The organism is Sphingomonas sp. JUb134, from assembly GCF_004341505.2.
Classification (GTDB): Bacteria; Pseudomonadota; Alphaproteobacteria; order Sphingomonadales; family Sphingomonadaceae; genus Sphingomonas.
The window spans coordinates 3,177,320-3,288,533 of the sequence record NZ_SLYP02000001.1; the positions used below are offsets into that span (position 1 = coordinate 3,177,320).

The 111,214-nt window shown below is 69.3% G+C and carries 108 protein-coding genes and 3 tRNA genes (1 of these 111 only partly in view); 57 read left to right on the forward strand and 54 right to left on the reverse strand.

What is annotated here, in order from left to right; genetic code table 11:
* Positions 1–98: 98 nt before the first annotated feature.
* The 3 genes from istB to EDF69_RS14955 form a co-directional block, all read right to left on the reverse strand.
* Positions 99–932: an IS21-like element helper ATPase IstB gene (istB, locus tag EDF69_RS14945; protein WP_204991410.1), complete on the reverse strand. Its 834-nt coding sequence runs from the start codon at positions 930–932 to the stop codon at positions 99–101.
* A 14-nt stretch (positions 933–946) separates the two neighbouring features.
* Positions 947–2,434 (reverse strand): IS21 family transposase, encoded by a 1,488-nt coding sequence (gene istA, locus EDF69_RS14950; RefSeq protein WP_132884630.1) that lies wholly within the window; start codon positions 2,432–2,434, stop codon positions 947–949.
* 146 nt (positions 2,435–2,580) lie between these two features.
* Positions 2,581–2,656, reverse strand: a tRNA-Thr gene (locus EDF69_RS14955).
* A gap of 183 nt (positions 2,657–2,839) precedes the next feature.
* Here EDF69_RS14955 and EDF69_RS14960 point away from each other — a divergent pair.
* The 6 genes from EDF69_RS14960 to EDF69_RS14985 all read left to right on the forward strand — a co-directional run bounded on the left by EDF69_RS14960 (position 2,840) and on the right by EDF69_RS14985 (position 11,552).
* Positions 2,840–3,688: a hypothetical protein gene (locus EDF69_RS14960; RefSeq protein ID WP_339538594.1), complete on the forward strand. Its 849-nt coding sequence runs from the start codon at positions 2,840–2,842 to the stop codon at positions 3,686–3,688.
* A 71-nt stretch (positions 3,689–3,759) separates the two neighbouring features.
* Complete coding sequence (locus EDF69_RS14965) at positions 3,760–8,358, forward strand: NAD-glutamate dehydrogenase (RefSeq protein WP_132883148.1); 4,599 nt, start codon at positions 3,760–3,762, stop codon at positions 8,356–8,358.
* A 125-nt stretch (positions 8,359–8,483) separates the two neighbouring features.
* Positions 8,484–9,137 carry a PepSY-associated TM helix domain-containing protein gene (locus EDF69_RS14970; RefSeq protein WP_132883147.1) on the forward strand — a complete coding sequence of 218 codons (654 nt, stop codon included), beginning with the start codon at positions 8,484–8,486 and terminating at the stop codon, positions 9,135–9,137.
* A gap of 20 nt (positions 9,138–9,157) precedes the next feature.
* Positions 9,158–9,691 (forward strand): DUF2271 domain-containing protein, encoded by a 534-nt coding sequence (locus EDF69_RS14975; protein ID WP_132883146.1) that lies wholly within the window; start codon positions 9,158–9,160, stop codon positions 9,689–9,691.
* A 23-nt stretch (positions 9,692–9,714) separates the two neighbouring features.
* Positions 9,715–10,557: a DUF4198 domain-containing protein gene (locus tag EDF69_RS14980; protein WP_132883145.1), complete on the forward strand. Its 843-nt coding sequence runs from the start codon at positions 9,715–9,717 to the stop codon at positions 10,555–10,557.
* A gap of 95 nt (positions 10,558–10,652) precedes the next feature.
* Positions 10,653–11,552, forward strand: a complete 900-nt coding sequence (locus EDF69_RS14985) for an FAD:protein FMN transferase (RefSeq protein WP_132883144.1) — start codon at positions 10,653–10,655, stop codon at positions 11,550–11,552.
* A gap of 8 nt (positions 11,553–11,560) precedes the next feature.
* Here the strand turns inward: EDF69_RS14985 and EDF69_RS14990 are convergent, their stop codons facing one another.
* The 10 genes from EDF69_RS14990 to EDF69_RS15035 all read right to left on the reverse strand — a co-directional run bounded on the left by EDF69_RS14990 (position 11,561) and on the right by EDF69_RS15035 (position 20,722).
* Complete coding sequence (locus tag EDF69_RS14990) at positions 11,561–11,725, reverse strand: hypothetical protein (protein ID WP_165890012.1); 165 nt, start codon at positions 11,723–11,725, stop codon at positions 11,561–11,563.
* On the reverse strand, positions 11,722–12,888 hold the full coding sequence (locus tag EDF69_RS14995) for a PepSY domain-containing protein (RefSeq protein ID WP_132883143.1): 1,167 nt from the start codon (positions 12,886–12,888) through the stop codon (positions 11,722–11,724). The genes EDF69_RS14990 and EDF69_RS14995 overlap by 4 nt, the downstream gene beginning before the upstream one ends.
* Positions 12,889–12,969: 81 nt before the next feature.
* Positions 12,970–13,653 carry a Fe2+-dependent dioxygenase gene (locus EDF69_RS15000; RefSeq protein ID WP_132883142.1) on the reverse strand — a complete coding sequence of 228 codons (684 nt, stop codon included), beginning with the start codon at positions 13,651–13,653 and terminating at the stop codon, positions 12,970–12,972.
* Positions 13,654–13,716: 63 nt separating this feature from the next.
* Complete coding sequence (locus tag EDF69_RS15005; protein ID WP_239555518.1) at positions 13,717–16,113, reverse strand: TonB-dependent receptor; 2,397 nt, start codon at positions 16,111–16,113, stop codon at positions 13,717–13,719.
* Between the two features lie 78 nt (positions 16,114–16,191).
* Complete coding sequence (locus EDF69_RS15010; protein ID WP_132883141.1) at positions 16,192–16,449, reverse strand: ribbon-helix-helix domain-containing protein; 258 nt, start codon at positions 16,447–16,449, stop codon at positions 16,192–16,194.
* On the reverse strand, positions 16,446–18,275 hold the full coding sequence (gene cobT / locus EDF69_RS15015) for a cobaltochelatase subunit CobT (RefSeq protein WP_132883163.1): 1,830 nt from the start codon (positions 18,273–18,275) through the stop codon (positions 16,446–16,448). Before cobT ends, EDF69_RS15010 begins: the two co-directional genes overlap by 4 nt.
* Entirely contained in the window at positions 18,275–18,661 is a 387-nt protein-coding gene (locus tag EDF69_RS15020) for a type II toxin-antitoxin system VapC family toxin (protein WP_132883140.1), read from the reverse strand. The genes cobT and EDF69_RS15020 overlap by 1 nt, the downstream gene beginning before the upstream one ends.
* A 3-nt stretch (positions 18,662–18,664) precedes the next feature.
* A complete protein-coding gene (locus EDF69_RS15025) occupies positions 18,665–18,943 on the reverse strand; it encodes a type II toxin-antitoxin system Phd/YefM family antitoxin (RefSeq protein ID WP_132883139.1) in 279 nt (92 codons plus the stop codon).
* A gap of 52 nt (positions 18,944–18,995) precedes the next feature.
* On the reverse strand, positions 18,996–20,000 hold the full coding sequence (gene cobS, locus EDF69_RS15030; protein ID WP_125959888.1) for a cobaltochelatase subunit CobS: 1,005 nt from the start codon (positions 19,998–20,000) through the stop codon (positions 18,996–18,998).
* A 59-nt stretch (positions 20,001–20,059) separates the two neighbouring features.
* Positions 20,060–20,722, reverse strand: a complete 663-nt coding sequence (locus tag EDF69_RS15035; RefSeq protein WP_339538601.1) for a winged helix-turn-helix transcriptional regulator — start codon at positions 20,720–20,722, stop codon at positions 20,060–20,062.
* 85 nt (positions 20,723–20,807) lie between these two features.
* Between EDF69_RS15035 and EDF69_RS15040 the strand changes: the two genes are divergently transcribed.
* From EDF69_RS15040 to EDF69_RS15070, 7 genes are read left to right on the forward strand one after another with little or no spacing between them, the layout of a single operon-like run.
* Positions 20,808–21,236, forward strand: a complete 429-nt coding sequence (locus EDF69_RS15040) for a VOC family protein (protein ID WP_132883137.1) — start codon at positions 20,808–20,810, stop codon at positions 21,234–21,236.
* Position 21,237: 1 nt separating this feature from the next.
* Complete coding sequence (locus EDF69_RS15045) at positions 21,238–21,468, forward strand: DUF4287 domain-containing protein (protein ID WP_132883136.1); 231 nt, start codon at positions 21,238–21,240, stop codon at positions 21,466–21,468.
* Positions 21,465–22,154 (forward strand): glutathione S-transferase family protein, encoded by a 690-nt coding sequence (locus tag EDF69_RS15050; protein WP_132883135.1) that lies wholly within the window; start codon positions 21,465–21,467, stop codon positions 22,152–22,154. Before EDF69_RS15045 ends, EDF69_RS15050 begins: the two co-directional genes overlap by 4 nt.
* Positions 22,151–22,864 carry a DUF1428 domain-containing protein gene (locus tag EDF69_RS19960; protein ID WP_132883134.1) on the forward strand — a complete coding sequence of 238 codons (714 nt, stop codon included), beginning with the start codon at positions 22,151–22,153 and terminating at the stop codon, positions 22,862–22,864. Before EDF69_RS15050 ends, EDF69_RS19960 begins: the two co-directional genes overlap by 4 nt.
* A gap of 9 nt (positions 22,865–22,873) precedes the next feature.
* Complete coding sequence (locus EDF69_RS15060) at positions 22,874–23,656, forward strand: VOC family protein (protein ID WP_132883133.1); 783 nt, start codon at positions 22,874–22,876, stop codon at positions 23,654–23,656.
* A complete protein-coding gene (locus EDF69_RS15065) occupies positions 23,653–24,147 on the forward strand; it encodes a VOC family protein (RefSeq protein ID WP_132883132.1) in 495 nt (164 codons plus the stop codon). The genes EDF69_RS15060 and EDF69_RS15065 overlap by 4 nt, the downstream gene beginning before the upstream one ends.
* The gene (locus EDF69_RS15070; RefSeq protein WP_132883131.1) at positions 24,144–24,617 is read left to right on the forward strand and encodes an SRPBCC domain-containing protein; all 474 of its coding nucleotides are present in this window, start codon (positions 24,144–24,146) and stop codon (positions 24,615–24,617) included. Before EDF69_RS15065 ends, EDF69_RS15070 begins: the two co-directional genes overlap by 4 nt.
* Positions 24,618–24,626: 9 nt before the next feature.
* Here the strand turns inward: EDF69_RS15070 and EDF69_RS15075 are convergent, their stop codons facing one another.
* Positions 24,627–25,232 (reverse strand): DnaJ domain-containing protein, encoded by a 606-nt coding sequence (locus EDF69_RS15075; protein WP_132883130.1) that lies wholly within the window; start codon positions 25,230–25,232, stop codon positions 24,627–24,629.
* A 35-nt stretch (positions 25,233–25,267) separates the two neighbouring features.
* Here EDF69_RS15075 and EDF69_RS15080 point away from each other — a divergent pair, with 35 nt between their 5' ends.
* The 12 genes from EDF69_RS15080 to EDF69_RS15135 all read left to right on the forward strand — a co-directional run bounded on the left by EDF69_RS15080 (position 25,268) and on the right by EDF69_RS15135 (position 34,742).
* The gene (locus EDF69_RS15080; protein WP_132883129.1) at positions 25,268–25,552 is read left to right on the forward strand and encodes a BolA family protein; all 285 of its coding nucleotides are present in this window, start codon (positions 25,268–25,270) and stop codon (positions 25,550–25,552) included.
* A 5-nt stretch (positions 25,553–25,557) separates the two neighbouring features.
* The gene (locus EDF69_RS15085) at positions 25,558–26,265 is read left to right on the forward strand and encodes a glutathione S-transferase (RefSeq protein WP_132883128.1); all 708 of its coding nucleotides are present in this window, start codon (positions 25,558–25,560) and stop codon (positions 26,263–26,265) included.
* Between the two features lie 60 nt (positions 26,266–26,325).
* Positions 26,326–26,988 (forward strand): ATP phosphoribosyltransferase, encoded by a 663-nt coding sequence (hisG, locus tag EDF69_RS15090; RefSeq protein WP_125959900.1) that lies wholly within the window; start codon positions 26,326–26,328, stop codon positions 26,986–26,988.
* Positions 26,982–28,268: a histidinol dehydrogenase gene (gene hisD, locus EDF69_RS15095; protein ID WP_132883127.1), complete on the forward strand. Its 1,287-nt coding sequence runs from the start codon at positions 26,982–26,984 to the stop codon at positions 28,266–28,268. The genes hisG and hisD overlap by 7 nt, the downstream gene beginning before the upstream one ends.
* Positions 28,269–28,309: 41 nt before the next feature.
* The gene (nusB, locus tag EDF69_RS15100) at positions 28,310–28,825 is read left to right on the forward strand and encodes a transcription antitermination factor NusB (RefSeq protein WP_425336653.1); all 516 of its coding nucleotides are present in this window, start codon (positions 28,310–28,312) and stop codon (positions 28,823–28,825) included.
* Between the two features lie 31 nt (positions 28,826–28,856).
* Positions 28,857–29,774, forward strand: a complete 918-nt coding sequence (thiL, locus tag EDF69_RS15105; protein WP_132883126.1) for a thiamine-phosphate kinase — start codon at positions 28,857–28,859, stop codon at positions 29,772–29,774.
* Between the two features lie 583 nt (positions 29,775–30,357).
* The gene (locus tag EDF69_RS15110) at positions 30,358–32,520 is read left to right on the forward strand and encodes a sodium-translocating pyrophosphatase (RefSeq protein ID WP_132883125.1); all 2,163 of its coding nucleotides are present in this window, start codon (positions 30,358–30,360) and stop codon (positions 32,518–32,520) included.
* A 150-nt stretch (positions 32,521–32,670) separates the two neighbouring features.
* Positions 32,671–32,889: a translation initiation factor IF-1 gene (infA, locus tag EDF69_RS15115; protein ID WP_003049127.1), complete on the forward strand. Its 219-nt coding sequence runs from the start codon at positions 32,671–32,673 to the stop codon at positions 32,887–32,889.
* 10 nt (positions 32,890–32,899) lie between these two features.
* On the forward strand, positions 32,900–33,469 hold the full coding sequence (locus tag EDF69_RS15120) for a Maf family protein (protein ID WP_132883124.1): 570 nt from the start codon (positions 32,900–32,902) through the stop codon (positions 33,467–33,469).
* A 4-nt stretch (positions 33,470–33,473) separates the two neighbouring features.
* Positions 33,474–34,457: a ribonuclease gene (locus EDF69_RS19830; RefSeq protein ID WP_132883123.1), complete on the forward strand. Its 984-nt coding sequence runs from the start codon at positions 33,474–33,476 to the stop codon at positions 34,455–34,457.
* Complete coding sequence (locus EDF69_RS15130) at positions 34,435–34,635, forward strand: DNA gyrase inhibitor YacG (RefSeq protein ID WP_132883122.1); 201 nt, start codon at positions 34,435–34,437, stop codon at positions 34,633–34,635. Before EDF69_RS19830 ends, EDF69_RS15130 begins: the two co-directional genes overlap by 23 nt.
* A 31-nt stretch (positions 34,636–34,666) precedes the next feature.
* Positions 34,667–34,742 (forward strand) — tRNA-Phe (locus EDF69_RS15135).
* 58 nt (positions 34,743–34,800) lie between these two features.
* On the opposite strand, the gene EDF69_RS15140 is transcribed toward EDF69_RS15135, so the two are convergent.
* Positions 34,801–35,223, reverse strand: coding sequence for a DUF2147 domain-containing protein (locus EDF69_RS15140; protein WP_132883121.1), 423 nt, complete (start codon positions 35,221–35,223; stop codon positions 34,801–34,803).
* Positions 35,220–36,383, reverse strand: coding sequence for a cytochrome P450 (locus EDF69_RS15145; RefSeq protein ID WP_165890011.1), 1,164 nt, complete (start codon positions 36,381–36,383; stop codon positions 35,220–35,222). The genes EDF69_RS15140 and EDF69_RS15145 overlap by 4 nt, the downstream gene beginning before the upstream one ends.
* A 23-nt stretch (positions 36,384–36,406) precedes the next feature.
* On the opposite strand from EDF69_RS15145, the gene EDF69_RS15150 reads away from it, so the two are divergent.
* A complete protein-coding gene (locus EDF69_RS15150) occupies positions 36,407–37,006 on the forward strand; it encodes a TetR/AcrR family transcriptional regulator (RefSeq protein ID WP_132883120.1) in 600 nt (199 codons plus the stop codon).
* 1,171 nt (positions 37,007–38,177) lie between these two features.
* Here EDF69_RS15150 and EDF69_RS15155 read toward each other — a convergent pair.
* From EDF69_RS15155 to EDF69_RS15175, 5 genes are read right to left on the reverse strand one after another with little or no spacing between them, the layout of a single operon-like run.
* Complete coding sequence (locus EDF69_RS15155; protein ID WP_165890010.1) at positions 38,178–39,548, reverse strand: HlyD family type I secretion periplasmic adaptor subunit; 1,371 nt, start codon at positions 39,546–39,548, stop codon at positions 38,178–38,180.
* Between the two features lie 32 nt (positions 39,549–39,580).
* Positions 39,581–41,326, reverse strand: a complete 1,746-nt coding sequence (locus EDF69_RS15160; RefSeq protein ID WP_132883118.1) for a type I secretion system permease/ATPase — start codon at positions 41,324–41,326, stop codon at positions 39,581–39,583.
* Entirely contained in the window at positions 41,326–42,684 is a 1,359-nt protein-coding gene (locus EDF69_RS15165) for a polysaccharide biosynthesis protein GumE (RefSeq protein ID WP_132883117.1), read from the reverse strand. The genes EDF69_RS15160 and EDF69_RS15165 overlap by 1 nt, the downstream gene beginning before the upstream one ends.
* A gap of 4 nt (positions 42,685–42,688) precedes the next feature.
* The gene (locus EDF69_RS15170; protein ID WP_132883116.1) at positions 42,689–43,522 is read right to left on the reverse strand and encodes a polysaccharide biosynthesis/export family protein; all 834 of its coding nucleotides are present in this window, start codon (positions 43,520–43,522) and stop codon (positions 42,689–42,691) included.
* Between the two features lie 15 nt (positions 43,523–43,537).
* Complete coding sequence (locus EDF69_RS15175; RefSeq protein ID WP_132883115.1) at positions 43,538–44,737, reverse strand: outer membrane beta-barrel protein; 1,200 nt, start codon at positions 44,735–44,737, stop codon at positions 43,538–43,540.
* Positions 44,738–44,950: 213 nt separating this feature from the next.
* Between EDF69_RS15175 and EDF69_RS15180 the strand changes: the two genes are divergently transcribed.
* The 3 genes from EDF69_RS15180 (at position 44,951) to EDF69_RS15190 (ending at position 48,078) form a co-directional block, all read left to right on the forward strand.
* A complete protein-coding gene (locus tag EDF69_RS15180; RefSeq protein WP_165890009.1) occupies positions 44,951–45,808 on the forward strand; it encodes a glycosyltransferase family 2 protein in 858 nt (285 codons plus the stop codon).
* 41 nt (positions 45,809–45,849) lie between these two features.
* Complete coding sequence (locus EDF69_RS15185) at positions 45,850–46,560, forward strand: glycosyltransferase family 25 protein (RefSeq protein ID WP_132883113.1); 711 nt, start codon at positions 45,850–45,852, stop codon at positions 46,558–46,560.
* Positions 46,561–46,743: 183 nt separating this feature from the next.
* Positions 46,744–48,078: an oligosaccharide flippase family protein gene (locus EDF69_RS15190; protein ID WP_165890007.1), complete on the forward strand. Its 1,335-nt coding sequence runs from the start codon at positions 46,744–46,746 to the stop codon at positions 48,076–48,078.
* 32 nt (positions 48,079–48,110) lie between these two features.
* On the opposite strand, the gene EDF69_RS15195 is transcribed toward EDF69_RS15190, so the two are convergent.
* The 3 genes from EDF69_RS15195 to EDF69_RS15205 all read right to left on the reverse strand — a co-directional run bounded on the left by EDF69_RS15195 (position 48,111) and on the right by EDF69_RS15205 (position 50,040).
* Positions 48,111–48,791 (reverse strand): hypothetical protein, encoded by a 681-nt coding sequence (locus EDF69_RS15195; protein ID WP_132883111.1) that lies wholly within the window; start codon positions 48,789–48,791, stop codon positions 48,111–48,113.
* 79 nt (positions 48,792–48,870) lie between these two features.
* Positions 48,871–49,164, reverse strand: coding sequence for a hypothetical protein (locus EDF69_RS15200; protein ID WP_125959916.1), 294 nt, complete (start codon positions 49,162–49,164; stop codon positions 48,871–48,873).
* Between the two features lie 135 nt (positions 49,165–49,299).
* On the reverse strand, positions 49,300–50,040 hold the full coding sequence (locus EDF69_RS15205; RefSeq protein ID WP_132883110.1) for a Bax inhibitor-1/YccA family protein: 741 nt from the start codon (positions 50,038–50,040) through the stop codon (positions 49,300–49,302).
* 123 nt (positions 50,041–50,163) lie between these two features.
* Here EDF69_RS15205 and thpR point away from each other — a divergent pair, with 123 nt between their 5' ends.
* Positions 50,164–50,697: an RNA 2',3'-cyclic phosphodiesterase gene (gene thpR, locus EDF69_RS15210; protein ID WP_132883109.1), complete on the forward strand. Its 534-nt coding sequence runs from the start codon at positions 50,164–50,166 to the stop codon at positions 50,695–50,697.
* 14 nt (positions 50,698–50,711) lie between these two features.
* Here the strand turns inward: thpR and EDF69_RS15215 are convergent, their stop codons facing one another.
* Positions 50,712–51,164: a cupin domain-containing protein gene (locus EDF69_RS15215; RefSeq protein WP_132883108.1), complete on the reverse strand. Its 453-nt coding sequence runs from the start codon at positions 51,162–51,164 to the stop codon at positions 50,712–50,714.
* 123 nt (positions 51,165–51,287) lie between these two features.
* Between EDF69_RS15215 and EDF69_RS15220 the strand changes: the two genes are divergently transcribed.
* From EDF69_RS15220 to EDF69_RS15235, 4 genes are all read left to right on the forward strand, one after another.
* The gene (locus EDF69_RS15220; RefSeq protein WP_125959920.1) at positions 51,288–51,599 is read left to right on the forward strand and encodes a glycine zipper 2TM domain-containing protein; all 312 of its coding nucleotides are present in this window, start codon (positions 51,288–51,290) and stop codon (positions 51,597–51,599) included.
* Between the two features lie 93 nt (positions 51,600–51,692).
* Positions 51,693–52,118, forward strand: a complete 426-nt coding sequence (locus tag EDF69_RS15225) for an OsmC family protein (protein ID WP_132883107.1) — start codon at positions 51,693–51,695, stop codon at positions 52,116–52,118.
* Positions 52,119–52,186: 68 nt separating this feature from the next.
* Positions 52,187–53,344, forward strand: coding sequence for a hypothetical protein (locus EDF69_RS15230; RefSeq protein ID WP_132883106.1), 1,158 nt, complete (start codon positions 52,187–52,189; stop codon positions 53,342–53,344).
* A 53-nt stretch (positions 53,345–53,397) separates the two neighbouring features.
* On the forward strand, positions 53,398–54,579 hold the full coding sequence (locus tag EDF69_RS15235; RefSeq protein ID WP_132883105.1) for a glycosyltransferase: 1,182 nt from the start codon (positions 53,398–53,400) through the stop codon (positions 54,577–54,579).
* Here the strand turns inward: EDF69_RS15235 and EDF69_RS15240 are convergent.
* From EDF69_RS15240 to yajC, 4 genes are read right to left on the reverse strand one after another with little or no spacing between them, the layout of a single operon-like run.
* Positions 54,564–54,938 carry an Mth938-like domain-containing protein gene (locus EDF69_RS15240; RefSeq protein ID WP_132883104.1) on the reverse strand — a complete coding sequence of 125 codons (375 nt, stop codon included), beginning with the start codon at positions 54,936–54,938 and terminating at the stop codon, positions 54,564–54,566. The two genes, EDF69_RS15235 and EDF69_RS15240, sit on opposite strands and share 16 nt — an antisense overlap.
* Positions 54,938–55,894, reverse strand: coding sequence for a protein translocase subunit SecF (gene secF / locus EDF69_RS15245; protein WP_132883103.1), 957 nt, complete (start codon positions 55,892–55,894; stop codon positions 54,938–54,940). Before secF ends, EDF69_RS15240 begins: the two co-directional genes overlap by 1 nt.
* 10 nt (positions 55,895–55,904) lie before the next feature.
* Positions 55,905–57,497, reverse strand: a complete 1,593-nt coding sequence (gene secD, locus EDF69_RS15250) for a protein translocase subunit SecD (RefSeq protein WP_125959926.1) — start codon at positions 57,495–57,497, stop codon at positions 55,905–55,907.
* Positions 57,497–57,838, reverse strand: a complete 342-nt coding sequence (gene yajC / locus EDF69_RS15255; protein WP_125959927.1) for a preprotein translocase subunit YajC — start codon at positions 57,836–57,838, stop codon at positions 57,497–57,499. The genes secD and yajC overlap by 1 nt, the downstream gene beginning before the upstream one ends.
* Before the next feature lie 144 nt (positions 57,839–57,982).
* Between yajC and EDF69_RS15260 the strand changes: the two genes are divergently transcribed.
* Positions 57,983–58,059 (forward strand) — tRNA-Pro (locus EDF69_RS15260).
* Between the two features lie 129 nt (positions 58,060–58,188).
* On the opposite strand, the gene EDF69_RS15265 is transcribed toward EDF69_RS15260, so the two are convergent.
* From EDF69_RS15265 to EDF69_RS15285, 5 genes are all read right to left on the reverse strand, one after another.
* Entirely contained in the window at positions 58,189–61,077 is a 2,889-nt protein-coding gene (locus tag EDF69_RS15265) for a PAS domain S-box protein (protein WP_132883102.1), read from the reverse strand.
* A gap of 182 nt (positions 61,078–61,259) precedes the next feature.
* The gene (locus EDF69_RS15270; RefSeq protein WP_425336656.1) at positions 61,260–62,378 is read right to left on the reverse strand and encodes a TIGR03032 family protein; all 1,119 of its coding nucleotides are present in this window, start codon (positions 62,376–62,378) and stop codon (positions 61,260–61,262) included.
* A 94-nt stretch (positions 62,379–62,472) separates the two neighbouring features.
* Complete coding sequence (locus EDF69_RS15275) at positions 62,473–66,750, reverse strand: beta strand repeat-containing protein (protein ID WP_132883101.1); 4,278 nt, start codon at positions 66,748–66,750, stop codon at positions 62,473–62,475.
* A gap of 316 nt (positions 66,751–67,066) precedes the next feature.
* Positions 67,067–68,380 (reverse strand): M20/M25/M40 family metallo-hydrolase, encoded by a 1,314-nt coding sequence (locus EDF69_RS15280; RefSeq protein ID WP_132883159.1) that lies wholly within the window; start codon positions 68,378–68,380, stop codon positions 67,067–67,069.
* Between the two features lie 5 nt (positions 68,381–68,385).
* Positions 68,386–71,217 carry a TonB-dependent receptor gene (locus EDF69_RS15285; RefSeq protein ID WP_239555520.1) on the reverse strand — a complete coding sequence of 944 codons (2,832 nt, stop codon included), beginning with the start codon at positions 71,215–71,217 and terminating at the stop codon, positions 68,386–68,388.
* Between the two features lie 91 nt (positions 71,218–71,308).
* Here EDF69_RS15285 and EDF69_RS15290 point away from each other — a divergent pair, with 91 nt between their 5' ends.
* Together EDF69_RS15290 and EDF69_RS15295 are read left to right on the forward strand one after the other, a co-directional pair.
* The gene (locus EDF69_RS15290; RefSeq protein ID WP_204991398.1) at positions 71,309–72,313 is read left to right on the forward strand and encodes a cyanophycinase; all 1,005 of its coding nucleotides are present in this window, start codon (positions 71,309–71,311) and stop codon (positions 72,311–72,313) included.
* Between the two features lie 2 nt (positions 72,314–72,315).
* Positions 72,316–72,747 carry an Lrp/AsnC family transcriptional regulator gene (locus EDF69_RS15295; protein ID WP_125959929.1) on the forward strand — a complete coding sequence of 144 codons (432 nt, stop codon included), beginning with the start codon at positions 72,316–72,318 and terminating at the stop codon, positions 72,745–72,747.
* A 1-nt stretch (position 72,748) separates the two neighbouring features.
* On the opposite strand, the gene EDF69_RS15300 is transcribed toward EDF69_RS15295, so the two are convergent.
* Positions 72,749–73,660 carry a LysR substrate-binding domain-containing protein gene (locus EDF69_RS15300; RefSeq protein ID WP_132883100.1) on the reverse strand — a complete coding sequence of 304 codons (912 nt, stop codon included), beginning with the start codon at positions 73,658–73,660 and terminating at the stop codon, positions 72,749–72,751.
* 78 nt (positions 73,661–73,738) lie between these two features.
* On the opposite strand from EDF69_RS15300, the gene EDF69_RS15305 reads away from it, so the two are divergent.
* From EDF69_RS15305 to EDF69_RS15335, 7 genes are all read left to right on the forward strand, one after another.
* The gene (locus EDF69_RS15305) at positions 73,739–74,758 is read left to right on the forward strand and encodes a 2-oxoadipate dioxygenase/decarboxylase family protein (protein ID WP_132883099.1); all 1,020 of its coding nucleotides are present in this window, start codon (positions 73,739–73,741) and stop codon (positions 74,756–74,758) included.
* A complete protein-coding gene (locus tag EDF69_RS15310; protein WP_132883098.1) occupies positions 74,755–76,179 on the forward strand; it encodes an FAD-binding oxidoreductase in 1,425 nt (474 codons plus the stop codon). The genes EDF69_RS15305 and EDF69_RS15310 overlap by 4 nt, the downstream gene beginning before the upstream one ends.
* Positions 76,176–77,372 carry an aspartate aminotransferase family protein gene (locus EDF69_RS15315; RefSeq protein ID WP_132883097.1) on the forward strand — a complete coding sequence of 399 codons (1,197 nt, stop codon included), beginning with the start codon at positions 76,176–76,178 and terminating at the stop codon, positions 77,370–77,372. Before EDF69_RS15310 ends, EDF69_RS15315 begins: the two co-directional genes overlap by 4 nt.
* Positions 77,372–78,376: an arginine N-succinyltransferase gene (locus EDF69_RS15320; RefSeq protein ID WP_132883096.1), complete on the forward strand. Its 1,005-nt coding sequence runs from the start codon at positions 77,372–77,374 to the stop codon at positions 78,374–78,376. The genes EDF69_RS15315 and EDF69_RS15320 overlap by 1 nt, the downstream gene beginning before the upstream one ends.
* The gene (astD, locus tag EDF69_RS15325) at positions 78,376–79,776 is read left to right on the forward strand and encodes a succinylglutamate-semialdehyde dehydrogenase (RefSeq protein ID WP_132883095.1); all 1,401 of its coding nucleotides are present in this window, start codon (positions 78,376–78,378) and stop codon (positions 79,774–79,776) included. Before EDF69_RS15320 ends, astD begins: the two co-directional genes overlap by 1 nt.
* A gap of 275 nt (positions 79,777–80,051) precedes the next feature.
* Positions 80,052–81,020 (forward strand): alpha/beta hydrolase, encoded by a 969-nt coding sequence (locus EDF69_RS15330; RefSeq protein ID WP_132883094.1) that lies wholly within the window; start codon positions 80,052–80,054, stop codon positions 81,018–81,020.
* A gap of 112 nt (positions 81,021–81,132) precedes the next feature.
* Positions 81,133–82,440, forward strand: a complete 1,308-nt coding sequence (locus EDF69_RS15335) for an Nramp family divalent metal transporter (RefSeq protein ID WP_339538622.1) — start codon at positions 81,133–81,135, stop codon at positions 82,438–82,440.
* A 7-nt stretch (positions 82,441–82,447) separates the two neighbouring features.
* On the opposite strand, the gene EDF69_RS15340 is transcribed toward EDF69_RS15335, so the two are convergent.
* Positions 82,448–83,071 (reverse strand): DJ-1/PfpI family protein, encoded by a 624-nt coding sequence (locus EDF69_RS15340; RefSeq protein ID WP_132883093.1) that lies wholly within the window; start codon positions 83,069–83,071, stop codon positions 82,448–82,450.
* 72 nt (positions 83,072–83,143) lie between these two features.
* On the reverse strand, positions 83,144–83,983 hold the full coding sequence (locus EDF69_RS15345) for an aspartyl protease family protein (RefSeq protein WP_204991399.1): 840 nt from the start codon (positions 83,981–83,983) through the stop codon (positions 83,144–83,146).
* Positions 83,984–84,238: 255 nt separating this feature from the next.
* Here EDF69_RS15345 and EDF69_RS15350 point away from each other — a divergent pair, with 255 nt between their 5' ends.
* The 4 genes from EDF69_RS15350 (at position 84,239) to hslU (ending at position 87,570) form a co-directional block, all read left to right on the forward strand.
* Positions 84,239–84,778 (forward strand): glycoside hydrolase family 108 protein, encoded by a 540-nt coding sequence (locus EDF69_RS15350; RefSeq protein ID WP_132883091.1) that lies wholly within the window; start codon positions 84,239–84,241, stop codon positions 84,776–84,778.
* A gap of 50 nt (positions 84,779–84,828) precedes the next feature.
* Complete coding sequence (locus EDF69_RS15355) at positions 84,829–85,242, forward strand: holin family protein (RefSeq protein WP_125961618.1); 414 nt, start codon at positions 84,829–84,831, stop codon at positions 85,240–85,242.
* 333 nt (positions 85,243–85,575) lie between these two features.
* Positions 85,576–86,124, forward strand: coding sequence for an ATP-dependent protease subunit HslV (gene hslV, locus EDF69_RS15360; RefSeq protein ID WP_132883090.1), 549 nt, complete (start codon positions 85,576–85,578; stop codon positions 86,122–86,124).
* 150 nt (positions 86,125–86,274) lie between these two features.
* Positions 86,275–87,570: an ATP-dependent protease ATPase subunit HslU gene (gene hslU / locus EDF69_RS15365; protein ID WP_132883089.1), complete on the forward strand. Its 1,296-nt coding sequence runs from the start codon at positions 86,275–86,277 to the stop codon at positions 87,568–87,570.
* A 36-nt stretch (positions 87,571–87,606) separates the two neighbouring features.
* Here hslU and EDF69_RS15370 read toward each other — a convergent pair whose 3' ends face one another.
* The 3 genes from EDF69_RS15370 to EDF69_RS15380 are packed head-to-tail and all read right to left on the reverse strand — an operon-like array spanning position 87,607 to position 89,232.
* A complete protein-coding gene (locus tag EDF69_RS15370) occupies positions 87,607–88,011 on the reverse strand; it encodes a hypothetical protein (RefSeq protein WP_125961615.1) in 405 nt (134 codons plus the stop codon).
* A gap of 40 nt (positions 88,012–88,051) precedes the next feature.
* Positions 88,052–88,795, reverse strand: coding sequence for a hydroxyacylglutathione hydrolase (gloB, locus tag EDF69_RS15375; RefSeq protein ID WP_132883088.1), 744 nt, complete (start codon positions 88,793–88,795; stop codon positions 88,052–88,054).
* Positions 88,795–89,232: a VOC family protein gene (locus EDF69_RS15380; RefSeq protein WP_132883087.1), complete on the reverse strand. Its 438-nt coding sequence runs from the start codon at positions 89,230–89,232 to the stop codon at positions 88,795–88,797. The genes gloB and EDF69_RS15380 overlap by 1 nt, the downstream gene beginning before the upstream one ends.
* 85 nt (positions 89,233–89,317) lie before the next feature.
* Between EDF69_RS15380 and EDF69_RS15385 the strand changes: the two genes are divergently transcribed.
* Positions 89,318–90,037, forward strand: coding sequence for an SIMPL domain-containing protein (locus EDF69_RS15385; protein ID WP_132883086.1), 720 nt, complete (start codon positions 89,318–89,320; stop codon positions 90,035–90,037).
* Here EDF69_RS15385 and EDF69_RS15390 read toward each other — a convergent pair.
* From EDF69_RS15390 to EDF69_RS15415, 6 genes are all read right to left on the reverse strand, one after another.
* On the reverse strand, positions 90,025–90,789 hold the full coding sequence (locus EDF69_RS15390) for a tetratricopeptide repeat protein (RefSeq protein ID WP_132883085.1): 765 nt from the start codon (positions 90,787–90,789) through the stop codon (positions 90,025–90,027). The two genes, EDF69_RS15385 and EDF69_RS15390, sit on opposite strands and share 13 nt — an antisense overlap.
* Entirely contained in the window at positions 90,789–91,514 is a 726-nt protein-coding gene (locus EDF69_RS15395) for an alpha/beta fold hydrolase (RefSeq protein ID WP_132883084.1), read from the reverse strand. Before EDF69_RS15395 ends, EDF69_RS15390 begins: the two co-directional genes overlap by 1 nt.
* A 183-nt stretch (positions 91,515–91,697) precedes the next feature.
* Positions 91,698–92,849, reverse strand: coding sequence for an acyltransferase family protein (locus tag EDF69_RS15400; protein ID WP_132883083.1), 1,152 nt, complete (start codon positions 92,847–92,849; stop codon positions 91,698–91,700).
* Between the two features lie 107 nt (positions 92,850–92,956).
* Positions 92,957–93,166 (reverse strand): helix-turn-helix transcriptional regulator, encoded by a 210-nt coding sequence (locus tag EDF69_RS15405; RefSeq protein WP_132883082.1) that lies wholly within the window; start codon positions 93,164–93,166, stop codon positions 92,957–92,959.
* Entirely contained in the window at positions 93,163–93,579 is a 417-nt protein-coding gene (locus EDF69_RS15410) for a hypothetical protein (protein WP_132883081.1), read from the reverse strand. The genes EDF69_RS15405 and EDF69_RS15410 overlap by 4 nt, the downstream gene beginning before the upstream one ends.
* Positions 93,580–93,667: 88 nt before the next feature.
* Complete coding sequence (locus EDF69_RS15415) at positions 93,668–95,065, reverse strand: glutamate ligase domain-containing protein (RefSeq protein ID WP_132883080.1); 1,398 nt, start codon at positions 95,063–95,065, stop codon at positions 93,668–93,670.
* Between the two features lie 85 nt (positions 95,066–95,150).
* Here EDF69_RS15415 and EDF69_RS15420 point away from each other — a divergent pair, with 85 nt between their 5' ends.
* A complete protein-coding gene (locus EDF69_RS15420) occupies positions 95,151–95,963 on the forward strand; it encodes an LD-carboxypeptidase (RefSeq protein WP_132883079.1) in 813 nt (270 codons plus the stop codon).
* A 41-nt stretch (positions 95,964–96,004) separates the two neighbouring features.
* Here the strand turns inward: EDF69_RS15420 and EDF69_RS15425 are convergent, their stop codons facing one another.
* Positions 96,005–97,072: an NAD(P)-dependent alcohol dehydrogenase gene (locus tag EDF69_RS15425; RefSeq protein WP_132883078.1), complete on the reverse strand. Its 1,068-nt coding sequence runs from the start codon at positions 97,070–97,072 to the stop codon at positions 96,005–96,007.
* A gap of 172 nt (positions 97,073–97,244) precedes the next feature.
* Here EDF69_RS15425 and thrS point away from each other — a divergent pair, with 172 nt between their 5' ends.
* The 3 genes from thrS (at position 97,245) to EDF69_RS15440 (ending at position 101,320) form a co-directional block, all read left to right on the forward strand.
* Positions 97,245–99,257, forward strand: coding sequence for a threonine--tRNA ligase (thrS, locus tag EDF69_RS15430; protein ID WP_132883077.1), 2,013 nt, complete (start codon positions 97,245–97,247; stop codon positions 99,255–99,257).
* A 157-nt stretch (positions 99,258–99,414) separates the two neighbouring features.
* Complete coding sequence (gene infC, locus EDF69_RS15435) at positions 99,415–99,948, forward strand: translation initiation factor IF-3 (protein ID WP_125961602.1); 534 nt, start codon at positions 99,415–99,417, stop codon at positions 99,946–99,948.
* A 238-nt stretch (positions 99,949–100,186) separates the two neighbouring features.
* A complete protein-coding gene (locus EDF69_RS15440; RefSeq protein ID WP_132883076.1) occupies positions 100,187–101,320 on the forward strand; it encodes a hypothetical protein in 1,134 nt (377 codons plus the stop codon).
* A gap of 157 nt (positions 101,321–101,477) precedes the next feature.
* Here the strand turns inward: EDF69_RS15440 and EDF69_RS15445 are convergent, their stop codons facing one another.
* The 4 genes from EDF69_RS15445 to EDF69_RS15460 all read right to left on the reverse strand — a co-directional run bounded on the left by EDF69_RS15445 (position 101,478) and on the right by EDF69_RS15460 (position 106,690).
* Positions 101,478–104,252 (reverse strand): [protein-PII] uridylyltransferase, encoded by a 2,775-nt coding sequence (locus tag EDF69_RS15445; protein ID WP_132883075.1) that lies wholly within the window; start codon positions 104,250–104,252, stop codon positions 101,478–101,480.
* Between the two features lie 31 nt (positions 104,253–104,283).
* Entirely contained in the window at positions 104,284–104,841 is a 558-nt protein-coding gene (gene grpE, locus EDF69_RS15450; RefSeq protein ID WP_125961597.1) for a nucleotide exchange factor GrpE, read from the reverse strand.
* A 16-nt stretch (positions 104,842–104,857) separates the two neighbouring features.
* Positions 104,858–105,898: a heat-inducible transcriptional repressor HrcA gene (gene hrcA, locus EDF69_RS15455; RefSeq protein ID WP_125961640.1), complete on the reverse strand. Its 1,041-nt coding sequence runs from the start codon at positions 105,896–105,898 to the stop codon at positions 104,858–104,860.
* Positions 105,899–106,162: 264 nt separating this feature from the next.
* Positions 106,163–106,690, reverse strand: a complete 528-nt coding sequence (locus EDF69_RS15460; RefSeq protein ID WP_132883074.1) for a DUF6438 domain-containing protein — start codon at positions 106,688–106,690, stop codon at positions 106,163–106,165.
* An 83-nt stretch (positions 106,691–106,773) separates the two neighbouring features.
* Between EDF69_RS15460 and rph the strand changes: the two genes are divergently transcribed.
* The 3 genes from rph to EDF69_RS15475 all read left to right on the forward strand — a co-directional run bounded on the left by rph (position 106,774) and on the right by EDF69_RS15475 (position 108,880).
* Positions 106,774–107,490: a ribonuclease PH gene (gene rph, locus EDF69_RS15465; protein WP_132883073.1), complete on the forward strand. Its 717-nt coding sequence runs from the start codon at positions 106,774–106,776 to the stop codon at positions 107,488–107,490.
* On the forward strand, positions 107,487–108,116 hold the full coding sequence (gene rdgB / locus EDF69_RS15470) for an RdgB/HAM1 family non-canonical purine NTP pyrophosphatase (protein ID WP_132883072.1): 630 nt from the start codon (positions 107,487–107,489) through the stop codon (positions 108,114–108,116). Before rph ends, rdgB begins: the two co-directional genes overlap by 4 nt.
* A gap of 293 nt (positions 108,117–108,409) precedes the next feature.
* The gene (locus EDF69_RS15475; protein ID WP_165890005.1) at positions 108,410–108,880 is read left to right on the forward strand and encodes a GAF domain-containing protein; all 471 of its coding nucleotides are present in this window, start codon (positions 108,410–108,412) and stop codon (positions 108,878–108,880) included.
* Between the two features lie 21 nt (positions 108,881–108,901).
* Here the strand turns inward: EDF69_RS15475 and EDF69_RS15480 are convergent, their stop codons facing one another.
* The 3 genes from EDF69_RS15480 to EDF69_RS15490 form a co-directional block, all read right to left on the reverse strand.
* Complete coding sequence (locus tag EDF69_RS15480; protein ID WP_165890004.1) at positions 108,902–109,300, reverse strand: response regulator; 399 nt, start codon at positions 109,298–109,300, stop codon at positions 108,902–108,904.
* 10 nt (positions 109,301–109,310) lie between these two features.
* On the reverse strand, positions 109,311–110,420 hold the full coding sequence (locus tag EDF69_RS15485) for a histidine kinase dimerization/phosphoacceptor domain -containing protein (RefSeq protein ID WP_204991400.1): 1,110 nt from the start codon (positions 110,418–110,420) through the stop codon (positions 109,311–109,313).
* Positions 110,421–110,504: 84 nt separating this feature from the next.
* On the reverse strand, positions 110,505–111,068 hold the full coding sequence (locus EDF69_RS15490) for a CAP domain-containing protein (protein ID WP_239555522.1): 564 nt from the start codon (positions 111,066–111,068) through the stop codon (positions 110,505–110,507).
* 20 nt (positions 111,069–111,088) lie between these two features.
* Between EDF69_RS15490 and hemW the strand changes: the two genes are divergently transcribed.
* A protein-coding gene (gene hemW / locus EDF69_RS15495) for a radical SAM family heme chaperone HemW (RefSeq protein WP_132883067.1) crosses the window boundary here: on the forward strand, positions 111,089–111,214 show its 5' portion. The gene runs 1,038 nt beyond the window's last position; only the first 126 of its 1,164 coding nucleotides appear in the window; it begins with the start codon at positions 111,089–111,091; its stop codon lies beyond the right edge, outside the window.

Here is a 111,214-nt window from a genome sequence, read left to right on the forward strand (position 1 = left end):
GGCGGAGTAAAAGCAGGCCACTTGAGGCGCGCGCTGACGATATGAAAAGGGCCCCGATCGGGGCCCTTTTCATATCGTTGCCGTCCTCGGCCTGATGGTCAGGAAGATAATATCTCACCGGTGTCCGGGTCGGACAGGGCACTGGCCTGGTTTTGCTCCGCCCCGCGACGTTTGCGTCCGGTGGACTGCTTGAGGCGATAGCTGTCGCCGTTCATGGTCAGGATGGTGGCATGGTGGGTGAGCCGGTCGAGCAGTGCGCCGGTCAGCCGCTCGGAGGCGAGCACCTGCGTCCAGTCCTCGAACGGCAGGTTGGAGGTGATGATGGTCGAGCCGCGCTCGTAGCGCTGCGACAGCACCTCGAAGAGCAGTTCGGCGCCGGTCGGGGACAACGGGACGTAGCCGAGTTCATCGACGACGAGCAGCTTCACGGCCGCCATCTCGCGTTGGAGCTTGAGCAGCCGTCGCTCGTCTCGCGCCTCCATCAACTGGTTCACCAGCGAGGCCGCGGTAGTGAAGGCGACTGTGAAGCCCTTCTGGCAAGCCGCCAGGCCGAGCGCGAGGGCTACATGCGTCTTGCCTGTCCCGCTGTTGCCGAGCGCAATGACGTTCTCGCGGCGCAGGATATATTCGCACCGTGCGAGCTCGACCACCATCATCTTGTTCAGGCTGGGGATGGCGGTGAACTCGAAGGTGTCGAAGCTCTTCACAGCCGGGAAACGGGCTGCGCGGATCCGTCGCTCGATGGTCCGGCGCTCGCGGTCGATGAGCTCCAACTCGATAAGCCGCAACAGGTAGCGCGTGTGGTCGACCCCGCCTTGCGCGCATTCGCGCGCGACCTTTTCGTACTCGCGCAGAACGGTTGGCAGTTTGAGTTGTTTGAGATGATGGGCGAGCAGCACCTGTGGCGTACCTGCGGTCGTGCCCACCGGCATGGCGTCCTTGTCCGTCATGCTGCCAGCACCGCATAGTCGGCCGCGCACGTCGTTTTGACGTCCATCTTGGGCACGTGCGGATACGCCGCTAAATCCAGGCGCGGCGGACGGCGCTCGATACGCGCCAGCGCGATGAGTTTTACCGCGTCAAAACCAGGTGCGCCCAACTGGACTGCCTCGGTCACGGCATCCGTGACGATGGGAAGCGGCATCGCCTCGAGCAGCCGCAGCACCTGGATGAACTCGCGTTTACCCTTGTTGCCCATCCGGGCCTCGAGCAGGTGGCGCAGATGCTGGAAGATGTCCGGCAGGTTCCAGTCCTGAAGGGCTGCCGCCTGGTCGAGCGCACCGGGCTTGGTCTCGATGAGCGCGAGATAGTGCAGTGGGTTGGAGACGAATACGCCTTCGTCGTAGCAACGCGCGTGCCGGGCAATCTCTTCGCCCGCGCATATGATGACGACCTCGTCGACGAACCCCTTCACCATCACGTCGCGGTAGCCGTACGCGGTCGGCACCGAATAGTCGTTGGTCCGGTAGCGCACCATCGCGGTCGACGACACGCGCGCCGCGCGTTTCTCGCATGGCTCCAGTGGTACGGACGGCAGCGTGCGCAATGCCGATACGTCTGCCGCCAGCCGCTCGGCAATGGTCTGCGCGTGCTGACCGGCATGCTCGCCCTGGCGCGTACGGCAGGACTCCTCGAACCTGGCGTTCAGGACATCGAAATTGGCAGCGACCGGCACGGGCACCATGAAGTTGTTGCGCGCAAACTTCACCAGCCCCTCGACCTTGCCTTTGTCGTTGCCTCGCGCTGGACGCGCAAAACGGTCCTGAAACAGGTAGTGGCTGACCAACTCGGTGAAGGCGCGTGTGCGCTCGCGCGTTCCATCGCCGCAGATCTTTGCCACGGCGATGGTTGTGTTGTCGTAGAGGATGGACAGCGGCACGCCCCCGAAGAACGCGAATGCCGACACGTGCCCGTCAAGAAACGCCTCGGTCGTCTCGCGCGGATACGCCTTGAAGAAGCAGGCATCCGACTGCGGCAGCGACATGCAGAAATAGTGGATCTTCATCCGCTCCCCGCCGACGACCGCGACCGCCTCGCCAAAGTCGACCTGTGCATGCCCCGGCGGGTGCGCCAGCGGCACGAAGGTCTCGCGCCCGCGGGCCCTGCACAGCCGCACATGGTCCTTCACCATCGTGTAGCCGCCCGTATAGCCATGCTCGTCGCGCAGCCGCTCAAAGATCCGCTTGGCCGTGTGCTGCTGCTTGCCCGGCGCCTCGCGGTCGGCTGCCAGGATTGCGTCGATAACCGGTAGCAGCGTCCCGAGCTTCGGCTTGGTCGGAGGTTTCGTCCGGCGGTATCCAGGAGGCGCCGAATACAGGCACATCTTGCGTACCGTATCCCGGTTCAGCCCGAACACCTCCGCCGCTTCCCGGCGACTATGCCCCTCGACAAATACAAACCGTCTGACCGCTGCGTAGCTCTCCACGACAAACATCCCCGCCGCTCCGCAAAGGGAGCAGCTTACCAACTGGCCGGATTTTACTCCGCCCCCGACGGCACTGCGCCGGCGGTCCTGTGGCCTGGTTTGTCACCGCCCTTCACATGCCTGTCAAAGCTGGAGTGCCCAGCTTTGACCGGGAGTGGTGCCGCTTACAGGACTCGAACCTGTGACCCCCGCATTACGAATGCGATGCTCTACCAACTGAGCTAAAGCGGCACATGGGGCGCACAGCGCCTCGTGGGAAGCGCGCGCTTACCAGCGGGTGGCGGCGGTGGCAAGCGCCGCTTGCGCTGTTTTCGCACATTACCGGCCGCCGGCACCCGCCGGCGATTGTTTCATTCATCCTTTACCATGAACCGTCACAATGCACCCGGGCAGCGACGCCCGTGAGGATCGACTATGGACAGGGCGCGCGGGCCGGACGATCAGCCCGAACGAGAGGAGTTCGACCGCGATGGCGTCGGACAGGGGCCGGAACCGCAGCGCGTGATCGGCGGCGACGAGCGGCGGATGCATGTCCGCGCGTACAACCACTGGATTTCGCTGCTTAAGGGCCGCACCTATCCGACCATCGACGAGCTGGATCTCGCAGCGGCCGGCGATTTCGGCCCGCACGGCGTGCTGCTCGACTTCTCGCACGACGATGCCGAGCCGCGCATCCGCTTCATCGGTCATGCCGTGCGCGAGGAGTGCGGCGTCACCTCCGGCATCCTCAGGATCGCGGACGTACCGCAGGGCTCGCTGCTGGCGCGCCTCACCGAACAATATCCGCAGATCCTGGCCAGCCGCGCGCCGATCGGGTTCGAGGCGGAGTTCGTGTCGCAACGCGGCCATCCCACCCTCTATCGCGGCATCCTGATGCCCTTCTCGTCCGACCAGCGCCGGATCAACTTCATCTATGGCGTGATCAACTGGAAGGAAGTCGCCGACGCGCGCATCCAGGCGCAGCTGGCAGCGGAGATGGCGGACGCCCGCAGCACCGATGCGCCGCCCCCCGCCCCCGTCGCACCCGCCTGGGCAGACGGGCCGAGCGCAGGGCTGGACGCGCCCGAGGGCAACCTTCGATCCGCGAGCGACGTGTTGCGTACCGCCCCCGCGCTCGGATCGGTCGACCTGGATGCAGGGACGGAGGAGTTCGTTCTGCTGCTCGGCCGTGCGACGCTGGACGGCCGCGTCGAGATCGTCGGCGCCGTGGACGGCAGCGATGGTCTCACGCAGGAGGCGATCCGCCGCGTGCGGCGCGACTGACGCAGCGCAGCAATCCCTTCGCACCTGCGACAAGGGTTGAGCCGGTCGAAGCCGGGGCGCATATCCCTGCCATGACCGAAGAGGATAAGGTGCCGCAGGCAATTGCGGCGAGGTTGTTCGATGGTGCGCTTCCGAGCGAACTCGAAGGGCTCGGAACCGAGGAACGGGAGGCGGCGGTACGGCTGGTGGCAGATGCCGCCCGCGCCCGCCCGCCCGGGTCGGCCTCCATCGCCATCGACAGTGTCACCACCGACGGGCGCCGCCGCATGCGGCTTGCCGTCGTCAACGACGACATGCCCTTCCTGGTCGATTCGATCGCGGCCGCGATCACGGGCCACAATCTTCTCATCGAACGCATCATCCACCCCGTGCTCCCGGTCGTGCGCGACGCAGCCGGCTCCATTGTCGACATCGCCGACGGCGGCGCGCGCGAATCGATGGTCTATATCGAGATGGACCGCGTCGACGCCCGGCTGCGCCGCGAACTGAGCGACGAGATCGAACGCAACCTGGCGGACGTCCGCGCCGCAGTCGCCGATTGGCAGCCGATGCAGCAGGCGATGCGCGACGATGCGGCGCAGACGCCCGATCCGGAGACCCGCGCGCTGCTCGAATGGTTCCTGGACCGCAACTTCACGCTGCTGGGGCACCTGCGCTGGTCGGCGGGCGAGAGCGACCGTGACTGCCTGGGCATCGCCCGCCGGCCGATCCACAGCCAGATGCTCGCCGAAAGCTCCCGCCAGCGCGCGATCGCCTGGTTCGAAGCAGGCCACTCGCTGCTGCTGCTCAAATCGAACGCGCTATCGACCGTCCACCGCCGCGCGCCCCTCGACCTGGTCGTGCTGCCGATCCGCGACGGCGGCCAGGTCGTCGGCCTGTCGATCCACGCCGGGCTCTGGACCAGCGCCGCGCTGCATGCCGCCCCCGCCGAGGTACCGGTGCTGCGCCGCAACCTCGCCGCGCTCCAGGCGCAGTTCGGCTTCGATCCCACGGGTCATGCCGGCAAGTCGCTCGCCCATGCGCTGACCGCCCTGCCCCATGATCTCACCACGGCCTTTCCGCCGGAGGCACTGGAGACGCTGGCGCTCACCGCCATGTCGATCGCGGACCGGCCGCGCTCGCGGGTGGTGCTGATCCGCAGCCCGCTCGGACGCCACCTGTTCGCGTTCGTCTGGCTGCAGCGCGACGATCTCTCGACCGGTCGGCGCAGCGCCATTGGCGACATGCTGTGCGAGGCGGCGCACGCCCGGCTGCTCAGCTGGACGATCGCCGTCGAGGGCGACGCCGCGCTGATCCGCTACATGCTCGACCTGCGCGGCGAGGGGCAGATGCCCGACGGCGCGGAGCTCGACCGGCGCGTCGAACGGATGGTCCGCGGCTGGAGCCCGGCGATCGAGGCGGCGCTGGGCGAGATCGCGCCCTCAGGCGCCGCCGCCCGGCTGGCGCTGCGCTATGCCACGGCCTTCCCGGTCAACTACCGCAACGTCAACACGGCCGAGGAAGCGGCGCACGACGTGCTGCGCCTGGGCAGTCTCAGCGACACCGGCAGCCGCTCGGTCCGCATCCTGACGGCGCCCGACGGAACGCTGCGGATCAAGCTCTACCGCCAGGGCGGCGCGCTCTCGCTGTCGGATGCGGTGCCGGTGTTCGAGAACTTCGGTTTCCGCGTGGTGGAGGAAATCCCCACCCGCCTCAGCGACGAGGCGCAGTCCTTCATCCACGACTTCGCGGTCGAGCTGCCCGGCGCCACCGGTGCGCCGCAGTTCGACGTGCGGGTGGCCGAGGAAGCGATCGCCGCCGTGCTGGAGAACCGGGCGGAAAACGACGGCTTCAACCGGCTCATCGTGGAAGCCGGGCTCGCCCCTGCCTCAGTGGTGCTGTTCCGCGCCTGGTTCCGCTATCTGCGCCAGGCGGGGCTCACCTACCCGCTCGGCACCGTCGTCGACGCGCTCCGGCGCGCGCCGAAGGTGGCGCGTGCGCTGGTCGAGCGCTTCGCCGCGATCCACGATCCGGCGAATGCGGACGCGGCGAGGGCCGAGGAAGCGGACGCCGCGATCGAGCGCGGGCTCGACGCCGTCTCCGCCATCGACGACGACCGCATCCTGCGCGCGATGCGAGCGCTGATCGGCGCGACGCTGCGCACCAACGCCTTTGCCCCCGCCGCGGCCGAAGCGCTGGCGTTCAAGCTCGACAGCGCCAAGGTGCCGGGCCTGCCCAAGCCGCTGCCGTGGCGGGAGATCTTCGTCTATTCGCCGCGCGTGGAGGGCATCCACCTCCGCGCGGGTCCGGTCGCCCGCGGTGGTCTGCGCTGGTCGGACCGGCGCGACGACTTCCGCACCGAGATCCTGGGCCTGATGAAGGCGCAGCGGGTCAAGAACGCGGTGATCGTGCCGACCGGCGCCAAGGGCGGCTTCTACCCCAAGCAGCTCCCTTCTCCCTCGGATCGCGACGCCTGGCTGGCGGAGGGGACGGAGAGCTACCGCATCTTCATCCGCACGCTGCTGTCGATCACCGACAACCTCGTCGAGAACCGCGTCGTCCATCCGGAGGGCGTGACGATCCTCGATGGCGAGGACCCCTATTTCGTGGTCGCCGCCGACAAGGGGACCGCCACCTTCTCCGACGTCGCCAATGCGCTGGCGATGGAGCGCGGCTTCTGGCTGGGCGATGCCTTCGCCAGCGGCGGCAGCCACGGCTATGACCACAAGGCGATGGGCATCACCGCCCGCGGCGGCTGGGTGTCGGTCCAGCGCCACTTCCTGGAAATGGGCGTCGACGTGCAGGCCGATCCGGTCACCGTCGTCGGCTGCGGCGACATGTCGGGCGACGTGTTCGGCAACGGCATGCTCCTGTCCAAGTCGATCAAGCTGCAGGCCGCGTTCGACCACCGCCACATCTTCCTCGATCCGAACCCGGATGCCGCCAAGAGCTGGGAGGAGCGCCAGCGGCTGTTCAACCTCCCCCGCTCCAGCTGGGACGATTACGACAAGGGCCTGATCTCGGAAGGCGGCGGCGTCTTCCCGCGCACCGCCAAGACGATCCCGCTGTCCGAGCCCGTGCGCCGCATGCTGGGCATCGAGGACACCGAGCTCGACCCGACCGCGCTGATCTCCGCGATCCTGCGCGCGCCCGCCGACCTGCTGTGGTTCGGCGGCATCGGCACCTATGTGAAGGCAGGGCACGAGGCGCATTCGGACGTCGGCGATCCCGCCAACGATCGCATCCGCGTCAATGCGGAGGCGCTGCGCGTAAAGGTCGTCGGCGAAGGCGCGAACCTGGGCGTCACGCAAGCCGCGCGCATCGCCTTTGCGGCCAAGGGCGGCCGCATCAACACCGACTTCATCGACAATTCGGCGGGCGTCGACTGCTCGGACAACGAGGTCAACATCAAGATCGCGCTGAACCGCGAGATGACGGAAGGGCGGCTCGGGTTCGAGGATCGCAACGCGTTGCTGGCCGAGATGACCGACGACGTCGCCCGGCTGGTGCTGGAGGACAACCGCCTCCAGACGCTCGCCCTCTCCTTCATGGAGGGCGATGGCGCCGTCGCGGTGCCGAGCTATGTCCGCGTGATCGAGATGCTCGAAAGCGCCGGCCGGCTCGACCGCGCCGTCGAGGGCCTCGCCCCCAACGACGAGCTGCTGCGCCGCGCGCAGGAGGGCCAGGGCTTCACCCGCCCGGAGCTGGCGGTGCTGCTCGCCTCGGCCAAGCTCGCGCTCCAGGACGCGATCGAGGCGAACCAGCTCGGCCATACCCCCGAACTGCTGCCGGACCTGCAGGCCGCGTTCCCGCGCGCCATGCAGGCGCGGTTCGGCGATGCGATCGAACAGCACCGCCTGCGTGGGGAGATCGTCGCCACCAAGCTCGCCAACCGCATCGTCAACCGGCTGGGCGTGCTCCATCCGACCGAACTGGTCGAGGAGGAAGGCGCTGCCGTCGGCGATCTGGCCGCGATGTTCGTCGTCGCCGAGCGGCTGTTCGACCTGCCCACCCTCTGGGCGCAGATCGAGCAGGCGGACATCAGCGAGGACGCACGCCTCGCGCTGATCGGCCATGCCGCCGCCGCCACCCGCGTGCAGATCGCCGACCTGCTGCGCGCCTGCCGCCCGGGCACGCGCCCGGCCGAGGCCATCGCGCGGCTGAAGCCGGCGATCGACCGCCTGGACGCGCAGGCGGATTCGCTCCTGCTGAGCGAGGCCCGGGCCCAGAGCGAGCGGATGCGCGAGCGCCTCGCCGCGGCCGGCGCTCCCGACGCGCTCAGCGCCCGGGTCGTCCGCTTGTTCGACCTGGACGGCGCCATCGGCCTGGCCGACCTGGGTGCAGAGCGCGGGGTCGACGAAGTGGTGCTCGCCCATGCGTTCACGCATCTGGGCGAGGCACTGGGGCTCGACTGGGCGCAGGCCGCCACGGCGCGCATCACCAGCGGCGATCCGTGGGAGCGGCTGCTGATCGCGGGTCTCTCGCGCGACTTCCAGCAGCTGCGGCTCGACTTCCTCGCCCGGATCGACGGCACCGATCCGCAGGCGGCGGTCGATGCCTGGATGGCGGAGAACCAGCCTCGCGTCGCGCAGTTCACTGCGCTCGTGGCCCGTGCCCGGCTGGCGCCCACCCCGACGCTGGCGATCCTCGCGCAGATCGCCGGGCAGGCGCGCGTCCTGCTGGGGCGTTGATCCAAGGCCGCGGCGGCCCTTCGGGGTCGCCGCGGTCCTTAGGCCTGAGGCGTTCCTCACTTCCTTGTTGCAATTGAGAATTGTTCGCGTATTCGAAAGGCACCTTCTTTCGAACAGCGATCCGCATGCCTCCAGCAGCCGCCGTCCCCTCCCCGTCCGTGCCCCGCAAGAAGAGCCGCAAGGCCTTCTGGCTACGTCAGTTGCACACCTGGCACTGGATGAGCTCGGCGCTCAGCCTGATCGGCCTGCTCCTGTTCGCAATCACGGGCTTCACGCTCAACCACGCCGCCGACATCGAGGGGACGCCCACCGTCGCTTCCGGCCAGGCGACGCTGCCGGCCGATCTGCTGCCGCTCGTCCGCCCCGATGATCGCCCCGACGGCAAGCGCCCGCTTCCCGCCCCGGTCGCCGCCTGGATAGCCAAGACGCTGCCGCTGACGCCGCACGGCGATGCGGAATGGTCCGCCGGCGAAGTGTACCTCGGCCTCCCCCGCCCCGGTGGCGACGGCTGGGTCGCGATCGACCGCGAGACCGGCGCCGTCACCAGCGAGCGCACCGATCGCGGCTGGATCGCCTACCTCAACGATCTCCACAAAGGCCGCAACGCCGGCACCGCCTGGAGCTGGTTCATCGACATCTTCGTCGGCGCCTGCGTCATCTTCTCGGTGACGGGCCTGTTCCTGCTCCAGCTCCACTCGGCCAAGCGCCGCAGCACCTGGCCGCTGGTCGGCCTGGGGCTGGTGATCCCGGCCTTGATCGCCGTCTTCCTGATCCACTGAGACCCCTGGGAGCCTTGCCCATGCACGTCCGCCACCATCTCGTGCTCACCGGCCTGCCGCTGGTCGCCGCCGCCGCCGGCATCGCCGCGCCCGCCCAGGCGCAGACGCTCGAGCTGTCGATCACCATCCCGCGCCTGTCGGTCGCCGAATATCACAAGCCCTATGTGGCCGTGTGGCTGGAGAAGGAGGGCGGCGGCGCCCGCACCCTGGCGGTCTGGTACGACCATGACATGAAGAATGGCGAGGGCACCAAATGGCTGCGCGACGTGCGCCAATGGTGGCGCGCCTCCGGCCGCAGCATGTCCTTCCCCGCCGATGGCGTGACCGGCGCCACCCGCGCGCCCGGCACGCACAAGCTCAGCTTCTCCGCGGGCAAGGGCCCGCTCGGCCAGCTCGGCCCGGCCAAATACACGCTGGTGGTAGAGGCGGCGCGCGAAGTCGGCGGCCGCGAGCTGCTGCGCCTGCCCTTCGCGTGGCCGCCGGCCGGCGGCGGCACCGCCCGCGCCGCGGGGACCAGCGAATTGGGCGCGGTGACGCTCACCGTCCGCCGCTGACACCATTGGGAGGAACCAGAATCATGTTTCGCAATCGCCTGCTTGCCGCCGCCACGGCCGTCGCCGTGCTGCTTCCCGTCACTGCGGGCGCACACCGCCAGTGGATGCTGCCGTCGACCACCATCGTGTCGGGCGACGACGCCTGGGTGACGGTCGACGCCGCCATCTCCAACGACCTCTTCTATTTCGAGCATTTCCCGATGCGCACGCCGCCTGCCGTCACGCAGCCGGATGGCAGCGCGGGCAAGATCGAGAATTGGAACACCAGCCGCTACCGCAGCACCTTCGACGTCCATCTGACGCAAAAGGGCACGTACAAGATCGCTGCCGTCTCGGACGGGGTGATGGGCAGCTACAAGCTCAACGGCCAGGAACAGCGGCTGCCGCGCGGCCTCACCGCCGACAAGCTCGCCGCCGCCATCCCGGCAGGCGCGACCGACGTGCGCACCACTGCCAGCACCAGCCGCAACGAGATCTTCGTGACCTCGGGCGCGCCCACCACCACCGTGTTCAAGACCACCGGCAAGGGTCTGGAGCTGGTGCCGGTGACGCACCCCAACGATCTCGTCTCGGGGGAGGCGGCGACCTTCCAGTTCCTGCTCGACGGCAAGCCCGCCGCCGGCCTTCCCGTCACGGTGATCCCGGGCGGCATCCGCTATCGCGACGCGCTTAAGCAGATGGACCTCAAGACCGGCGCCGATGGCAAGGTCAGCATCACCTGGCCGGAGCCGGGCATGTACTGGCTGAACGTCTCCACCGGCGGCGGCCGCGGCGAAGCAGGCGCCGCGCAAGGGGCGGCTCCCAAGGCTCCGCCGCCCGCCCGTCGCGCCGCCTATATCGCGACGCTCGAGGTGCTGGCGCCCTGACGCACACGCGCATCGCCATCCCCTCGGTTCCGGGTCCGGCCGCCTTTGCGCGCCGCGACCCGGCGGCCGGCATCACGACGGTCGCCGGCGAGGCGATGGGCACCAGCTGGGCGGCCAAGATCGTCGGCGGCGACCCGCAGGCGGCCCGCGCCATCGCCGGCCGGGTGCTCGGGCAGGTCATCGCCGACATGAGCCACTGGGACCCGGGCTCCGCCCTCTCCCGGCTCAACCGCGCACCGATCGGCAGCTGGCAACGCCTGCCCCCGGCGCTCGCCACCGTGCTCGCCAGCGCCTGGCGGGTGGCAGGGGCAAGCGGCGGCGCCTTCGACCCCACGATCGGCGCCTTGACGGACCTCTGGGGGTTCGGCCCCTCCGGGCCGCGCACGTCCCCTCCCCCAGCCGAGGCGATCGAGGTGGCGCATGCGGCTGCCGGCCTCGACGCGTTCGAGCTCGATCCGCTGCTGCTGCGCGCCCGCCGCTTGCGGGACGCGCGTCTCGACCTCTCCGGCATCGCCAAGGGCTATGCCGTCGATGCGCTCGCCGCTGCCCTCGAAGCAGCCGGGCACCGCGACCTGCTGGTCGAGATCGGCGGCGAGTTCGTCGGCCGCGGCCTGCGCCCGGACGGCCAGCCCTGGTGGGTCGATGTGGAGCCGCTTCCCGCAACCGCGCTCCCGCCGCTGCGCATCGCCGCGCACGACGTCGCCATCGCCACCTCCGGCGACTATCGCCGCAGCTTCACCAGCGGCCGCCGCCGCTACGCCCACACACTCGATCCGCGCACCGGCCGCCCGATCGTGCACGGCACCGCCTCGGTGACGGTGCTCGCCGCCGACTGCATGCACGCGGACGCCTGGGCGACGGTGCTCACCGTCCTCCCTCCCGAGGAAGCACGCAGCTGGGCAACGGAGCACGCCCTCGCCGCCCGCACCGTGGTGCGCACCGAGCGCGGTTTGGTGGAATGGCTGTCGCCTGCGCTCCAGGCGATGCTCGGCTAAGCCGTTCGTCAGCGCCGCTGCGCGCGCATCGCCCAGCCGACCGCGACCACCGGCACCGCGAGCGCAATCCACGACAGCACGTCGCGCACGCCGTCGCCGGTCAGCGCGCTCACCAGCCCCACCACCGACAGGAGTGCGATCAGCGTCGGCAGCGCAAAGGTCGAGCGGATCATTCCGCCGGCACCCATTCGCCGCCGCTCTCCACCTCGCGCACCCGCGCCGGCAGCGGCGCCCGGCGCTTGCCGAGCCACAGGTACAGCCCCGATCCCAGGATCACGATCGTGAACAGGTCGAGCACCGCCCACAGGATCTTGAGCGGCAACGCGCCATAATCGCCGAAGTGCAGCGGCTGCGACAGCAGCAGCGCCTGGCCATACCAGGGCAGCGGCCGCACGTCCGTCAGCCGGCCGGTCTCGGCATCGATCAGCGCCGGCGTCAGCAGCCGCTCGGTGAGCGGCGTATCGCCCTGCAGGAACACGGCATAGTGATGCTTGCTGCTGAAACCACCGCCCGGAAAGGCGATGAACTGCGGGTTATTGCCAGGACGCGCCCGTCGCGCCTCCGCCATCGCGACGTCGAGCGAGCCATAGCGCGACACTGGCAGCGCCGGCCTTCCGGCATAGGCCCGCGTCATCTCGGCCAGCTCGTTCGCCTGCCACATCTGCATGATCGGCGTCGCCAGCGCGTTGACGACGCCCGTCAGCCCCACCACCAGCATCCAGGCAAGCGCCACGATGCCGAGCAGATTGTGGGTGTCCAGCCACTTCAGCCGCCGGCTGCGCGAGGTGCGCAGCGTCCCGAAGTCCAGCTTGCGCATGAACGGCGCATAGAGAACCACGCCCGACACGATCGAGGCGACGAACACGACGCCCATCGCCCCCAGGAACAGCATCCCCGGCAGCCCCAGGAACATGTCGGTGTGCAGCTGGAGCAGGAAGTGCATGACGCCCTCTTCCGACGCGACCTCCGCAAGCTCTCCGGTCGCGCGGTTGTAGATCTGCATCGTCATCTCGGCCGCGGGCGCATCGGGGCGCGGGCCGGTGGTGATGGTCATCTGCGGACGCTCGTTGTCGAACGCCATGAACAGCGGCACCTCGCCCGGACGCGCAGCCAGCGCCTTGGCGAGCATGGTGTCGAGCGGCAGCAGCCCCGGCCCCTCGCCCGACGATCCCTGCCCCGTCATGCCCGCGGCCACGTCGCCGCCGCTCAACCGGTCGATCTCGTCATGGAAGATCAGCGGCAGGCCGGTCACGCACAGCATCAGCAGGAACGCCGTGCAGACGATGCTGGTCCATTTGTGCACCAGGTACCAGGCGCGGACGGTCGCCCGCGTCACGGTCGCAGCTCCGGATGGTCTCTCGCCGGCATGGCGCGGGCATAGGGCAGGCAGAAGTTGCGAACAAGTCGCAACTGGTGCTCAGACCTCCGCCCAGCGCCGCAGCAGGTTGTGATAGACGCCGGTCAGCTCGATTACCGAGCGATCGGCATGGCCCAGTTCGCCGGCAAGCCGCTGCACCGACTGGTCGAGCTCGAACAGGATCCGGCGCTCGCCATCGTCGCGCACCATCGACTGCATCCAGAAGAAGGACGCGACCCGCCGCCCGCGCATCACCGGCTCCACGCGGTGCAGGCTGGAGGCGGGATAGAGGATCATGTGGCCGGCCGGCAGCTTGACGCTCTGCACGCCGAACTGCCCCTCGATCACCAGCTCGCCGCCGTCGTACGCAGCCGGGTCCTCCAGAAACAGCGTCGCCGAAAGATCGCTGCGGATGCGGAAATCGGTGCCGCGCTGGATGCGCACGGCGTTGTCGACGTGCGCGCCAAAGGTCTGGCCGACGCCATAGCGGTTGAACAGCGGCGGAAACACCTTGGCCGGCAGCGCCGCCGCCACGAACAACGGCGTGCGGCCCAGCGCGTCCAGGATCATGCCGCCCGCTTCCTTTGCGGCCGCCGACGCTTCCGGCAGTTGCTCGTTGCGCTTGGCGAGCGCCGACTGGTGGCCGGAGGTGACGTTGCCGTCCACCCATTCGGCCGCGTCGATGATCCCCCGCAGCCGCCGGACGGCAGCGGCATCGAGCACCTCGGGAATGGCGATCAGCATGGCGGCGGCTTTCTCTTGCGGGTTGGCCGCGGCACTCTTTGGAGCACCGCGGCCGAGTCTTGCTTACATGCGGTAGCTGAGCGTCAGCACCGCAGAGCGTGCTTCGCCCGGCGTCGCCCAGCCCACGCCTGTCGAGGCGTTGTTGCGCACGCGGGTGTAATATTCCGTGTCGCCCACGTTCTTGACGTTCAGCTGCGCGGAGAAGTTCGGCGTGAAGTCGTACGCCAGATAGGCGTTGTGCACGAGATAGTCGTCGACCTTGTACAGCACGGTGGCGGCGTCCGGCGTGCTGTTGCTGAGGTAGAAGCTGCCCTGATAGGTCAGCCCATAGCCCAGCTGCAGCCCGAACGGCAGGCGATAGGTGGTGAACAGGCTGCCGGAATGCTCGGGCGTGTTGGTGAGCGGATTGCCCCGCTGCGGGTCGATCGTGCCGGGGGGCGAGTTGCGGGCGATGCTGCGCAGCACCTCGCTGTCGAGATAGGTGTAGTTGGCGGTGATCGTCCAAGCGGGCGTGATCCGGCCTACCGCGCCCAGCGCGATCCCGTCGACCCGCGACTTGCCGTCGAGCTGCTGCTCGGGGATCGTCGGATCACCCGTCGCCACCTTGTACTGGTCGCGCTCGTTGCGGAAGAGGGCCGCGGTCAGCAGCAGGCGCCCGTCCGACAGCTCCGCCTTGGCGCCGATCTCGTAGTTTTTGGCGCTCTCCGGCTTCACGTTGCAGGTGGCTTCGGTGCACGAGCCGTTGACCGAGGTCTTCGACGGCGTCTCCGAATTGCCGTAGGCGGCATAGAGGCTGACCGCCTCGACCGGCTTGTAGACCGCGCCGATGCGGTACGAGAACAGATTGTCCTTGTTGTCGAGGCGCTCGCCCGGCGTGACCGTGCCCAGCGGCAGCGCGCCGGTGCTCGTCGCCTGCACGACGTCGCTGCGGTTCCAGCCCTTGTTGTGCTCGTAGCGGACCCCGCCGTTGATCTCGAAGTGATCCGAGAACTTGATCGCGTCGAAGAAGTAAGCGGCGTAGTTCTCCAGCACCCCGGTCTGGCGCGCGCTGGGGATGAAGTTCACCGGCCCGTCGTAGACGTTGTTGCCATAGGTGAAGCCGGCGGGTCCGGTCACCACGTCGTTCGGGTTGCCGATCGACATCAGCGGCAGGCTGGTGAACGGCGTCGATCCGTCCGAATTGCGCAGCGAATTGCCGCTCGACAGGAAGAACTTCTCCCAGCTGACCGCCGCACCCAGGGTGATGGTGTGCTCGATGCCCCCGGTGTCCACCACCGCGCGCAGGTCGATCTGGTTGAACCCCAGCTGGTTGCGGGTGTCGCGCGTGTTCCCGCGCGGGCCGGACGGCAGGTAAAAGCCCGCCGGCGCCACAACTTGGCCCTGGGTATTCGTACAGGGCGCCCCCACGGCGGTCAGGTTATCTGCCAGGCAGAACGTCCCCTGCGGCGGATCGACCAGCGTCAGCTGGCGCACGTCCTGCCAGCGGGTCAGGTTGCGGATGCTCACCCGGTCGCTGAACTCGTGCTCGAACGTCGCGGTGAACTGGTCGACGTTGCTTTCCTGCGTGTCGATGTTGCGGAAGCCGTAATAGCTGCTGCGGTCGACGCCCGGCAGCGGCCCGTCGTTCGTCGCGTTGATGTAATAGGGAACGCCATATTGCGGGATGTTCTCGTCCTCCTGGTGGAGGTACTGGAAGGTCAGCCGCGTCGGCCCCTCGATCCCGATCGTCACCGACGGCGCCAGGCCCCAGCGGCGGTAGTTCTCCACGTCGCGGCCCGGCACGTCGTTCTTGTGCGCCATCGCGTTCAGCCGCACCGCGACCAGGTCGCTGACCCGGACGTTGGTGTCCACGGTGCCGCGGTAATAGTCGTCGGTGCCGATGCCGCCGGTCACCACCGTGCGGTCGATCGCCAGCGGGCGCTTGGTCACCAGGTTGATCGACCCGCCGACCGAACCCGATCCGGCATAAACAGAGTTGGCGCCGTTCACGACCTCCAGCTGTTCCAGGTTGAACGAGTCCGTGCGGGTGTATTGCGCGCTGTCGCGCACCCCGTCCTGAGTGATGTCGCTGTTGGCCGAATAGCCGCGCAGGTTGATCGCGTCGCCAAAGCCGGCGCCGCCCTCACCCGCGCCAAAGGTGATGCCCGGCACCGTCGTCAGCACGTCGCGCAGCGTCAGCAGGTTCTGCTGCTCGATGGTCTCGTTGGTGATCACCGTCACGGTCTGCGGCATGTCGCGGACCTTGCGGGTGTTCTTCGGGCTCTCCTGGCGCGGCGAATAGACCTCGCCGGTCACCACCACCTCGTCGGTGCGCAGGATCTGGTCGTCCGGCTCGGTCGTACCATGCTTCACGACCGGATCCGCAGGAGCGGCGGCAGCCGGGCTGGAGGCAATGAAGCCGACGCAGGAAAGCGCCAGGAAGGTCGCGCCAGGTGTCCGGGCAGCGATGTGCTGTTTCAAGAAATTTCCCCCCAATGCAGTTGTCGCAGCACTGCTATTGCGAGGAGTTTGCAGAGTCAACGCTATTGCGAGTGACTATCAGCTTTGTATCAAGATGTCGCTGAGTAGCCAGGAGCGCAGCGCACTGGCGAGGTTGGGCGGATCGTCGGACTGGATGCGGGCGGCGTCGATGGCGGCGATCAGCGCGTTGAGCGGCAGCGCACGCGCCGCCGCCGCCCGTTCCAGCGTCTGCCAGAACAGCGGCTCGAGGCTGATGGAGGTCTGGTGCCCGGCGATCGTCACCGATCGCTTGACCGGCCCGGCGAAGCCGCCCGCCGGCGGCTCCACGTCCTTCACGGCGTGTCGAACAGGGCGGCGAGCTGGTCGATCATCGTGCCGGCAAGCTGCTCGGCATCCATGATCGTCACCGCGCGCGAATACCAGCGGGTCACGTCATGGCCGATGCCGATCGCCACCAGCTCGACGGGCGACCGCCCCTCGATCCAGCCGATCACCTGCCGCAGGTGCTTTTCCAGATAGCTGCCCGAGTTCACCGACAGGGTGGAATCGTCCACCGGCGCGCCGTCGGAGATGACCATCAGCACCTTGCGGTCCTCCGGCCGGGCGATCAGCCGCCCGTGCGCCCACAGCAGCGCCTCGCCGTCGATATTCTCCTTGAGAAGCCCCTCACGCATCATCAGGCCCAGCGCCTTCTTGGCGCGGCGCCACGGCTCGTCGGCCTGCTTGTAGACGATGTGGCGAACGTCGTTCAGGCGGCCGGGCTGCGGCGGGCGCCCTGCCGCCAGCCACGCCTCGCGCGACTGGCCGCCCTTCCAGGCACGCGTCGTGAAGCCCAGCACCTCGACCTTGACGCCCACCCGCTCCAGCGTGCGCGCCAGGATGTCGGCACTGATCGCCGCGATCGATATCGGCCGCCCGCGCATCGATCCCGAATTGTCGATCAGCAGCGTCACCACCGTGTCGCGGAACTCGGCCTCGCGCTCGATCTTGTACGACAGCGACTGGCCGGGGTTGATGACGACGCGCGCCAGCCGAGCGGCGTCGAGCATCCCCTCTTCCTGGTCGAAGTCCCAGCTGCGCGACTGCTGCGCCATCAGCCGTCGCTGGAGCCGGTTGGCCAGCTTGGTCACCACGCCCTGCAGCTGGATCAGCTGCTGGTCCAGATAGGCGCGCAGCCGATCGAGCTCGTCGGAGTCGCACAGCTCGGTTGCCGCCACCACTTCGTCGAACGCGGTCGTGAACGCCTTGTAGTCGAACTGCGCCGGCTGGTCGGACCAGTTGCGGTTCGGGCGCACCGGCATCATGCCCTCGCCCTCGTCGCCGGGCTCGCCCTCGCCATCCTCGGCCGCGTCGTCGTACCGTTCCTCGCCCTCGCCGCCTGCGTCCTGGTCGCGCCGGTCCTCTCCGCGCGCCTCTACCTCGCCCTCGCCGCCAGGCTGCTCCTCGGCCTCACCGTCGTCGCCCTCGTCCTGCGACTGATCCTCGGTGCTCTCGTCTTCCTCGCCGCCCTCGTCGCTGTCCTCGGGCTCCACCTCGCCCTGCACCAGTTCCAGGCCCTCGAGCATGCGCGTGGTCGCACGCGCGAACGCCGCTTGGTCGCCCACGCTCGCCGCCAGCGCATCGAGCGCCTCGCCGGCCCGCTCCTTGATCCAATCATGCACCAGCGCCATGCCCGGGGCCACCGACGCCGGCGGCAGCTTGCCCGTCAGCCGCTCGCGCACCATCAGGCCCACCGCAGTCGACAGCGGCACCTCGGCTCGGGTGCGCGCCCGCGCGAGCGGATCGGAACGCAACCGCATCGCCAGCGCCTGGTCCAGGTTGTCGGCGATGCCCGCATAGCCCTCGGACCCCAGTGCCTCGACGCGTGCGGTCTCCGCCGCATCGAACACCGCGCGCGCGACCGCATCGGCAGGGGCGTTGCGCGCATGCAGCGCATGGTCGTGCAGCCGCATGCGGAGCGCGAAGCCGTCGGCAAAGCCGCGCGCCTCCGCCACCTGCTCGGGCGGCAGCGCGCGTGCGGGCATCGGCACCTTGATGTGCCGACCGGATGCCGCGGGCGCATCGGCGGTGAAGCCAAGCTCCACCTCCGCATCGCCCGAAAGCGCGCGCGCGGTGCCCCGCAGTGCGTCGCGGAACTGGTCGAGAAGCGTGTCCGTCGCCATTACCAAAGCGTCTCGCATCCGAACGCCGCAAACTGCGGGTCCTTTGTGATCACAATCAGGCCTTCCGTCAGGCCCTGCGCCGCGATCAGCCGGTCGAACGGGTCGCGATGCTCGCTCTCCATCAGCCCGGCCGTGCGGCAATGGTCGTGCCGCAGCGGCAGGTGCGTCATGCCGTCCGCCGCCACGGCGTCTTCGAACTGCCGAAGCGGCTCGGCCATTGCCGCCAGGCGACTCTGACGTACCTTCAGCGCGATCTCGAACGCGGAGATCGGGCTCACGAACACGTGCGCCGCCCGGCTTGCGATCGCGTCCTCAGCCGCTTGCGAGAGCTTCGGGTCCTGAAGCCACCACCAGATCAGCGCATGCGTGTCGAGCAGATAGGCCAAGCGTCAGAGATCCGCCAACGTGCCCGCAAAGCGGTCCAGTTCGGCATCGCTGTATTCGGGCTCGAACCAGATGTCGCTGGGCACGTCCTTGCGCAGGTGCGCGAACCGGCCGGGGCGGCGCGGCTCCTGCTTGGGCGGCGCTACCGGCACCAGCTTGGCATAGGGTACGCCCGCCTTGGCGAGCACGATCTCCTCGCCCGCATGCGCACGGTCGATCAACCGGGAGAAGTGGGTCTTCGCCTCGTGGACATTGTAGATCTTGTGCGGGTCGGCCTCGGCCATCGCGCGCCTCCACGTGGGTGGACCAATGAGTTAGTCCACCCCCTCCCGGGGTTCAACCCTTCTTCGCCACGCTTTCCGGCAGGTCCTTGCCGAACACGCGCTGGTAATATTCCGCCACCAGCCCGCGCTCCGCCTCGTCGCACTTGTTGAGGAACGACAGGCGGAAGGCGAAGCCCACGTCCTTGAAGATCAGCGCGTTCTGCGCCCAGGTGATGACGGTGCGCGGGCTCATCACGGTCGAGATGTCGCCATTGATGAAGCCGCGGCGCGTGAGCTCTGCCACGCGGACCATCTTCTGCACCGTCTCCTTGCCGCCGGCCTGGTCGTATTCGCCCGACTTGGCGAGCACGATGTTCGCCTCGGTCTCGGCCGGCAGGTAGTTGAGCGTCACCACGATGTTCCAGCGGTCCATCTGGCCCTGGTTGATCTGCTGGGTGCCGTGATACAGCCCGCTGGTGTCGCCCAGGCCCACCGTGTTGGCCGTCGCGAACAGGCGGAAATACGGGTTCGGGCGGATCACGCGGTTCTGGTCGAGCAGCGTCAGCTTGCCCTCCGTCTCCAGCACACGCTGGATCACGAACATCACGTCCGGGCGACCGGCGTCATATTCGTCGAACACCAGTGCCGTGGGGGTCTGCAGCGCCCAGGGGAGCAGGCCCTCGCGAAACTCGGTGACCTGCTGCCCGTCCTTCAGCACGATCGCGTCGCGGCCGATCAGGTCGATGCGGCTGATGTGCGCGTCCAGGTTGATGCGGATCGACGGCCAGTTGAGCCGCGCCGCGACCTGCTCGATGTGCGTCGACTTGCCGGTGCCGTGATAGCCCTGCACCATCACGCGGCGGTTGTACGCAAAGCCCGCCAGGATCGCGAGCGTGGTGTCCGGATCGAACACATAGGCGGGATCGGCATCCGGAACGCGCTCGTCGGCGATGCTGAAGGCCGGCACCTTCATGTCGGTGTCGATGCCGAACACCTCGCGCACCTCCACGGTGCGGTCCGGTGCGTCGAGGACGGTGGTTTCGCTGCGGTCGAGCTGGAGGTCGGAGGTGCTGGTCATGAAAGCCTTTCGTGCCCTTCGCCGGGGGCTTGGCCCCGCTTTAGGACGAACGCGGGGCCTTACTCAACGGCCACCTTGTCCGGCAGGGCGAAGAGAGTGACGAACCGCTCCGCGACCGCACGGTTCCCTTCGACGCGAAGCATTCCCGCCTTCTCGGCTGCCGTCAGCGGCATGCCGCCGTAGATCACCGGCAGGAAGGCGGACGGCGTGCCCGCCAGCACCGCCTCCATGCCATGCATCGGCCCCCGCGCCACCTTCAACTCGCCCTGCGCCAGCCGGGCCTCGAACGTCTCCTCGCCCGTACGAATGCCGGCGGCCGCCTGCCAGTCGCCCGCCCGCCCCGGCACCAGCAGCATGCGCAGCGACAGCAGCAGCGACACGGGCGAGAACGGCAGGCTCGGGTCATGCGCCGGGGAGCGCAGCGCCCAGCGCGCGAGCGCCAGGATCACCGGCTCGCTCTCCCGTCCCCAAGGCGTGAGTTCGTACACCTGGACATTGGCCGGCGACGGCAGCCGGCGCCGTCGCACGATCCCCGACCGCTCCAGCGAAGCGAGCCGCTGGGTTAGCACGTTGGCGCTCAGTCCCGGCAACCCACTGCGCAATTCCCCGAACCGCCGCGGCCCCAGCAACAGCTCGCGCATGATCAGCAGCGCCCAGCGCTCGCCGACGAACTCCATGCCCAGCGCCGCGCCACAGGCGTCGTCGTACCACCGCTTTTCCACGTTAGTTATTTTTTGTGACTCCATAGTTGTCAAAGGTAAGTAGCAGCGGCATGCTGGTCAAACAACGAGTCGGAGAGGATGTCTGATGCCCCGCGCGATCTTCGTGAACCTGCCGGTTGCCGACGTGGCCAAGGCCACCGCCTTCTACGAAGCGATCGGCTTCGAAAAGAACCCGACCTTCTGCAACGAACAGGCTTCGGCGATGGTCTGGTCGGACAGCATCTACGTCATGCTGCTCGACCATGCCTTCTACCGAACCTTCACGAACAAGGAGATCATCGAGGCACGGACGCACAGCGGCGCCCTGCTCGCACTCTCCTTCGACAGCCGGGCGGAGGTGGACGCGATCACCGAGGCCGCGATCGCCGCCGGAGGCACGGAGATGCACGATCCCGAGGATCTCGGCTTCATGTACAGCCGCGCCTTCGACGATCTCGACGGCCACGGCTGGGGCCCGTTCACCATGGACATGGCGGCCGCGACCGCCACCCAGGCCCAGCCGGCAGAGGCGTGACATGTCCTTCCAGGCCTATCTCGACACGATCGAGCGCAACACCGGCAAGACGCCCGCGGATTTCCGCGCGCTCGCGGCGTCCCGCGGCCTCACCAGCGAAGGCGGCATCGCGCCGGGCGTGAAGGCGACCGAGGTCACCGACTGGCTCAAGGCCGATTTCGGCCTGGGCCACGGCCACGCCATGGCGATCTATGCCCTCCTGAAGGGCAAGAAGAAGGAGGGAGACGCATGACCCCGCCCGTGATCACCGCCTATGACTGGGTCCCCGATTTCGCGCGCGGCCTGGTGCGCGACCTGCCGGTGCGCTGGGCGCTGGAGGAGACCGGGCGGCCCTACACGGTCCGCTACCTGCCGCAGGGAAGCCAGAAGGGGTCGACCCACCGCGCGCTCCAGCCGTTCGGACAGGTGCCGACCTATGAGGACGGCGATCTGGTGCTGTTCGAATCCGGCGCAATCGTGCTGCACATTGCACGCAGCGGCAGCGGCCTGCTTCCGGCCGACCCCGCAGGCCAAGCCCGCGCGATCCAATGGATGTTCGCCGCACTCAACAGCGTCGAACTGCCGATCGCCGACTTCGGCATGGCGTCGCTGTTCGAGCGTGACATGCCCTGGGCGAAGGACCGGCTGCCGGTGGTGCGCGCCCGCGTGCAGGACCGGCTCGGCGACCTCGCGGCGCGGCTGGGGGAGGCGGAATGGCTCGACGGCGACTTCTCCGCCGGGGACCTGATGATGGTCTCCACGCTCCGGCAGTTGCGCGGCAGCGGGTTGGTCGAGGCGCATCCGGCGCTCGCCGCCTATGTCGCCCGCGGAGAGGCTCGGCCCGCGTTCGGCCGCGCGCTCGACGCGCAGCGGAAGGGCTTCACCGGGCAGCCGCCGCAATCCGCGGCGATGCTCGCCATGCAGGAAGAGGACGCATGACCTTCATCCAGGGCTTCGTCGCCGCGGTGCCCACCGCCAATCGCGACGCCTATCGCGACCATGCCGCCCAGGCGCTGCCGCTGTTCAAGGAGTTCGGCGCCCGCCGGATGGTCGAGGCCTGGGGCGACGACGTGCCCGACGGCACGGTCACCGACTTCCGGGGCGCGGTGCAGGCAAAGGACGACGAGACCGTCGTGTTCAGCTGGATCGAATATGCCGATCAGGCCGCCTATGATGCGGCGCTCCAAGCCATGATGGACGATCCCCGCATGGAGGACATGGCCGAGATGCCGTTCGACGGCAGCCGCATGATCTTCGCCGGCTTCGATCCGCTGCTCGACGAGGGGCCAGGCGGCGCCACCGGCTATGTCGACGGCTTCCTGATCCCCGTGGCACCCGACCAGAAGGACGCCTTCTTCGACCTGGCGCGCCGGGCGGCGCCGGTCTTCCTCGAACATGGCGCCACCCGCGTCGTGGAGGCCTGGGGCGACGACCTGCCCAACGGCAAGCGCACCGACTTCAACCGCGCGACCAAGGTGACGGACGGCGAGAAGGTGGTGTTCGCCTGGATCGAATGGCCGTCCAGGGAGGTGCGCGACACCGGCCAGGCCAAGGTGATGGGCGATCCGCGCATGCAGGATCCCGGCACCGTCCCGTTCGATGGCAAGCGCATGATCTTCGGCGGCTTCCTCCCCATCCTCGACCAATAGGAGCATCCCATGCGCAATCCGCACGGCTTTCCGATCTGGTACGAACTGCTCACCCCCGATCCCGACGCTGCGCGCGGCTTCTACGAAGCGGTGATCGGCTGGAGCGTGGGTGCGCCCATGTCTTCGGCGCTGGATTATCGGCTGCTCGACACCGGCCAGGGACAGGTCGGCGGCATGATGCGCCTGGCGCCCGAGATGGAAGCCGGCGGCGCCCGTCCCGGCTGGCTGTTCTACGTCGGGGTGGACGACGTGGATGCGACCGTCGCGAGGATCCAGGCGCTCGGCGGCAGCGTGCACGTCCCGCCGCAGACGATGGAGGGCGTCGGCCGCTTCTCGCTGGTGGCCGACCCGCAGGGCATCTCCTTCTACGTGATGCGCGGCGAAATGGACGAGGCGAGCCATGCCTGGCAGGCGAGCGGCCCGGGCAAGTGCGGTTGGAACGAACTGACCACGCCCGACCAGGCCGGCGCCCTCGCCTTTTATGCCGAGGTGTTCGGCTGGGCCTATCCCGATCGCATGCCGATGGGCGACATGGGCGACTATGTCTTCGTCGAGGCGGGCGGCGAGATGATCGGCGCGATCATGCAGTGCCCCGCCGATGCCCCACCGCCCGCCTGGCAGTTCTACTTCCGCGCAGCCGACATCGACGCCGCCGCGGCCGCGGTAGTGGCGTCCGGCGGCATCGTCCACATGGGCCCGATGGACGTGCCCGGCGACGAGCGCATCATCGTCGCCAGCGATCCCCATGGCGCCCAGTTCGGCGTCGTCGCCTCGGCCAAGGCCGCAGCATGAGCACCCCGGCGAAAGTCGTCGCCTGCCTCTGGTACGACGGCTGCGCGGAGGAGGCCGCCCGCTTCTACGTCGACAGCTTCGACGACAGCCGCATCACCGACGTCCACCGGGCCACCACCGACTGGCCGGCGGGCAAGGCGGGCGACGTGCTGACGGTCGGCTTCACCATCGCAGGCAACGCCTTTCTCGCGCTCAACGGCGGGCCGGGCGTCGCCTTCACCGACGCGATTTCCTTCCAGCTGATGACCGAGGATCAGGCCCAGACCGATCGCTATTGGGACGCCATCATCCAGGGTGGCGGCACGGAGATCGCCTGCAGCTGGTGCCGCGACCACTGGGGCGTCCGCTGGCAGATCGTCCCGCGTGCCCTGATGGACGCGCTGGCCGATCCCGATCCGGCCGCCGCCGCCCGCGTGATGCAGGCGATGATGGGCATGGTGAAGATCGACATCGCCGCGATCGAGGCGGCACGACGCGGAGACGCCGTATGAATCACGAGCTCGCCATCGAACGCGTCCTCGACGCGCCCGTCAGCGCCATCTGGCAGGCATGGCGCGAGCATCTGGCGGAATGGTGGTGTCCACTTCCGTGGCGCACCGAGCTCCACGCGCTGGAACTCCAAGCCGGCGGCCGCTTCGCGACGACGATGATCAGCCCGGACGGCGAGCGTCACGACGACGAAGGCCTGATCCTGGAAGCCGTCCCCGCGCAGCGCGTGGTGCTCACCAACGCGCTCCTCCCCGGCTGGCGTCCCCAGCCCGGCAACCCCTTCCCCTTCATCGGACTGTTCGAGTTCACGCCCGAGGGCGCGGGCACGCGCTACCGTGCGGCCGCCCGCCATTGGACGGCAGACGACTGCGAGAAGCACCGCGCAATGGAGTTCGAAACCGGCTGGCTTGCCGTCGCGGCGCAGCTGGAGGCAGTCGCCCGCCGGGTGGCCGGGTCACCGGCAAAGGCATGACCGATGCCGTCAGGCGAACGCCGCCGACCCCTTGAGCTGCTGATAGGCGGCGATGACCTTTTGCAGCGCCCCTTCATGGCTTCGATCGCCGCCGTTACGATCCGGATGATACTGCCGCACCAGCTCGCTGTAGCGTTTGCGCAGCGCCGTGCGGTCGGCATCGACCTCCAGCCCCATGACCTTCAGCGCCGATCGGTCGCCCGGAGTCAGCGGCCGCCCATCCTTGCGCTCGGCCCGCACGTTCGCCTTGAACTTCGCGCCGATCGCATCGAGCGGATCGGCAAAGTCCGCCCAGCGCGGGCCCCGGTCGCCGCCCGCGCTCGCAAAGGCACGCGTCTCCCGCTCCCAGCCGGCGTAGGGCCGCTGGGCGTCGTGGATCTCCTCGACGGTCATGCCCGCGAAATAGTTATAGCCGGCGTTGAACTGGCGGACATGGTCCAGGCAGAACCAGCGATAGCCTGCCGGCCGATCGCTACCTTGCGGCGCGCCTTCCAGCGGCGGCGCGCGAAACTCGCCCGCCTCGACGCACCCCGGTGCCTCACAGGCCCGCCCACTCTCCACTCGACCATGGAACCGCGTGTTCGGCCGGTCCTTCCCAATCTTCTCGCGTGCCACGCGACTCCCTCATGCAAACCCACTATATAGGCGCGATGCAGACCACCGCTACCGGCCCCATCGCCTCCGAAATCACCGCTCGCCTCACGGAGGCGCTTGCCCCGACGCATCTCGAAGTCATCAACGACAGCGGCCGCCATGCCGGCCACAGCGGCGACAACGGCACCGGCGAATCCCACTTCACCGTCGTGGTCGAAAGCCGGGCCTTTGCGGGCCGCTCGCGCGTTGAGCGCCAGCGGCTGGTGAACCAGGCCCTGTCCGACCTGCTCATAGACCGCGTCCACGCGCTGGCAATCCGGGCCCGCGCTCCAGGAGAGTAGCGCCGATGTCGTACAATCTTTGGTACTGGCCTGAGATCCAGGGTCGCGGCGAGTTCGTGCGCCTGGCACTGGAAGCGGCCGGTATCGAATATTGTGACTGCGCCCGCGAACGCGGCACTCAGGCGCTGGTCGACGACATGGCCCGCTACACCCAGCGCCCGCCCTTCGCCCCGCCCTATCTCGAGCTCCAGGGCTTCGTGATCGCGCAGACCGCCAACATCCTGCTCTATCTGGGCGAGCACCACGACCTGGCGCCCTCGCGCCTTTCCGACCGGCTGTGGCTCCACCAGCTCCAGCTCACCATCGCGGACATGGTGGCGGAGGTGCACAACATCCACCATCCCGTCGCCATGGGCGAATATTACGAGGACCAGAAGGCGGAGGCGCTGCGCGCCGCCGAGCAGTTCCGGGCCGAGCGCATCCCGAAGTTCCTCCAGCACTTCGACGGCGCGGCACAGGCGAACCCTGGCGAATGGCTGATCGACCATCGCTGGACCTATGCCGACACCTCGCTGTTCCAGCTGGTCGAGGGCCTGCGCTACATGTTCCCGCGGCGCATGGCGGCGATCGAGCACGACTATCCCGCGCTGCTCAAGATCCATGGCCTCGTCCGCTCCCTGCCGGGCGTCGCCGCCTATCTTGCGAGCGATCGACGCCTGTCGTTCAACGAGGACGGCATCTTCCGCCACTATCCCGAACTCGATGGCGCGTGATCCCGGCCGGGCCCGGCCGAGTTGCGCCGGTCGCGCACCCCAAGTAAAGCCGCGCCGCTCATGACCGATCCGCTCATTCTCGCCGTCCCCAAGGGGCGCATCCTCGAAGAGGCGCTGCCGCTGCTGGCGGCCGTCGGCATCGTGCCGGAACCCGCCTTTTCCGACGAGGGCAGCCGCGCGCTGCGCTTCCGCACCAACACGCCCGCCGTGGACCTGATCCGCGTGCGCGCGTTCGACGTCGCGACCTTCGTCGCGCACGGTGCCGCCCAGCTCGGCATCGTCGGCTCCGACGTGCTCGCCGAATTCGAATATTCGGAGCTCTACGCGCCCGTCGACCTGGGCATCGGCCATTGCCGCATCTCGGTCGCCGAGCCCGCCGGCATGGCCGAGCACGACGATCCGCGCGGCTGGAGCCATGTGCGCGTCGCCACCAAATACCCGCACGTCACCCGCCAGCATTTCGCCCGCCGCGGCGTGCAGGCGGAGTGCGTGAAGTTGAACGGCGCGATGGAGCTCGCCCCCGTGCTCGGCCTCGCGCCGCGCATTGTCGACCTCGTCTCCTCCGGCCGTACGCTCAAGGAAAACGGCCTGGTCGAGGTCGAGGTGATTGCCGAGGTCAGCTCGCGCCTCGTCGCCAACCGCGCCGCCTTCAAGACCCGGCCGGACGTGGTGCCGCTGGTGGACGCGTTCCGCCGTGCGGTGATGGAGAAGACCGCATGCTGAGGCTCGACTTCACCGACCTCGATTTCGAGCGCGGCTTCGCCGAGCTCGTCGACGCCCGCCGCGAGGCCGACGCCGATGTCGCCCGCGACGTGCGCGCGATCCTCGCCGCCGTGCGCGACGAGGGGGATGCCGCGCTCGCCGCCTTCACCCGCCGCTTCGACCGCCACGATCCGGAGGAGACTGGCTGGCGCATCGAGCAGGCCGATTGCATCGCCGCGCTCGAAGGGCTCGCCCCCGATCTGCGCGCCGCGCTCGAACTCGCCCACGACCGCATCGTCGCCTACCACGCCAAGCAGCGCCCCGCCGACAGCGACCAGGTCGACGACGCGGGCGTCCGCCTGGGTGCCCGCTGGCGCGCCGTTCAGGCGGCCGGCGTCTATGTGCCGGGCGGCCGCGCCGCCTACCCGTCCTCGGTCCTCATGAACGCGGTCCCCGCCAAGGTCGCAGGCGTCGAGCGGCTGGTGATGGTGACGCCGACCCCCGATGGCGTGGTCAACCCGCTCGTCCTCGCCGCCGCCGCGCTCGCGGGCGTGGACGAGGTGTGGCGCATCGGCGGCGCGCAGGCGATCGCCGCGCTCGCCTATGGCACCGAACGCATCAAGCCGGTCGACGTCGTCACCGGCCCCGGCAATGCCTGGGTCGCGGAGGCCAAGCGCCAGCTCTACGGCGTCGTCGGCATCGACATGGTCGCAGGCCCGTCGGAGATCGTCGTGGTGGCAGACGGCGCCAACGATCCCGAATGGATCGCCGCCGACCTGCTCAGCCAGGCCGAGCACGATCCCACCAGCCAGTCGATCCTGTTCACCGATGACGCGCTGTTCGCCGATGCCGTGGCCGAGGCGGTCGATCGCCAGATCGCGACCCTCGCCACCAAAGCGGTCGCCCGCGACAGCTGGGACGCGAACGGCGCGATCGTGCTCGTCGAACGCCTCGACCAGGCGATGCCGCTGGTCGATCGCCTCGCGCCCGAGCATCTCGAGCTTGCCGTCGACGATCCCGAGCCGCTGTTCGACCGTGTGCGCAACGCCGGCTCCGTCTTCCTCGGCCGCCACACGCCCGAGGCGGTCGGCGACTATGTGGCGGGCCCCAACCATGTGCTGCCCACCGGCCGCCGCGCACGCTTCGCGTCGGGCCTGTCGGTGCTCGATTACATGAAGCGCACCAGCTTCTTGGGCTTGGATGCCGCGGCACTTGGGCGTATCGGCCCGGCCGCAGTCACGCTGGCCGAGGCGGAGGGGCTTCCCGCCCACGCCCGCTCGGTCGCGATCCGCCTTTCCTGAACTTTCCCGCCGGCGCGCGCATTCTCCTTGCGCCCCGGCCAATGGACGACCTGATCATGACCACGCCCAACCCCCGCCCCCGTGCGCTCCGCCAGGCCCGCGCCGCCGCCCGCCTCGCTGCCGTCCAGGCGCTCTACCAGCAGGAGATGGAGGGCACGCCGATCCCGACGCTGCTCCACGAGTTCCACCAGCACCGGCTGGGCGCGACCATCGAGGGCGTGGAATATGCCGAGGCGGACATCGCCTTCTTCGACGACGTGGTGCGCGGCGTCGATGCGCGCCGCGAGGAGATCGACCGCGCCATCACCGCCAAGCTTTCCGAAGGCTGGTCGCTCGACCGCCTCGACAAGCCGATGCGCCAGATCCTGCGCGCCGGCACCTATGAGCTGATCGCCCGCGTCGACGTGCCCGCCGCCGCCGTCATCAGCGAGTATATCGACGTCGCCGACGCCTTTTACGACCGCCGCGAGAAGGGGTTCGTCAACGGCCTGCTCGACGGCGTCGCCAAGACCGTGCGCGGCGGCTCGACCACCCCGGCGGACGCGCCGGAGGCGTGACGCGCCGCCCCGCCTGGGGCACAACCACCACATGACCGAGGCCGAGTTCCTGGAGGCGCTGCGCGCGCTGCCGCTCCACCCCGCCGCGCGCGGGCTCACGGACGACGCGGCGGTGCTGCCCGCCGGGACCACCCCCGCCACCGTCCTCACCAGCGACCTGCTGGTGGAGGGCGTGCATTTCCTGCCCGACGATCCCGCCGACACCGTCGCCTGGAAGCTGCTCGCGACCAACCTCTCGGACCTCGCCGCCAAGGGGGCGAGGCCGGTCGGCGTGCTGCTCGGCTATCCGCTCGGCGACGACGCCTGGGACCGCACGTTCCTCGCCGGCCTCGCGGTCGCGCTGATTCAATTCGATTGCGCACTGCTCGGCGGCGACACGGTCCGCCAGCCCACCGGCAGCCCCCGCTTCCTGTCGCTCACCGCGATCGGCCACAGCGAGGCAACGCCAGCCCGGGACGGCGCGCGGGCAGGCGACGCCTTGTGGGTCACCGGCACGATCGGCGACGCCGGTGCCGGCCTCGCCATCGCCCGCGGCGCCGAAGGCCCGCCGGCGCTGCTCGACCGCTACCGCCGCCCCACCCCGCGCCTGGCGGAAGGCCGCACGCTCGCACCGGTGGTGCACGCCATGATGGACGTATCCGACGGCCTCCTGCTCGACGCCAGCCGCATGGCCGCCGCCAGCGGCTTGGGCGTCGCGATCGACCTCGCCGACGTACCCCGCTCCGCCGACCTCCTCCGCCACGCCGGCGACTCCCCCGCCGCCCGCCTCGCCGCCGCGACTGCGGGTGACGATTACGAGCTGCTGTTCGCGCTTCCGGCCGGCGTCACGCCGCCGGTACCTGCCACCCAGGTGGGGCGCTTCCACGCCGAGCCCGGCCTCGTCCTCACCGACAACGGCGCCCCCATCCCGCTTCCAGCGCGGCTCGGCTTTCAACACCACGGCGGATAGGCAAGGCCTACCCCCGAACCCCGTACCCCAGCGAAGGCCGGGATCCAATTGCGACGCACTAGGTAACGGTACGCACCTTCGCTCCCGTCCCCCAACTGGCCCCGGCCTTCGCCGGGGTACGGGATTGCCTACGGATCGGCTTGCCCCATCACGGCGGCTAGAGCGAGAACCGTTCGTGCTGAGTAGGGGCTGAGCTTGTCGAAGCCCCGTATCGAAGCACCGCCGGGTCCTTCGATACGCCATTTCGACTTCGCTCAATGGCACCTCAGAATGAACGGGCATCCGCAGCGTCGTCACCGCCCCGCGAGGTCGGACATCCCCGTTCGTTTCGAGGAGCCGTCGAGCTTGTCGAGACGGCGTCTCGAGAAACCGGCCGCGGCTCTCTCGACACGGGCTCTCGACGGAGCTCGATCCCTGCTCAAGACAAACGGAAGGAGAAGCGCGCGGAAGGAGAGGCGCGTGCGGTCGGCGGCGCTGTTCCCTCACCCGAACGCCCTTGTGCTCCCGCCGCATCGGCATATGCTCGCGCCGATGGGTTAGACCCGACGCGCGAACGCCGGGCCACCTCGGACAGGAGGGGCAAGTGACGATCGTCTATTTCGCCATGGCATGCGGCGTCCTCGCCGTTCTCTACGGAGTCTTCACGGGCATGCAGGTGCTGCGCGCCTCCCCCGGCGACGCCCGGATGCAGGCGATCGCCGCCGCCATCCAGGAGGGCGCCGGCGCCTATCTCGGGCGCCAGTATCGCGCGGTCGCCGTCGTCGGCGTGCTCGTCGCCATCCTCCTCGTGCCAACCGTCAGCCTGCTCTCCGCGGGCGGCTTCGTCCTCGGCGCGCTGCTGTCGGGCGCGGCCGGCTATGTCGGCATGACCATTTCCGTCCGCGCCAACGTCCGCACCGCAGAAGCATCGCGCCGCTCGCTCCAGGCCGGCCTCACTCTCGCCTTTCGATCGGGCGCCATCACCGGCATGCTGGTCGCAGGGCTCGGCCTGCTCGCGATCGCCGGCCTCTTCTGGTATCTCGTCTCCGTCGCCGGCCATGCCCCCAACGATCGCGAAGTGGTCGAGGCGCTCACCGCGCTCGCCTTCGGCGCCTCGCTCATCTCCATCTTCGCCCGGCTGGGCGGCGGCATCTTCACCAAGGCCGCCGACGTCGGCGCCGACCTGGTCGGCAAGGTCGAGGCCGGCATCCCGGAGGACGATCCCCGCAACCCCGCCGTGATCGCGGACAACGTCGGCGACAATGTCGGCGACTGCGCCGGCATGGCCGCCGACCTGTTCGAAACCTATGTCGTCACCTTGGGCCTCACCATGGTATCGATCGCGCTGCTGGTGCAGGCGTCCTCCGCCGAGTTGCTCGCGCTGATGGCGCTGCCGCTGGTGGTGGGCGGCGCCTGCATCCTCGCCTCGATTGCCGGCACCTACATGGTCCGGCTCGGCCGCACCGGCTCGATCATGGGCGCGCTCTACAAGGGGCTGTGGACCACGATCGTGCTCGCGGTCCCGCTCATCTATCTCGCCTGCCGCTGGACGCTCGGCGACCTCGACCAGGTGATCGGCGGCGCCGGCTTCCTCGATCCCCTCGACGATGCGCTGACGGTCGAAGGCGCGCTCGGCACCGCCGCCACCGCGTCCACCCATTTCACCGGCATGGACCTGTTCTGGTGCATGATGATCGGCCTGGGCGTCACCGCGCTGCTGGTGTGGATCACCGAATATTACACCGGCACCCGCTATCGCCCGGTCCGCTCGATCGCGCGCGCGTCGGCCACCGGCCACGGCACCAACGTCATCCAGGGCCTCGCCATCGGGCTGGAGTCCACCGCCCTCCCCACGCTGGTGATCGTCGTCGCGGTGATCGCATCCTACCAACTCGCCGGCATCATCGGCGTTGCCTTTGCCGCCACCGCGCTGCTGGCACTCGCGGGCATGGTCGTGGCGCTCGACGCCTATGGACCCGTCACCGACAACGCCGGCGGCATCGCCGAGATGGCGGGCCTGCCGGACGACGTCCGCCAGCGTACCGATGCGCTGGACGCGGTCGGCAACACCACCAAGGCGGTCACCAAGGGCTATGCGATCGGCTCCGCAGCGCTCGCCGCCCTCGTCCTGTTCGGCGCCTACACCACCGACCTCAACCGCTTCTTCCCCAACCTCGCCGTCGATTTCTCGCTATCCAACCCGTACGTCATCGTCGGGCTGCTGCTCGGCGCGCTGCTCCCCTACCTCTTCGGCGCGTTCGGCATGACCGCGGTCGGCCGCGCGGCGGGATCGGTGGTGGAGGACGTCCGCCGCCAGTTCCGCGACGATCCCGGCATCATGGCCGGCACCAGCCGCCCCAACTACGCCCACACCGTCGACATCGTCACCCGCGCCGCCATTCGCGAGATGATCGTCCCCTCGCTGCTGCCGGTCCTGTCCCCGATCCTCGTCTATTTCGTCATCGCCGCGGTCGCCGGCCGGGCGCAGGGCTTCGCCGCCCTCGGCGCGATGCTGCTCGGCGTCATCGTCTCCGGCCTGTTCGTGGCCATCTCGATGACCTCGGGCGGCGGCGCCTGGGACAATGCCAAGAAATACATCGAGGACGGCAACTACGGCGGCAAGGGATCGGAAGCGCACATGGCCGCCGTCACTGGCGACACGGTGGGCGATCCCTACAAGGACACCGCCGGCCCGGCCGTGAACCCGATGATCAAGATCACCAACATCGTCGCGCTGCTGCTGCTCGCCGCCCTCGCCGGCACCTGAGGCGCGCCCGCGCTGCGTGGACTTTGGGCAACAGCCTCCCCATATCGGGCGCATCGGATGTGCGGCGGCCCGTGCGGGAACCGCGTCCGCCTTTCCTTTTGGCGGCGCCCGGAGTAAGGCACCGCGACTTTTCAGCCCTGCGAGGATTTTTTGGCAAAAGAAGAACTTCTGGAAATGCGCGGTCAGGTGGTGGAGCTTCTGCCCAACGCCATGTTCCGCGTCCGGCTTGAGAACGACCATGAGATTCTCGGCCACACTGCCGGCAAGATGCGCAAGAACCGCATCCGCGTGCTGGTCGGCGACGAGGTACTCGTCGAGCTGACCCCGTACGACCTGACCAAGGGTCGTATCACCTACCGCTTCAAATAAGGCCCGAGCCATGCGGCTCGTCCTTGCCAGCACCTCCCCGCGCCGCCGCGAGCTGCTGGCGCGACTCGGCGTCGTGCCCGATCGCATCGTCGGTCCGGAGATCGACGAGGCGCCGCGCCCCGGCGAACTGCCGCGCCCCTATGCGCTGCGGCTGGCCGAGGAAAAGGCGCGCGCCGTCGCCCGCGAGCCGGACGAGATCGTCGTTGCCGGCGACACCACCATCGGCGTCGGCCGCCGCATCCTCAACAAGCCTGCCGACGAAGCCGATCATCGCGCGATGCTCGGCCTGCTGTCCGGCCGCCGACACCATTGCCTGTCTGCCGTGTGCGTGATCGGGCTCGACGGCAAGGCGCGCGTGCGCGTCACCGACTCCGTCGTCGCCTTCAAGCGGCTCACCGACGACGAGATCGACTGGTATCTCCGCTCGGGCGAGGGTGAGGGCAAGGCCGGCGGCTATGCCATCCAGGGCCGCGCCGAAAGCTTCGTGCGCTTCCTGTCGGGCAGCCACTCCGGCGTCGTCGGCCTGCCGCTGTTCGACACCCGCGCGCTGCTGGAATCCAGCGGCTACCGCTTCGCCTGACGCAATGCCGCGCTGGATCGTCGAGCGCGGGATCGGCGAGACCCGCGCTGCACTGGTCGACGAAAACGCCATCCTCGAAGCCTGTATCGAGCCCGACGATAGCCTGCGTGCCGGCACGGTGCTGGCGGCCCGCCTCGCCAAGCGACTGACCCAGCGCAACGAAGGCGTCGTCGTGTGGGACGGCGGCGAGGCGATGCTCGCTCCCCTGCCCCGTGCAACGCCCGAGGGCACCACGCTGCTGGTCGAGATCACCCGCCCCCCGCTCTCCGAACCCGGCAAGCCCAAGCGCGCCCGCGCCCGCCCGGCAGCCGAAGACGCACAGCCCGGCCCCGGCCCCGACCTCCTCCAACGCCTCCCCGACGCCCAGCTGCTCGGCCGCTTCGACACGGATCTGTTGGAGGACGCCGGCTGGTCCACGCTGCTGGAGGAAGCCGTCACCGGCCACGTGGCGTTTGTGACCGGCAGCCTCACCTTCTCGCTTACCCCGGCGATGACGCTGATCGACGTCGACGGTGAGCAGGCGCCCGCCGCGCTCGCGGTCGCCGGCGCCGCCGCCGCGGCCCAGGCGATCCGCCGCCTCGACATCGGCGGCTCGATCGGCATCGACCTGCCCGACGCCGGCGACAAGACCGCGCGCCAGGCCGCCGCCGCCGCCATCGACGCTGCCTTGCCCCAGCCGTTCGAGCGCACCGCCGTCAACGGCTTCGGCTTCGTTCAGATCGTCCGCCGCCGCGCCCGCGTCTCCATCCCCGAGGTCTATGCGCACGACCCCGTCGCCGCCCACGCCCGCGCGCTGCTGCGTGTGGCCGAGCGCACCGGCGGCGCTGGCGAGCGCACGCTCACCGCGCACCCGGCGCTCATCGCCCATCTCGCCGCCCGCTCCGCCTGGCTGGCCGAGCTTGCAAACCGCATCGGCGCGCCCGTCGCCTTGCGGGAGGACGCTGCCCTCGCCATATCCGCCGGCCATGTCCAAGCGCGCTTCCCGTGATGTCTGCGCGCTGTGCGGTGCTCCCGTGGCCGCGCAGCACGCCCCCTTCTGCAGCCAGGGCTGTCGCGACCGCGATCTGCTCAACTGGCTGGGCGAAGGCTATCGCCTGCCGGGCACCCAAGCGCCGTCTGAAAGAATTTCTGCGGGCGGGCTGGACAGCGACGAATCCGCCGACTAACAGGCGCGCTCTGTCCGGTTCAGGACGGAATGCCCGGGTAGCTCAGTTGGTAGAGCATGCGACTGAAAATCGCAGTGTCGGCGGTTCGACCCCGTCCCCGGGCACCACTTCCCACATCGCGATCCTTGCCCCAGGGCTGACGCCGTGGGGCGCGGACATGCCCGGTCATTGCGCCCTCCGCCAGGATTGAGTCTGGCACAGCTTCCAGACGCAACCGGTCAGCGCCAGCGTCCCGTCCGCCTGCACTGCCAGGAAGGACTTGTAGGTGCGGCCGCTGCGCGGATCGTACACCTGCCCCTTCCACCGCGCCTTGTCCGGGGCAAAGCCGGTCAGGATCCGCAGGCTGCTCGTCGGGCGGTTCCGCAGGCTGGGATCCGGATTGTTGACGTCGGTCTTCGGCGCCTTCGGATCGGGCTTCAGGACCTTCACGATCGCGCCGCACAGCGCCGGCCCGCAGGGGGCGATTTCCACGATCGCCTGATTGCCCTCCGTCAGCCAGCGGCCGGCCGGACTGGTCGGGGCGGCCGGTGCCGCTGTCGCCAGCGGCAGCGTCACCGCAACAGCGGCGATGGCGAAGCGCGCGATCATGCCGCTGCTCCTTCGCACACGAGCGTCGCACCGCGCAGTTCATAGCCTGCGATCAGCGCGTTCCAGCCGATGTCCGGCGTGCGTGCCAGCCGGATGCCGGGGACACGCAGCAGCCGATCGAGGAAGATCGCCGCCTCTTGCAGCGCGACCTGGGCTCCGGGGCAGCGATGCTCGCCGTCGCCAAACGCAAGCCCTGCGCGTCCAACCCGTTCGGCCGGGCTTCGGTCCGGATCGAGCCGATGCGGACAGCTTCCGACGGCCGCCGCATCGCCATTCGCACCCCGCACGTCCAGCGCGACGACCTCGCTCTCGGCCTCGGTCCTGCGAAACAACATGCCCACGACGGGTTCCAGGCGCAGGATTTCCTCCAGGATCGCGATCCGCGAGCCCTCGTCGCCCGCAAGGAAGCGGTCGCGCAGCGCATCGTCCTCCAGCAGGTGCCAGCCGGCCATGGTCAGGAACTCACGCGTGGTGATCATGCCCGCCGCACCATAGGTCAGGCATTCGGTCAGGATCTCGCGCTCCGAATAGCCCTCGTCCAGCAGGTGCGAGATCACGTCGTCGCGCCGCTGCACACGCCGCGCCGCGACCGCCGGCCGGACGTCACGCAGCAGGAAATTAAGCGCGCGCAGCTGCCCGCGTGCGAAGCCGAGGATCGTCGCCAGCCACGATCCACCCTGCGGCATGCCGGTCACCAGCGCGCCCAGCCGCTTCGCCATGCCGGCGCGTTCGCTGTCGGTCAGCCCGACGATTTCCGCCGCGATCGTCACCGCCATCTCCAGCCCGAGCGTGTCCAGATCGCCGCGTCCTGTCGCCCTGAGGCGCGCGACCAGTTCGTCGCTCGTGCGCTCCATCAGCGCGCGATAGGCGGTGGTGACCACTCGCGGCGCAAAGAAGCGCGCGGTCGCGCCGCGCTGGCGCCGGTGCTCCGCCCCGTGCTGGTAGAGGATCGGAGCGCGGGTGAGCGACACCTTGTTCACCAGGTCCGCCAGGAACCCGGCCTGCCGCGCGTCGGGATTGCGCAGCAGCCCGCGGGCTTCCGCGAAGTCACGCACGACGCGCATCTGCACGCCGCCCTGTCCCGCCCGCGCGACAGCCGCCGACTTGCGGTCGTCTCGCGCCGACACGGGGCAGAAACCGGAGATCGCTTGATCGGTCATCTCGATACGCCTAGTTATGATACATGGTGGATCATAAAGTGGCGACCCCGTCGGGCAAGTCAAGGGACACAGCACACGCGGACCCCCGCATCGCCAAGTCGCGTCGCGCGCTGCACGCCGCGCTGCTCGCCCTCGTCACGGAAACGCCGTTCGAGGAGGTGACCGTGGCCGCGATCACCAAGCGGGCCGGCGTCGGCTACGCGACCTTCTTTCGCCACTATCCCTCGACGGAGGCATTGCTGGCCGACATCGCCGATCAGTGGATCGGTGAGCTTCTCGCCCGCGTCGCGCCGCTGGTGATCGCACAGGATACGCACGGTGCGGCTCTGGCGCTGGCGAGGTTCGTCGAAGCCCGCCGCCCCCTGTGCCGCGCCCTGCTCGTCGGCGCGGGAGAGGTCATGCGACGCGACATCACTACGCGCGCCATCGCCGCCGCCGGCGGTGTCGAGACGCCCGTCCAGCCATGGCTGCCCCGCGACCTGGGCATCGCCCACGGCGTCGCCGCAACGCTTGCGATCCTGCGGTGGTGGCTGGAAGCGGATCGCCAGGAGGACGCAGGAGCGGTCGCGGACATCATCGACCGGCTCGTATTCGCCCCCCTCACCCAAGCGGCCGACGCCTGAGCCCCCGGCGTTCGGCGACGACGGCGTCTAATCCGCGGCACGGCTCACGCGGCACGGCCAGGACTCCCCGCCGGAGCGCCAGAGCGGCCTGATCCGGGCGCCTTGCGCTCGGCACAGCCTTCTCTCGACACGAATAGGGACGCGAACCAGCCGCGCGGCTTGATGCAGCGTCACCTATTGGCGCCTCTGTCGGGATCGGCCGGCCGCGAACATCGCTGCGGGCCGGCACGCCGACACGCCGCGCTACGTCTTCAGCAACCCGCACGACCCGGAAGAAGCGGCGCGACCTTCTCGCCTCTAGGCAGGCGCGGTCCCGCGACCGGGAACTTCACGGCGCGCCATTACGACCCGGACCTCTCTCGTCCAAGGCAAGGTCGCTCCCCATCCGCTTCCCGCAGCAGGACCTCACCGTCGCTCACCACCTTGGGAGACCACCGCGACATGGCCCGTCCGCATGCGGCGGCTGACCTCGAACGAGCCAACCGCGCCTTCGCTGGAGGTGTGACAATTAAACGGGCCGTGCCGGCGAGCACCCATCGATCGCCTCGGAAAGCGCCATCGGACACCAGCGTCGTGTCAGACGCGTCCTGAAACCCCGAATCGGGTGCTCCGTCAGTTCTGCGACTCAGCCGGCCATCACAGCGCACTTGCCTCTCCGCCCGGCTTTCATGCGGAGGCCGGATGTCGCTGGAGCGCCGCGCAATCCTACGCTCCGAATGGAGCCCGACGAAGCTACGTCGAGGCTCCGCTGTGTTCTCCGACGAGACGTTCGCACCTGCGGAACTTCTAGCCTGCTTCCGCCGCGCTCAACGCCGCTGAATACAGCAAAGGCGCCAGTCTTACCCGTATGGGACCCAAGATCGACGCCCGTTGCGCTGCACAAATAACCTGCCCGCGGCCTAGTGTTTTCCCCGCCCGCAGCCGATGTTCAGAGAATAGCGAACAACACCAGCGACCAGATCACGGCACCGACCACAGCTGAGATAAGGAAGCTCAGTGCCAACGATGCAGGCATCGTGTCTTCAAGCTGTTCGAACGGCACCTTCATCGTCATCCTCTCCTCGGCGGGCTGCCCCGCTCTCCGACTCCACGATAGTTCCTTTCGCAGTCTCAACGGTCAAGCAAAAGATTGTGTTCCGAAACCACGACGAACGGAGTTCAGGTCGATGTTTTAATGTTCTCGAAAGCTTTGCCACAAACTCTGGTCTAGAGGCTCCAGAAGATATTGCAGCAGGGTCCGGCGTCGGAGCGGCATCAGGATTTCGACGGGCAGCCCCGGCTTGATCTCCCGCCCGCGCGCGTGGCGGCGCATGACGGCCAGGCCCGCCTCCGGCACCACCACCTCGCCCGTGTAGTAATGGGTGCCGGTCCGCTGGTCCTCGAAGCTGTCGGCGGACAAGCGGCTGATCGTGCCCAGGATCGGCGGCAGCGTCCGCGCATGGAGCGCCGGGATCCGCACTTCCGCCTCCTGCCCCACGAACAGGTCGTCGGCGTCGTCGGGCGCGATCCGCGCCTGGATCACCAGCGCCACCCGCTCGGGCACGATCTCCATCAGCCGCTCGCCCGCGCCGATCACCCCGCCCACCGTGTGCACCGTCAGCCCCACGACCTGGCCCGACGCCGGCGCCCGGATCAGCGTGTTCGCCAGCGCCTCGCGCGCCGCGCTCAACTTGGGCATCAGGTCGTTCAGCGTGAATTCGGTCGTGCGGAGCAAGTCCGTCAGCTGCTGCCGGTCGTCGGAGGTGAGCGAGCGGCTCTGCAGCTGCTTCTCGCCGATCTGCTCGCGCACTTCCGCGTCGTTCGCGCGCAGCCGCCCCACCTCGCCCTTCAGCGCGGCAGCGCTGCGTTCCAGCGCGCGGATGCGGTTCTCGCTCGCAAAGCCCTTCACCGCCAGCGCCCGCATCCCGCGCAGTTCGTCCTCCAGCAGCCGCTGCTGCGCATCGATCGCCCGCAACTGCTCGCGGATGCCGATGCTGCGCGACACCAGCTGCGCGCCCTGCTGCGCGACCACCACCCGCTGGTCGGTGAGCGCCGTCTCGCTCGCGGCGAGCTCGCGGCGCTGCAAGGCCATCGCCCGCTCCGCCTCGATACGATCGTCGCCTTCTAGGCTCGCAAAGCCCGGCGGCGGCTCCAGCGGCGCGCCGGTCAGCTGCGCCGTCAGTCGCGCACGCTGCGCCTGCAACGCGATCACCTGCGCGGTAAGCGAGCGCTCCAGGGCGCGCGTCTCGCTGCCGGCGAGTTCGATCAGCACCTGCCCCTGCGCCACCCGCTGGCCTTCGCGCACCAGCAGCGCGGCGACGATGCCGCCCTGCTGGTGCTGCACCGCCTGACGGTTTCCCGCCACTGCCACCGCGCCGCCCGCATAGGCGGCCGCATCCAGCCGCACGAACGCCGCCCAGCCCAGGAAGACGCCAAAGAACAGCAGCACCAGCAGCCAGCCGATCCGCCCCTCCCGCTCCACGCCGTCGGCGCCAGCATCGCCCGCTCCGGCCACGCCGGCCGCGCCGGTCACGCTTGCGGCGGGCACGCGTCGTGGCGCCAAGGCACCTCGGATTCCTCCCACCGGGCTCCGGCTCATGCGCTCCCCCCCGCGTCGTCCGCGATCGCGCGGCCGCTTGAAAGCTGGCGGACCACGGCCTCGCGCGTGTCGAACATCTCCAGCCGGCCGTCGCGCAGCACCACCAGCTTGTCACTCGCTGCCAGGATACCGGTGCGGTGCGCGACCACGATGATGGTGACGCCCGCCCGCTTCTGCTCGGCGAGCGCCGCGGAGAGCTGCGCCTCGCCCTGGGCGTCCAGGCTGGCGTTGGGCTCGTCCAGCACCAGCACGCGCGGCCGCCCGAACAGCGCGCGCGCCAGCGCGATCCGCTGCGCCTGCCCCACCGACAGCCCGGCCCCGTTCCATCCAAGCCGCGTGTCATAGGCCTGGGGCAGCCGCAGGATGAAGTCGTGCGCCCCGCACTGGCGGGCGGCGCGGATCACCTCCGCGTCCAGCGCTGCCCCCTCGCTCCCTTCCGCGCTCCGGAACCGGGCGATGTTCTGCTTGATCGTGCCCCCGAACAACGTGGGCTCCTGCGGGACATAGCCGATCGCCGCCGCCAGCTGCTCCGCCGGCCAGTCGGCGAGCGCGGCGCCGTCGATCCGCACCGTCCCGGCGGCTGCGGGCTGCGCCCCGACCAGGGCGCGCACCAGCGTCGACTTGCCGGCACCGCTCGGCCCGATCACCCCCACCATCTCCCCCGCGGCGATGCGCAGGTCGATGCCGTGCAGCACCAGCCGCGCGCCTTCGGGATCGGCGACGGAAAGACGCTCGGCCGCCACGTCGCCGCGCACCTCCGGCAGCCGCGTCTGCCCGCCGGTGGGCCCAGCGGCGTCGAACAGCCCCAGCAGCGCGCCATAGGCGGTCCGCGCCTGGATCATGTTGCGCCAGGCGGCGGTGATCCCCTCGATCGGCGCCAGCGCCCGCGCGATCAGCAGCGACGCGGCAAAGATCGTCCCGCCAGAAATCCGCTGCTCGATCGCCAGCAACGCGCCCAGCCCCAGGGCCAGCGACTGCATCGCGATCCGCACCGTCCGCGCAAGGGTGAGATAGCGCGCCCCGACAAAGGCCGCGCGCGTCTGCAGCGCCTGCGCGAGTTGCCGGTCCCGCAGGTGCAGCCGCACCAGCCCTGGCTGCATGCCCAGCGCCCGCACCACGCCTGCCGCCGCCAGGCTCGCGTCCACCCGCTGATAGCCATGCTGCTGCGCGGCGGAGGCATCCTGGATCAGCGCCTTGGTGCCGCGTTCGTTCAAAAAGGTGAGCAGCAGCAGGATCGCCGAACACGCTACCGCCATCACGCCCAGCGCCGGGTGGAGCAGGAAGCACACCAGCATGTAGATCGGCGACCAGGGCGCATCGAACAGCGCGATCATGCCAAGGCCGGTGATCGTCTGGCGCAGCGTGTCGAACTCGCGCAGCAGCACGCCCCCCTGGCCTTGCGCGTTCGGCGCCTGCAGCAGCGTTCCGATCAACGCCGGCCCCAGCAGCCGGTCGAGCCGCGCGCTGGCGCGGATCAGCAGGCGGGTGCGCAACAGGTCCAGCACCCCCAGCGTCGCCACCGCTGCCAGGAAGATCAGCGTCAGCATGCCCAGGGTCATCACGCCCCGCGTCGGCACCACCCGGTCATAAACCTGCAGCATGTAGAGCGACGGCGCGAGGTAGAGCAGGTTCAGCAGCGCGCTGAACAGCGCCGCATGGACCAGGTGGGCACGGCAGGCGGCAAGCGCTTCGCCCAGCACCGGGTTGCGCCGCACGCGGTGCGGAGGCCGGCCACGCTGCATCAGCCGCCCCCGAAGGCGGCAAGCGCGGGCCCCACACGGGGCGGTTGCCCCCGCGGCGCCCCCGTCCGGATCGGCAGCCCCATCAGCCCGCTCGGCCCGATCGAACGCCGCGCCACCGCGATCAGGCAGCCATAGAGCGCGAAGATCGGCGCCACCGTCTTGATCGAAAGGAACGAGTAGCTGATCGGCATGCACAGCGCGACATAGATGGCGGTTGCGTTGACAAAGGCGCGCAGCTCGGCGGTGCGCTCGCGCGCCATCAGCACGACCAGCAGCCAGAAGGCGAGGAAGCCGAACAGCGACTGCGACTGGATCAGATAGGCCCAGCCGGCATCCGCATTGGCATAGATGTTGGCGCTCGATTGGCCCCCGAACACGTCCGCCACTTCCAGCCGGCCCAGATAGTCGACTCCCTTGCGCAACCGCCCCGCAAAGGTGTCGCCACCGCGCGGCAGCAGTTCTGCCGCCCGCAGCGCGAACAGCGTCGCCACCAGAACGGGCAGGTAGACCAGCGGCCACAGCCGCGGCCCCCAGCGGCCGAACGGCACGCCCAGGAGAATGCCGAACGCGCACACCAGCGCGAACCGTCCGTCGCATGCCACCACCAGGAACAGGTCGCTGAGCACCAAGGTCGCCCGCGTGGCCCAGCCGATCCGCCCCCACAGCGTCACCAGCACGATCAGCACGACGATCGTCCAGTTTCCCAGCGACACCGGCTCCAGGAAGACGGAGGTCGCGCGGTTCAGCCCGGAGCTTGCGAACAGGTTGCGCCCGCTCGGACGCTCCACGTTCAGGAACAGCCCCTCCCCTTCGCCCGACCAGAAGGTTTCCGCTTCGATCCCGCGCGTGTTGACGTAATAGGCGGTGACGTTGAACGTCGCCGCGAAGCTCTTCGGCACGGCCAGCTCCCAGGCGGCGATCAGGCTGATCAGCAGCTGCGCCGCCAGCAGCCAGCGCACCAGTTCGCGCCGGCCCAGGCACGTGCCGAGCAGCGCAAAGGCGGGGATCAGCACCGCATCGCCCAGGAACTTGAGCTCCAAGGACTGGCGCACCACCGACAGCAGCAGCCACGCGAGACACGCCGCGATCAGCAGCACCGTCCAGCGCCGCCAGCCGCCGCGGCGCCGCAGCAGCCCGGCCGCCAGGGCAAGCGCCATCACCAGCCCCTGGACCGCCGTCACCACGCTGCCGTTGATGGCGATGGCATGCGCGTTCACCCAGGCAAGCGCGATGTTGAACAGCAGCGCCAGCCACAGCGTCGCCAGGGCGAACCGCCGCAGCCGCGGCGCATGGGCGGGCGCATTCGCAGCCTCCGCAGGGTCCGCCCGGCTTGCCGCCGATGCCGCCTCGGCCGCCACCGCGCTAGAACAGCCGCTCGCGGACGAACATCACGTCGCCGTCCTCGATCGGCGCGTCCAGGTCGGCGATCTCGCTCTGCTGCCCGCGCCGGGTCAGGCGGATGCGGTTCTGCGTGCCCGCGTCGTTGGGGCCACCACCCTGCGACAGTGCCTGGCGAAAGGTCATGCCCGCCCGGATCGGAAAACTGCCGGGCGCGCGCACCTGCCCATAGATGTAGAAATGCTCGGCTGCCGGAACGAACAGCAGGTCGCCCGGCTGCAACACCGGATCCCCGGCCCCGCCGCGGGCCAGTGCCTCGATCGGGAAGCGCTGCGGGGCGGCGTCGCCCCGGCGCAGCAACACCGTCTCGCTCCCCTCGCGCTGCCCGCCCGCCGTCGCCAGCACCCGCGACAGCGGCTGCGCGCCCTGCAGCGGGTAGATGCCGGGGCGCACCACCGCGCCCAGCAGCGTCACGCTGCGGCTGACATAGCTCGTCACCTCCACGTTGACGCGCGGGTCGCGCAGATAGCCTCCCTGCACCAGGCCGGCGCGGATCTTCTCGGCCAGGCCGACCGGGGTCTCCCCTGCCGCGGTGACGCTCCCCATCAGCGGCAGCGAGACGCTGCCGTCCTGCTTGATCCGCAGCCGCAGCGGCATGTCGGGCTGGCCATAGATGGTGACCTCCAGCTGGTCGTCGGGCCCCAGACGATAGTCACCGGCCGCCCCCGCCATGGCCTCCGCAGGCGCCGGCCCACCGCCCCCCTGCATCGGCGCCTGCGCCTGCGCGCCACTCGTCCCGGCGAGCATCCCTGCCGCCAGCGCGGCGGCGATCCGTCGGGCCCATTTCCCCTTGCCCATGGCTTTCCCCTTTCTTCAGAACGCCAGCCCCAGGACCAGCATGCCCCGGGTGCTGCGATAGGTGCCGTACAGCGCGTCGGTGGTGCGGCGGGCGTGCACCGCCTCTAGCCCGATCCGGAACCGCTCGACCGGGGACCAGCCGAGCGCGGCCCGCGCCTCCGCCGTGCGGTCGAAGCTGCGCGCGCCGGCGCTCGCCAGATCCACCGCGCGAAAGCGTCGTCGCTCGATCCTGCCGGCGAGCTCGAAATCCACCGCGCGCCCGATCCCATAGCGGCCGACCAGTTCGCCCCGATCGGCCAGGTAATAGCCGGCAGCCACGTCCCCGCTCGTATCCACGTCGCGCCCGGCCGACGCGCGCAGGCGCAGCCGCGGCACGGGGGTCCAGGCGAGCGAGGCCCCGCCGACCAGGCCTGAAAAGTCGCGCGCGCCCGCATTCCGGCTGTCGGCCGCGACATAGCCGAGCACCCCGCTGGCGATCAGCGCGGCGCCGCGCGCGGTGACGCGCCCGGTGGCGCTTCGCACCCGCGTGGCGTCCGGCCGTCCATCGGCAAGCGACCGGTTCGGGAAATCGAGCGCCTCGGACGAGAGGGCCAGCGCCAGCCCCAGCCGCCCCCCGCGGTTGACGGCGATGCCGGCCGAGACGCGCTCCGCCTGCAGGTCGCTCCGCAGCCGCACCGCCGCACTGTTGTCGATCACCCGGCGCCGATAGCCGATCTCCGGATGTACCCCGGCTCTCAGCGTGCAGCCGCCGTCCAGCGTCAGCGTCCGGCTCTCGCGCGTGTTGCGCACCGGCGCGCCCAGGTCGCTGAGGTCGGTCTGGCCGCGCCCGTAGCGGAACGAGGCCTCGCCATCGCAGCGCGTGCCGACCTGCCAATCGACGCCGCCGGTCGCGTCGATCCGCTCGCGCTTCAGGAAGCGGTTCTCGCGATAGAAGTCATAGCCGGCGGCCCCGCGCAGGAACAGGCGCTGGCGGCTCACCCGCTGCGCCACGTCGACCACGGCCGAAAGGGTCGTACGAACGTCGTCCTTGCTGCGGTCCGGCGCCACCGGCTGGTCACCGTCCAGGCGCAGGATGTTGTCGTCGTAGACCACGCGCGCCTCCATGCCGAGGCGCGCCCGGTTGGCGATGTCCTCGGCCAGATCGTCGAGCGAGACCGGCGCCGCGATGGTGGTGATGGTGCCTGCGGCGAGCACAGCGATCCCCACCACTCCCATGCCGCCCCCCTGTTCCCCGAACCTGACGCCTGCCTACTCTTCTGTTTGGCGCCGTGCGCTGCCGGATCGGACCGGTTCGGAGGGGATGCCGCGGGCGCCGCGCCGCGCCATGCCCCTGCACGGAGGCGCGGTGTCCGACCATTTCGGCTCTAGTCCCGTTCCCGTTCTGTGCCCGGGGACGATAGACAAGCCGTATTCCCGGCGGAGGACGGCTTGGACATTTCGCTCATCATCTGCACGCGCAACCGCGCCGCCCAGCTCGGCGGCTGCCTGGACGCGGTGGCCGGCCTGCGCTTTTCCAGCAGCTGGGAACTGGTGATGGTGGACAACGGCTCCACCGACGCGACCCGGACCACGATCGAGGCGTTCGCCGCCCGCGTCCCGTTCCCCGTCCGCATCGCCCACCAGCCGGTTCCCGGCCTCAGCAACGCGCGCAACGCCGGCCTGGCGGTCGCTGCCGGCCGGTTGATCGCCTTCACCGACGACGATTGCTACGCCGATCCGGCGCTGCTCACCCGCACGGTCGCCGCCTTCGCGCGGCCGGAGCTCGGCTATGTCAGCGGCCGCATCCTGCTCCACGATCCCGCCGGCTTCCCCGCCACCGTCAACGAATCGACCGAACCGCGCCACTTCCCGCCGGGCCGCTACCTGCCGCCCGGCGCGATCCGCGGCGCCAATCTCGGCTTCCGCCGCGCCGCGCTCGACGCGATCGGCGGCTTCGATCCCTTGTTCGGGAGTGGCGCCCGCTTTCCGGCGGAAGACATCGACGCCGCCTGCCGGTGCAGCCTGCGCGGCTGGGCCGGGGCCTATGACCCCAGCATCGTCGTCTCGCACCACCATGGCCGCAAGGCGGCGGACGTCCGCGGGCTGTTCCAGGCCTATGACTATGGCCGCGGCGCTTACCACGCCAAGCTGCTGCTCCACGACCGCGCGCCGCGCGCGGCCCTGCGCGGCTGGGCGGGTCTGCCGCGGCGCATGCGGGCGCGCCCGTCCACCCTCTGGTGGGAACTCGCCGGCGCGGCCGGCTACGCGCGCAGCTACTTCGCCCCGTCTGCCGGGCAGGCGCAGTGACCTCGGCAACCACAACGTCCCTTCCCCCGCCGCGGGTCCTGGTGCGGGTGATCAGCCTGCCCGGCTCGGTCGAGCGACGCGCGCGCATGGCGGAGCAGCTGGATGCGACCGGCCTCGACTGGCGCTTCTTCGACGGCTGGCGCACGCCGCCGCCGGAGCTTTCCTATGATCCCGCCCGCGCCCGCATCGCCCGCGGCCGCGTGCTCACGCCCGGCGAACTCGGCTGTTTCGCCAGCCACTGGGCGCTCTGGGCCGACTTCCTGTTCAACAGCGATGCCGATCTGCTGCTGGCGCTGGAGGACGATCTCCTGCTCGATCCCGTCTTCTTCCAGCGGCTCGACGCTGCGGTCGCGGCGATGGGGCCGATCGACTATCTCCGCCTCTACGCGAAGGTGCCGGCCGGCATCCGCAACGAGGCGCATTTCCTCCACCGCCACATCGCCCGCTTCTCGGGCAAGGCCTATGGCACCCAGGCCTATCTGCTCACCCGCCGCGGCGCCGCGCGCTTTCGCCGCTCGATCCGCCGCGTGGAGCGTCCGATCGATGACGAGATGGACCGGTTCTGGGCGCACGGCATGGCGATCCGCGCCGTCTTTCCCTTCCCGGTGATGGAGGTCCAATACGGCTCCACCATCGAGGACACCCGCCGCGTGCTGGAGCCGCTCACCGCTGCCGAGCGTGCGCGCTCGTTGCTGGTCCGCGGCGTCGAAAAGGCGCGCCGGATCGGCGCCGCCACGTTGCGCGGGGGCTGAGCGCATGCCGCTTCCCCTCCCCACCGGCACACCGCCGGGAACCTCCTCCTGAACACCGCCAGCCTGCCCGGCCCCCGCACCGCTACGCGCACCGGCCTGCTCGCGCGCCTGCGCCGGGCGGCGCCCTGGGCGGCGGCGGAGAGCCTGTTTTCCGCGGTCGCGACCCTTGCCTCGACGCTGGTGGTGGCACGACTGCTGACCCCGTCCGACTTCGGGCTCGCCTCGGTCGCCTTCGCCGTGGTCGCGATCGTCCAGTTGCTCGCCTTCGCCGGCATTCCCCAGGCGATGCTCCGCACGCCGCAGCTGTTGCCGCGCCTGAGCGACCAGCTCTTCTGGGTGCTGCTCGCCCTCGGTGCCTTGGCGACCCTGGTCAGCTGGCTGATCGCCGCCCCCATCGCCCGCTTCTACGGGGCGCCGCTGCTGCTGTGGCTGATCGGCGTGCAGGCGCTCGACTGCCTGCTCCAGGCGCTGGTGCAGTTCCCGACCGCCTTGCTCACCCGCAAGATGCGCACCCGCAGCCTTGCCCTGCGCATGCTGTGGTTCAAGCTCGTCAGCATCGCCGGGACGCTCGCCGCAGCCGCCGCCGGCCTCGGCCCCTGGAGCCTGGTCGCCGGCAGCCTGCTCGGCAGCACCGCCAGCGTCCTCCTCCTGTGGCGCACCCAGCCACGCCGCCCCCGCTGGCGCCGCTTCGACGCGAGCCTCCCGCCGCTGCTGCGCATGGGCTGGCTGATCATGGCCGAAACGGCGCTGACCGCGCTTTCGGTACGCGGCTTCCTGCTCCTGTTCGGCAAGTTCCACGGGTTGCACGACCTCGGCCTGCTCAACTTCGCCATGCGGCTGGTCGACGAGCTCGGGGCGATGATCACCGCCTCGGTCGGCCGCGTCTCGCTGAGCTTCTTTGCGACCGCACACCGTGCAGGCCACGACCTCGCTCGCATCTTCGTGATCGGCACCCACGCGATCACGCTGGCCGTCCTGCCGCTGTTCTTCGGGCTCGCCGCGGTCGCGGGCGATGCCGTTCCGCTCGTCTTCGGCGCGCGGTGGCAGGCGGCGGTACCGGCGGTGCAACTGCTCGCCGTCTTCTGGGGCCTGCGCATGACGCGGCTTCTCAGCCCTGGCCTCATGCGCACCCTCGACGTGCAGGGGCCGCTGGTGATGAACGCCGCGATCAGCTTCGGCTTCGCCATGGCGGCCGTGCTGTTCACCCGCGAGCTCGGCTTCGTCGGCGCCGTCGCCGCGTTCAGCGCGCGGATGCTGGTGACGATCCCCGCCGGTGCCAGCGTGCTCGCCCGGGTCGCCGCGCTGCCCGTCTCGCGCCAGTTCGCGGCAGTCGCCCGGCCGCTCACGCTCGCGACGATCATGGCCGGCCTCGTGCTGGCCGGCCGCAGCCTCGCGAGCGACTGGCCGCTCGCGCCCCGCCTCGCCGCGCTCACCGCCGGCGGTGCGCTCCTCTATGCCCTGCTCGTCTGGACCTTCGACCGCACCGCCCTCACCCGCCTCGCCGCGCTACGCGGCTGAGGATGCGGTGTTCGGCTCAGGTGGTCGACGGCCTAGTTGCTGCCCGTCGCTGCCGTCTGGCTCACCGGTACAGCCGTATCGGGTGTCGCGACCTGCGGCACCGCCGGCGCGACGCTGGTCGGCGCGGTCGCCCGGTCCGCCAGGGCGTAGAAGGCCTCGCCCTCCATCTCCAGCAGGCGCACCCGGCCCTCGTTCATCGGCTCGAGCGAATGGACGAAGGAACGCGGCTTCTTCATCAGCTTGGGGTTCTCGACCACCGTCAGCCCGGCGCGCCGCGCCGCTTCCGCCACGAAGTGCACGCAGTTGCGGCGATTGAGGCTGTAGCGATGGTCGCCCTTCTCGCCCCACTCCTCCACCAGCCGGAGAATGGCGCCATATTGCGCGTCGGTGAGCATCACCGAGAAGTGGACGTCGCTGTTCTCGATGTACTTCTGCTTCGTCTCGTCGATCCGCCCCGGCACGGTCCCCATCAGGATGGCGGGTGTGATCGCCTTGGCGGTAAAGCCATAGCTCAGCTGTACGGGCTCCCCACCGGCATCGGGCGTCCCCTCCAGCACGAAAAACGCGTGCGGGAACTCGTTGCCGAACTCGTGCGACCAGAAGCTGATGGTGACCCCGGCCCTGGCAGGTGCCGTGAGCCCCAGCGACAACAGCGCGGCCCCCAGAAGGGCCAGGAACGCACGGAGCGTGGGGACGCGGAACCAGGATGCCATGGGCCACACGCTACCGCGCCCGGCGCGCGGGATAAAGCTCCCCCGCACCGGGCGTCGGCTGGTTCCGGTTCGGACTGGCTCAGCCCTGATTGTCTTCGGCGCGTTTGCGCTCCGCCTCTTCGTCATAGCCCGACGAGGGGGCAGGCAGGCTGCTGCTGTGGATCGGCTGGGTCGACGCGGGCGGGTCGGATGCATCCATCGACTCGTCCAGCGCGCGGTCCAATCGAGCATCCTTGCTCTCCGGATTGCGCTGCAGCCGCTCGTTGATCGACTCGTCATGCCCCGCGTCGCGGCGCGTCTCGCCCGGATCCTCCGGCGCCACCGACATGGTCTCCATGGCCGCCGGGTCGATCGAGTCCTTGTCTCCGCTCATCACTCTCTCCTCGAAAACCTTCGAGTCAAAAAACGAGCGGCGGCCCGGCTCGTTCCGGTGGCGCCACGACATCGCAAAAGGGGCCCGGCGATCGCTCGCCGAGCCCCCGAAAGGCTTCTGCCCTGTGCCGGCCGCTTAGTCGCGGCTGCCCAGGAACGAGAGCAGGAACTGGAACATGTTCACGAAGTCGAGGTAGAGCGACAGCGCGCCCATGATCACGACCTTGCCCATCATGTCCGTGCCCGCGACATAGGCGTACATGCTCTTGATGCGCTGCGTGTCATAGGCGGTAAGGCCCGCGAACAGCAGCACGCCGACCGCGCTGATCACCAGATTGACCGCCGGCGACTGGAACCACAGGTTCAGCAGCGACGCCACGATGATGCCGACCACGCCCATGATCAGGAAGGTGCCGAAACCCGACAGGTCCTTCTTGGTGGTGTAGCCCCACAGGCTCAGCGACAGGAACGCAACCGCGGTCGCAAAGAAGGTGATCGCGATCGACGCACCCGTATAGGCCAGGAAGATCGTCGACATCGACAGGCCCATGATCGCCGCGAACGCCCAGAACAGCGCCTGCGTCGCGCCATAGGACAGGCGCTGGATGCCGAAGCTCAGCACCATCACGAACGCCAGCGGCGAAAACATGATGAGGTACTTGAGCGGGCCGGGCGACAGGAACACGGCAGCGGCCGGCGAGCTGGTGCCGCCCCACGAGAACAGCAGCGCGACGATGCCCGTCAGCAGAACGCCCGACGCCATGTAGTTGTACACGGAAAGCATATAGGACCGCAGCCCCGCATCATACGCTTGCGCGCGCGATGCGGCCGTTGCGAACGGCGCGGCGGTCGTTCGGGGATCCGACCAGTTGGCCATCTCGAAAAAACTCCTCTTCACCGGCATGATGCCGGGCATGCTTTCATATGCCCCTGGACTGTCTGAATTCAAGCCGGGGCCGGGCTGGCCCTCCGGCGCCGGCCGGCGTAGCAACAGTTTGTAATGCACCGCCTGTTCGTCGCCTTGCGCCCCCCGCCCGAGATTCGCCGGCAACTGCTGGCGCTGATGGAGGGTGTCGAGAACGCGCGCTGGCAGGACGAGGAGCAGCTTCACCTGACCCTGCGCTTCATCGGCAACGTCGAGCGCCCGGTGGCGGAGGACATCGCCACCGCGCTCGACGGCGTTCGCGCGCCCGCCATGACCCTGCGCCTCCACGGCGTCGGCTGCTTCGATCGCCGGGGCCGCACCACCGCACTCTGGGCCGGGGTGCATCCGCATGACGCGGTCGCCGCGCTCCACCGCAAGGTCGACCAGGCACTCGCCCGCGTGGGGCTGCCGCACGAGGGCCGCGCCTTTCACCCCCACATCACCCTGGCGCGCCTGAATGCCGCAACCGGCCCGGCCGATGCCTTTCTGGCGCGCCACGCCGGGCTTGCGAGCGAACCCTTTTCGCTCACCCACATGCTGCTGTTCGAAAGTACCCTCACCCGCGACGGCGCCAGCTATGAGGCCATTGCCCGCTACCCGCTCGACTGAACGGCCCCGCTCGTTCAGGACCGCCCAGGCACCCACCCCGGCGGCGCCAGCTCGAAGCCGTCGAAGCGGAACGCCGGCGCGACAACGCAGCTGACCAGCGTCCAGCCCGCCTCGGCTTCTGCCGCCTGCCACCAGCCCGCCGGGATCCGCAGCTGCGGCTGTTCGCCCGCCAGCACGTCGCCGCCCAACGTCCGCCGCTCGACCGCCGCCCCGTCGCTCTCCGCCTGCGACAGCAGCAGCGGCGCGCCCGCATGCCACAGCCACAGCTCGTCCGCATCGACGCGGTGCCAGTGCGACCGCTCGCCCTTCGCAAGCAGGAACAGGATCGCGGTCGCCGCCCCGCGCGTGCCCTCCGGCTCCGGCGCCCGCCAAGTCTCGCGGTACCAGCCGCCCTCCGGATGCGGGGTCAGCTCCAGCGTTGCGACCAGTTCAGCCGCCTCCGCGTCGAGGGAATGGAGAGCAGGCATGGGCGACGTCCCCTTGTACGAAACCTGAACCGAAACCTGAACGTTACACATCGTTTCGTTCATGAAACTGCCACGTAGAACCTGCGTTTATAGGGTCAGCAATTCGCTAATGGGGATTTTCTGATGCGTAACATGGTTCTCGCGCTCACCGCGCTGTCGCTGGCTCTTCCTGTCGCCGCGGTGGTTCCGACCGACCAGGCTTCGGCGCAGTCGCACAAGCGCTACAAGTATCGCGAGTGGAAGGGTCGTGACGGCCGCCGCTATTGCCGCAAGCCCGATGGCACCACCGGCCTGGTCGTCGGCGGCGTCGCCGGCGCGCTGGTCGGCCGCACCATCGACACCCGGGGTGACCGCACCGTCGGCACGCTGCTCGGCGCGGCAGCCGGCGCCGTGGCCGGTCGCGAGATCGAGCGCAGCGGCAGCAAGTGCCGCTAAGCCTCGGCTGACTGACGCTACGGACGGGCGGCGGAACGACAGGTTCCGCCGCCCGTTTTCGTTCGCCTACCCCAAATTGACCAGGAGCAGCAGATGATCCGCAGCGGTTCGGCACGCTATGAAGGCCTCGGCAAGGACGGCAAGGCCGCCGTTTCCACCCAGTCGGGCGTTCTTTCCGACCAGCCCTATGGCTTCGGCACCCGCTTCGGCGACGAGCCCGGCACCAATCCGGAAGAACTGATCGCCGCCGCCCATGCCAGCTGCTTCACCATGGCGCTGAGCTTCGCGCTGGCAAAAGCCGGCTTCAGCGACGGCACGCTGGAGACGACCGCCAAGGTGACGCTCGACAAGGAAGGCGACGGCTTCGCCGTCACCCGCTCCGACCTCACGCTCAAGGCGCGCGTCCCCGGCATCGCCGAGGACCAGTTCGAACAGATCGCGCAAGGAGCCAAGGCCGGCTGCCCGATTTCGAAGCTGCTCAGGGCCGAAATCACGCTGGAACACAGCCTGGAGGCATAGGCCGGGGCGCGGCTGCCGACGCTCTCCTCACGCTTGACAACCCACAGGCGTGGGGTGAGCTTTCACCCATGCTTAGTCCGGTGTTGCTCCTGCTGGCGCAAGCCGCCGCCCCGCCCCCGCCTGCGGGCGACGTCATCGTCGTCGGCCACCGCGCCGAGCAGGAACTGGCGCGTTGCCTGGCCCGCAACTGCCCGCCCGCCGAAGAGGTCGACACATCGCTGGAGGCCTCGGTGGAGCAGTTCGCCGACGGCCGCTACACCGATGCCCGCCGCACCCTGCAAACGGCCATCCGGCGCAACCGGAACCACGCCGCCGAGCTGCCGGGACCGGTCTCCAGCCTCTATGCGACTCTCGCGACGGTCGCGGAGCATGAGGGCGACACCGATCTGTGGCGGACCGCGGCCCGAAACAACGTGCTCGTGTTGCGCCGCCATCTGGGGGAGACGAACCTCGCCACCTTGCGCGAGGAGCTCAGCTTTGCCGACTCGCTGGTCGGGCTCGGTGCCCCGGGGGCTGCGAATTCCGCCTATCGCACCATTCAGCAGCGTGCAGCCGGGAGCGGCCATCCAGGCATCGCCGCCGGCGCCGCGTTCCGGCGCGCTTGGCTTGCGCTGCTGCGCGACCGGTTCAAGGAGGCACAGCGTTTCGCCGACGAGGCGGTCAGCCTGGCCGGTACGGACAATCGCTTGATGGTCGACCTGCGCGAGGTCCTGCGGACGCGGATCGCCATCCGCAAGGGGGACGAGGGGGCGATCGAAGCCCTGGCGGCGCGGCTGCGCCAGTCCGCCGACGTGCAGCCGCAGCTGCTTTTCGCCCCGCCGCTCGCGAACAACAATCCGCCGGCGCCGCCCTTCGGTGTCCACCTCAATCCATGGCACGATTCGCGCATCCGCTTCGCGGACGTCGGATATTGGATCCGCGCCAACGGGCAGACGGCAGAGGTCGAGGTGCTGCGTACCTCCGGTCTCGACCAGTGGGAGCCCGGCATTCTCCGGCAGGTGCGAGAGCGGCGCTACGTCCCGCTCGAGGCCGAGCCCGGGCACCCCGGCATCTACCGGATCGATCGCTTCACCGTCCGCGGCGCGATGGACGTGCCGACCGGAAGCCATCTTCGGCAGCGCATGGGCGACCTCACCGTCCATGTGGTGGACCTGACCGAGACCGATGCGATGCGAGAGGCGCGTCGCCGGCAGACCGCAGCGGCCTCCGCGGTAAAGGGCGGCTGAGGCCCGCGCCCCGCCCTAGTGACGGGCGGGACCAGAGCCGCTAGCCACCGGCAATGCTGCGCGTGCTGACCCTTTCGACGCTGTTCCCGGACGCGAGCCGCCCCAACTTCGGCGTGTTCGTCGAGAAGCAGACGCTGGGCCTCGCCGCGCGTCCGGACGTGGACCTGCGCGTGGTCGCGCCGGTGGGCCTCCCGGCCTTCCCGCTCTCCCGCCTCGCCCGCTACGCACCGCTCGCTGCGCTTCCCTACCAGGAACGGTGGAACGGACTGGAGGTCCACCGTCCCCGCTTCCCCAACCTGCCCGGCACCGCCGGCCGCTGGCACGCCCCCCTGCTCACACGCACCCTCACCCCCCTGCTCACCGACATTCGTGGCGACTTCCCCTTCGACGTGATCGACGCGCAATTCTTCTTCCCCGATGGTCCCGCCGCAGTCGCGCTCGGCCGCCGCTTCGGCGTGCCCGTCTCGATCAAGGCGCGCGGCGCCGACATCCACCATTGGGGCACCGCCCCGGCCACCGCCGCCCAGGTCCAGGCGGCCGGCCGCCGCGCCGACGGGCTGCTCGCGGTGTCGCAGGCGATGGCGGACGACATGGTCGCGCTGGGAATGCCGCGCCCGACGGTCCATTCGACCGGCATCGACCGCAGCCGCTTCGGCACCCTCCCCCGCGCCGCCGCAAAGACGCAGCTCGGCGTCACCGGCCCGCTGGTAGTGTCGCTCGGCGCACTGATCCCGCGCAAGGGGCACGCAATCGTCGCCGACGCGGTCGCCAGCCTGCCCGGAGTCACGTTGTGGATCGTCGGCGAAGGCCCGGAGCGCTCGCGTCTGGAGGCGCAAATCGCCGGCAGCGGCGCCCGCGACCGCATCCGCCTGCTCGGCGCCGTTCCGCATGAGGAGATGGCGACGGTCCTTGCCGCCGCCGACGTGATGGCGCTCGCCTCCAGCTCGGAAGGCCTCGCCAATGCCTGGGTGGAGGCGCTCGCCAGCGGCACGCCGATCGTGATTCCCGATGCCGGCGGCGCGCGCGAAGTGGTGACGGACCCCGCCCCCGGCCGCATCGTCGCCCGCAAACCCGCCGCCTTCGCCGAAGCGATCGCTGCGCTGCTCGCGAACCCGCCCGCCGCCGATGCCGTCCAGGCGACCGCCGCCCGCTTCAGCTGGGAATCAAACCGCGACGCGCTCTTCGCGCACCTGCAGGCATTGGTGGCGGAAAAGCGCGCTCAGTCGAGCGGGTAGAGCGCTGCCGCGATCCAGCGCAGCTCGGCACGCAGCACGCCCCAGGCGCGCGCCGCCGCCCGGCTGTCCATCGGCTCGACGCCGACGCCCTTGGCTTCGAGCGCCGCCACCAGCGCCGGAGACGGGCGCAGCATCCGGCTGCCGGTGCCCAGGATGAGGAACTCCGGCAGCGGATCGAGCGCCAGCACCGGGGCCAGCGCCTCGAGGGTCAGTTCCGCCAGCGCAGGCGGCGTCCACCCGTCGGCCCGCTCGGGCGTGATCAGCAGGCCCTCGTAGACGCCGTCGTCCACGCGAAAGCCGCGGCCGACGATCCCGGAGATCAGCGGCCCCTCGGCCCCGCCTGCCTTGTCGAGCCGCATCAGGGCTGCGCGCGCTCGGCGGCGGTCGGCTCGGACGAACCCACCTTCGTGCCCGCCTTCAGCTTCAGCGTGATCAGCAGCGACGACGACACGTAGATCGACGAATAGGTGCCGACGATCACGCCCAGGATCATCGCGGAGGTGAAGCCGCGCAGCACATGGCCACCGAAGATCAGCAGCGAGCCGAGCGCCAGCAGGATCGTCAGCGAGGTCATCACCGTGCGCGGCAGCGTCTCGTTGACCGAAAGGTCGATCAGCTGCGGCATGTCCATCTTGCGGAACTTGCGCATGTTCTCGCGGATACGGTCGTCGATCACCATCTTGTCGTTGATCGAATAGCCGATGATCGTCAGCACCGCCGCGACGATGTTCAGGTCGAACGGCATCTGCGTCAGCGCAAAGAAGCCCAATGTCATCAGCACGTCGTGCAGGATCGCGACCGCGGTCGACACGCCGAACTGCCATTCGTAGCGGAACCAGCTGAACACCGCGATGCCGGCCACCGCCAGCAGCACGGCGAGCACGCCGTTGCGGATCAGCTCGTCCGAAACCTTGCCCGAAACCGTGGTGTAGTTGGAAAAGGTCGCGCCGGGGAACTTGGCCGCCAGCCCTGCCTTCACCTTCTCCACCACCGCGTCGGCCGCACCCGGGGGCGCGTCGTCCGCCAGCGGCAGGCGGATCGAGATGCTGTTCGCGTCGCTGCCCAGCTGCTGGAGCGCAGCCTCGCCGACGTTCAGCTCGTCCACCGCGCTGCGCACCTGGTCGAGCGGCGGCACGGTGACGAACTTCTCCTCGATCGCGACGCCGCCGACGAAGTCGACGCCGAAGTTCAGGCCGCGCGCAAACACCAGCCCGACCGCCGCGATCGTCAGCAGCGCCGTGATCGCAAAGGCGATGTGACGGATGCGGACGAACTGGATGTTCGTGTTGTCGGGAACGATTTTCAAAAGGCGCATGGGGGGCGTCCTAGATATGGATCTCGGTCGGCCGGTTCTTGCGAACCCAACCCGACACGAGCATGCGCGTGAAGGTGACGGCGGTGAACACCGAGGTCGCGATGCCGAGCAGCAGCACCACGGCAAAGCCGCGGATCGGGCCGGAGCCCAGCAGCAGCATGATCAGGCCCGCGATCGCGTGCGTCACGTTCGCCTCGAAGATCGTGCGGCTCGCTTCCTTGTAGCCCAGCTCCAGCGACTGGATGACGCTCCGGCCGCGCCGCCGCTCTTCGCGGATGCGCTCGTTGATCAGCACGTTGGCGTCGACCGCGGTACCGATGGTCAGCACGAAGCCGGCGATGCCCGGCAGCGTCAGCGTCGCGTTCAGCATCCCCATCACGGCCAGGATCACCAGCACGTTGATGACGACCGCGGTGGTCGCATAGATGCCGAACCGGCCATAGGTCAGGATCATGAACGCGATCACGGCGACGGCCGCGATTACCGAGGCGAGGATGCCGGCGCGGATCGAATCGTCGCCCAGTTCCGGGCTGACCGTGCTTTCCTGCACCACCGTCAGGTCGACCGGCAGCTTGCCCGAGCGCAGCGCGATCGCGAGCTGGTTCGCGCCGTCGACGGTGAAGCCGCCGGCGATGGAGGCGCGGCCGCCCAGGATCGGCTCGTTGATGTTGGGTGCCGAGATCACCTGGTTGTCGACGATGATCGCGAACGGCTTGTTCACGTTTTCGCGGGTGACGGTCGCGAAGCGCCGGCCGCCCACGCTGTCGAAGGTGATGTCGACGTTGGGCTGGCCGTTCTGGTCATAGGACTGGCGCGCATCGGCGAGCTGGTCGCCCGAGATGATCGTGTTGCGCTTGACCGCGATCGGCTGGCCCGTGCCCTGATAGCGCAGGATCTGGCTGCCGACCGGCGCGTCACCGCGCAGCACCGCCGCCGGATCGGCGGTGGTGTCGACCAGCTTGAACTCCAGCCGCGCGGTCTTGCCCAGCAGGTCCTTCAGCGCCTTGGGATCGTCCAGGCCCGGCACCTGCACGACGATGCGGTTCGAACCCTGGCGGATGATCGTCGGCTCGCGCGTGCCGAGCTCGTCGATGCGGCGGCGGACCACGTCGGTCGCGTCGTCCATCGCCCGGTCGACGGCCTGGGTGAGGCCCGCGTCGGTCTGGGTCAGCACGAAGCGGGTCTGGTCGACCACCTCGATGTCCCATTCGCGCTGGCCCGTCAGGCCCGCGCCGCCGCCGGTGATCGACAGCAGCTTCTCGCGCGCCGCGTCTACCTGCGCCACGTCGCGCACCATGAACGACAGCCGCCCGCCGCGCGTGGAGATGTCGCCGATCTGGACGCGCGGGGCGCGCCGCATCTCGGTCGAAACCTGTTCCCGCATCTGCTCCAGCCGCGTGGTCGCGACGTCGGAGGTCTTGGCCTCCAGCAGGATGTAGCTGCCGCCGGCCAGGTCGAGGCCCAGGTTGATCGTCGGCGTCGGCACCCAGCCCGGCAGCTGGGCGCGGGTGCGCTCCGGCAGCAGGCTCGGCACCGCGAGCAGCACCATGATGAGGACCCCGAGCCAGATGGCCCGGACCTTCCAGCGCGGGAAATCGAGCATCAGTCGTTCGCGGGCTTGGCGCCGGCGGGCGCCGTCACCTCGGCGATGGTCGCCTTGACGACGCGCACGCGGGTGTTGGGCGCGATCTCGACCTCGACCACCGCGTCCTCGACGCGGGTGACGCGACCCAGCAGGCCGCCGGCCGTCACGACCTGGTCGCCCTTCTTCACGTTCGCGATCGCCGTCTGCAGCGTCTTCATCCGCTTCTGCTGCGGGCGAATCATCAGGAAGTAGAAGACCACGAAGATCAGGATCAGCGGCGCGATCGACACGAACGACGCAAGGGCACCGCCCTGGGCGGCCGATCCGGCGGACTGGGCAAAAGCTTTGGGAACGAGCATGGGTGCTTGGAAACCTGATGAAAAAAGGCCGCGGACGCCGGGCCGTTCAAGGGGCGCGCGCTATCATGCGCGTGCCTCTGTGGCAACCGGCCGTCCTTAGCGCTTGCAAGCGGCGCGCGACGCGCATAGAGGGCAGCGCTCGGTCGGGGCGTAGCGCAGCCTGGTAGCGCATCACACTGGGGGTGTGGGGGTCGCAGGTTCGAATCCTGTCGCCCCGACCAACAAGATCAAGCGGCGGGTCGAGTCTCTCCCCACCGCCGGCGGCCATCCCGCCCCACCCGCGACTTCACAGCATCGAAGATCCATGGGAACGCGCCGGCCCGCTGCCGGCGGGCGCGGCGACGCTCCCCTCAGCGTCGCCGGGAAACCTTCTGCAGGGCCCGCGACAGCGTATCGATCGAATAGGGCTTGTGCACGAGTTCGAAGCCGTGGGTTCCGTTCTGCGCCAGCACCTCGCTGTATCCGCTGGTCAGGACGACCGGCAGCGCGGGGTAGAGGCGGGCGATCTCCTGGCCAAGCTCGATGCCGGACATGCCCGGCATCATCACGTCGGAGAAGACGACGTCGAAGCGGCCGGCCTCGGCAGCCAGTTCCGCCAGCGCCTTTCGCCCGTCCATCGCCCACACCGTCTCATAGCCGAGCTCCGCCAGCGCCTGGGTCGCGAACATGCCGACTTCGGCATTGTCCTCGACCACCAGCACGCAGGCCCCCTCGCCGAGCGGGAGGGAATTGTCGCCGGCTGCGGCCGGGACGCCCGCCGTTCCTTCGACCCGCGGCAGATACAGGGTGAAGGTCGCCCCCTCCCCTTCCTCGCTCGTGACGATGATGCCGCCGCCGGACTGCTTCGTGAATCCGAACACCTGGCTCAGCCCAAGGCCAGTTCCCTCGCCCACGCCCTTGGTGGTGAAGAACGGCTCGAAGATGCGGTCGATGTTGTCGGCCGGGATGCCGGGCCCGCTGTCGGTCAGCGAGACGGCCACGAACTCCCCCGGCGTCGCAGGATGTGCCCGGATGGCCGGCATCTCGGACGTGGTGCAAACCGACAGGATCAGCTCACCCTCGCCCTTCATCGCGTCGCGCGCATTGACGGCCATGTTGACGATCGCGGTGTCGAACTGGCTGCGGTCCGCGTCGATGTAGCAGGGTTCGGACGGCAGCCTCAGGGACACCTTCACCCGCGATCCCGTCAGCGTCCGCACCATGTCGCTGACGGTCCGCACGCTTTCGGAAACGTCAAAGACCTCGGGCTTCAGCGACTGGCGGCGCGCGAACGCCAGCAGCTGGTTGGTGAGCTTGGTCGCGCGGTCCGCGGTGTCGGAGATCGCGTCGATGTAGCGCTGGCGCCGATCGTCGGAGAGGCCGGGCCGACGCAGCAGGTCGACGGACCCGCGAATGACGGTCAGCAGGTTGTTGAAATCGTGCGCGACCCCGCCGGTAAGCTGCCCGATCGCCTCGACCTTCTGCGACTGGCGCAAGGCGTCCTCGGCCTCCACCAGGTCCGCCGTCCGCTGCGCGACCCGCTGCTCCAACGTCTCGTTGAGCGCGCGCAGGTCCGCAAGCGCACGGTCGCGCTCCGCCTCGATGGTGCGCCGCTCCTGGACGTCGATCAGGACGCCCGGGAAGCTCAGCGGCGTCCCGTCGGGCCCATGCTCGACCCGTCCGTTCGCCTCGATCCAATAATAGCGGCCGTCGCACCGTCGCACGCGATACTGGTGGGCGTAGGGACCGCCGCGTGCGATCACCTCGCCGATCGCCTCCTCCAGGCCCCGCCGGTCGTCCGGGTGAACCGTGGCCGTGATCTGCGCCAGCGGGATGCCCTTGCGGCCAAGTGCCGGGTCCAGGCCGAAGGTGCGCGCGAACGCGTCGTCGACGGTGAACTGGTCGCTCGGCAGATCCCAGTGCCAGGTGCCGATGATGGCGCCGGCCTCCAGGGCGAGCTGCACCCGCTCCGCATTCTCCCGCGCACTCGCCTCGCTGACCCGCAGGCGCTCCTCCGCTTCCCGCCGGGCGGTCACATCATTGAAAATGATCGCGATCTGCCGGTCGGCAGGGTCGCCGACCCGCACCGCGCGCACGTCGAACCAGCGCTGGAAGGCCTCGGCATAATTTTCGAAGTTCGTCGGCTCGCCGGTCTTGGCCACATGCCCGTAGATCTGGAACCAGAACGGCTCCAGGTCCGGCGCATATTCGGTCACCCACTTGCCGCGCAGGTCCACGCCGGCCTGGCGCGCGAAGGCGGGATTCGCCTCGACGAAGCGATAGTTGATCGGCTCTTCATTCTCGTCGAACTTGACCTCGACGATGGCGAACGCCGCCTCCACCGTGTCGAAGATCGTCTGGAACCGCTCCTGCGCCTGGCGCAGCGCAATGCCGGCGAGGTGCTCCTCGGTGCGATCGCGCAGGATCTTCACGAAGCCGACATGCTGCCCGGCCCGATCGCGCAGCGGAGACAGCTCGCCGCTCGCCCAGAATCGTGCGCCGCCCTTTCGCACATGCCAGCGCTCGTCGATCGCCCGGCCTTCTTCCAGGGCGCACTGCATCTCGCGATCCGGCACCCCGGCTGCGCGATCCTCCTCGATGAAGAACAGCGAAGCGCTCTGCCCCACCGCCTCGCGTTCCGACCAGCCGAGCACACGCTCCGCGCCGTAGCTCCACTCCAGAATCTTGCCGTCCAGGTCCATGGCGATGATCGCAAAATCCTGGGCGCTGTCCACGATCGCCCCCTGGCGCGCCTCGGACGTCGCTGCGCGCTCGGTGGCAAGCCGTTGCTCCAGCTGCACCATGACCTGGCGGGCGAGAACGCGGATCGCGCGCTCCTGCACTCCGGTGAGGGTCCGGGGGCGAACGTCGAGCACGGACAGGGTGCCGATCGGCAGCCCTTCGGGCGACTTCAGGATCGCCCCCGCATAGAAGCGCAGGTGCGGCGCTCCCGTGACCAGCGGATTGCAGGCAAAGCGCGGGTCCGCGGCCGCGTCGGGAACAAGAAGGAAATCCTCCTCCAGGATCGCCTGGGCACAGAAGGATGTGTCCAGCGGCATCTCCCGCACGCCCAGGCCGACCTCGGCCTTGAAGAACTGGCGGCCGTCCCCGATCAGGTTCACGATCGCCATCGGCGCCTCGCAGATCGCGGCGGCCAGTTCGGCGATCTCGTCGAACGCCTCCTCGGGGGGCGTGTCCACGATCTTATATTGTGCAAGCGCAGCCAGCCGCTGCCCCTCGCGTCCAGAGAGATCCGTCATCGTCTTCCATGCTCAGGTATTGATCGCGTCTTTAGCACCGACGACGGCCGCCCCGCCACGGTCGCGTGCCAGGCGCGGGACGCGAATGCCCGCCTTTTTGACCTGGCACGATACAGCCTTGCGCCGCCGCACGGCTGCTGGAAGAACGGGTGGCGGGCAGGAACGCCCCGGGCCACGCAAGCTCACGACAGCGGGGATATTTCCCGATCGAAACTGATCGTGGAGCGCATCTCCGGCGTATCGGGTCCGATCGACATCGGACACACGACGCCGGGCATCACCGCAACGTCGAACAATTCGGTGATGAAGCCGTCCAGCTTGATCCATTCGACGATGTCGCCGGAGGCGAGGTTGACGATCAGCACGCCGCACCACGCCTCGGCATCGCGGCTCGCCAGCGCAGTATCGAGCGCGAGGCCGGCGAAGGTGCCGTTGCGCGGCTTCGACACGGTCACCAGGGCATGGCCGTTGTGGAGCGACATGCCCCGCAGGAAGCCCGGGCAGAAGGCGATGTCGGTCCGCTCACCGGTCGCCGGGTCGATGCGGATGAGATGCCCGCGCCCGGAATCCAGCGCCAGCACATGATCGCCCAGGACCCGGGGGCTATGCGGCATGGACAACTGATCGGTCACGATGCGGTCGGTCGCGACCTCGATCAGCACGCCGCCTTCGTGACGGCGCTCGCGCCAGCCCGTCAGGCTGTCGCTGCGGCTGACCGCCGTCACATAGCGCGGCGTGCCGCCGTCCATCGCCATCCCGTTCAGGTGGCAGCGATCCTCGGGCGCGAGCTTGGAAATGAAGCCCGGCTTCCAGATCGGGCGGAAGCTGTGGTTCAGGTCCAGCGTCGCCAGGCAGCTGTACTTGGTGTTGACGAAGATCACGCGCCCGGCTGCGTCCGTGCCGACCTCGTGCACGTCGACGTCGCCGGTCGTCTGGGCGTTGCGCGGGATCAGCGCCATGTCGAAATGCTGGTTCGCCGTCTCACCGGGCCGAAGCATGTTCTCGAGCCGCCAGATCTGGTGCGACGTGCCGAGATACAGCCTGCCGGGCTGGTAGCAGACCCCCATCGCGCGGGAGAAGTTCTGCTGGTTGAACGAGACCGTGCCCGCCGGGGTCACGCCGACCAGGAACAACTGCCCCGTCTGGTAGGAGGTGAAGGCGATGCTCGTGCGGTTGGCGCGCAGCCAGTCGGACAGCCCGCGCGACACCGTCAGGTTGGTGTTCGTCGGCTTGGGCGTACCCGGCGTCGCCGGCGACGGTCCGTTGCTTGCCCCGGCCATGGGTGCGGGCGCGTTACTCATGATCCGGGCCTCTTGATGGGACGACGGGGCGATGGGCTCGCAGCCAATGCCGCGAGCCCGCGCCTCGGGTTGGTATCTCAGGGTATTGTACCGATCAGAACTTGATCCGGATACCGGCACGGCCGCCGCCGCCCTGATAGTCGTCGCCATATTCGCCATGCGCTTCCAGGAAGCCGGTGACGCCGCTCGCGGTCATGATGTTGAAGCCCAGCGTGCCCTGGCCATAGGTGCCGAGGGCATCGCTCCCCAGCACGAGCGTCTGTGCGCCGCTCGTGAACCGCAGGCCGTCGTCGCCCTTGAACTCGTGCACCGCGGCACCACCGACGTAGAACACCAGCTTGGAAGACTCGCCGATGTCGGTCGCCCCCCCAATCTTCACCCCTGCCTTGCCACGCAGGCCCTCGAAGTCGTCGAAGTCGAAGCGGCCGCCCAGCGTGCCATAGCTGTCGATGTCGCTCTTGGTGTACGCGATGCTCACGGCGGGCTCGGCAAAGAAGGTGTCGGAGCCCAGGCGAGCACCCGCCTCCAGCTTGCCGCCCCAGGTATTCGCCTTGGTCTCCACGTTGAAGTTGGCGAGGTTGCCGCGCGCCTCGATCCACGAGCGGTCGTATTTCGCCAGGCCGTTGATGAAGAGGCCGCCCGCCTGGAACGCGCCATAGATGGCGCCGTTCAGCGTATCGATGTCGAACCGGTCGCCCGAGCCGGCAAAGTTCATCGCGGACGAGAGATAGCCGGTCGACACGCCGAACACGGCGCCGCCATTCTCGCTGGAGCCGCCGCCGATATCGAAGCCGATCTGGCCGCCGAACGCATCCTGGCGATAGCCCAGGTTCACGTCATCCTGCACCAGGCTGTTGAACGCGAAGTCGCGCGTTTCCTTGCGCTTGTTGACCTCCCCGAACATCTGCAGCCAGAGCCGGCCGGTCGTGTCGGTGGCAGGGCTGCCCCAGCCCGCATCCCGACCTGCCGCCAGGTGGGCGGTCACCGCGTCCCCGGACCGGTTCCACACCGAGGCGAGGCCCTCGCCGAGCTTCGCCTGGCGGTACACCGTCGCGCTGGGCGCGCTGACGAGGCGATAGGCCAGCGCCGTCGGATCATAGGTGATGCCGTACTGGATGAGGCCGATGTCGCGCGATGCCGGGTCCAGCGTGAAGGCCGTCGCCGACGAGGCGGCGGAGGTCTGGACGATGGTGGTCGCCGGGATCAGGATCGCCTGGCCGTCGCTCGCCTGCAAGGTGACCAAGGTGGAGCCGCTCGCACTCCCCACCACAAGCCGATCGACGGCGGCGGTCGTGGTCCCGAAGCGGAGGTCGAGCCCTAGGGTCGCGTCGCCGGTGCCGGTGTAGGCGGTGCCGGCGAGCGTCAGGACATCGCCCGCCCGGCCGTTGCGCAGGTCGATGAGGCCGCTGTTCGACAGCGTCTCCAGATTGGTGATCGCCACCGTCCGCGTCGCAGCGGCGCCCCCCAGCCGGATCGTGCCGCTGTTGTTCAGCACGTCGGCCCCGGCCCCGAAATCGCTGTCGCCGATCAGGGTAAGGGTGCCGGCGTTGGTCAGCCGGTCGGCATTGTCCGTCAGTTGCAGCCGGCCGGTCAGGGCTCCGTTGTTGGCGATCGTCGCCGCGCCGCCGGACGCCTGGATCGCATAGCCGCTGCCACCCGTGATCGTGCCGTCGTTGGTGATGGTCGTCCCGTTCAGCGACGTGACGGTGACGGCGTTCGTGCCGCCGTGGACCGATCCGCCGGCGGCGATCGTCAGCCGCGCCAGGCCATCGCGCGCCGGGTCGCCCATCGGGTCGCCGCCGCCGCCGCCGGCACCGCCCGCGATCATCTCGATCGCGGTGCCGCTGGTCGAACGCACCGCCCCGCCGACCGTCACGTCCGCGCCGCCGCCGAAGCCCAGGGCGCGGATCGCACGCGAGTCCGTGCCCGACACTCGCACCGATCCCACGTCCACCGTGACATCGCCGCCGAAGCTCGCCGCACTGATGCCGGTCGCGTTTGTGCCGCGGGTCGATACCGCGTCCGCGGTCACCGCAACGCTGTTGAACCCGCCCGCCGCGATGGCGACCGAGCCGTCGCCCGTCGTCCGGACCGTTCCTGCATCCACGGTCACCCCGCCCGATGCATAGGCATCGATGCCGACCCCGGTGGAGGCGACGGAAGCGCTGGCGATGTCGATCGCGCCATATTGGCTGCGCGCGAAGATGCCGGTCGAGAAGTCCCCGGTCGTCGTGACCGAGCCCGTACCCCCGATCGACACGTCGCCGTAGAAGGCCTCGACATGGATGCCGTCGGACTCGGCGCCGCTGGTCACCACCGCGCCGTTGTTGATGACGGTCGCGCCGTTGTCCTCGTCCGTGATCGCGCCGATCGCATACACGTTGACGCCATCGGACGCGTAGCCGCTGGTGGTGACGGTGCCGGTGACGGTCACGGCAGCGGCGTTGTACGCCTGCGCGTTGACGCCGAACGAGCTGTCGCCGCTGGTGCTGACATCGCCGACGGTGATGTTGGTATCACCGCCATAGAGCGCCACGCCGAGCACGCCGTTCGACGAATAGCCCGTGGTCGTGACGCTGTCGGCCGAGATCGTCACGTTTCCGAAATAGGATGCCCCCACGACGCCCGGCGCATAGTCGCCGGCGGTGCTGACCGTCCCCTGCGCCACGGTGACGTCGCCGCCGATGCTGACGGCATAGGCACCCGCCGCGTTGTAGCCGGTCGTCGTCACCGACTCGCCGGTGATGCTGACATCCTCCAGTCCGACCGCGACCACGCCGAAGGCTTGCTCGCCGCTGGTCGACACCTCCCCATGCGTGATGTCGATGGCGCCGCCGTTCAACGCGGTCGCATCGACCCCGTCGGCAAAGTCTCCCGCGGTCTCGACTGAGCCCACATCGACGGTGATGTTGCCGGCGGTGCCATAGTAGTTCGCCGTCTCCGCATGGACGCCATCGGCACCCGCCTCGCTCGTCGCGATCGCACCTTGGGTGATGTCGATGTTTCCGGCGGCGCTGTAGGCGTCGATACCCGTCGCACTGGCCGAAACGGATCCCGCTCCCGTGACCGTCACGTCGCCCAGGGCCGCAAGCGCCATGCCCGCGCTTCCCGCCCCGCTCGTGGCGATCGAACCATTGTTGGCGACGCTCAGGTCGCCGCCGATCGCGACGGCCGTGACACCGTTGGAATTCGCCCCGCTGGTCGAGACGTCCCCGTTTACGGTGACGTTGGTGTTGGTCCCATAGGCATAGATCGCCGGCGCGGAATCACCGGTGGTGGAAACATCGTTGACGGTGATGGAAGCATCGCCGCCATAGGCCTTCACGAACACGCCGTTCGCGTCCACACCGCTGGTCTCGATCGATCCGTCCGATACGAAGGTGGCGCCCCCCGGCCCGGTGCCGAACATCACCGCGCCATAGGCGCCGTCGCCGGACGTCGTGATGTCGCCGACGGTCAGCTGCGCCGTGCTGCCCTGCACCACCGCGCCCACGGCGCCATAACCGCTCGTCGTGATGCTGCCGGCGGTAACGTCAACGACGGCGTCCGGGCCGAACGAGACGGCGCGAATGCCCTCCGAATAGTCCGCCTGCGTCGACACCGTCTCGGCATCGATCGTGACCGAACCGGCGCCGGCGCGTACGGTGATCGCGTCCGAGCCGTAATCGTAAAAGCTGCCGCCGGTGGTGGCGACGGTGCCCGCGTCGATCGTGACGTCGCCGTTGCCGGCATAGGCATAGATGCCGCCGACATAATAGCCCGCCGCGGTGACCGTGTCGGCCGCGATCCGGATGTCGCCCGTATAGCCATTGGCGCTGATGCCGACCGAGCTGTTGCCCGTCGTCGTGATCGAGCCGGCATCGATGGTGATGTCGCCGGCGTTGCTGACCGCGTTGATGCCCTGGGAGGCGCGCCCGTCCGCGACGATGCTGTCGGTGTTGATCGTCAGGTCGCCATAGTTGGTGCTGCCGATCACCCCGATAGCGCCGGTGCCGGAAACGGCGATGCTGGTGTCGCCAAAGGCGTTGAGCGTCGCGGCACCCTCGTTGAACCCGATGATGGCGACCCCGGGGTTCGCGCCGCTCTCGATCGCGACACCCTCGCCCAGGTTGACCGTCAGGTCATAGACCGGAACCGTTGGGTCCAGGCCGGGATCGGCCGCCGGATCGACCGCGGGGGACAGGTAGGTGATGCCGTTCGGATAGGGGTTGTCTGCCGCAGAGCAGGTCACGCTGCCCTGCGTCGCCACGCCACATTCGCCTTCCGCGAAGGCAGGGACGGCGACAAGCGCGCCCGCCGCAGCACTCACGATCGCGGTGCTCGTGAGCAAACGCGCGATCTTGGATCCGCCCCCCTGCGACAGCATCTTCATATTTGCCCCTTTTGATCCGTTATGGATGGTTTAACGACGGATCTACATGCGTCAACGCAGCGAAAGCGCAGTCTTCAAATATTCGCAAAGTTTTGGAAAAGCTTGAGCTGAACCGGATACTAGCGAAGAGCTTGCTGCCCGTTCGCGAGTCCGCAGGCATCGGCCGAGCAGATGCATTGGTTCCGGGCGCGCTCGGCGCGCCCGTTAGCCCCGCGCCACAAGCGGCAATTCCTCGGCCGGCGATACGAATCGCGTGGCCGTTCCCTTGCGGCCGTGCAGCCACATCCCCCCGGCCACGCGATTCGCCTCCGCTGGGCTAGCGTCCGGACCCCTCCCGTCCGTTCGCCAGCCGGGAGATCAGGATCGCCGCGCGCTTGGCCTGGCGGCGGATGCTCGCCAGGTCCACCGTCTCGCCGGGCGCATGGTCGCCGCTGCTGTCCGTCCCCAGCCCCGCCAGGCTGTCGACGTCGTTTGCCACGAACGAGATGTCGCCCGCGCCGCGCTTGAGCGGATCGAGCGGCGACATCTCCGGCAGCTTGAGGTCGCGGTTGACCGCGTTGAGCGCCGCCAGCAGCGCCGTGTTGCCTGCCGTGGGCGCCATCGCCGGATAGCCCTCGCCGAACTCGATCTTGGCGTCGGTGCCGGGCGCATGCGCGGCGACGATCGCCTCCATCTTGCCGCGCACCCGCGCCGTCTGTTCCTCGCTCAGCGTGCGGAAGTCGCCGGTCGCGACCGCCGTCCGGGCGATGATGTTGGTCTTGCCGGTGGCCGCCGCATTGCCGCTCTCGTCGATGCTCGCCGTCGCGCCGCCGGCGATCACGCCGGGGTTGAAGGTCAGGTTCGGCTCCGGCAGCTCCGCACGGAACGTTGCCAGGATGCGCACCAGCTCGTGGATCGCCCCGTCACCCAGCTCGGGCGTGAAGATCAGCGAGGAGTGGCCGGTCTTGCCCGTCGCCGTGATCCGCCAGTCGGTGACCGAACGCCGGGCGATCGAGCCCATGTCGCGCCCGCCCTCCGTCACCAGCCCCTCGAAGTCGAGCGCCACGTCGGCGCGCTTGCCGGCCGCGATCAGGTCCGCGCGGGAAATGCGGTGTGGGCTCCCGGCATCCTCCTCGTCGCCGGTCAGCACGATCTCGATATTGGCGTCCTTCAGCGTGCCCGCCGCCTGCATCGCGCGCAGCGCCGCCACGATCACGACCATGCCGCCCTTGTCGTCGCCCGCGCCCGGCCCCTCGGCCTTGTCACCCTTGCGCACGAACTTCTGGAACGGCGAGCTCGGCTCGAACACGGTGTCCAGGTGGCCGATCAGCAGGATGCGCTTGCCGCCCGGCTTGCCGGCATGCACCGCCACCAGATGGCCGGCGCGCTGCACCGCCGCCATCGGTTTCCACTGGACGGTGAAGCCCAGCGGCTCCAGCTCGGCGCGCATCATCGCGCCGACCTTGGTCACCCCTTCCAGGTTGAGCGTGCCGCTGTTCTGGTCCACCAGCCGGCCGAGCAGCGCCACCGAGCGCTCATATTCGGCGTCGACCGTCTGCCCCATCACCGCCTCGGCACGCGACAGCCCCTGGGCGAGCGCCGGCGCCGACGCGGCCAGAAACAGCGCGCCGCCAAGCGCCATCGCCCGCATCCGCATCACAGCTTCGCACCCCCCATCTTGTAGGTCAGCTGTGCATAGAAGCTGCGGCCCACCGAATCGAACCACGAAATGTCGTAATAGGGATAGGCGCCATAGGTCGGGTCCTTGATCGGATCCTGGTCGAACAGGTTGTTGATCGTGCCCGACAGGCGCAGCCGGTCGGTGAAGCTGTACTGCGCCGACAGATTGAACAGGTAGCTCGCCTTGATGTACGCGTCCTGGTCGTAGTTGGGGAGCTTGCCCAGCCGCTGGCCGGTCAGCGTCGTCGAGAAGCGCTCGAGATCCCAGGTCAGGCTCGCCGTGCCCTTGTCGCGCGGGATGTCATAGTCGCTGTCATAGTCGAGCTTGCTGATCTTCGGATCGCCCGGATACTGCCGGATCGTGTGGTTGAACACATAGGTGTAGTTCACCCGCAGCGAGAAACTGCCCGCCTGTGCGGTCGGCACGCGGATGTGTGCGGCCACGTCGATGCCGTCGGTGGTTTCCTCCGCGACGTTGATCGGGTTGATGGTGACGCCCTGCAGCTGCCCATCGAGCGCGCCGCCCGAATAGCGCTCGACCCGCGCCAGCGCGTCGAGGCAGGTCGGCGAATTGCCGTCCACCGGCGATCCCGCCGCAGTCTGGCCGATCCGGCAGTCTGCCTCGTCGCGCAGCAGATTGTCGATGCTCATGTCGAGCACCTGATTCTTCATCGCGACCCGGAAATAGTCGATCGACATGTCGAACCAGCGCCGCGGCTGCCACATCACACCGGCGTTGAGCGACTTGGAGGTCTCCGGCTTCAGGTTGCGATTGCCCGAACGGTGGGAGACGATGCCCTCGTCGGCATAGTCGCAGTCGGAGATTTCCTCCGGCTGGTCCGGGTCCGTCCGGCACAGATAATAGTCGGTCGCCGACGGGTGGGTGTTGCCGGGGCCCCGGAACACATAGTTGAGGTCCGGCGCGCGGAAGCCCGTGCCATAGGCGCTGCGCAGCACCAGCGTGCTCGTCGGCCGCACCACCGCGCCCAGGTTGTAGGTGAACTTGCCGAAGCCGTTGCCCGCAAAGGAATAATGGTCGTAGCGGCCGGCCAGGTCGAGCTCCACGAACGACAGCACCGGCAGCCGCAGCTCGCCGCCCGTGCCCCAATGGCTGCGCTTGCCGCGGCCGTCGGAGTCCACCAGCCCGACATAATATTGGGTCAGTGCCAGCGGATCCGGCCGCAAATTGTATCCCTGGCTCCCCGCCTCCGCGGTGAACGCAAAGCCGGCGGCGCCGCCCGGCAGGCGGAACAGTTCGGTGGTGTTCACCGTGGTCGCGACGTTGGTGACCCACGACTTCGGCCGATAGATCGAATCGGCGGTGATCGAACGGTACTCGCCCGGCGTCAGCGGCGTGTAGAGCCGCGTCGGATCGGCATCGAACTCGGCATAGCCCGTCTCCGGGTCGACGCCCACCTGCGGCCCCAGGAAGAAGGCGTTGGCCTTGTCGATCACCACCTGCGGGAACGACACGCGCGACTGGTATTCGGCGTGGTTGACGCTGAACTCATAGCCCCATTTGTTGTCGGCGAACCGGCCCTTGATGCCCGGCGTCACGTTGAAGGTGGTGGAGCGGTTGCGCGTCATGCCGGCGTTCAGCCCGCCCATCTCCTCGGGCGTGAACTGCCGCGTCCAATTGTCCAGCTGCAGCCCGCTATAGGTCTGGTCGGGGCTCAGGTGGTTCGGGTTGAAGAAGGTGCCCTCCTCATTCCCGTCCGGCGCCACATAATACCAGTCGAGCACGTCTCGAAACAGGCTGAGCTTGGAATAGCTCGCCTGGAAATCCAGGAACAGCTCGGCCTCGTCGTTGAGCGTATAGCCCATCGATCCATAGGCGCTGATCGAGCGCCGCTTGGACTGGATCGTGCCATAGCCGATCGAGGTGTCGCTGCCGCAGAAATAGCCGTCGCCGTCGATCGTGTCCCGGCCCGGTCGCATGGCGTAGTAGGTGCTGCCGCCGTTCAGCCCCGACAGCCGGTCGCACGTCGCCTTGCCCGGATCGATGTAGTAGAGATATTCGTCGGCGCGCAGGAAGGTGCGGCGCGCGAGCGGCCCGGTCGGGTCGTCCTGCGTCGAATCCTGGATCTTGCGATCGTACGCCCACAGCGGCTTCTGATCGAGCGCCTCCACTCCGAACACCCCGTGGAAGCCCCCCGTCTCCCAGCCGGTGGTCACGCTCAGGCGGTGTGAAGACCCGCCGCCATGCTCGGTCGTGCCATAGCGATAGTCGATCCGCGTCCCGTCCGGCTTGGACTTGAGCTGAAAGTTCACCACGCCCGAGATCGCGTCCGAACCATAGATGGCCGACGCGCTGCCGCTCAGGATCTCGACCCGCTCGATCAGCCCCACCGGGATGTTCGAGATGTCGGTGAAGTTGCTGTTGCCGTTGAACGGCAGCGGGAAGTCGGCGATGCGGCGGCCGTTCACCAGCACCAGCGTATGGTTCGGCCCCAGCCCGCGCAGGTCCACCTGCTGGGCGCCCGGCGTGAAGTCCGCACCCGACGCGCTTTGCTGGCTCTGGGTCTCGCCGCCATTCTGCGTGATCGCACGCAGGACGTCGGGCACGCTCTGGTAGCCGTTGCGCAGGATGTCCTCGGCGGTGATCGTCGTCACCGGCGCCGGCCCGTCCCCCGATACGCGCGGGATGCGCGATCCCAGCACGACCACTTCCCCCTCGGGCGCCATGTCGTCGGCCGCCGCCGGAAGGCTCTGCTCGCTCGTCATCGTCTGCGCCGAAGCAATCCCCGGCAGCGCCCAGGCGCTTGCCCCCGCGAGCGCGATCGCGATCCCCTTACGTGTACGCATCATTTGACCCCCCGTATTCCCGAAGACATATTGGCAGCAGAACCAGTCAAAATGGAACAACAAAAATGCAATATGTTCGGCAGGAGCGAACGAATTGAAAAGCGGGGGTTGGGGGGCATGGTCCCGAATCGCATTCGCGCTGCTGGCGCTGCTGCTGCCGGCGTCCACCTGGGCGGCACCTGGCGGCTACAGCTATTATGAAATCGGCGACCGGAGCGCGAAGACGCCCGCGCCCACCGCGCCCGCGCTGATGCTGGTCGGGGGCGGCGACTGGGACTATCGCGCCTTCCGCTGGTTTGCCGAGCGCGCCGGCCACGGCCACATCGTCGTGCTGCGCGCCTCGGGAGAGGGGGAAGCCGGCGAGGAGATCTTCAACCAGGTCGGCGGCGTTGCCTCGGTCCAGACGCTCGTCTTCCGCAGCCGCGTCGCCGCCAGCGATGCGCGCGTGCTCGACATCCTCGCGCGCGCCGACGGCATCTTTATCGCCGGCGGAGACCAGGCCAACTACGTCCGCTTCTGGAAGGACACGCCCGTCGCCCGCGCGCTCGACGCCCATGTCCGCAAGGGCCGCCCGATCGGCGGCACCAGCGCCGGCCTCGCGATCCTGGGCGGCACCGCCTATGGCGCGATGGACGGGGGCAGCATCGACAGCCCGGAAGCGCTCGCCGACCCCGCCGGCCCCGCCGTCACGCTGGTGACCGGCTTCCTCCACATGCCGCGCCTCGCCCATGTCGTCACCGACACGCATTTCGCCCGGCGCGACCGGCTCGGCCGCCTGTTCGCCTTCGTCGCCAAGGCGCGGCAGAAGGACCCGAAGGCCGTCGGCCTCGGCGTCGACGAGGGCGCTGCGCTCTGCGTGGAGGCGGACGGCACCGCCCGCCTGCTGTCGCCGCCCGGCGGCCATGGCTGGCTGGTCCAGCCGACCACCCGACCCACCCTCCAGCCGGGCCAGCCGCTCGACTGGACGGGCGTCCGCGTGACCGGCATCGGCCCCGACAGCGTGCTCGACCTCGACACGCTGCAGGTCACCGCTCCCGCCTTCGACGGCATCGCCCGCGTCGAGCGCGGCGTGCTGCGCGACGCCCCCGGCCCGCGCTGACCATGCGGCCCGAGGAAATCGACCCGCAGCTCCTGGCGCTCCTGCGCGAGGACGCCCGCCGCAACGTCTCCGAACTGGCGGCGGCGCTCGGCGTCTCGCGCACCGCCGTCTACAGCAGCATCGAGCGGCTGGAGCGGGAGGGCACGATCCTCGGCTACACCGTCCGCCTGGGCGAGGATTACGACCGCCGCCTGATCCGCGCCCATGTCATGATCAAGCTGTTTCCCAAGGCGACCCACGCCACCCAGGACCGGCTCGTCACCATGCCGGAGGTCGCCGGCCTCTACGCGATCTCGGGCGAATACGACCTGATCGCCATCGTCGAGGCGCCCCACGTCAACCGCCTCAACGACCTGCTCGACGCCATCGGCGAGCTGGAGGGCGTCGAGCGCACCACCTCCTCCGTCATCCTCGCCACCAAGCTCCAGCGTTGATTCACGCCGCTCCAGCCCCCCGCGCCTCCTCCACGATCCAGTCGCAGAACCGCTCCAGCGCCGGGTTCTCCACCCCTTCCGGCCGCACCAGATAATAGGCGTCGTCGCTGGTGAGCGGGATCGACAGCGGACACACCAGGCTGCCGCTTTCCAGCTCCGGCCCGATCAGGAAGCTCGGCACCAGCGCCGCCCCCGCTCCCGCCGCCGCCGCCTGCGCCAGCATCAGGAAATGCTCGAAGCTCGGCCCCGACGGCACCGGCGGCGCCTCCACCCCCGCCACCCGCAGCCACTGGTCCCACGCCCCGCGGCGCGAGGTCTGGAACAGCAGCGGCTTGCCCAGCAGGTCCGCCGCCTCGCGGATCGGGTTCTGCGCCAGCCACGCGGGCGCGCACACCGGGATCGCCGCCTCGCGGAACAGCAGCTCGTGCACCATCCCCGGCCACTCCGGCCGCCCAAAGTCGATCGCCGCGTCGAACCGCTCCTCGACCATCTCCAGCGGATAGGTCCGCGCCGCCAGGTTCACCACCAGCTCCGGATGGCGCGCGGTCAGCCGCGGCAGCCGCGGCGCCAGCCAGCGCATGCCGAAGCTCGGCAGCGTCGCGATGTCGAGCGTGTTGGTCGGCCGTCCACCCGCGACCCGTGCCGTCGCCCGCCGGATCCGCTCCAGCGCCGGCGCGATCTCCGCGGCATAGGCGCGCCCCTGCGCGTTCAGCGTCACCCGCCGCCCGGCCCGGTCGAACAGCGGCGCCTGCACCCAGTCCTCCAGCAGCGCGACCTGGCGGCTCACCGCACTCTGGGTCAGCCCCACCGCCTCGCCCGCGCGGGAGAAGCCGCCCAGCCGCGCCGCCGCCGCAAAGCTGTTCAGCGCGGCCATCGGCGGCAGCAGCCGGCGCCCCTCATTCCCATCGCTCATCAGCACATGACTCCTTTGCGTTTGCGCTAGCACGGCTCCGGCGTAGAGGTGAACGCTTGGCTGGAGCGAGGAACGTTCATGCGCATTGAGAATGATAGCGTGCTGGCGCGGCTGGTCCGCAACGTGCTGGGCGATCGCACCGAGGCGGCGTTCGACGCCCTGGTCGTCCCGGCCGAACTGGCCGAGGTCACCGGCGATCGCGTGCCCCGCGCCGTCTTCGCCATGGCGCTCGCGACCGTGCTGTTCGACGACCTGCTGGCGCGCGTGCCGAGCGGCGCCCGCTATGTCGCCGACCGGCGCGCCGCCGGCGGGCACATCCTGTTCGACCATGGCGCGCTCCGCACCATCCGCTTCCCGCAAGGCCCGACCGGCGCGCTTCCCGCCGGCCAGGACGCCTTCGCCCGCATCCTCGAGCCGCTCGGCTATGCCGTCGCCAGCCTCTACCCGCTGCCGGCGCTCAAGATGACCGGCCACGCCTATTGCCACCGCGATCTGCCGGAGACGATCCCGCAGTATTTCGTGAGCGAGTTGCACGTCGAGCGCTTCGACGACGCCTTCGCCGAGGCCGCCGCCCGCGTGTTCGGCACCTCCATCGATCCGCTCACCCCCGCCGATGTCGCCGTGCTCGACGGCTTCGCCCGCGATGGCGCGGTCGCCTATGCCGATGCCGAGCCCGCGCTGCCGCGCATCGCCGCCGCCTTCGATCGCCAGCACGGGGACGTCACCGTCGCCGACTATGAGGCGCTGCTCGCCCAGTCCGGCGAAGCCGCCTGGATCGCGACCGAGGGCAACGCCTTCAACCACGCGACCGACCGCGTCGCCGATGTGGAGGCATTGTCCGATACGCTGCGCGACGGCGGCTGGCCGATCAAGGAGCGCGTCGAGATCTCCGCCAGCGGCCGCGTCCGCCAAACCGCCTTCCGTGCCGATCCCGTCGAGCGCCTGTTCGTGGACGCCGAAGGCCAGCAGGTCCGCCGCACCGTGCCGGGCTCCTTCTACGAGTTCATCACCCGCCACGCGAAGGACGACGGCAGCCTCGACCTCGCGTTCGACAGCGCCAACGCGACCGGCATCTTCGCCATGACCCGGGCCGCATGAACGACGCGCTCGCCCGGGCACTTCGCGACGCGGTTGGCCCCGCCCACCTGCTGACCGACCCGGGCGACCTCGCCGGCTATGCGAGCGACGGCCGCGGCGTCACCGGCCAGCCGCTCGGCGTAGTGCGTCCGACCTCTGCGGAGGAGGTCGCGGCCGTGCTGCGCGCCGCCCATGCCGCCGGCGTGCGCGTGGTGCCGCAGGGCGCCCGCACCGGCCTGGTCGCGGCCGGCATCCCGGGCGCGGACGCGGACCTGCTCGTCCTCAACCTCGATCGGCTCGCCCGCACACCCGCGATCGATCCCGTCAACCGTACGGCAGAGGTGGACGCCGGCGTGCGCCTCTCCGCGCTCAACGCCGCCGCCCTGCCGCATGGCCTGAGCTTCCCGATCGACCTGGGGGCGGATCCGTCGATCGGCGGCATGATCGGCGCCAACACCGGCGGCGCGCGGCTGCTCCGCTACGGCGACGTCCGCCGCAACCTGCTCGCGCTCGAGGTGGTGACCTCGGAAGCCGAGCCCCGCGTGCTCCAGCTCGGCGCGCCCTTGTGGAAGAACAACACCGGCATCGACCTGAAGCAGCTGCTCGTCGGCAGCTCGGGTGCGCTCGGCGTCGTCACCCGCGCCACGCTCGCGCTCTCGCCGCTCGCCCCCACCCGCGTCACCGCCATGCTCGCGCTCGACCGCGACGAGACCGCCGTCGACCTGCTGGTCGCACTCGAGGCCAGCTTCGGGACACTGCTCACCGCGTTCGAGGGCATTTCCGCCCCCGCGCTCGACGCCGCCCTTACCCATGTCCCGCGCCTGCGCGACCCGTTCGCCGGGCAGCGCCCTGCCTATGCCGTGCTGGTCGAGCTGTCCGCCGGTGCCGCCTTCGACGTCGAATGGCTGGAGGAGCGCCTCGGCGACACCCTCGCCCCCTGGATGGAGCGCGGCGCGGTCGTCGATGCGATGCTCGATCGCCGCGACGATCTCTGGGCGATCCGCCACGCTGTGCCGGAGGGGCTGCGCGCCTCGGGCAAGGTCGTCGCCTGCGACATCGCGCTCCGCCGTGGCGACGTCATGCGCTTCCGCCGCGACGTGGCCCCACGGGTTCAGGCGATCGCCCCTCAGCTGCGCCTGCACGACTTCGGCCACGTCGGCGACGGCGGGCTGCACTTCAACCTGGTGTGGCCACCGGAAGCCGGCCCCTTCGATCCCGCCGTGGCGGAGGCCGCCCGCGCCACCGTCTTCCGCGCGGTGGTCCAGGAATATGGCGGCAGCTTCAGCGCCGAACACGGCATCGGGCCCTCCAACGCCGCCTGGTACACCGAACTGGTGCCCGGACCGGTGCGCAGTCTTTCCGGCGCCGTTCAGCGCCTCCTCGCCCCCGTGCCCGTCGGCCGGGTGGACTTCCACGATCCCGTTCAAGGAGACAGGGCATGACCGACCACCTCATGGGCGTCTATAATCGCGCACCGCTCAGCGTCGCGCGCGGCCAGGGCGCCTGGCTGTGGGATACCGAGGGTCGCCAGTATCTCGACTGCGTCGCCGGCATCGCCACCAACGCGCTCGGCCATTGCCATCCCAAGCTCGTCGCTGCGCTCACCGAGCAGGCGAACACCCTCTGGCACGTCTCCAACATCTTTCGCGTGCCCGGCCAGGAAGCGCTCGCGGAGCGGCTGACCGCCGCCACCTTCGCCGACGTGGTGTTCTTCGCCAGCACCGGCACCGAAAGCGTCGAATGCGCGCTCAAGACCGCGCGCCGCTATCACTATGCCAAGGGTGCGCCGGAGCGGATCGACGTGATCGGCTTTGCCGGCTCCTTCCACGGCCGCACCTATGGCGCGATCAACGCCGCCGGAAACCCGTCCTACACGGAAGGTTTCGGGCCGCGCCTGCCGGGCTATATCCAGCTCACCCTCGATGACGCAGCCGCTCTGGCCGAAGCGATCGCCCGCCCCACCACCGCCGCCGTGATCGTGGAGCCCGTGCAGGGCGAAGGCGGCGCGCGTGCGCTGACCGGCGAATGGCTCACCGAGCTGCGCCGCCTGTGCACCGTCCACGGCGTGCTGCTCATCTATGACGAGGTGCAGAGCGGCATGGGCCGCACCGGCCGCCTGTTCGCCCACCAGTGGTTCGAGGGCGCCGAGCCCGACATCATGTGCGTCGCAAAGGCGCTGGGCGGCGGCTATCCCGTCGCCGCCTGCCTCGCCACCGCAGACGCCGCCAGCGGCATGGTCGCCGGGGTCCACGGCACCACCTTCGGCGGCAGCCCGCTCGCCATGGCGGTGGCGCTCGCCGCATTCGACGAAATTTCCAATCCCAACACCCTCGCTCACGCCCGCGACGTGGCGGAGGACCTGCGCCGCCAGCTGATCGACCTCGCCGCCCGTTATCCGGACGTGATTCAGGACGTGCGCGGCAAGGGCCTGCTGATCGGCCTGCGCATGATCCCCAACAACCGCGAGTTCATGGGGATTGCGCGCGACCACGGCCTGCTGGTCGCCGGCGGCGGTGAGAATTGCGTGCGCCTGCTGCCGCCGCTCAACTTGAGCCATGCAGAGGCGGCGGAGGCGGTGACCCGGCTCGCGCTCGCCTGCGAGACGGTCCGTGCACAGGTGGCACAGGCGGCCTGATGCTGGTGGTACGACCCGCCGGACCGGCGGATTTGATTGCGTTGAAGGAGCTCGCGGTCCTGTCCGGCCGCGGCTTCACCAGCCTGCCCGAGAATGACGACGTACTCGCCGAACGATTGGCGCTGGCGGAGGAGAGCTTCGCCGGCACCGTCGCCCCGGCTGAGGCCTGGTACACGCTGATGCTGGAGGAAAGCGACACGGGCGAGGTGCTCGGCGTCGCCGGCGTGCGTGCGGCTGTGGGGCTCACCCGCCCGCACTTCTCCTTCCGCATCGTGACCCTGGCGCAATATTCGCCAGCGGCACGCACGCGCTTCGACCACCAGGCGCTGGTGCTGGTCAACGAATGCGGCGGCTGGACCGAGGTCGGCTCGCTGTTCGTCCACCCGCGGCTGCGCGGCGGCGGCGGCGGCAGCCTGCTCGCGCGCGCCCGCTACATGCTGATCGGCGCAGAGCCGATCCGCTTCTCGCATACGGTGATGGCCGAACTGCGCGGCTGGTTCGACGCCGACGACACCTCGCCCTTCTGGGAGGGGGTCTCGAGCAAATTCTACCGCCTGCCCTTCGAACAGGCCGACCATATGGTCACCGCCACCGACGGCCAGTTCATCCTGGATCTGGCGCCCCGCCACCCCATCTATGTCGAGTTGATCGACCGCGCCGCCTCCGACGCCATCGGCCGCGTCCACCGCGACGGCGAAGCGGCGCTGGCGCTGCTGGAGCGCGAAGGCTTCGAGCGTTCCGGGCTGGTCGACATCTTCGACGGCGGGCCGACCGTCACCTGCGCGCGCGACACGCTGGCGACCGTGCGCAGCGGCCGGACGTTCCGCCTGGCGGTCGGCGAGGTGGCGGATGCGGCGCCCGCGCTGCTCTCCACCGCCGCCGTCGTCGATTTCCGCGCCACCCGCGCGCCCGCGCGTGCCGATGGTGCGGCGCTGGTAATCGCCCCTGCCACCGCCGACGCGCTCCGCCTGCGCGAAGGCGACCTGATCCGGATGAGTGCCTGATGACAACGTTCCGCTCGATCGATCCCGCCTCCGGTGCCACCGTCTGGGAAGGCGCCGCCGCCACGCCTGCGGAATGCGAGGCCGCCGTCGCCCGCGCCCGCGCCGCGCTCCCGGCCTGGCGCAACGCGGCCCTGGAAGACCGCATCGCCGTCGTCCGCCGCTATGCCGAGGTGCTGGAGGCCGATCGCGAGAATTTCGCAGCGCTGCTCTCGCGTGAGACCGGCAAGCTGCTGTGGGAAACCTGCGCCGAGGTCGGCTCGATGATCGGCAAGGTCGCCGTCTCGATCGCCGCGCAGGCCGAGCGCGCCGGCGAGCGCGCCAGCGAAACCGCCTTCGGCCGCGCCGTGCTGCGCCACCGTGCCCATGGCGTCATGGCGGTGCTCGGGCCGTACAACTTCCCCGGCCATCTCCCCAACGGTCACATCGTCCCTGCCCTGCTCGCCGGCAACACGATCGTGTTCAAGCCGTCCGAGGTCACCCCCGCCGTCGGCGCGCACATGGTCGCGCTGTGGGAAAAAGCAGGGCTGCCGGCCGGCGTCCTCACCTGCGTCCAGGGCGCGCGCGAGACCGGCGAGGCACTGGTCGCCTGCGACATTGACGGCCTCTTGTTCACCGGCTCGGCCGGTGCCGGCGCCGCGCTCAAGCGCGCGACCATCGATCGCCCCCACCTCATCCTCGCGCTCGAACTCGGCGGCAACAACCCGCTGATCGTCTGGGATTCACCCGAGGAAGCCGCCTCGATCATCGTCCACTCCGCCTTCGTCACCACCGGCCAGCGCTGCTCCTGCGCCCGCCGCCTGATCGTGCCCCAGGGTGCGATGGGCGACGCCATCGTCGACGCCCTCGACGCGCTCACCGCCCGCATCCGCATCGCCGCCTGGGACGAGGAAGGCGACGCCTTCATGGGCCCGCTGGTCTCCGCCGCCGCCGCCACCGGCGCGCACGCCGCGGTCGATCGGCTCGTCGCCGCTGGCGCCCGCACGATCCGTCCGTTCGATCGGGTGGAGGGCCGCAGCGACGCCTTCGTCAGCCCCTCGATCCTCGACGTGACCGGCGTCGCGGTGCCCGATGCGGAGGTGTTCGCCCCCGTCCTCCAGGTCACCCGCGTTCCCGATTTCCAGGCGGCGATCGCGGCCGCCAACGCCACCGCCTTCGGCCTCTCCGCCGGCCTCGTCAGCAGCGACCCCGGCCAGTGGCAGGCGTTCCTCGATGCGTCGCGCGCCGGCATCGTCAACCGCAACCGGCCCACCACGGGGGCTGCCGCCAACATGCCGTTCGGCGGCCTCGGCGCCTCAGGCAACCACCGCCCGAGTGCCTATTACGCCGCCGACTATTGCGCCTACCCGATCGGCAGCTTCGAAGCGGACACCGTCCAGCCGCTCCCCGTCCCCGGCGCCTGACGCCCACGGCCTCACGGGCGGTTCGACAAAAGGAACCGCCCGCGACTTGGCATCACCCGCCCTGCCTGTACGATGCCCGCGACAAGTTCAGGAGCGAATCCGGGCGAGTACAGGCAAGTTCGTGGAAGTTGAGAGCCAATCCCAACATCCACAATAAACAACTTAGTTTCGCATCAGAGCTCCGGCAGCGCCGCTGTTCTTCTTCGGATGCAACGCTGACCTGTCCCGCCCGGATGAAAGCTTGATCGCACGTCCAAAACAGGGAGAGGGATGCCATGACGACAACAAGGAACACCCGTTGGGCGCGCGCTATCGGCCGCGCGTATCTGCGACCGGCCGCGGTGGCGCTCGCCGCCGCCTGCCTGCTCGCGGCGCCGGCCCAGGCGCAGGAGGACCGGATGACTCCGATCCCCATCCCGGCCCAGCCCAATGCGATCCCGCTCAAGACCGGCCCGCTGCCCGGCGCCAAGGCCAAGGAATCCTGGCACAGCCAGTACAACAGCGTCTTCGCCCGCAACGTGACGGAGGCGACGCTCACCCCCTTCCTGCCCGATCCGGCAAAGGCGACCGGTGCTGCCGTGATCGTGACCCCGGGCGGCGGTTTCCGCACCCTGTCGATGGAGAACGAGGGCTGGGACGTCGCCCGCGCGCTTGCCGCCCAGGGCGTCGCCGCCTTCGTCCTGAAGTACCGCCTCAACCAGACGCCGGCGGACATGCCCGCCTTCGAACGCTCGATGGCGGAGATGTTCTCGGCCACCGCCGCGCGCCCGCCGCGGCCGAACCCGGCGGACGCGATGGCCGCCCTCGCGCCGCAGATCGCCGATGCCCGCGCCGCCTTCGCCCTGATCCGCCAGCGCGCACCCGAATGGCGCATCGACCGCGACCGCGTCGGCATGGTCGGCTTTTCCGCCGGGGCGATGCTCACGCTCGCCACCACGCTTTCGGCGCAGGACACCAAGCCCGCCTTCATCGGCCTCATCTACGGCCCGCTGTCGGAGGTGAGCGTCCCCGCCGACGCGCCGCCGATGTTCGTGGCGCTCGCCGCCGACGATCCCTTCTTCGCCAACAGCGGCTTCGGCCTGATCGAAAGCTGGAAGGCCGCCAAGCGCCCCGTCGAGTTCCACCTCTATGAGCAGGGCGGCCACGGCTTCGGCATGTACCAGAAGAGCACCACCAGCACCGGCTGGTTCTCCGCCTTCTCCAGCTGGCTCGGCATGCACGGCATGCTCAAGCCGCGCGGCTGATGCCCACGCCGGGATCGGAGCGCCCCTCCGGTCCCGGCGCCTTTCTCGCCTCCTGCAGTGAACCGCGCCCGCGCTGAACGGTTGACGCTCGCCAGCCACTGACGAGCCGAACGTGATCGACCCCATCCGCGAACCCCTCGAAGCCGATACCCAGGTCCACGCACCCCCGCCGCCCGCGGGCATGATGAAGCTGGTCGGTGCCGGCGTGGTGACGGGCGCCGCGGACGACGACCCTTCCGCCATCGGCACCTATGCCAGTGCCGGCGCGCGCTTCGGCCTGGGCTTCCTCTGGATCGCCCCGGTCCTGCTGCCGATGATGTACGTCGTCACCTATCTGTCGGCGAAGATCGGCCAGGTGTACGGCAAGGGGCTGTTCGCCTGCATCCGCGACCAGTTCCCCCGCTGGGTGCTCTACCCGATGGTGACGCTCGCCTTCCTGGGCAACATCATCGAGGCGGCGGCGGACCTGGGCGGCATCGGCGCCGCGCTCAACCTGCTCGTGCCCATCCCCGTGCCGCTGATCGTGCTGGGCGCGGCCGTCATCATCTTCGCCGTCCAGTATTTCGGCTCCTATACGCTCATCCGCCGGGTGTTCCGCTGGTTGGCGCTGGTCCTCTTCGCCTATGTCGCCGCCGCCATCCTCGCGCGCCCCGATCCGCTGGAGATCCTGCGCGCGACCTTCCTGCCCAGCATCACGTTCAGCTCCGAGTTCATCGCGCTGGTGGTCGCCTGCATCGGCACCTCGCTCTCCGCCTATGTCTACACCTGGCAGTCGAACCAGGAGGTGGAGGAGCAGATCGCGATCGGCCGCCGGCGCCTGTGGCAGCGCAAGGGCGCGACCCGGCGCGAGATGAAGCGGACCAGCCGCGACGTGCTGGTCGGCATGATCTTCTCCAACCTGATCCTTTATTTCATCATCCTGTCGACCGGCCTCACCCTGCATCCCGCCGGCCAGACCGAGATCGACAGCGCCGCCCAGGCCGCGGCCGCGCTGGAGCCGCTCGCGGGCGAGGGTGCGAAATATCTCTTCGCCGCGGGCGTCGTCGGCGTCGGCTTCCTGGCGGTGCCGATCATGACGACGGGCGCCGCCTATGACGTGGTGCAGGGCATCGGGCGCGAGGGCAGCCTCCACGACGCGCCCAGCCACAACAAGCTCTTCTACGCGATCATCGGCATCGTCACGGCCCTCGCCGTGGCGATGAACTTCCTCGGCCTCAATCCCATGAAGATGCTGGTCTGGTCGGGCATCGTCCAGGGCTTCTCCGTGCCCCCGCTCCTGCTGCTGATGATGCTGCTCACCAACAGCCGCAAGGTCGTGGGCGCGCGCACCAACGGTTGCTGGACCAACTTCCTCGGTTGGGCGACGACGCTCGTCACCTTCCTGTGCACGGTGACGCTGGTGGTGACCTGGTTCGTGTGAAGCCCGGTCAGGCCGCTACGGCCTCCGGCGCCGCGCCCACGAACGGCGCCACCACCGCCAGCGCACGCTCGACATAGGGCGCCTTCTCGCCGACCGGGGCGACATAGTGGATCGCCGCCTCCGCATCGGCCAGCGACGCCCCGCGCGCGACCATCCAGGCGGCGAGATATTGCGAGGCGAGGCACCCACCCGCCGTCGCGACGTTGCCGTGCGCGACGAACGGCGCGTCGATCACTCGCACCCCTGCCTCGATCACCCAGGGCTTGGTGGTAAGGTCGGTGCACGCCGGCAGGTCGCCGACCAGCCCCAGCTTGGCGAGCAGCAGCGTGCCCGAACATTGCGCCCCGATCAGCTGGCGGGCCGGGTCGAGCCGGATCTGGCCGAGCAGGTCGGCGTCCGCGGCGATCTCGCGCGTCCGGATGCCGCTGCCGATCAGCACCGCATCGGCTTCGGCCGCGAACGCCAGCGGCTTCTGGCGCTGGATGGTGACCCCGTTCATGGACGTGACCTGCTCGGTCGGGCAGGTGATGTGCGCTGCCCAGCCCTGCGCCTTCATCCGGTTCAGGATCGCGGCCGCGACGAACGAATCCAGTTCGTTGAACCCGTCGAACGTCAAAACCGCAATCTGCATGGCCGCCTCCCTGGCGATGTGTGGAAGCACGGCCTAGCGCATCCCGACCGGCGTGTCTTTCGCCGCCCGTCGCTACTGCGCCCCCTCGGGCGTCGCACCGGCCGGGAGCACCCAGTTCCGGTCCGCCGCCGCATCGATCACCAGCGTGACCTGGCGGATGATCGGCAAGCCGATGTTCGCCAGATCGCCCAGGAAGGACACGTCCGGGTTTTCCAGCGTCACCGGGCCGATCTTGATCGTCCCCCGCACCCGGCCACCATAGACAGGGCCTTCGGTGTTGATCGACTTGAACCTGCCGACGATCTTCGCCGGCTCGAACAACGGCACCTTGTCCATCATCGACACCGGCAGGCTCAGCGCGGCGTTGTAGCCGGTGTCGAAATGCGCCGGCAGCGTGCTGCCATCGGGCAGGACGATCGCCACCGTGGGGATGCCCTCCACATAGTCCGTCGGCGCTCCCGCCGAAGCCGGCGTATTGGTACGCGGCACGAGAAGCGCGCGATCGTTGGCGAGGTCCAGGTACAACAGGCTCCGGGTGAACATCTCGGACGAGAGGATCCCCATCGCGTCGTTACGATCATAGGCGAATGCTGCCGCCTCGATCGCCCCCACCTTCAGCCCGCCGACCGTGGCATCCGGGATCGAGACCTCGGGCAGCAGCTCCGTCTTGCCCGTGGTCCCGTCGAGCGCCTGGACCTGGCCGATCTTCTTCATCCGAAGACGCTTGGCCAGATTCTGCTCGATCGTGGCGCCGTCCGAACCCGTGTCGAAGACCATCGGGATCAGGTCGCCATCGGCCACCCGCATCATGACGAGGACGCGGTCCGGCGACTGATAGAGGGTGATCTCGCCCGTTTCCGGCAATCCCGGCGTCGCGGCATCCTCACGAGCCCAGGCGCCGGCCGGGGCCATGAGCAAGGACATCGCGGACAGCAGGACCCGTCCCAACGCATTTGACGCTCGCAACATGGCATCCCCTCCGTGCGGCCCCATCGCTCCGATGCGGAGCGTGTATCGAGCCGCCACCATTGACTACAAATGTAGTTGATTCGTCAAGCTGCCCCTGCACCTCCCCTTTGAAGGCAAACCGCCGATCCAGATCGAGCCGACGAGCTTTCCTAATTCGAACCTATATGGTTCACCGTCCTGCTTGCACAGGAGGATGTGATGACCATCGAGACGTTGATCGACGAAGTGATCGCGCGCGAGGGCGGGTTCGTGGACCACCCGGCCGATCGCGGCGGGCCGACCCGCTGGGGGCTGACGGAGGCGGTGGCACGCCGCAACGGCTATGATGGGCCGATGCGAACGCTGCCGCGCAGTGTCGCCGCCGACCTCTACTGCCGCCTCTATTGGGAGCGCCCGCGCTTCGCCGACGTCGCCGCCCGCGCGCCCAACCTCGCCGCCGAACTCTTCGACACCGGCATCAACATGGGGCCCAAGGTGGCGACGAGCTTCCTCCAGCGCGCGCTGAATGCGCTCAACCGCGGCGCCACCGACTATGCCGACCTGCGCGTGGACGGTGCGATCGGCCCGGCGACGCTGGCCGCGCTCGACACCTTTCTCGCCAGCCGCGGAACGCTCGGCGAAGCGGTGCTGGTGAAGGCCTGCGACGCGCTCCAGGGCGCCCGCTACCTCGACCTCGCCGAGCAGCGCCCGGCCAACGAGGCGTTCCTCTACGGCTGGCTCGCCAACCGGCTCGGCTGATCGCGCCCTTCGACTTCCACCGTCCGACACCTCGAACAAAGGACAGGCACATGAGCATCATCGACGGCGTGATCGGCCCGATCGCGGGGCTGCTCGACCGCATCATTCCCGACGCCAAGGCGCGCGACGCGGCCAAGCTGGAGCTGCTGAAGCTGGAAAACCTGCGCGAGCTGGAGGCGACCCGCATCCAGCTCTCCGCCATCGTCGCGGAGGCACAGTCCGACGATCCCTGGACCAGCCGCGCCCGGCCCAGCTTCCTCTACGTCATGTACGCGCTGCTGCTGTGGTCGATCCCGATGGGCATCCTCTCGGCCTTCCGCCCCGACCTCGCCGAAGCGGTCGCGCGCGGCATGACGGCGTACCTCCGCGGCATCCCGGAAGAGCTCTACGCCCTCTTCGGCACCGGCTACCTCGGCTACACCGCCGCCCGCGCCTGGGGAAAAGCCAAGGGGGTGGAACGCTGAACGCCGCCCACTCCCGTACCCCGGCGAAGGCCGGGGTCCAGGGTACCACACGCAACCGCTGCGATCCTGGCCCTGGACCCCGGCCTGCGCCGGGGTACTCGAGGAAAGGACGTGCCCCATGCTTCCCTTCTTCGTACCCCGGCGAAGGCCGGGGCCCAGGGTACCACGCGCCACCGCTGCGGCTCTTTCGCCTCTGCCCGCCCAACCCGCAACAACCGTTCTTGGCCTAACCTTAGCCTAACCTTCCGCGCCGCAGCACGACCAACGCGCTCCCGAAACGATCTCCACGCGGCCCCGATTGCAACCCCGCACCCCGGTCCCCACATGCCGCCCATGAGCAACGACATGGTGTGGCACGGCACCACAATCCTCTCCGTGCGCAAGAACGGCCGAGTCGTCATCGCAGGCGATGGCCAGGTCTCCCAGGGCCCGACGGTGATGAAGCCCAACGCCCGCAAGGTGCGCCCGCTGGGTGACGGCAGCGTGATCGCGGGCTTTGCCGGTGCAACCGCCGACGCCTTCACCCTGTTCGAACGGCTCGAGGCCAAGCTCGAGCGGCACCAGGGCCAGCTGCTGCGCGCGGCGGTCGAGCTCGCCAAGGACTGGCGTACGGACAAGTTCCTGCGCAACCTGGAGGCGATGCTGATCGTCGCCGACAAGGAAGTGACGCTGGTGGTGACGGGCAATGGCGACGTGCTGGAGCCGGAAGGCGGCATCGCCGCGATCGGTTCGGGCGGCAACTTCGCCCTCGCCGCCGCGCGCGCGCTCGACGAGTATGAGCAGGATGCCGAGACGGTCTGCCGCAAGGCGATGAAGATCGCCGGCGAGCTGTGCGTCTACACCAACGACCGGCTGACCGTGGAAAGCCTGGAAACAGCCTGACCTTCCTCCCCTCCCTGCAAGGGAGGGGCCGGGGGTGGGTACGAGCCAAAGGCGAGCCCCGCCCTCACCGACACCGCACCGGCCGGGGCATTTCCCCCCCGGCGCACCAACCCACCCCCTCCCTTCAAGGAGGGGAAACGAAGCGAACCCATGAACGACAATCTCACCCCCAAGGCGATCGTCGCCGCGCTCGACGCGCACATCATCGGGCAAAAGGATGCCAAGCGCGCCGTCGCGGTCGCGATGCGCAACCGCTGGCGCCGCCAGCAGCTTAGCCCCGAGCTGCGCGACGAGGTGTCCCCGAAGAACATCCTGATGATCGGCCCGACCGGCTGCGGCAAGACCGAGATCAGCCGTCGCCTGGCCAAGCTCGCCGACGCGCCCTTCGTGAAGGTCGAGGCGACCAAGTTCACCGAGGTCGGCTATGTCGGCCGCGACGTCGAGCAGATCGCCCGCGATCTCGTCGAAGAAGCGATCCGGCTGGAAAAGGAACGCCGCCGCCTGGCCGTAAAGGACAAGGCGGAGGAAGCCGCCATGTCCCGCCTGCTCGACGCGCTCACCGGCAAGGGCGCCAGCGAGGCCACCCGCGAGGCATTCCGCCAGCGCATGGCCGACGGGCACCTCAACGACAAGGAGATCGAGATCGAGCTGGAGGCGCAGCCCTCGATGCCGTTCGAGATCCCGGGCGGCGCGCCGCAGATGATCAACCTGTCCGAGATGATGGGCAAGGCATTCGGCGGCGGCCAGATGAAGCGGCGCAAGCTGACCGTCCCCGCCGCCTGGGAAAAACTCGTCGAGGAAGAGGCCGACAAGCGCCTCGACCAGGACGAGGTCAGCCGCACCGCGCTGGCGGATGCGGAAGCCAACGGCATCGTCTTCCTGGACGAGATCGACAAGATCGCGGTCTCGGACGTGCGCGGCGGTTCGGTCAGCCGTGAGGGCGTCCAGCGCGACCTCCTGCCGCTGATCGAGGGCACCACGGTCGCCACCAAGTACGGACCGATGAAGACCGACCACATCCTCTTCATCGCCTCGGGCGCGTTCCATGTCGCCAAGCCGAGCGACCTGCTGCCCGAACTCCAGGGCCGCCTGCCGATCCGGGTGGAGCTCAAGGGCCTGACCGAAGACGACTTCGTCGCGATCCTGTCGGATACGACGGCATCGCTGCCGCAGCAGTACAAGGCGCTGATCGAGACCGAGGGCGTGACCGTCGACTTCACCCCCGACGCCATCCGCGCGATCGCCCGCATCGCGGCCGAGGTGAACGGCGAGGTTGAGAACATCGGCGCCCGCCGCCTTCAGACGGTGATGGAAAAGCTGCTGGAGGAAGTGAGCTTCGACGCAGAGGATCGCCGCGGCGAGACGCTGGTGGTCGACGCCGCCTATGTCGACAAGCAGCTCGCCGGCGTCGCCCGCAACACCGACCTCAGCCGCTACGTGCTGTAGGCGGGGTGCCGGTCCGCCTCCCCGGCGGACCGGCGCTCAGCGGTCCTTCTTATACTCGACGAACGGGCCGAAGCGGCAATAGGCGGACGGGATGCCGCCCCCGCCGCGCTGCACCAGCCGGAAGCGGTCGTTGCGGCAGATGCGCGATCCATACAGCTCCGCCACCACGACCTGGTCGCCGCGGAAGCCCGGGCAGTTGGGCGCCACCACGTTGCGGTACAGCGTGCCCCGGCTGGGGCGGTAGAGCAGCGAGTCGCCGACCAGCTGCGGCCCTCCCGCAAAGGTCGGGTCGATGCAGTCGAGCGTGCGTCCAGGCGTATAGCCTTCCAGCGCCTCGGCCAGTTCCCTGTCGCTCGCCGCCTGGCGCTTCGCCTCGTCCGCGGCGGTGGCGCAGCCTCCCAGCAGCGCGGTCGCCGCCAGCATCAACGTCCAACGGGTCATGCCCTGTCTCCTCTCCGCCCGGGCGCGAGTCTCCGGCGCGCTATCCGCGGAAGCTGTCCTTGGCCTGCCGGCGCTCGGCAAGCTCCTCGGGCGAGGACGCACGCAGGAAGGGATTGGTTGCACGCTCCAGGCCGATGGTCGTCGGCACCGTCGGCGCGCCCGCCGCACGCAGCCGGTCGACCTCCACCATCCGCTCCGCGACGGCGGCGTTGTCCGGCTCCGCTGCCAGCGCATAGCGGCCGTTCGACTGGGTATATTCATGCCCGCAGAACACCTGCGTGGCGTCCGGCAGCGCCACGAATCGGCGCATGGCGGCATACATCTGCGCCGCCGTCCCCTCGAACAGCCGCCCCGCCCCCATCGCGAACAGCATGTCGCCGCTGAACAGCAGCGCATCCTCGGCGAAGTGGAAGGCGATGTGGCCGGCGGTATGCGCCGGCACCTCCAGCACGGTCGCGACATGGTCGCCGATCCGCAGCGTGTCGCCCTCGCGAAGCCCATGGTCGAGCGTCGGGATCTTGGCCGCCTCCGCCGCTGGCGCGAACACCGGGACGCCGGTCGCCTCCTTCAGCCCGGCGTTCCCGCCCGTATGGTCGCCATGCCAGTGGGTGTTCCAGATCGCCGTGAGCGTCCACCCGCGCTCGGCGAGCGCTTCCAAGACGGGCGGCGCCTCCGCCGGGTCGACCACCACCGTCTCGCCAGAGGCGGGATCGTGGAGCAGCCAGACATAATTGTCCGCCAGCGCCGGCAGCCGGACGACCTCGATCGGAAACGCCGACGCCATTACCAGCGGCCCGTGTTCGGCATCGACCCCCAGGGCTCCGCCGGCGGCAGCGGGTCGCCCGCCTGCAGCAGCTCGATCGAGATGTTGTCCGGGGTGCGGATGAAGGCCATGTTGCCGTCCCGCGGCGGGCGGTTGATCGTCACGCCCGAGTCCATCAGCCGCTGGCACGTCTCGTAGATGTTCTCCACCCGATAGGCGAGGTGGCCGAAGTTGCGACCCTCGCCATAGTCCTCCGGATCCCAGTTGTAGGTCAGCTCCACCTCGGCCTCGGCGCGCTTGCCCGGGCCGTTGCTGTCCTCGTCGGCGGCCAGGAAGATCAGCGTGAAGCGGCCCTGCTCGTTCTCGATGCGGCGGGTTTCGGTGAGCCCCAGCACATTGAAGAAGCGGATCGTCGCCTCCGGATCGGTCACGCGGATCATGGTGTGCAGATACTTCATGGCAGGAGCTTCCCGTTCGTCATCAGCAGTTGTGCATCGTGCCGCCGGCACGATAGGCTTCGGCTATATGGGGGAGGAACCCGCAATGGAAACCGGCAGGACCAAAGACCGCGGCACGGCGCTGCTCATCGCAGCGGCAATCCTCGCATTGGGCATGATCCTGGGCGGCTATCTGCTCGGCAACGGGCTGGTCCGCGCACACCATGCCGACCGATCGGTGACGGTCCGCGGCCTCGCCGAACGCAACGTCACCGCCGACCTGGCAGTGTGGACGCTCAACTATTCCAAGCAGGGCCTCGACCTCGCCGAGGTGCAGGCGGACATCGATCGCGACACCCAGAGCATCCGCCGCTTCTTCGCGAGCCTGGGCTTCCCCGCCGAGGCACTCGCCCCAGCGGGCGCCGGCGTCAGCCAATCCTACATGAACGGCGTGCAGACGGTGACGGTCAGCCAGCGGCTGCAACTGCGCACCACCGACATCGCCCGCGCCCGCCGCGCGGTCGCCCGCCAGTTCGATCTCGTGCGCCAGGGCGTCGTCCTCCAGGAAGGCTCGGGCATCAGCTACAGCTTCACCAAGCTCAACGACATCAAGCCGGCGATGGTGGCCGAGGCGACCCGCGACGCTCGCGCCGCCGCCGAGCAGTTCGCCAAGGACAGCGACACCGGCGTCGGCGGCATCAAGAGCGCGACCCAGGGCTATTTCTCGGTCGAGGCGCGCGACGGCGAGCAGGCCGGCTATGGCGTCGCCGACACGCCCTTCAAGAAGGTGCGCGTCGTCACCACGGTCGACTTCTACCTCGACTGAGCGCCGCCACCCAGAGCCGCCAGGGCATCGGCCGCCGCCTGAGCGGGGCCGGTGCCCGGCGCGACCCGCACCGCGGCCTCCCAGGCGCTGCGTGCGGCCGCCTCATTGCCCTCCACGGCCGCGATGTTGCCCGCCTCCAGCTGGACCGAGGCATCGTCCGGGGAGAGCGCCAGCGCCCGGCCGATGTCCTTGCGCGCACGCAGCAGGTCGCCCGTCCGGCGCGCCAGCGTCGCCGACAGCAGCCAGGCGAGCGGATCGTCGCCGGCGAGCGCCAGCGCACGATCGAGATCGGCCCGCGCCTCCCCCTGCCGGCCGGCTGCTACCAGCGTGCGCGCGCGGTCGAGATGCGCTTCCCCCAGGTCCAGGCCGGTGAGCGTGCCGCCGATCAGCGCGGCATCGAGTGCCACCTGCGCCTTGGCCGGGTCGCCCGCCGCCAGCCAGGCATTGCCGGCCTGCGCCCAGAAGCTGCCCGAGCGCGGGTCCCTGGCCACATCCGCCGCACGCGCCGCGCCCTCGAAGGCGGCCGCCGCCGCGTCCCAGCGCTGCTGGGTGGTATGGGCGATCCCCAGGCATTGCTGGGCGAGGAAGCCACCGCCCGCCTGCTGCCACGCCGTGGCGCCGCGCACGGCGGCGGCGGGATCGCGCCGCGCCTGGTCGATGCATTCGGCATAGCGATCGCCGCGCCGGGGCGTCGGCGGGCCCGCCGCCGGGGCGGCAGCGGTCTGGGCGAGGAGCAGCAGCGGCAGGAGCATCAGGCGGGGGTCACATCTTCGATCGCGCGCAGGATCAGGGCGATGTCCTGCGGGCGGGACAGGCGGTGGTCGCCATCCTTGACGAGCAGCGTCTGCACGTCGGCTGAACGCAACAGGCTGGCGAGGTGCACGGTGCGTTCGAACGGCACGTCCTTGTCCTGCTGCCCCTGGATCAGCCGCACCGGCACGTCGACGGGCACGATGCCGTGCATCAGCCGGTTGGCCTCCCCCGAGCTCCAGAAGGCGCGAGTGGTGACGGTCGGCTGGTCCGAATAAGGCGAGGGCTTCTCCAGCCGCCCTTCCGTGAGCATCGTCATCTTCTCCTCAGGGGTGAAGCCCCAGTCGGTGAAGTCGGGCGCAGGCGCGATGCCGACCAGCCCCACCACCCGATCCGGCCGATCGCGCGCCGCGAGCAGCATGATCCACCCGCCCATCGACGATCCGACCAGCACCACCGGGCCTTCCACCGCATGGTCGATGATGGCCAGCGCATCGTCGCGCCACAGTGCCAGCGTCTGCTCCTCGAAATTGCCCGGGCTCTGCCCGCAGCCGCCATAGTCGAAGCGGACGAACGCGCGTCCCTCCGCCTTCGCCCAGGCCTCGATCGCCAGCGCCTTGCTGCCGGTCATGTCGGACGCATAGCCCGGCAGGAACACGATCGTGGGCCCCTTACCGGCCGTGTGGTGAAAGGCGAGCGGACGCTCGGCAGGAGCAGCTTCAGTCATGATGCACCGCGGAAGTTGAGGAAGTTGAGGCTCGGAAGCGCTTTGTTTCGGCCTGGGGTCGCGCGTTCACCCGAAGGCAGCGGATGAACGGCAGAGGGACGAGGCGGCGCCATGCCCCTCCATGCCACGCACCGGCCGCAGTAGGACAGCCCCCACGGCGTCCGGGCGCGCGCCTGGCGGAACTCAGGACCTCCGCAGGAGCTTGGCCGCGAGCCAGCGCCGGACCGGCTCGTCGTAGAGCTTGAGGCTGGCATATGCGATCGCCACCGCGGCGACTAGGAGAGCGGCGCCGGAGAGCGCGCCCTCGACGGGTGTCACCTGCCCGTCGCTCACCCATGCGGTGTAGATGTAGATGAGCGGATAGTGCGTGATGTAGAGCGGAAAGGAGAGATCGCCGAAGAACCGCGCGATGCGGATCGAGACGCCCCCCGCCGCCTTGTCGCCCGCTCCGATGGCGACGATGAGTGGGAACAGAAGGACGATGCATGCCGCCTCGTACAGCCCGTTCAGCCACAGCCGATCGAGACCGCCGAAGCGCGGCAGGCTGATGGCGACCACCAGGAGGGCGCTGGCCACGGCAAAGGCATGCGGCATCCGGACCTTCATCCGAAGCCGCATCATCAACACGCCGGCGAAGAAGGGGAACATCACCCGGGTCAGGCCGATCTGGATGCCGGACGCGTCCAGCGCCCATCCACCGATGACATCCCCGCGCGGGCCGAACACCAGGAGGTAGACGAGCGCACACGCCGACAGCGCGACCAGCACGGCCAGCGCGCGGTGGGAGAGCTTGCGCACACCCAGGGCGTAAAGGGCGTTGGCGATATACTCGTAGAACAGCGACCATGCCGGGCCGTTCAGGGGATAGATCTCGTCCCATCCGCGAACGTCCCCGCTCTTTGGCAGCGGGATCATCAAAAAGCCCAGCACCATGACCAGGATGACCTGCATCGCGGAGGCGTCCGCCATCTTGGGAAACACGGGCGAGGCCTGGAGCGCAAAAAGCGCCGCCCCGATCACGCTGCCCAGGATCACCATGGGCTGCAAGCGCACGATCCGGCGCTTGAAGAACTCCAGGGTCCCCATCCGGCCCCAGCGATCGTCATAGGCGTAGGCGATCACAAACCCCGACAGGAGGAAGAAGAAATCGACCGCAAGATACCCGTGGTTGATGATCTGCACCTGCGGGTTGCCCAGTGCGTAGGGCTCGAACAGATGAAAGAGGACCACCATCAGCGCGGCGACGCCGCGAAGTCCGTCAAGAACGACGAAGTGGTCCTTCCCGGGAGAACTGGCGTCTGTGGCGGTGGCAAAGGCGGCTGAACTTGCGGTCATGCGGCGCGTCTGTACGCCGATCTCTTCAGAGACAATCAAAAACCGCAGTGCCGGGGGGAGCCTTCCGGTCCGGAACCTGCCTCCCCTGTTGCAATGCGACCTTGGTCTCAGTCCGCCGTTTCCAGCGCAGGGTTCACGAAGATCTGCTCGATCGAAAGCTCGAACAGGTCTGCGATGCGGAAGGCGAGAGGGAGCGAGGGGTCGTAGCGGCCGGTCTCGATCGCGTTGACGCTCTGGCGGGAAACCTCCAGCCGCTCGGCCAGGTCGCCCTGGCTCCAGCCGCGCTCGGCGCGCAGCACGCGCAGCCGGTTCTTCATGCCGGCTGGCCCGCAAAACGGTCGCGCAGGCCGAGGAAACATTGTGCGGCACCCCAGCTGAAGCACCAGATCGGAAACACCCACAACCGCGGCATCGGGTCGATCGCACCGCTGCCCGACAGGAAGTTGTACACCGTGCCCGCGCCAAGCAGCACGCCGGTGCCGAACAACATGCAGGTCACAATGCGCTGGCGCAGGAATTCGTCTCGCTCCTCGACCAGATAGCGGCCGATGATCGCGATGAGGGCGAGGATGGGCAGCGCCGGCACGATCGACAATGCGATCAGCGTCCCGCCCTGCGGGTGATAGGTATGGTCGATCCAGTTCGCGCCGAACAGTGCGAGGACATAGACTCCGAACGCCCAAAGCAAGCGGCGGGTGTAGCGCTTCACGGCCGGAGTGGACGACGTCATGACAAAGCTCCCTGTCAATTTGTAAAGGGAACCTGACACCGCCCGACGAATGCGTCAACCGTACTTGTCATTTCGACAAGGCAGCTTTTCAGCTCCTGCCCAGCCAAGCCACCATGTCCGCGGCCAGCAGGCTGAGCGTGTCGTCGCGCGCGCCCATGATGACGATGCGGTCACCGGGCTTGGCCTCCGCCACCAGATGCGCGGCGGCGGCCACGCGGTCGGGGATGTGGCGGGCGTCGATGCCGGCAACGGCCAGGTCGGCGACGATGTCGGCGCTGGTCACCTCTCGCGCGACGGTGCCGCCCTGGTAGACCGGGTCCGGCAGCACGAGGCGGTCGCCGGGGGCGAGCTTGGCGAGGAACATCGCCACCAGCTCCCGCCGCATCACCTTCAACGGGCCATAGCCGTGCGGCTGGAACAGCAGCAGCAGCCGGCCGCGGAAGTCATGGAGCGTGTCGAGCGTGGCGCCGATCTTGTCGGGGTTGTGGCCGAAGTCGTCGAGGACCGCGACGCCGTTCGCCTCCCCCACCAACTCGAAGCGGCGCTTGAGGCCGGCGAAGCCCTCGATCGCCTGCGCGGCTTCGTCGCGGTCGACGCCGGCCGCCACCGCCGCACCGATCGCGGCGAGCGCGTTGGCGACATTGTGGCGGCCGGGGACGCCCAGCCGCACGCGGCGGCGGGTGCCGCCCGCGACCAGGTCGAAGGCGATGCCGAAGGGTTCGGGCACCAGTGCCTCGGCCGACAGGTCGGCGGACGCCTCGACCGCGAAGCTCAGCAGCTTGGGCGACGGGATCGCGGCGGCGAGCGCGGCCGACTCCGCATCGCCGACGTTCACCACCGCCGTCTGCGCGCGGTCGGCAAAGCCGCCGAACAGCGTGCGCAGCTCCTCCAGCGTCTTGTGATCGAGGCTGACGTTGTTGAGCACCGCGACGCGCGGGCGGTAGAAGGCGATCGAGCCGTCGCTCTCGTCCACTTCGCTGACGAAGGCGTCGCCCTCGCCCACCAGCGCGCTGGCGAAGGGCGCGTCGGGGCGCACGAAATTCTTCATCACCGCGCCGTTCATCACCGTCGGATCGCGGCCGGTGGCGTGGAGTATCCAGGCGATCATGCCCGTCACGGTCGACTTGCCGCTGGTGCCGGCAACGCCGATGCCGAGCGGGCTGGCGTTGAACAGCTCGGCCAGCAGTTGTGGCCGAGTCATGCGCGGGGCGCCCACCCGGTCGGCGGCGACCATGTCGGCGACCGTCGCCTCGACCGCGGCGGAGGCGACCACGGTCTGCTCGGCCGAGGTGATGCCGCTGCCATCCTGCGGGAACAGCGCGATCCCCTGCCGGCGCAGCGCCGCGAACTTGGGGCCGAGCGCCGGATTGTCGAGCGCCCGGTCGGAGCCCGCGACCGTGGCGCCGCGCCGCGCGAGGATGGTCGCGAGCGGGAGCATGCCGCTGCCGCCGATGCCGACGAGGAAGAAGGATTTGCCGTGTTCCATTTCCCCGCGCTATCGGCGGGGCGGCCGGGGGGCAAGCCGCTGGCGCGTCGCCGGCGGGCAGGCCGGCCTATGCGAAAGGCAGTTCATGCGCATCGGTATCGTCGCCCCCGCCCGTGCGATCACGCCGGAGGCGGCCGCGCGGGTGCAGGCGTTCGCGGCGATCACCTTCCCCCAGGTGGACGTGGTGGTGCATCCGCAATGCTTCCTGGAGGCGGGGCATTTCGCCGGCACCGATGCCGAGCGGGCGGCGGCATTCCTGGAGTTCGCCAACGATGCGGCGTTCGACGCGATCTGGTTCGCGCGTGGTGGCTATGGATCGAACCGCATCTTAGGCACGGTGCTGCCGCAGCTCAATCGGGCGGCGGCGGCCAAGACCTATCTCGGCTATTCGGACATGGGGTTCCTGCTGGGCGCGCTCTATGCGCGGCGGATCGGGCGGCAGGTGCACGGGCCGATGCCGATCGACGTGGGCCGCTCCGACGGCGGCGCCTCGGTCGGGCGGGCGCTCGCGTGGCTGGTGAATCGCGACGCCCATGTGCTGGAGCCGAACCTGGACGGGCGCCCGGCGGCGGCGTTCAACCTCGCCATCCTGGAGGCGCTGGTGGGGACGCCGTGGCTGCCCGACCTCACCGACCATGTCCTCTATGTCGAGGAAGTGTCGGAGGCGATCTACCGCATCGACCGGATGATGTTCACCGTGGGCAACGCCACCCAGCTGCACGGGCTCGCCGGCATCCGGCTGGGCCAAGTGACGGACGTGCCGGAGAACGGCGAGTTCGGCGAGCCGCTGGAGGCGATCATGACCCGCTGGGCGGGCGTGCTGGGCGTGCCCTATCTGGGGCGGGCCGAGATCGGCCACGCGGCCGGCAACATGGTGGTGCCGTTCGGGGCGGCTTGAAGGTGGAGGCGAGGTGCGCTCGGCACCCCGCCCTCCCCGGATCACGCCGCCTGCTTGAGCGACTCCATGTCGATCACGAAGCGGTACTTCACGTCGCTCTTCACCATCCGCTCATAGGCGGTGTTGATGTCCTGGATGTCGATCATCTCGATGTCGGCGGTCAGGCCGTGCTCGGCGCAGAAGTCGAGCATCTCCTGCGTCTCGGCGATGCCGCCGATCAGCGAGCCGGCGAGCGAACGGCGGCGGAACACCAGGTTGCCGACCGACGGCGAGGGATGCGGCTCCTCCGGCACGCCCACCAGCGTCATGGTGCCGTCGCGCTTCAGCAGCGTCAGGAACTGGTCGAGGTTGTGGCTCGCCGCGACGGTGTTCAGGATGAAGTCGAAGCTGCCGGCGTGCTCGGCCATGGCATCGGCGTCCTTGGACACGATCAGGTCCCGGGCGCCCAGGCGCTTGGCGTCTTCGCGCTTGTTGGGCGAGGTGCTGAACACATAGACGTCGGCGCCCATCGCCGCGGCGATCTTTACGCCCATGTGGCCGAGGCCACCCAGGCCGACGATGCCGACCTTCTGGCCGGGGCCGACCTTCCAATGCTTGAGCGGCGAATAGGTGGTGATGCCCGCGCACAGCAGCGGGGCGACGGCTGCCAGGTCGCCGGCCTCGTGGCCGACCTTCAGCACGAAGCCCTCGTCGACGACGATATGGTCCGAATAGCCGCCGAAGGTGTGCCCGCCCAGCACGGGATCGGGGCCATTATAGGTGCCGACGAAGCCGGTCGTCTCGCAATATTGCTCCTCGCCCTCGCGGCAGGAGTGGCACTCGCCGCAGCTGTCGACCATGCAGCCGACGCCGGCGATGTCGCCGACCTGGAACTTGGTGACGTCGCTGCCGACGGCGGTCACGCGGCCGACGATCTCATGGCCCGGAACGCACGGGTAGAGCGTGCCTTCCCACTCGCCGCGGGCGGTGTGGAGGTCGGAGTGGCAGACGCCGCAGAACAGGATGTCGATGGCGACGTCGCGCGGGCCGGGATCGCGGCGCTCGAAGCTGAACGGGGCCAGCGGGGACTCGGGGCTCTGCGCCGCAAAGGCATTGGCGTTGCTGGGCATGGAGGTTCCTTGCAGTTCGAGAAATTCGGGTGCGGGAAGGTCGCACCGCGCCCATATGGGACGCGCGCGGCCGTGTTCCACCCGCATAGGTGACCAACGCGCGCGACTTGTCTAAAGGACCCCTGCCACGACATTGACCGTGGTTCCTCCAATCAGCCGAGAAGTGATCCCCATGTCCGCATTGTTCCGCATCACGCTGCCCGACGGTTCCGTCCGCGAGGTAGCGCCGGGGACTACCCCCGCGGACATCGCGCAGGCGATCGGGCCGGGGCTGCGCAAGGCGGCGATCGCCGCGCGCGTCGACGGCGAGCTGCGCGATCTGCAGCGCCCGTTCGAGGGCGACGCGAACCTCGCGCTGCTGACGAGCAAGGACGAGGCCGACGCGCTGGAGCTCGCCCGCCACGACTATGCGCACGTGCTGGCCGAGGCGGTGCAGAATCTGTTCCCGGGCACGCAGATCACCTTCGGCCCCGCGACCGACGACGGCTTCTACTACGACTTCGCGCCCAAGGATCGCCCCTTCACCGAGGAGGACCTGCCCGCGATCGAGGAGGAGATGCGCCGCGTCATCGCCAAGAACGAGCCGCTGATCCGCGAGGTGTGGACCCGCGAGGCGCTGATCGCGCGCTGGCGCGAAAAGGGCGAGACGTTCAAGGCCGAATGGGCCGCCGAACTCCCCGATGGCGAGGAGCTGACCGTCTATCGCGCCGGCAAGGCGGAGGACGCCTGGCTCGACATGTGCCGCGGGCCGCACCTGGAATCGACCGGCAAGCTCGATCCGCAGGCGTTCAAGCTGACCCGGGTCTCGGGCGCCTATTGGCGCGGCGACCAGAAGAACGCGATGCTGAGCCGCATCTACGGCACCGGCTGGCTCAACAAGAAGCAGCTCGACCAGCACCTCACCCGGCTGGAGGAAGCGGCCAAGCGCGACCATCGCAAGATCGGCGCGGAGATGGACCTGTTCCACCTCCAGTCCGAGGCGCAGGGCTCCGTCTTCTGGCACCCCAAGGGCTACATCATGTGGCGCCAGCTGGAGGCGTACATGCGCCGCCGGCTAGATGCGGCCGGCTATGACGAGGTCAAGACGCCGCAGCTGATGGACGCGCGCCAGTGGGAGCAGTCCGGCCACTGGGGCAAGTATCGCGAGAACATGTTCGTCGTCCCCGACGAGGTGCCCAACACCGAGGATGAGGGCGCGGTGATCTCCGGCGACGCCGACCTGATGGCGTTGAAGCCCATGAACTGCCCTGCGCACGTGCTGATCTTCCGCCAGGGGATCAAGTCGTACCGCGACCTGCCCATCCGCATGGCCGAGTTCGGCTGCTGCCACCGCAACGAGCCCCACGGCGCGCTGCATGGCATCATGCGCGTGCGCCAGTTCACCCAGGACGACGCGCACATCTTCGTGCGCGAGGACCAGCTGGTCGACGAGGTCCGCAAGTTCTGTGAGCTGCTCGACAGCGTGTATCAGGACCTGGGCTTCGAGGACTACGCCGTGAAGCTGGCGCTGCGCCCGGAGAAGCGCTTCGGCAGCGACGCCATGTGGGACCTCGCCGAGGACGAGCTGCGCCGCGCGGTGCTCGAGTCGGGTTTGTCGGACCAGATCAAGGCGAACTTCGAGGAGCTGGAAGGTGAAGGGGCCTTCTATGCCCCCAAGCTCGAGTTCCACCTGACGGATGCGATCGGCCGCACCTGGCAGGTTGGCACCATCCAGTCGGACCGCGTGCTGCCGGAGCGACTCGACGCGAGCTATGTCGGCGAGGACGGCAACCGCCACCGCCCCGTCATGCTCCACCGCGCGATCCTGGGCACGTTCGAGCGCTTCCTGGGCATCCTGATCGAGCATCACGCCGGCCGCTTCCCGCTGTGGCTGGCGCCGGTGCAGGCGGTGGTCGCGACCATCGTGTCGGATGCCGACGACTATGCGCAGCAGGTGGTGGAGAAGCTCAAGGCCGCCGGGCTGCGAGTCGAGACCGACCTTCGCAACGAGAAGATCAACTACAAGGTGCGCGAGCATTCGCTGGCCAAGGTCCCGAACCTCTTGGTGGTGGGCAAGCGCGAGGCCGAGGAAGGCACCGTCGCGCTGCGCCGCCTGGGCAGCCAGGGGCAGCAGATGCTGACGCTGGACGAGGCGGTGGCGATGCTGACGGCTGAGGCGGTCGCCCCCGATCTGCGCCGCAACTGACCGCGACGCCGCGCCCAACGGCGCTGCCAGGGTTCTTTCGCGCGGGATTCGGCTCCTTTTGGAGCGAGTTCCGCGCGACTGAACTTTTCATGGGCGCCTGCGTCCACTACATAGAGACTCGAAACAACCTCAAGGAGCTACACCTATCCGTCCGCCCATGATGCGCCGTCCCATGGCGCCCCCGCCGATGAACGGCCCGCGTTTCAACGAATTCATCCAGTCGCCCAAGGTCCGCGTGATCGACCAGGACGGCGAGAATCTGGGTGTGATGTACACGCGGGAGGCGATCGAGCAGGCCGCGGAGGTCGGGCTCGACCTGGTCGAGGTGTCGCCCAACGCGGACCCGCCCGTCGCCAAGTTCCTGGACGTCGGCAAGTTCAAGTACGAGGCGCAGAAGAAGGCGAACATCGCCCGCAAGACCCAGAAGACGCAGGAGATCAAGGAGATCAAAATGCGTCCGAACATCGACGATCATGACTATGATACGAAGATGAAGAAGATCCACGACTTCCTGGGCGAAGGCGACAAGGTCAAGGTCACGCTGCGCTTCCGCGGCCGCGAGCTCTCGCACGGCCAGCTCGGCATGCAGCTGCTCCAGCGCGTGCAGCAGGACGTGATCGAGATCGGCAAGGTCGAAGCCTATCCGCGCATGGAAGGCCGCCAGATGCTGATGGTGCTCGCACCGAAGTAAGCGGCGCCTCTGCGAAGAGCGACAAGCGGGCGGCGATTTCGTCGCCCGTTTTCGTTTGTGCGGGGTGGGCGCCGGCACGTCCTTAGCCAGCCCAGCGAAGGCATAGCCTGCACCCCCTTACCCGTGCTCCTGCGCAGGCAGGAGCCCAGAGCCACAGGCGCGCAGGTCGGAGGAGTACCGCACCAGCGTCATGGAACCGTCATTCCCGCAGCGCATCCACGCGTGAAGGGGGACGGAGATGATACGCTTTTTCACAACTGTTGCCGCATGCGTGGTTGTCGCATGCGCCGGGCCGGTCGCGGCTGAAGAGATCAAGGGCCAGGCGATCATTGCCGGCGTGCCGAGCATCATCGCACTCGACATCGACGACGACCTCGCGACGCTTCGGCATCGACCTGCCGACAACTCCGCAGGCTGGAGCCGCTATGTCGTTCATGGACCGCGTCAGGCACTGGCGCTGCTCGCGGACGAGCGACTGGCATTTCTCTGGCCCGCCCTCGAACGCATGGGCGGCGACGATATGTCGAAGCTGCGGGATCAGAGCCTCGAGAGAACGCGCCGGGGCTGGCAAGAAGGTCGGCTGACCGCTCCCAACGACGAGATGGCGAACGTTGGCCTGAGCCGCCGTGCGCGTGCCCTGGGACAATATGTCGATGCCCTGATGGACGCCGGCCAGTGGGAAGCCGCGCTCGAACTGCTCACGTCGGAGCGGAAGCGAGAACGGGGTACCAGCACTCTGGATCACCTCGAACTCCAGGCCATCATACGAGACACGGCGCAAGTCCTTGAAGGTCTGAAACAGACCGAGCGGGAGCTGGATGTATGGCGTCAGGGCATCCAGCTGCTTGGCGACAGCCCGTTCGGCTTGAACCTGCGTCTGTCGTTGGCGGCGCGGCTGGCGGAGACCGGACACTATGCGGAGTCGCTCGAGATATCGGAAGCGGCGCGCGCCACGTTCCTCAAGACTGCTCCTGCAAATCAGGTCCCGAACGCCCTGCCGCAGTTCGACTGGATTCGCGCATGTGCCCTCAAGGGACTGGGGCGTGCCGATGAGGCCAATGCGATCATGGCCGGAGTGGCGGACGCCGAACAGGTCGAAAGTCGTCGGATACACCTCCCGCGCATTCGAGATCACGAACAGCGCGCCTATCAGTGCCTGCGCGATCCGGAGGGATTGGCCGAGGTGTGGTCACGGGACCTGACGCAGAGTCCGGCGATCGGGTCCGAGACGTTCCTGCTTGCTCAAGCCTCTGCCGAGATCGACGTCCTGCACCGCCCGACGGTGGATGCCGCACACGCCGTGTTCACGGCAGCGCCACCCCTCAGGATGCTTCCGGACCGCTATTCGGCAGCGCAGCACGCATGGCGCTAGCGCTTTCCGAAGCGGCGACCCGACAGGCAGGTTCTCCTCCCGCCGCTTCGGTCTTGGCGCAGCGGCATCGGGAGGGCCCTCGCGTCTACCGCCTGAGCCGCAAACGTCACCCTCCACCACCCTGGGCTCATGCCTGCGCAGGAGCACGTCGGGGGTGCTACGCCGCCGCCTGCTCCGCCGTCCCCCCCGCCGCCTCCAGCAGCCGCGCCTCCAGCGCGCGGATGCGCGCGGAGGCGGTGATGCGGTCGCCGGTCAGGTCGGTGAGGTAGAAGGTGTCCACCGCCCGCTCGCCAAAGGTCGCGACATGCGCGGAGTGGATCGTCACCTTGGACTGGAACAGCGCGTGCGCCAGGTGGTGGAGCAGCGCGGGGCGGTCGCGGGCGTTGACCTCCACCACGGTGAAGCGGTTCGATGCCTGGTTGTCGATCAGCACGTTGGGGGTGATCGAAAAGGCGCCGGCCCGCGGGTGCGGCAGCGGCTTGGCCGACAGGCGCTCGGTCAGGCGGGCACGGTTGGCCAGCGCGTCCGCGATGCCGGTACGCAGCCGCTCCAGCTGGCCTTCGTCGTCGAAGCGGCCCCCTTGCGGATTCTGGACCAGAAAATTGTCGAGCGCCATGCCGGCGCGCGTCGTGTGGATGCGCGCGTCGATGATGTTGCCGCCCGCCGCATGGATGGCACCGGCGATGCGGTAGAACAGGCCGGGATGGTCGGCCGCGTGCACCGTCACCAGCGTCGCATCGCGCTCCGGGTCGGCGACCGTATCGATCGCGAGCGGCGCGTCCCCTGCCCCGTCGATCAGCCGCGCGTTGCGGACCAGCACGTCGCTCGGCTCCGCCACCCAATAGGCTTCTGGCAACTGGCCCACGAAGCTCGCCAGCCGCTCCGCATCCCAGCCAAGCGCCTGCTGCAGCGCCTCCTGCTTGGCGGCGATGCGCTCGCCGCGCCCGCGCTGCTTGTGGCCGAGCCGCAGCACCTCCTCGGCCGAATCGAACAGGGTGGCGAGCAGCTGGCGCTTCCACCCGTTCCAGATGCCCGGCCCCACCGCGCGAATGTCGACGACCGTCAGGATCAGCAGCATGCGCAGCCGCTGCGGGCTCTGCACCACCTCGGCGAAATCGAGGATGGTCTTGAAGTCAGACAGGTCGCGCTTGAACGCGGTCGCCGACATCAGCAGGTGGTGGCGGACCAGCCAGGCGACGGTCTCCGTCTCCGCCGCGGTCAGGCCGAAGCGCGGGCACAGCCGCTCGGCGACCGCGGCACCCAGGATCGAATGGTCGCCGTCGCGGCCCTTGGCGATGTCGTGCAGGAACACGGCCACATACAGCGCGCGCCGCTGGACGACGCCCGGAAACAGCGCCGACGACAGCGGGTGGTCCTGGATCAGCTCGCCGCGCTCGATCTGGTTGAGCAGGCCGATCGCACGGATGGTGTGCTCGTCCACCGTGTAATGGTGGTACATGTCGAACTGCATCTGCGCGACGACGCGGCCGAAGTCCGGCACCAGCCGCCCGAGCACCCCCGCCTCGCTCATCCAGCGCAGCACCTTTTCCGGCGTGCGCGGCGACGTCAGCACGTCCAGGAACAGCGCGTTGGCGCGCGGATCGCGGCGATGGTCGGTGATCAGGTGCGCGTCGCGCGCGGCCGCGCGCATCGCCAGCGGATGCACTTCCACCGCGTGCAGGTCTGCCAGCGCGAAGATCTCCACCAGCCGCACCGGATCCTCGGCAAAGAAGCGGTCGTGCGGCAGTGCCAGGCGACCGCGATCGAGCACGAAACCCTTGAGCCGGCTCGGCCGGCGACGCAGCTGCGGCAGGCCGAAGCGGCGCCCGCGCCCGGCGAACTTCTCGTCCAGATGGGCCAGAAACAGCCCGCTCAGATAGCCGACGCGCTTTGCCTGCAGGAAGTAGAACTGCATGAACCGCTCGACCTTGGGCTTGCCCGGCCGGTCGGCGTAGCGCATCCGCTCCGCGATCTGGCGCTGCACGTCGAAGGTCAGCCGCTCCTCGGCGCGGCCGGCGATCAGGTGCAGGTGGCAGCGCACCGCCCAAAGGAAGTTCTCGGCGCGCTGGAACTGGCGATATTCCTGCGGCGTGAACAGGCCGCGGTCCACCAGCTCGGCCGCGCGGCGCACGCCATAGGCGAACTTGCCGATCCAGAAGAGCGCGTGGAGGTCCCTGAGGCCGCCCTTGCCCTCCTTGACGTTGGGTTCGACGACGTAGCGGCTGTCGCCCATCTTGAGGTGGCGCGCCTCCCGCTCGGCGAGCTTCTCGGCCACGAACTGGCGGGCGCCGTCCGCCTGCACCTCGCTCATGAAGCGGGCGGCGGCCTCGTCGTACAGCGCGGAGTCGCCCCACAGGAATCGACCCTCCAGCAGGGCCGTGCGCACCGTATGGTCGGCCCGCGCCTGGCGGATCATCTCGTCGAGCGAGCGGGACGAATGGCCGACCTTCAGCCCGATGTCCCACAGCGCATAGAGCACCGACTCGATCACCTGCTCGCACCAGGGCGGCTGCTTCCAGGGGGTGAGGAAGCCGATGTCGACGTCGGAAAAGGGCGCCATCTCGCCCCGACCATAGCCGCCCACCGCGACCATGGTCATCCGCTCGGCGGCGGTCGGGTTCGGATTGGGATGGAGGCGCGTGACGATGAAGTCGAGCAGCAGCCGCAGCAGCCGGTCCGTCAGATAGGCGCCGGCAGCCGCGGTCTGGAGCCCCTGGGTGGGCTTCTCCTCGAACCGGCGCGCAATCTCCGCACGGCCGCGGTCGAGCGCATCGCGCAGCAGCGCGCTGGCCGCGCGCCGCAGGGACGCGGTATCGGGCGCCTGCAACTCGGCAAGCTGCTCCGCCACCGCCGCGCGATCGATGATCGCGCGGCGGTTGGCGAGATGTTCGAACCGCGGGAGGTTCAGCGCACTGGGCGCGCCTGGGCTCATGACCGCGTCGCCGCGTGCGCCGCCGGTCCCGTCAGGCGTCCGGCTTCTTCGCGACACCCACCAGCGCCGGGCGCAGCAGCCGGTCCTTGATCATGTAGCCGGTCTGGATTTCCTGCACGATCGTGCCCGGCTCCGCATCGTTGCTGGGGATCTCCAGCATCGCCTGGTGGCGGTTGGGATCGAGCGCCTCGCCCTGGGCGACGATGCGGGAGATACCGTGGCGTGCGAACACGCTGTCGAGCTCGCGGCCGGTCGCTTCCAGGCCGGTGATCAGACCCTTCATCTTCTCGTCCTCGCGCAGCTCGGCCGGGATCGCCGACAGCGCGCGCGACAGATTGTCGGCGACGGAGAGGATGTCGCGGGCAAAGCCCGTCGCGGCATAGGCGCGCGCATCCGCCACTTCCTTTTCGGCGCGGCGGCGCACGTTCTGGATGTCGGCCCGGGCATAAAGCAACTGCGCCTTGGTCTCGGCGAGCTCCGCCTCCAGTTCGCCTGCGCGGTCGTGCTCGGCAACCTCCGGCGCCTCCTGTGCGGTCTCCTCGCGCAGGTCTTCGGGGGTCGCGTTCGGGGTGTTCTCTTCCTGGGTCATTCTCTTCTCTCGAGCATCAGGCCAGCAGACGCGTGAGCGTTGCGGCAGTGAAGTCCACCATGGGCACGACTCGCGCGTAGTTCAACCGCACAGGGCCGATCACCCCGACGACACCGACCACACGGCCGTCGAGCGCGCGCACGGGCTTGGCGATCACCGACGAGCCCGACAGCGCGAACAGCTTGTTTTCCGAACCGATGAAGATGCGCGCGGCATCGCCTTCGCTCGCCGAGGCCAACAGGCGGGCGATCTCCTCCTTGCCCTCCAGTTCGTCGAGCAGCTGGCGCACGCGGTCGAGGTCGGCGGCGGCGGACGGATCGAGCAGCCGCGCCTGGCCGCGCACGATCAGCACCGGGCGGCGATCGCCGTCCTCGCTCCACAGCGCCAGGCCGCGCGACACCAGCGTGCGCGCCGCCTCGTCCAGCGCGGCGCGCTCGGCCTGGATCTCCTGCTCGATGCCGGTGCGCGCCTCGGCCAGCGTCTGGCCGCCCAACCGCGCGGTGAGATAGTTGGACGCCTCCACCAGCGCAGACGCGGTCATGCCGGGCGGCAGCTCGACCACCCGGTTCTCGATCGACCCGTCCGAACCGACCAGCACCGCGAGTGCGCGGTCGTGGCCCAGCGGCGCGAAGCTGAACTGGCGCATCACCACGTCGCGCTTGGGCACCATCACCATGCCCGCGCACGCCGACAGGCCGGACAGCGTGGCGGTGGTACCGGCCAGCGCCTCCTCGATCGAGCCGGCGATGCTCGCCTGCGCCTCGATCGCGGCCCGCTCCTGCGCGGAGGGCTCCATCACGTGCATCATGCCGTCGACGAACAGGCGCAGCCCCTGGTCGGTCGGCATGCGCCCGGCGCTGGTATGGGGCGCTGCGAGCAGCCCCGCCTCCTCCAGGTCCTGCATGACGTTGCGGATCGACGCCGGCGACAGGTTCAGCCCGGACATCCGGGCGATGGTGCGCGAGCCGACGGGCATGCCGGACTCGAGGTAGGATTCCACCACCTGGCGGAACACGTCGCGTGCGCGGTCGGTCAGCTCGGTGATCGGCGGGTTCATGCGTGTCATGTAGGGGCTGCCGTGCGCCTGCTCCAGAAGTGAAATGCCGGTGCTGGGTTTCGTTGGCGAGCGCGCCGAACCGTAACGCCAAGCCGTGCTCCGTACTTGGGCTTCCCTTCTTCGTACCCCGGCGGAGGCCGGGGCCCAGTTGGGAAGGTTTGTGGAAGGGACAGTGCGCCCTCACCCACGACACCGCAACTGGGCCCCGGCCTTCGCCGGGGTATCCTATGTGGGGATTGGCGGTTCCCCGTGGAGGGGGAGCCCTCAGCGCCCGACCGGCCGCTCACCCAGGAACGCCGCGATCGGCAGCAGCTCGGGTGCGGTGCGCAGCGCCGTACGAGTGTCTCGGTCATCCTCGCCGACGCAGCCGAGATACTGGTGGAGGTGCCGCGTGCCCCCCGCCCCGCCGGACCAGGTCACGTCCACCGAGGACATGTCTGTCGCATGGTTGGGGCACAGCGGCGAGCCCGGCTCGACCCGCCGCTCCGGCTCCGCCGGACGGAACGCAGCCAGCCGATCGGCAAAGGCGCGATATTGGGCCGGCGTCAGCGTGAAATCGCGCGCGCCGGTGACGGCGGTGAACTGCTGCCCCTCGAAGGTGCCAGTGCCGTCCGGCCGCACGGTCACGCTGTAGACCGGGCAGGTGCCGAAGCAGCGATCGGTGGCGAAGCGGATCGTCTCGCCCGCCGCGGTCGCAGCCTCGCTGCCTGCCGACGCGGTGCCGCCGCCGTCGGGGGTGCACGCCGCCAGCGCCAGTGCCGCGCCGGCCATCATCATCGTCAACCGGATCAAGCCTCGTCTCCCTGTTTGTCGGACTGGCGGAACGCCCGTCGGCGGTCTAGGTGCCGCCAACGATCTTGCAGGAGACTGAACCCATGCGCCCATCCGGCCGCGCCCCCGACGAGATGCGCGCCATCTCGATCCAGCCCAACTTCACCCGTCACGCCGAAGGTTCGGTGCTGATCGGCTTCGGCGAGACCAAGGTGCTGGTCACCGCCTCCGTCGAGGAGCGCGTGCCGCCGTTCCTGCGCGGCAAGGGCGAAGGCTGGGTGACGGCCGAATACGGCATGCTGCCGCGCGCCACCCACACCCGCGGCAGCCGCGAGGCGGCCAAGGGCAAGCAGTCCGGCCGCACCCAGGAAATCCAGCGGCTGATCGGCCGCTCCCTGCGCGCCGTCTGCGACCTCAAGGCACTGGGCGAGCGCCAGATCACGATCGACTGCGACGTGATCCAGGCCGATGGCGGCACCCGCACCGCCTCCATCTCCGGCGCCTGGGTGGCGCTGCGGCTGGCGGTCGACGGGCTGATGGCCGCCGGCAAGCTCACCGCCGATCCGATCAGCCGCCAGGTCGCCGCCGTCAGCTGCGGCATCTATGAAGGCACGCCGGTGCTCGACCTCGATTACCCTGAGGACTCCGCCGCCGACGCCGACGCCAATTTCGTGCTGACCAGCGACGGCAACATCGCCGAGGTTCAGGCGACGGCCGAGGGCGCCTGCTACGACGAGGAAGCGCTGCTGCGGCTGCTGCGCCTCGCCCGCATCGGCTGCGGCGAAATCTTCGCCGCCCAGCTCAAGGCCGCCGGCCGGTGAGCGGCGAAGGCCCCGAGCCCCAGGCGATCCGCAAGCTCACCCCCGGAAAGCTGGTGATCGCCAGCCACAATCCGGGCAAGGTGCGCGAGATCGCCGAGCTGCTCGGCCCCTATGGGATCGAGCCGATCTCGGCGGGCGCGCTCGACCTGCCGGAGCCCGAGGAGACCGGCACGACCTTTGTCGCCAATGCCGAGCTGAAGGCGCGCCAGGCGGCCGATCTGTCGGGCATGCCGGCGCTGGCGGACGACAGCGGGCTGTGCGTCGAGGCGCTGGGCGGCGAGCCCGGCATCTTTTCCGCGCGCTGGGGCGGCGAGGCCAAGGACTTCGATCTGGCGATGCGCCTGGTCGAGGAACGGCTGGCCGCACTCGGCCCGGACGTCAGCCGCGACGCGCACTTCGTCTGCGCGCTGGCGCTCGCCTGGCCGGACGGCCACGTCGAATGGTTCGAAGGCCGCGTCGACGGCACGCTGGTGTGGCCGCCGCGCGGAAAGCTCGGCTTCGGCTATGATCCCATGTTCATCGCCGAGGGCATGGACCAGAGCTTCGGCGAGATCGACCCGCAGCAAAAGCACGCGATCAGCCACCGCGCCGACGCCTTCCGTCAGCTCGTGGCCGCGGTTCTCTGATCCGGCAGCGGGCGGCGGGCGCCTCGGCACCCGCCGCCCGGCTCAGTCGAGCGCCGAGATCGACTGCTCCATTTCGGGACGAACGCACGGACCGGCAAAGTCTCCCTCAGCATAAGTGCCGACGAACACCCGTATTTTCCCTGACCTCGCCGGATCCGAACGGCTCTTTACTGTGCGAGCGGTTCGCAATATTGACGAAATCCCGGCGGGTACGCGCAAGGCGTGCCGACATCCGAGTCCCGGATGTTGGGGGCGATCGGGGGAGGCGTCCAGTGCAGCATATGAGCGCATGGATGAGCGCTTTCGACAAGGAGCGGAAGCGACAGGGGGCCGTCGACGAGAGCGGCGCGCTGGCCCTGCACGGCCATCCCGAGTTGAAGCGGATCGTCGACCTGACCGCCGCCCATTACGGCACCGCCTTTGCAGCCGTCTCCATCATCCACAAGCGCACGCAGGTCCTGCTCGCCGAGCATGGGCTGAACACCCGCGAGACGAGCCGCGACACCGCGATCTGCGCGACCATGATCCACACGCCCGGTGAGCCGCTGATCGTGCCCGACACGCGCGCGGATCCCCGCTTTGTCCATTATGAGACCGTACAGGCCGAGCCCTTCCTGCGCTTCTATGCCGGGGTGCCGGTGCTCGACGGCAACGGCCATGCGCTAGGCGCGCTCTGCGTCGCCGACAGCACGCCCCGCACCACGCCCTTCGACCCGACCCTGCTCACGATCATGGCGCGCGAGGCGGAGCGGCACCTGCAATAGGGCTGCCGCGCGGAAGGACGGTCAGCGGTACAGCGTCAGCGCGGGCGGGACGGCGACCGGCTCGCCGGCCTTCGCGATCTGGCAGGCCGCCAGCACCGTCGCATGCAGCGCAGCGACCGGCACCGGCTTGTTGACGCAGCCGATCACCAGCGGGTGCGGCGCGTCTGCGGGGCAGTTGCCGCTCACATAGACGACCGGGATGCCTTGCTGCGCCAGTCGCGTCGCGACCTCGACGCCGCTGTCGCCGTTCGCCAGGCGCACGTCGCACAGCGCCAGGTCGATCGCGTGCGCGCCGGCGAGATCGAGCGCGGACGGAAGCGTATCCGCGACGCCGACCACCCGGTGTCCGCGGGAGATCAGCGCGTCCTCCATCATCATCGCGATCAGCGCTTCGTCTTCGACGATCAGCAGATTGAACATCGGAACGTCTTCAGCTCTTGTTGGCAGTCGAGATGCGGATCGTGAGGCCATCCGGCCCGGGCTCGACGACGCCGTTCAACTGCCGCAGCAGCGCCCGCGCGAGTCGCCCGGAAAGGACGTCGGTCTCCGGGCGCACGCCCGCCAGCGTCACGTCCATCCCGGTCCCGCCCGGCAGCTCCGCGATTTCCACCGACGCGGGCTGATCCGGCGCGCCGCCTTCCGCAAAGGCCGTGTGGACGAGAAGCGCCAGGGCCACGCCCTGCTCGATCGGCAGCTTCGCACCGGCCCCGTCCTTCACGGTCAGGGGTCCGTCGATCGAACCATCGCCGGCTGCCGTCAGAAGGTCGGCAACGGCGACGGTGCTCGGATCGTCCGAGGCATAGAGCGGGCGATGGGCCGACGCGATCACCTCGATCCGGTCGGCAGCCCGCAGCAGCGCGTCGGAGAAGGCACGATCCTCGGCAGAGGTCACTTCCAGGCGCACCACGCTGACGGCGAGTTGCAAGGCGTTGCGCACCCGGTGGTTGAGCTCGCCCAGCAGCTTGTCCCGCTGCTCGATCCCCGCCCGCAGCTCCTGCTCGACCATCAGCCGGTATTTTGCGAGCGCCACGAAATGGCACAGCGTGTGGAGGAAGCTGAGCTCGTCGTCGGTGAAGCGATCGGCCCATTTCCGCCCGAAACCGAGCGTGCCGATCAACCTGTCCCCGTGCAGGAGCGGCGTGCACGCATAGGCGTCCAGGCCCACGTCCCGGACGAACGCGACCAGCGGATCCTCGGACTGCTGCACGCCCGTCACATGGAAGCGCTGCCGGTCGCGGGCGGCGCACCCGCAGACGGCCTGCCCCAGATCCAGCTCGGCGCCCGCGGCCGCCTGTTCCGGCGTCAATCCGCCATGCGCCTCCAGCACTAGCCGGCCGGCTTCCAGGCGGTAGTTGAAGAACACGTCCAGCCGCAGCTCCGACTGGATCAGGCCGAACAGTTCGTCGACCATGCGCGCAGGATCCTCTGCCGCCAGCAGCCCCTCTGCCGCTTCGGCGACCAGGGCCAGGCGCCGCTGGGGAAGCTCGGGATCGACGATCTGGCCACCCAACGGGATTTCGACGTGCTGCTGAAGCGCCATGCCCGCGGTTTGAACCATGCGAGCGCCAGCGGCAATGGCTTCGGTCTTTACCTAGGTTGTAGCGCCGCGTCCCCGGGACGAGGTCTAATAGACGCGTACGCCGACCAGATTGCCCGGCGGATCGTAGCGGCACACCAGATAATCGTCGCGCTTGCTGCTCGCGAGCGCGCAGCCGTAGCGCAGCGTCCGGCGCGACACCAGCTGGCCGTAGTGCGCCACGTCCTGCCAGCGGCCGGTGCGGGAGAAGTTGGGCACCGGCTGGTGGAGATAGTCGCGCTTCTCGCCGCGCCAGTGGCCGATCATCTCCTCATAGCGATAGGCGCCGCGCGTGCCGGTCCACAGATTCTCGCCGATGCGGTTCGCCGCCTGCGACTCCGGCGAATGCTCGAACCGCCCGGTCCGCGCGAGCGTCTGCGCATAGTCGCGCGCACCTTCGGCAAGCTGGTCCGACCAGACGAGCGGCGGCAGGCCGACCTCGGCGCGCGCCGCGTCATGCCCCTGCTGCATCGCCTGGCGCAGCAGCGTCGCCCCGCGCGGAGCCGTGCCCTTGAACGTGCGCGCCTCGACCACGCGGTCTGCCCCTTCCGGGGACGAACAGGCGGCCAGCATCGCCAGCATCGCCCACAGGATGTTTTGCCTCGCTCGCATGCGCACCATATGGGGCGGCGATGTTCCCGGAACAAACCTCCTCGGGCGCCCCGCTGGCGCTATACGTCCATTGGCCGTTCTGCGTCTCCAAATGCCCCTATTGCGACTTCAACAGCCATGTGCGCGACGTGGTGGACCAGCAGGCG

Bases quoted from the DNA above. Each gene is read 5' to 3' on its own strand.
- EDF69_RS15420 (WP_132883079.1), top strand. From the start codon at position 95,151: ATGCGCATCGGTATCGTCGCCCCCGCCCGTGCGATCACGCCGGAGGCG.
- EDF69_RS15440 (WP_132883076.1), top strand. From the start codon at position 100,187: ATGATACGCTTTTTCACAACTGTTGCCGCATGCGTGGTTGTCGCATGC.
- EDF69_RS15425 (WP_132883078.1), bottom strand. From the start codon at position 97,072: ATGCCCAGCAACGCCAATGCCTTTGCGGCGCAGAGCCCCGAGTCCCCG.
- EDF69_RS15080 (WP_132883129.1), top strand. From the start codon at position 25,268: ATGCAGACCACCGCTACCGGCCCCATCGCCTCCGAAATCACCGCTCGC.
- EDF69_RS15225 (WP_132883107.1), top strand. From the start codon at position 51,693: ATGATCCGCAGCGGTTCGGCACGCTATGAAGGCCTCGGCAAGGACGGC.
- EDF69_RS15395 (WP_132883084.1), bottom strand. From the start codon at position 91,514: ATGACTGAAGCTGCTCCTGCCGAGCGTCCGCTCGCCTTTCACCACACG.
- gloB (WP_132883088.1), bottom strand. From the start codon at position 88,795: ATGGCGTCGGCGTTTCCGATCGAGGTCGTCCGGCTGCCGGCGCTGGCG.
- EDF69_RS15345 (WP_204991399.1), bottom strand. From the start codon at position 83,983: ATGGCCCCGGCCGGCGCCTGGGCTCGTGAGGATGCCGCGACGCCGGGA.
- EDF69_RS14975 (WP_132883146.1), top strand. From the start codon at position 9,158: ATGCACGTCCGCCACCATCTCGTGCTCACCGGCCTGCCGCTGGTCGCC.
- hrcA (WP_125961640.1), bottom strand. From the start codon at position 105,898: ATGAACCCGCCGATCACCGAGCTGACCGACCGCGCACGCGACGTGTTC.
- grpE (WP_125961597.1), bottom strand. From the start codon at position 104,841: ATGACCCAGGAAGAGAACACCCCGAACGCGACCCCCGAAGACCTGCGC.
- EDF69_RS15230 (WP_132883106.1), top strand. From the start codon at position 52,187: ATGCTTAGTCCGGTGTTGCTCCTGCTGGCGCAAGCCGCCGCCCCGCCC.
- EDF69_RS14965 (WP_132883148.1), top strand. From the start codon at position 3,760: ATGACCGAAGAGGATAAGGTGCCGCAGGCAATTGCGGCGAGGTTGTTC.
- hslU (WP_132883089.1), top strand. From the start codon at position 86,275: ATGAACGACAATCTCACCCCCAAGGCGATCGTCGCCGCGCTCGACGCG.
- EDF69_RS15120 (WP_132883124.1), top strand. From the start codon at position 32,900: ATGCGGCTCGTCCTTGCCAGCACCTCCCCGCGCCGCCGCGAGCTGCTG.
- EDF69_RS15205 (WP_132883110.1), bottom strand. From the start codon at position 50,040: ATGGCCAACTGGTCGGATCCCCGAACGACCGCCGCGCCGTTCGCAACG.
- EDF69_RS15270 (WP_425336656.1), bottom strand. From the start codon at position 62,378: ATGAGTAACGCGCCCGCACCCATGGCCGGGGCAAGCAACGGACCGTCG.
- istA (WP_132884630.1), bottom strand. From the start codon at position 2,434: ATGTTTGTCGTGGAGAGCTACGCAGCGGTCAGACGGTTTGTATTTGTC.
- thpR (WP_132883109.1), top strand. From the start codon at position 50,164: ATGCACCGCCTGTTCGTCGCCTTGCGCCCCCCGCCCGAGATTCGCCGG.
- EDF69_RS15410 (WP_132883081.1), bottom strand. From the start codon at position 93,579: ATGACGTCGTCCACTCCGGCCGTGAAGCGCTACACCCGCCGCTTGCTT.
- EDF69_RS15000 (WP_132883142.1), bottom strand. From the start codon at position 13,653: ATGCTGATCGCCATTCCCGAGGTGCTCGATGCCGCTGCCGTCCGGCGG.
- cobS (WP_125959888.1), bottom strand. From the start codon at position 20,000: ATGACCAGCACCTCCGACCTCCAGCTCGACCGCAGCGAAACCACCGTC.
- EDF69_RS15070 (WP_132883131.1), top strand. From the start codon at position 24,144: ATGAATCACGAGCTCGCCATCGAACGCGTCCTCGACGCGCCCGTCAGC.
- EDF69_RS15285 (WP_239555520.1), bottom strand. From the start codon at position 71,217: ATGATGCGTACACGTAAGGGGATCGCGATCGCGCTCGCGGGGGCAAGC.
- EDF69_RS15340 (WP_132883093.1), bottom strand. From the start codon at position 83,071: ATGCAGATTGCGGTTTTGACGTTCGACGGGTTCAACGAACTGGATTCG.
- nusB (WP_425336653.1), top strand. From the start codon at position 28,310: ATGGACGACCTGATCATGACCACGCCCAACCCCCGCCCCCGTGCGCTC.
- EDF69_RS15160 (WP_132883118.1), bottom strand. From the start codon at position 41,326: ATGCAGCGTGGCCGGCCTCCGCACCGCGTGCGGCGCAACCCGGTGCTG.
- EDF69_RS14985 (WP_132883144.1), top strand. From the start codon at position 10,653: ATGGGCACCAGCTGGGCGGCCAAGATCGTCGGCGGCGACCCGCAGGCG.
- hisG (WP_125959900.1), top strand. From the start codon at position 26,326: ATGACCGATCCGCTCATTCTCGCCGTCCCCAAGGGGCGCATCCTCGAA.
- EDF69_RS15490 (WP_239555522.1), bottom strand. From the start codon at position 111,068: ATGCGAGCGAGGCAAAACATCCTGTGGGCGATGCTGGCGATGCTGGCC.
- EDF69_RS15485 (WP_204991400.1), bottom strand. From the start codon at position 110,420: ATGGCGCTTCAGCAGCACGTCGAAATCCCGTTGGGTGGCCAGATCGTC.
- EDF69_RS15305 (WP_132883099.1), top strand. From the start codon at position 73,739: ATGCGCATTGAGAATGATAGCGTGCTGGCGCGGCTGGTCCGCAACGTG.
- astD (WP_132883095.1), top strand. From the start codon at position 78,376: ATGACAACGTTCCGCTCGATCGATCCCGCCTCCGGTGCCACCGTCTGG.
- EDF69_RS15280 (WP_132883159.1), bottom strand. From the start codon at position 68,380: ATGCGGGCGATGGCGCTTGGCGGCGCGCTGTTTCTGGCCGCGTCGGCG.
- EDF69_RS15295 (WP_125959929.1), top strand. From the start codon at position 72,316: ATGCGGCCCGAGGAAATCGACCCGCAGCTCCTGGCGCTCCTGCGCGAG.
- EDF69_RS15065 (WP_132883132.1), top strand. From the start codon at position 23,653: ATGAGCACCCCGGCGAAAGTCGTCGCCTGCCTCTGGTACGACGGCTGC.
- EDF69_RS15370 (WP_125961615.1), bottom strand. From the start codon at position 88,011: ATGACCCGTTGGACGTTGATGCTGGCGGCGACCGCGCTGCTGGGAGGC.
- EDF69_RS19960 (WP_132883134.1), top strand. From the start codon at position 22,151: ATGACCTTCATCCAGGGCTTCGTCGCCGCGGTGCCCACCGCCAATCGC.
- EDF69_RS15060 (WP_132883133.1), top strand. From the start codon at position 22,874: ATGCGCAATCCGCACGGCTTTCCGATCTGGTACGAACTGCTCACCCCC.
- EDF69_RS15140 (WP_132883121.1), bottom strand. From the start codon at position 35,223: ATGATCGCGCGCTTCGCCATCGCCGCTGTTGCGGTGACGCTGCCGCTG.
- infC (WP_125961602.1), top strand. From the start codon at position 99,415: ATGATGCGCCGTCCCATGGCGCCCCCGCCGATGAACGGCCCGCGTTTC.
- EDF69_RS15390 (WP_132883085.1), bottom strand. From the start codon at position 90,789: ATGCTCCTGCCGCTGCTGCTCCTCGCCCAGACCGCTGCCGCCCCGGCG.
- EDF69_RS15300 (WP_132883100.1), bottom strand. From the start codon at position 73,660: ATGAGCGATGGGAATGAGGGGCGCCGGCTGCTGCCGCCGATGGCCGCG.
- rph (WP_132883073.1), top strand. From the start codon at position 106,774: ATGCGCCCATCCGGCCGCGCCCCCGACGAGATGCGCGCCATCTCGATC.
- EDF69_RS15400 (WP_132883083.1), bottom strand. From the start codon at position 92,849: ATGACCGCAAGTTCAGCCGCCTTTGCCACCGCCACAGACGCCAGTTCT.
- EDF69_RS15045 (WP_132883136.1), top strand. From the start codon at position 21,238: ATGTCCTTCCAGGCCTATCTCGACACGATCGAGCGCAACACCGGCAAG.
- EDF69_RS15380 (WP_132883087.1), bottom strand. From the start codon at position 89,232: ATGAAGTATCTGCACACCATGATCCGCGTGACCGATCCGGAGGCGACG.
- EDF69_RS15445 (WP_132883075.1), bottom strand. From the start codon at position 104,252: ATGAGCCCAGGCGCGCCCAGTGCGCTGAACCTCCCGCGGTTCGAACAT.
- EDF69_RS15050 (WP_132883135.1), top strand. From the start codon at position 21,465: ATGACCCCGCCCGTGATCACCGCCTATGACTGGGTCCCCGATTTCGCG.
- EDF69_RS15195 (WP_132883111.1), bottom strand. From the start codon at position 48,791: ATGGCATCCTGGTTCCGCGTCCCCACGCTCCGTGCGTTCCTGGCCCTT.
- EDF69_RS15385 (WP_132883086.1), top strand. From the start codon at position 89,318: ATGGAAACCGGCAGGACCAAAGACCGCGGCACGGCGCTGCTCATCGCA.
- EDF69_RS15085 (WP_132883128.1), top strand. From the start codon at position 25,558: ATGTCGTACAATCTTTGGTACTGGCCTGAGATCCAGGGTCGCGGCGAG.
- thiL (WP_132883126.1), top strand. From the start codon at position 28,857: ATGACCGAGGCCGAGTTCCTGGAGGCGCTGCGCGCGCTGCCGCTCCAC.
- cobT (WP_132883163.1), bottom strand. From the start codon at position 18,275: ATGGCGACGGACACGCTTCTCGACCAGTTCCGCGACGCACTGCGGGGC.
- EDF69_RS15405 (WP_132883082.1), bottom strand. From the start codon at position 93,166: ATGAAGAACCGGCTGCGCGTGCTGCGCGCCGAGCGCGGCTGGAGCCAG.
- EDF69_RS15310 (WP_132883098.1), top strand. From the start codon at position 74,755: ATGAACGACGCGCTCGCCCGGGCACTTCGCGACGCGGTTGGCCCCGCC.
- EDF69_RS15145 (WP_165890011.1), bottom strand. From the start codon at position 36,383: ATGACCGATCAAGCGATCTCCGGTTTCTGCCCCGTGTCGGCGCGAGAC.
- yajC (WP_125959927.1), bottom strand. From the start codon at position 57,838: ATGCTCGTTCCCAAAGCTTTTGCCCAGTCCGCCGGATCGGCCGCCCAG.
- EDF69_RS15330 (WP_132883094.1), top strand. From the start codon at position 80,052: ATGACGACAACAAGGAACACCCGTTGGGCGCGCGCTATCGGCCGCGCG.
- hslV (WP_132883090.1), top strand. From the start codon at position 85,576: ATGAGCAACGACATGGTGTGGCACGGCACCACAATCCTCTCCGTGCGC.
- EDF69_RS15240 (WP_132883104.1), bottom strand. From the start codon at position 54,938: ATGCGGCTCGACAAGGCAGGCGGGGCCGAGGGGCCGCTGATCTCCGGG.
- EDF69_RS15415 (WP_132883080.1), bottom strand. From the start codon at position 95,065: ATGGAACACGGCAAATCCTTCTTCCTCGTCGGCATCGGCGGCAGCGGC.
- istB (WP_204991410.1), bottom strand. From the start codon at position 932: ATGCCGGTGGGCACGACCGCAGGTACGCCACAGGTGCTGCTCGCCCAT.
- EDF69_RS15315 (WP_132883097.1), top strand. From the start codon at position 76,176: ATGACCGACCACCTCATGGGCGTCTATAATCGCGCACCGCTCAGCGTC.
- EDF69_RS15025 (WP_132883139.1), bottom strand. From the start codon at position 18,943: ATGGCCGAGGCCGACCCGCACAAGATCTACAATGTCCACGAGGCGAAG.
- EDF69_RS14990 (WP_165890012.1), bottom strand. From the start codon at position 11,725: ATGATCCGCTCGACCTTTGCGCTGCCGACGCTGATCGCACTCCTGTCG.
- EDF69_RS15200 (WP_125959916.1), bottom strand. From the start codon at position 49,164: ATGAGCGGAGACAAGGACTCGATCGACCCGGCGGCCATGGAGACCATG.
- EDF69_RS15215 (WP_132883108.1), bottom strand. From the start codon at position 51,164: ATGCCTGCTCTCCATTCCCTCGACGCGGAGGCGGCTGAACTGGTCGCA.
- EDF69_RS15475 (WP_165890005.1), top strand. From the start codon at position 108,410: ATGAGCGCTTTCGACAAGGAGCGGAAGCGACAGGGGGCCGTCGACGAG.
- EDF69_RS15220 (WP_125959920.1), top strand. From the start codon at position 51,288: ATGCGTAACATGGTTCTCGCGCTCACCGCGCTGTCGCTGGCTCTTCCT.
- EDF69_RS15480 (WP_165890004.1), bottom strand. From the start codon at position 109,300: ATGTTCAATCTGCTGATCGTCGAAGACGAAGCGCTGATCGCGATGATG.
- EDF69_RS19830 (WP_132883123.1), top strand. From the start codon at position 33,474: ATGCCGCGCTGGATCGTCGAGCGCGGGATCGGCGAGACCCGCGCTGCA.
- EDF69_RS15265 (WP_132883102.1), bottom strand. From the start codon at position 61,077: ATGACGGATCTCTCTGGACGCGAGGGGCAGCGGCTGGCTGCGCTTGCA.
- EDF69_RS14960 (WP_339538594.1), top strand. From the start codon at position 2,840: ATGGACAGGGCGCGCGGGCCGGACGATCAGCCCGAACGAGAGGAGTTC.
- thrS (WP_132883077.1), top strand. From the start codon at position 97,245: ATGTCCGCATTGTTCCGCATCACGCTGCCCGACGGTTCCGTCCGCGAG.
- EDF69_RS15130 (WP_132883122.1), top strand. From the start codon at position 34,435: ATGTCCAAGCGCGCTTCCCGTGATGTCTGCGCGCTGTGCGGTGCTCCC.
- EDF69_RS15350 (WP_132883091.1), top strand. From the start codon at position 84,239: ATGACCATCGAGACGTTGATCGACGAAGTGATCGCGCGCGAGGGCGGG.
- EDF69_RS14970 (WP_132883147.1), top strand. From the start codon at position 8,484: ATGCCTCCAGCAGCCGCCGTCCCCTCCCCGTCCGTGCCCCGCAAGAAG.
- EDF69_RS15170 (WP_132883116.1), bottom strand. From the start codon at position 43,522: ATGGGCAAGGGGAAATGGGCCCGACGGATCGCCGCCGCGCTGGCGGCA.
- EDF69_RS15275 (WP_132883101.1), bottom strand. From the start codon at position 66,750: ATGAAGATGCTGTCGCAGGGGGGCGGATCCAAGATCGCGCGTTTGCTC.
- hisD (WP_132883127.1), top strand. From the start codon at position 26,982: ATGCTGAGGCTCGACTTCACCGACCTCGATTTCGAGCGCGGCTTCGCC.
- secF (WP_132883103.1), bottom strand. From the start codon at position 55,894: ATGCGCCTTTTGAAAATCGTTCCCGACAACACGAACATCCAGTTCGTC.
- EDF69_RS15040 (WP_132883137.1), top strand. From the start codon at position 20,808: ATGCCCCGCGCGATCTTCGTGAACCTGCCGGTTGCCGACGTGGCCAAG.
- EDF69_RS14980 (WP_132883145.1), top strand. From the start codon at position 9,715: ATGTTTCGCAATCGCCTGCTTGCCGCCGCCACGGCCGTCGCCGTGCTG.
- EDF69_RS15150 (WP_132883120.1), top strand. From the start codon at position 36,407: ATGGTGGATCATAAAGTGGCGACCCCGTCGGGCAAGTCAAGGGACACA.
- EDF69_RS15175 (WP_132883115.1), bottom strand. From the start codon at position 44,737: ATGGGAGTGGTGGGGATCGCTGTGCTCGCCGCAGGCACCATCACCACC.
- EDF69_RS15355 (WP_125961618.1), top strand. From the start codon at position 84,829: ATGAGCATCATCGACGGCGTGATCGGCCCGATCGCGGGGCTGCTCGAC.
- EDF69_RS15320 (WP_132883096.1), top strand. From the start codon at position 77,372: ATGCTGGTGGTACGACCCGCCGGACCGGCGGATTTGATTGCGTTGAAG.
- EDF69_RS15235 (WP_132883105.1), top strand. From the start codon at position 53,398: ATGCTGCGCGTGCTGACCCTTTCGACGCTGTTCCCGGACGCGAGCCGC.
- secD (WP_125959926.1), bottom strand. From the start codon at position 57,497: ATGCTCGATTTCCCGCGCTGGAAGGTCCGGGCCATCTGGCTCGGGGTC.